The 112,390-nt window shown below is 61.8% G+C and carries 107 protein-coding genes and 1 tRNA gene (1 of these 108 running past the window's edge); 29 read left to right on the forward strand and 79 right to left on the reverse strand.

Going from position 1 to position 112,390, the window contains the following annotated elements:
• Positions 1 to 63: 63 nt before the first annotated feature.
• Positions 64 to 585 carry a CNP1-like family protein gene (locus AC1DUB_RS05350; RefSeq protein WP_477717739.1) on the reverse strand — a complete coding sequence of 174 codons (522 nt, stop codon included), beginning with the start codon at positions 583 to 585 and terminating at the stop codon, positions 64 to 66.
• Complete coding sequence (locus AC1DUB_RS05355; protein WP_477728622.1) at positions 582 to 1,301, reverse strand: RNA pyrophosphohydrolase; 720 nt, start codon at positions 1,299 to 1,301, stop codon at positions 582 to 584. The genes AC1DUB_RS05350 and AC1DUB_RS05355 overlap by 4 nt, the downstream gene beginning before the upstream one ends.
• 114 nt (positions 1,302 to 1,415) lie before the next feature.
• On the opposite strand from AC1DUB_RS05355, the gene AC1DUB_RS05360 reads away from it, so the two are divergent.
• Together AC1DUB_RS05360 and AC1DUB_RS05365 are read left to right on the forward strand one after the other, a co-directional pair.
• Positions 1,416 to 3,158: a proline--tRNA ligase gene (locus AC1DUB_RS05360; RefSeq protein WP_477728623.1), complete on the forward strand. Its 1,743-nt coding sequence runs from the start codon at positions 1,416 to 1,418 to the stop codon at positions 3,156 to 3,158.
• Positions 3,155 to 3,811, forward strand: coding sequence for a lytic transglycosylase domain-containing protein (locus AC1DUB_RS05365; RefSeq protein ID WP_477728624.1), 657 nt, complete (start codon positions 3,155 to 3,157; stop codon positions 3,809 to 3,811). The genes AC1DUB_RS05360 and AC1DUB_RS05365 overlap by 4 nt, the downstream gene beginning before the upstream one ends.
• A 90-nt stretch (positions 3,812 to 3,901) precedes the next feature.
• Here AC1DUB_RS05365 and AC1DUB_RS05370 read toward each other — a convergent pair whose 3' ends face one another.
• The 5 genes from AC1DUB_RS05370 to AC1DUB_RS05390 form a co-directional block, all read right to left on the reverse strand.
• Positions 3,902 to 4,363: an NUDIX domain-containing protein gene (locus AC1DUB_RS05370; RefSeq protein ID WP_477728625.1), complete on the reverse strand. Its 462-nt coding sequence runs from the start codon at positions 4,361 to 4,363 to the stop codon at positions 3,902 to 3,904.
• On the reverse strand, positions 4,360 to 5,325 hold the full coding sequence (locus AC1DUB_RS05375) for an ATP-binding protein (protein ID WP_477728626.1): 966 nt from the start codon (positions 5,323 to 5,325) through the stop codon (positions 4,360 to 4,362). Before AC1DUB_RS05375 ends, AC1DUB_RS05370 begins: the two co-directional genes overlap by 4 nt.
• A gap of 20 nt (positions 5,326 to 5,345) precedes the next feature.
• Positions 5,346 to 6,587 (reverse strand): bifunctional glutamate N-acetyltransferase/amino-acid acetyltransferase ArgJ, encoded by a 1,242-nt coding sequence (gene argJ, locus AC1DUB_RS05380; RefSeq protein ID WP_477728627.1) that lies wholly within the window; start codon positions 6,585 to 6,587, stop codon positions 5,346 to 5,348.
• Positions 6,588 to 6,628: 41 nt separating this feature from the next.
• The gene (gene secA, locus AC1DUB_RS05385; RefSeq protein WP_477728628.1) at positions 6,629 to 9,394 is read right to left on the reverse strand and encodes a preprotein translocase subunit SecA; all 2,766 of its coding nucleotides are present in this window, start codon (positions 9,392 to 9,394) and stop codon (positions 6,629 to 6,631) included.
• 136 nt (positions 9,395 to 9,530) lie between these two features.
• The gene (locus AC1DUB_RS05390) at positions 9,531 to 10,514 is read right to left on the reverse strand and encodes a M23 family metallopeptidase (RefSeq protein ID WP_477728629.1); all 984 of its coding nucleotides are present in this window, start codon (positions 10,512 to 10,514) and stop codon (positions 9,531 to 9,533) included.
• Between the two features lie 61 nt (positions 10,515 to 10,575).
• On the opposite strand from AC1DUB_RS05390, the gene AC1DUB_RS05395 reads away from it, so the two are divergent.
• Positions 10,576 to 10,884 carry a hypothetical protein gene (locus tag AC1DUB_RS05395; RefSeq protein ID WP_477728714.1) on the forward strand — a complete coding sequence of 103 codons (309 nt, stop codon included), beginning with the start codon at positions 10,576 to 10,578 and terminating at the stop codon, positions 10,882 to 10,884.
• A gap of 121 nt (positions 10,885 to 11,005) precedes the next feature.
• On the opposite strand, the gene AC1DUB_RS05400 is transcribed toward AC1DUB_RS05395, so the two are convergent.
• The 6 genes from AC1DUB_RS05400 to petA all read right to left on the reverse strand — a co-directional run bounded on the left by AC1DUB_RS05400 (position 11,006) and on the right by petA (position 15,437).
• Positions 11,006 to 11,081: transfer RNA gene (locus AC1DUB_RS05400), tRNA-Thr, on the reverse strand.
• A gap of 11 nt (positions 11,082 to 11,092) precedes the next feature.
• Positions 11,093 to 11,638 carry a ClpXP protease specificity-enhancing factor gene (locus tag AC1DUB_RS05405; protein ID WP_477728630.1) on the reverse strand — a complete coding sequence of 182 codons (546 nt, stop codon included), beginning with the start codon at positions 11,636 to 11,638 and terminating at the stop codon, positions 11,093 to 11,095.
• A 143-nt stretch (positions 11,639 to 11,781) separates the two neighbouring features.
• A complete protein-coding gene (locus AC1DUB_RS05410) occupies positions 11,782 to 12,393 on the reverse strand; it encodes a glutathione S-transferase N-terminal domain-containing protein (RefSeq protein WP_007868077.1) in 612 nt (203 codons plus the stop codon).
• A gap of 105 nt (positions 12,394 to 12,498) precedes the next feature.
• Positions 12,499 to 13,266: a cytochrome c1 gene (locus tag AC1DUB_RS05415; protein ID WP_477728631.1), complete on the reverse strand. Its 768-nt coding sequence runs from the start codon at positions 13,264 to 13,266 to the stop codon at positions 12,499 to 12,501.
• A gap of 17 nt (positions 13,267 to 13,283) precedes the next feature.
• Positions 13,284 to 14,684 (reverse strand): cytochrome b, encoded by a 1,401-nt coding sequence (locus AC1DUB_RS05420; RefSeq protein ID WP_477717728.1) that lies wholly within the window; start codon positions 14,682 to 14,684, stop codon positions 13,284 to 13,286.
• Positions 14,685 to 14,810: 126 nt separating this feature from the next.
• Positions 14,811 to 15,437, reverse strand: a complete 627-nt coding sequence (gene petA / locus AC1DUB_RS05425; protein ID WP_477717727.1) for a ubiquinol-cytochrome c reductase iron-sulfur subunit — start codon at positions 15,435 to 15,437, stop codon at positions 14,811 to 14,813.
• Positions 15,438 to 15,704: 267 nt separating this feature from the next.
• Here petA and mscL point away from each other — a divergent pair, with 267 nt between their 5' ends.
• Positions 15,705 to 16,130 carry a large conductance mechanosensitive channel protein MscL gene (gene mscL, locus AC1DUB_RS05430; RefSeq protein ID WP_477728632.1) on the forward strand — a complete coding sequence of 142 codons (426 nt, stop codon included), beginning with the start codon at positions 15,705 to 15,707 and terminating at the stop codon, positions 16,128 to 16,130.
• Between the two features lie 113 nt (positions 16,131 to 16,243).
• Here mscL and pdxA read toward each other — a convergent pair whose 3' ends face one another.
• Positions 16,244 to 17,281: a 4-hydroxythreonine-4-phosphate dehydrogenase PdxA gene (gene pdxA / locus AC1DUB_RS05435; RefSeq protein ID WP_477728633.1), complete on the reverse strand. Its 1,038-nt coding sequence runs from the start codon at positions 17,279 to 17,281 to the stop codon at positions 16,244 to 16,246.
• 49 nt (positions 17,282 to 17,330) lie between these two features.
• Complete coding sequence (locus AC1DUB_RS05440) at positions 17,331 to 18,092, reverse strand: Nif3-like dinuclear metal center hexameric protein (protein ID WP_477728634.1); 762 nt, start codon at positions 18,090 to 18,092, stop codon at positions 17,331 to 17,333.
• A 251-nt stretch (positions 18,093 to 18,343) separates the two neighbouring features.
• Between AC1DUB_RS05440 and AC1DUB_RS05445 the strand changes: the two genes are divergently transcribed.
• Positions 18,344 to 19,495 carry a S1C family serine protease gene (locus AC1DUB_RS05445; protein ID WP_477728635.1) on the forward strand — a complete coding sequence of 384 codons (1,152 nt, stop codon included), beginning with the start codon at positions 18,344 to 18,346 and terminating at the stop codon, positions 19,493 to 19,495.
• A gap of 156 nt (positions 19,496 to 19,651) precedes the next feature.
• On the opposite strand, the gene tatC is transcribed toward AC1DUB_RS05445, so the two are convergent.
• From tatC to AC1DUB_RS05625, 36 genes are all read right to left on the reverse strand, one after another.
• Positions 19,652 to 20,461 carry a twin-arginine translocase subunit TatC gene (gene tatC, locus AC1DUB_RS05450; protein WP_477728636.1) on the reverse strand — a complete coding sequence of 270 codons (810 nt, stop codon included), beginning with the start codon at positions 20,459 to 20,461 and terminating at the stop codon, positions 19,652 to 19,654.
• Positions 20,462 to 20,524: 63 nt separating this feature from the next.
• Complete coding sequence (gene tatB, locus AC1DUB_RS05455; RefSeq protein ID WP_477717722.1) at positions 20,525 to 21,007, reverse strand: Sec-independent protein translocase protein TatB; 483 nt, start codon at positions 21,005 to 21,007, stop codon at positions 20,525 to 20,527.
• 106 nt (positions 21,008 to 21,113) lie between these two features.
• Positions 21,114 to 21,362 (reverse strand): Sec-independent protein translocase subunit TatA, encoded by a 249-nt coding sequence (tatA, locus tag AC1DUB_RS05460; protein WP_477717721.1) that lies wholly within the window; start codon positions 21,360 to 21,362, stop codon positions 21,114 to 21,116.
• Positions 21,363 to 21,551: 189 nt separating this feature from the next.
• Entirely contained in the window at positions 21,552 to 21,911 is a 360-nt protein-coding gene (locus AC1DUB_RS05465) for a histidine triad nucleotide-binding protein (RefSeq protein WP_477717720.1), read from the reverse strand.
• Positions 21,912 to 21,962: 51 nt separating this feature from the next.
• The gene (locus AC1DUB_RS05470; protein ID WP_477717719.1) at positions 21,963 to 22,313 is read right to left on the reverse strand and encodes a DUF4870 family protein; all 351 of its coding nucleotides are present in this window, start codon (positions 22,311 to 22,313) and stop codon (positions 21,963 to 21,965) included.
• Between the two features lie 50 nt (positions 22,314 to 22,363).
• Positions 22,364 to 22,747 (reverse strand): phosphoribosyl-ATP diphosphatase, encoded by a 384-nt coding sequence (locus AC1DUB_RS05475; protein ID WP_477728637.1) that lies wholly within the window; start codon positions 22,745 to 22,747, stop codon positions 22,364 to 22,366.
• Positions 22,748 to 22,764: 17 nt separating this feature from the next.
• The gene (gene hisI / locus AC1DUB_RS05480; protein ID WP_477717717.1) at positions 22,765 to 23,154 is read right to left on the reverse strand and encodes a phosphoribosyl-AMP cyclohydrolase; all 390 of its coding nucleotides are present in this window, start codon (positions 23,152 to 23,154) and stop codon (positions 22,765 to 22,767) included.
• A gap of 154 nt (positions 23,155 to 23,308) precedes the next feature.
• Positions 23,309 to 24,088, reverse strand: coding sequence for an imidazole glycerol phosphate synthase subunit HisF (hisF, locus tag AC1DUB_RS05485; protein ID WP_477728638.1), 780 nt, complete (start codon positions 24,086 to 24,088; stop codon positions 23,309 to 23,311).
• Between the two features lie 121 nt (positions 24,089 to 24,209).
• Positions 24,210 to 24,950 carry a 1-(5-phosphoribosyl)-5-[(5-phosphoribosylamino)methylideneamino]imidazole-4-carboxamide isomerase gene (hisA, locus tag AC1DUB_RS05490; protein ID WP_444825571.1) on the reverse strand — a complete coding sequence of 247 codons (741 nt, stop codon included), beginning with the start codon at positions 24,948 to 24,950 and terminating at the stop codon, positions 24,210 to 24,212.
• Positions 24,951 to 25,029: 79 nt separating this feature from the next.
• The gene (gene hisH, locus AC1DUB_RS05495) at positions 25,030 to 25,701 is read right to left on the reverse strand and encodes an imidazole glycerol phosphate synthase subunit HisH (RefSeq protein ID WP_477728639.1); all 672 of its coding nucleotides are present in this window, start codon (positions 25,699 to 25,701) and stop codon (positions 25,030 to 25,032) included.
• Between the two features lie 99 nt (positions 25,702 to 25,800).
• On the reverse strand, positions 25,801 to 26,421 hold the full coding sequence (hisB, locus tag AC1DUB_RS05500; protein ID WP_477717714.1) for an imidazoleglycerol-phosphate dehydratase HisB: 621 nt from the start codon (positions 26,419 to 26,421) through the stop codon (positions 25,801 to 25,803).
• Entirely contained in the window at positions 26,418 to 27,494 is a 1,077-nt protein-coding gene (hisC, locus tag AC1DUB_RS05505; RefSeq protein WP_477728640.1) for a histidinol-phosphate transaminase, read from the reverse strand. The genes hisB and hisC overlap by 4 nt, the downstream gene beginning before the upstream one ends.
• Positions 27,491 to 28,834, reverse strand: a complete 1,344-nt coding sequence (gene hisD / locus AC1DUB_RS05510; RefSeq protein ID WP_477728641.1) for a histidinol dehydrogenase — start codon at positions 28,832 to 28,834, stop codon at positions 27,491 to 27,493. The genes hisC and hisD overlap by 4 nt, the downstream gene beginning before the upstream one ends.
• A gap of 15 nt (positions 28,835 to 28,849) precedes the next feature.
• On the reverse strand, positions 28,850 to 29,488 hold the full coding sequence (gene hisG / locus AC1DUB_RS05515; RefSeq protein WP_477728715.1) for an ATP phosphoribosyltransferase: 639 nt from the start codon (positions 29,486 to 29,488) through the stop codon (positions 28,850 to 28,852).
• Positions 29,489 to 29,644: 156 nt separating this feature from the next.
• Positions 29,645 to 30,919, reverse strand: a complete 1,275-nt coding sequence (murA, locus tag AC1DUB_RS05520; protein WP_477728642.1) for a UDP-N-acetylglucosamine 1-carboxyvinyltransferase — start codon at positions 30,917 to 30,919, stop codon at positions 29,645 to 29,647.
• An 8-nt stretch (positions 30,920 to 30,927) separates the two neighbouring features.
• Entirely contained in the window at positions 30,928 to 31,185 is a 258-nt protein-coding gene (locus tag AC1DUB_RS05525) for a BolA family protein (protein WP_477728643.1), read from the reverse strand.
• 179 nt (positions 31,186 to 31,364) lie between these two features.
• Positions 31,365 to 32,120, reverse strand: coding sequence for an ABC transporter permease (locus AC1DUB_RS05530; protein WP_477717708.1), 756 nt, complete (start codon positions 32,118 to 32,120; stop codon positions 31,365 to 31,367).
• Positions 32,121 to 32,268: 148 nt separating this feature from the next.
• The gene (locus AC1DUB_RS05535; protein WP_477728644.1) at positions 32,269 to 33,228 is read right to left on the reverse strand and encodes an ABC transporter ATP-binding protein; all 960 of its coding nucleotides are present in this window, start codon (positions 33,226 to 33,228) and stop codon (positions 32,269 to 32,271) included.
• Between the two features lie 101 nt (positions 33,229 to 33,329).
• Entirely contained in the window at positions 33,330 to 33,599 is a 270-nt protein-coding gene (locus AC1DUB_RS05540) for an STAS domain-containing protein (RefSeq protein ID WP_477728645.1), read from the reverse strand.
• 14 nt (positions 33,600 to 33,613) lie between these two features.
• Positions 33,614 to 34,249 (reverse strand): MlaC/ttg2D family ABC transporter substrate-binding protein, encoded by a 636-nt coding sequence (locus AC1DUB_RS05545; RefSeq protein ID WP_477728646.1) that lies wholly within the window; start codon positions 34,247 to 34,249, stop codon positions 33,614 to 33,616.
• Positions 34,250 to 34,432: 183 nt separating this feature from the next.
• Positions 34,433 to 35,197, reverse strand: a complete 765-nt coding sequence (locus tag AC1DUB_RS05550) for an MlaA family lipoprotein (RefSeq protein WP_477728647.1) — start codon at positions 35,195 to 35,197, stop codon at positions 34,433 to 34,435.
• A 32-nt stretch (positions 35,198 to 35,229) separates the two neighbouring features.
• On the reverse strand, positions 35,230 to 35,736 hold the full coding sequence (gene mlaD / locus AC1DUB_RS05555) for an outer membrane lipid asymmetry maintenance protein MlaD (RefSeq protein WP_477728648.1): 507 nt from the start codon (positions 35,734 to 35,736) through the stop codon (positions 35,230 to 35,232).
• Between the two features lie 141 nt (positions 35,737 to 35,877).
• Positions 35,878 to 36,672: a lipid asymmetry maintenance ABC transporter permease subunit MlaE gene (gene mlaE, locus AC1DUB_RS05560; protein ID WP_477728649.1), complete on the reverse strand. Its 795-nt coding sequence runs from the start codon at positions 36,670 to 36,672 to the stop codon at positions 35,878 to 35,880.
• Entirely contained in the window at positions 36,669 to 37,517 is an 849-nt protein-coding gene (locus AC1DUB_RS05565; RefSeq protein WP_477728650.1) for an ABC transporter ATP-binding protein, read from the reverse strand. Before AC1DUB_RS05565 ends, mlaE begins: the two co-directional genes overlap by 4 nt.
• 510 nt (positions 37,518 to 38,027) lie before the next feature.
• Positions 38,028 to 39,494 carry a glutamate synthase subunit beta gene (locus AC1DUB_RS05570; protein WP_477728651.1) on the reverse strand — a complete coding sequence of 489 codons (1,467 nt, stop codon included), beginning with the start codon at positions 39,492 to 39,494 and terminating at the stop codon, positions 38,028 to 38,030.
• A gap of 56 nt (positions 39,495 to 39,550) precedes the next feature.
• Positions 39,551 to 44,344 (reverse strand): glutamate synthase-related protein, encoded by a 4,794-nt coding sequence (locus tag AC1DUB_RS05575; protein WP_477728652.1) that lies wholly within the window; start codon positions 44,342 to 44,344, stop codon positions 39,551 to 39,553.
• Between the two features lie 230 nt (positions 44,345 to 44,574).
• Entirely contained in the window at positions 44,575 to 45,273 is a 699-nt protein-coding gene (locus AC1DUB_RS05580; RefSeq protein WP_477728653.1) for a transposase, read from the reverse strand.
• A gap of 124 nt (positions 45,274 to 45,397) precedes the next feature.
• A complete protein-coding gene (locus tag AC1DUB_RS05585; RefSeq protein ID WP_477728654.1) occupies positions 45,398 to 46,549 on the reverse strand; it encodes an ABC transporter substrate-binding protein in 1,152 nt (383 codons plus the stop codon).
• Positions 46,550 to 46,841: 292 nt separating this feature from the next.
• Positions 46,842 to 48,041, reverse strand: a complete 1,200-nt coding sequence (locus AC1DUB_RS05590; protein ID WP_477728655.1) for a deoxyguanosinetriphosphate triphosphohydrolase — start codon at positions 48,039 to 48,041, stop codon at positions 46,842 to 46,844.
• Positions 48,042 to 48,138: 97 nt separating this feature from the next.
• Entirely contained in the window at positions 48,139 to 49,254 is a 1,116-nt protein-coding gene (gene aroB, locus AC1DUB_RS05595) for a 3-dehydroquinate synthase (protein WP_477728656.1), read from the reverse strand.
• Positions 49,255 to 49,345: 91 nt separating this feature from the next.
• Positions 49,346 to 49,870, reverse strand: coding sequence for a shikimate kinase (locus AC1DUB_RS05600; RefSeq protein WP_477728716.1), 525 nt, complete (start codon positions 49,868 to 49,870; stop codon positions 49,346 to 49,348).
• A gap of 175 nt (positions 49,871 to 50,045) precedes the next feature.
• A complete protein-coding gene (locus tag AC1DUB_RS05605) occupies positions 50,046 to 52,166 on the reverse strand; it encodes a type IV pilus secretin PilQ (protein WP_477728717.1) in 2,121 nt (706 codons plus the stop codon).
• A 35-nt stretch (positions 52,167 to 52,201) separates the two neighbouring features.
• The gene (locus tag AC1DUB_RS05610; protein WP_477728657.1) at positions 52,202 to 52,753 is read right to left on the reverse strand and encodes a pilus assembly protein PilP; all 552 of its coding nucleotides are present in this window, start codon (positions 52,751 to 52,753) and stop codon (positions 52,202 to 52,204) included.
• Complete coding sequence (locus tag AC1DUB_RS05615; RefSeq protein WP_477728658.1) at positions 52,750 to 53,424, reverse strand: type IV pilus inner membrane component PilO; 675 nt, start codon at positions 53,422 to 53,424, stop codon at positions 52,750 to 52,752. The genes AC1DUB_RS05610 and AC1DUB_RS05615 overlap by 4 nt, the downstream gene beginning before the upstream one ends.
• Positions 53,425 to 53,449: 25 nt before the next feature.
• Entirely contained in the window at positions 53,450 to 54,127 is a 678-nt protein-coding gene (locus tag AC1DUB_RS05620) for a PilN domain-containing protein (protein WP_477728659.1), read from the reverse strand.
• Positions 54,124 to 55,203 (reverse strand): pilus assembly protein PilM, encoded by a 1,080-nt coding sequence (locus tag AC1DUB_RS05625; RefSeq protein WP_477728660.1) that lies wholly within the window; start codon positions 55,201 to 55,203, stop codon positions 54,124 to 54,126. Before AC1DUB_RS05625 ends, AC1DUB_RS05620 begins: the two co-directional genes overlap by 4 nt.
• 268 nt (positions 55,204 to 55,471) lie before the next feature.
• Between AC1DUB_RS05625 and AC1DUB_RS05630 the strand changes: the two genes are divergently transcribed.
• The gene (locus AC1DUB_RS05630; protein ID WP_477728661.1) at positions 55,472 to 57,886 is read left to right on the forward strand and encodes a penicillin-binding protein 1A; all 2,415 of its coding nucleotides are present in this window, start codon (positions 55,472 to 55,474) and stop codon (positions 57,884 to 57,886) included.
• Positions 57,887 to 57,976: 90 nt separating this feature from the next.
• Here the strand turns inward: AC1DUB_RS05630 and cyaY are convergent, their stop codons facing one another.
• Positions 57,977 to 58,324, reverse strand: a complete 348-nt coding sequence (cyaY, locus tag AC1DUB_RS05635; RefSeq protein WP_477728662.1) for an iron donor protein CyaY — start codon at positions 58,322 to 58,324, stop codon at positions 57,977 to 57,979.
• Positions 58,325 to 58,336: 12 nt separating this feature from the next.
• On the opposite strand from cyaY, the gene lptM reads away from it, so the two are divergent.
• A complete protein-coding gene (gene lptM, locus AC1DUB_RS05640; RefSeq protein WP_477728663.1) occupies positions 58,337 to 58,576 on the forward strand; it encodes an LPS translocon maturation chaperone LptM in 240 nt (79 codons plus the stop codon).
• A 180-nt stretch (positions 58,577 to 58,756) separates the two neighbouring features.
• Positions 58,757 to 60,040 (forward strand): diaminopimelate decarboxylase, encoded by a 1,284-nt coding sequence (gene lysA / locus AC1DUB_RS05645; RefSeq protein WP_477728664.1) that lies wholly within the window; start codon positions 58,757 to 58,759, stop codon positions 60,038 to 60,040.
• 48 nt (positions 60,041 to 60,088) lie between these two features.
• Here lysA and AC1DUB_RS05650 read toward each other — a convergent pair whose 3' ends face one another.
• From AC1DUB_RS05650 to AC1DUB_RS05670, 5 genes are all read right to left on the reverse strand, one after another.
• The gene (locus tag AC1DUB_RS05650) at positions 60,089 to 60,739 is read right to left on the reverse strand and encodes a protein-methionine-sulfoxide reductase heme-binding subunit MsrQ (protein WP_477728665.1); all 651 of its coding nucleotides are present in this window, start codon (positions 60,737 to 60,739) and stop codon (positions 60,089 to 60,091) included.
• 10 nt (positions 60,740 to 60,749) lie between these two features.
• Entirely contained in the window at positions 60,750 to 61,748 is a 999-nt protein-coding gene (gene msrP, locus AC1DUB_RS05655) for a protein-methionine-sulfoxide reductase catalytic subunit MsrP (RefSeq protein WP_477728666.1), read from the reverse strand.
• An 84-nt stretch (positions 61,749 to 61,832) separates the two neighbouring features.
• A complete protein-coding gene (ccsB, locus tag AC1DUB_RS05660) occupies positions 61,833 to 63,230 on the reverse strand; it encodes a c-type cytochrome biogenesis protein CcsB (RefSeq protein ID WP_477728667.1) in 1,398 nt (465 codons plus the stop codon).
• Positions 63,227 to 65,431, reverse strand: a complete 2,205-nt coding sequence (locus AC1DUB_RS05665) for a cytochrome c biogenesis protein ResB (RefSeq protein WP_477728668.1) — start codon at positions 65,429 to 65,431, stop codon at positions 63,227 to 63,229. The genes ccsB and AC1DUB_RS05665 overlap by 4 nt, the downstream gene beginning before the upstream one ends.
• A 176-nt stretch (positions 65,432 to 65,607) precedes the next feature.
• Positions 65,608 to 66,279, reverse strand: a complete 672-nt coding sequence (locus AC1DUB_RS05670; RefSeq protein WP_477728669.1) for a c-type cytochrome — start codon at positions 66,277 to 66,279, stop codon at positions 65,608 to 65,610.
• Positions 66,280 to 66,470: 191 nt separating this feature from the next.
• Between AC1DUB_RS05670 and yihA the strand changes: the two genes are divergently transcribed.
• Positions 66,471 to 67,199, forward strand: coding sequence for a ribosome biogenesis GTP-binding protein YihA/YsxC (gene yihA / locus AC1DUB_RS05675; protein ID WP_477728670.1), 729 nt, complete (start codon positions 66,471 to 66,473; stop codon positions 67,197 to 67,199).
• A gap of 119 nt (positions 67,200 to 67,318) precedes the next feature.
• Positions 67,319 to 68,269 carry an alpha/beta fold hydrolase gene (locus AC1DUB_RS05680; protein WP_477728671.1) on the forward strand — a complete coding sequence of 317 codons (951 nt, stop codon included), beginning with the start codon at positions 67,319 to 67,321 and terminating at the stop codon, positions 68,267 to 68,269.
• 90 nt (positions 68,270 to 68,359) lie between these two features.
• On the opposite strand, the gene AC1DUB_RS05685 is transcribed toward AC1DUB_RS05680, so the two are convergent.
• Positions 68,360 to 69,262, reverse strand: a complete 903-nt coding sequence (locus tag AC1DUB_RS05685; RefSeq protein ID WP_477728672.1) for a lysophospholipid acyltransferase family protein — start codon at positions 69,260 to 69,262, stop codon at positions 68,360 to 68,362.
• Entirely contained in the window at positions 69,259 to 70,140 is an 882-nt protein-coding gene (locus tag AC1DUB_RS05690; protein WP_477728673.1) for a lysophospholipid acyltransferase family protein, read from the reverse strand. Before AC1DUB_RS05690 ends, AC1DUB_RS05685 begins: the two co-directional genes overlap by 4 nt.
• 167 nt (positions 70,141 to 70,307) lie before the next feature.
• Between AC1DUB_RS05690 and metK the strand changes: the two genes are divergently transcribed.
• The 4 genes from metK to groL all read left to right on the forward strand — a co-directional run bounded on the left by metK (position 70,308) and on the right by groL (position 75,619).
• Positions 70,308 to 71,492 (forward strand): methionine adenosyltransferase, encoded by a 1,185-nt coding sequence (gene metK / locus AC1DUB_RS05695; RefSeq protein ID WP_477728674.1) that lies wholly within the window; start codon positions 70,308 to 70,310, stop codon positions 71,490 to 71,492.
• Positions 71,493 to 71,770: 278 nt separating this feature from the next.
• Complete coding sequence (locus tag AC1DUB_RS05700) at positions 71,771 to 73,165, forward strand: sensor histidine kinase (protein WP_477728675.1); 1,395 nt, start codon at positions 71,771 to 71,773, stop codon at positions 73,163 to 73,165.
• 462 nt (positions 73,166 to 73,627) lie between these two features.
• Positions 73,628 to 73,918, forward strand: a complete 291-nt coding sequence (locus tag AC1DUB_RS05705) for a co-chaperone GroES (RefSeq protein WP_477717642.1) — start codon at positions 73,628 to 73,630, stop codon at positions 73,916 to 73,918.
• 48 nt (positions 73,919 to 73,966) lie between these two features.
• Entirely contained in the window at positions 73,967 to 75,619 is a 1,653-nt protein-coding gene (gene groL / locus AC1DUB_RS05710) for a chaperonin GroEL (protein WP_011481718.1), read from the forward strand.
• Positions 75,620 to 75,733: 114 nt separating this feature from the next.
• On the opposite strand, the gene AC1DUB_RS05715 is transcribed toward groL, so the two are convergent.
• The 4 genes from AC1DUB_RS05715 to tal all read right to left on the reverse strand — a co-directional run bounded on the left by AC1DUB_RS05715 (position 75,734) and on the right by tal (position 81,086).
• A complete protein-coding gene (locus tag AC1DUB_RS05715; RefSeq protein ID WP_477728676.1) occupies positions 75,734 to 77,647 on the reverse strand; it encodes an autotransporter domain-containing protein in 1,914 nt (637 codons plus the stop codon).
• Positions 77,648 to 77,927: 280 nt separating this feature from the next.
• Positions 77,928 to 78,257 carry a DUF805 domain-containing protein gene (locus AC1DUB_RS05720; protein ID WP_477728677.1) on the reverse strand — a complete coding sequence of 110 codons (330 nt, stop codon included), beginning with the start codon at positions 78,255 to 78,257 and terminating at the stop codon, positions 77,928 to 77,930.
• Between the two features lie 86 nt (positions 78,258 to 78,343).
• On the reverse strand, positions 78,344 to 79,909 hold the full coding sequence (gene pgi / locus AC1DUB_RS05725; protein WP_477728678.1) for a glucose-6-phosphate isomerase: 1,566 nt from the start codon (positions 79,907 to 79,909) through the stop codon (positions 78,344 to 78,346).
• A gap of 229 nt (positions 79,910 to 80,138) precedes the next feature.
• On the reverse strand, positions 80,139 to 81,086 hold the full coding sequence (tal, locus tag AC1DUB_RS05730; protein WP_477728679.1) for a transaldolase: 948 nt from the start codon (positions 81,084 to 81,086) through the stop codon (positions 80,139 to 80,141).
• Positions 81,087 to 81,244: 158 nt separating this feature from the next.
• On the opposite strand from tal, the gene zwf reads away from it, so the two are divergent.
• Positions 81,245 to 82,714, forward strand: a complete 1,470-nt coding sequence (gene zwf / locus AC1DUB_RS05735) for a glucose-6-phosphate dehydrogenase (RefSeq protein ID WP_477728680.1) — start codon at positions 81,245 to 81,247, stop codon at positions 82,712 to 82,714.
• A gap of 273 nt (positions 82,715 to 82,987) precedes the next feature.
• Positions 82,988 to 83,833, forward strand: a complete 846-nt coding sequence (locus AC1DUB_RS05740) for a MurR/RpiR family transcriptional regulator (protein ID WP_477717636.1) — start codon at positions 82,988 to 82,990, stop codon at positions 83,831 to 83,833.
• Positions 83,834 to 84,024: 191 nt separating this feature from the next.
• Here AC1DUB_RS05740 and AC1DUB_RS05745 read toward each other — a convergent pair whose 3' ends face one another.
• The 4 genes from AC1DUB_RS05745 to AC1DUB_RS05760 form a co-directional block, all read right to left on the reverse strand.
• Positions 84,025 to 85,383, reverse strand: a complete 1,359-nt coding sequence (locus tag AC1DUB_RS05745) for a M20 aminoacylase family protein (protein WP_477728681.1) — start codon at positions 85,381 to 85,383, stop codon at positions 84,025 to 84,027.
• Between the two features lie 153 nt (positions 85,384 to 85,536).
• Positions 85,537 to 86,376, reverse strand: coding sequence for a DUF3047 domain-containing protein (locus AC1DUB_RS05750; RefSeq protein WP_477728682.1), 840 nt, complete (start codon positions 86,374 to 86,376; stop codon positions 85,537 to 85,539).
• A gap of 248 nt (positions 86,377 to 86,624) precedes the next feature.
• On the reverse strand, positions 86,625 to 87,791 hold the full coding sequence (locus AC1DUB_RS05755; RefSeq protein WP_477728683.1) for a porin: 1,167 nt from the start codon (positions 87,789 to 87,791) through the stop codon (positions 86,625 to 86,627).
• 368 nt (positions 87,792 to 88,159) lie between these two features.
• Entirely contained in the window at positions 88,160 to 88,525 is a 366-nt protein-coding gene (locus tag AC1DUB_RS05760) for a hypothetical protein (protein WP_477728684.1), read from the reverse strand.
• Between AC1DUB_RS05760 and AC1DUB_RS05765 the strand changes: the two genes are divergently transcribed.
• A complete protein-coding gene (locus AC1DUB_RS05765; RefSeq protein WP_477728685.1) occupies positions 88,524 to 89,771 on the forward strand; it encodes a porin in 1,248 nt (415 codons plus the stop codon). The genes AC1DUB_RS05760 and AC1DUB_RS05765 overlap by 2 nt on opposite strands.
• 210 nt (positions 89,772 to 89,981) lie before the next feature.
• A complete protein-coding gene (gene coq7, locus AC1DUB_RS05770) occupies positions 89,982 to 90,611 on the forward strand; it encodes a 2-polyprenyl-3-methyl-6-methoxy-1,4-benzoquinone monooxygenase (protein ID WP_477728686.1) in 630 nt (209 codons plus the stop codon).
• Between the two features lie 177 nt (positions 90,612 to 90,788).
• Here the strand turns inward: coq7 and AC1DUB_RS05775 are convergent, their stop codons facing one another.
• Both AC1DUB_RS05775 and AC1DUB_RS05780 read right to left on the reverse strand, forming a co-directional pair.
• Positions 90,789 to 91,247 carry an OsmC family protein gene (locus tag AC1DUB_RS05775; protein ID WP_477728687.1) on the reverse strand — a complete coding sequence of 153 codons (459 nt, stop codon included), beginning with the start codon at positions 91,245 to 91,247 and terminating at the stop codon, positions 90,789 to 90,791.
• A 13-nt stretch (positions 91,248 to 91,260) separates the two neighbouring features.
• The gene (locus AC1DUB_RS05780; protein WP_477728688.1) at positions 91,261 to 91,503 is read right to left on the reverse strand and encodes a hypothetical protein; all 243 of its coding nucleotides are present in this window, start codon (positions 91,501 to 91,503) and stop codon (positions 91,261 to 91,263) included.
• Between AC1DUB_RS05780 and ilvA the strand changes: the two genes are divergently transcribed.
• From ilvA to AC1DUB_RS05820, 8 genes are all read left to right on the forward strand, one after another.
• On the forward strand, positions 91,502 to 93,124 hold the full coding sequence (gene ilvA / locus AC1DUB_RS05785) for a threonine ammonia-lyase, biosynthetic (protein ID WP_477728689.1): 1,623 nt from the start codon (positions 91,502 to 91,504) through the stop codon (positions 93,122 to 93,124). The genes AC1DUB_RS05780 and ilvA overlap by 2 nt on opposite strands.
• A gap of 12 nt (positions 93,125 to 93,136) precedes the next feature.
• The gene (locus AC1DUB_RS05790; protein ID WP_477728690.1) at positions 93,137 to 93,400 is read left to right on the forward strand and encodes a cysteine-rich CWC family protein; all 264 of its coding nucleotides are present in this window, start codon (positions 93,137 to 93,139) and stop codon (positions 93,398 to 93,400) included.
• Positions 93,397 to 94,482, forward strand: a complete 1,086-nt coding sequence (gene cobT / locus AC1DUB_RS05795; RefSeq protein WP_477728691.1) for a nicotinate-nucleotide--dimethylbenzimidazole phosphoribosyltransferase — start codon at positions 93,397 to 93,399, stop codon at positions 94,480 to 94,482. Before AC1DUB_RS05790 ends, cobT begins: the two co-directional genes overlap by 4 nt.
• Positions 94,483 to 94,544: 62 nt before the next feature.
• On the forward strand, positions 94,545 to 95,393 hold the full coding sequence (locus AC1DUB_RS05800) for an adenosylcobinamide-GDP ribazoletransferase (protein WP_477728692.1): 849 nt from the start codon (positions 94,545 to 94,547) through the stop codon (positions 95,391 to 95,393).
• A 174-nt stretch (positions 95,394 to 95,567) separates the two neighbouring features.
• Positions 95,568 to 96,116, forward strand: a complete 549-nt coding sequence (locus tag AC1DUB_RS05805; protein WP_477728693.1) for a histidine phosphatase family protein — start codon at positions 95,568 to 95,570, stop codon at positions 96,114 to 96,116.
• A 171-nt stretch (positions 96,117 to 96,287) separates the two neighbouring features.
• A complete protein-coding gene (locus AC1DUB_RS05810; RefSeq protein WP_477717622.1) occupies positions 96,288 to 97,274 on the forward strand; it encodes a 5'-nucleotidase in 987 nt (328 codons plus the stop codon).
• Positions 97,271 to 99,136, forward strand: a complete 1,866-nt coding sequence (locus AC1DUB_RS05815) for an ABC transporter ATP-binding protein/permease (protein WP_477728694.1) — start codon at positions 97,271 to 97,273, stop codon at positions 99,134 to 99,136. The genes AC1DUB_RS05810 and AC1DUB_RS05815 overlap by 4 nt, the downstream gene beginning before the upstream one ends.
• A 33-nt stretch (positions 99,137 to 99,169) precedes the next feature.
• On the forward strand, positions 99,170 to 100,780 hold the full coding sequence (locus tag AC1DUB_RS05820; protein WP_477728695.1) for an MFS transporter: 1,611 nt from the start codon (positions 99,170 to 99,172) through the stop codon (positions 100,778 to 100,780).
• Between the two features lie 37 nt (positions 100,781 to 100,817).
• Here the strand turns inward: AC1DUB_RS05820 and queC are convergent, their stop codons facing one another.
• Both queC and AC1DUB_RS05830 read right to left on the reverse strand, forming a co-directional pair.
• Positions 100,818 to 101,516 carry a 7-cyano-7-deazaguanine synthase QueC gene (queC, locus tag AC1DUB_RS05825; protein WP_477717619.1) on the reverse strand — a complete coding sequence of 233 codons (699 nt, stop codon included), beginning with the start codon at positions 101,514 to 101,516 and terminating at the stop codon, positions 100,818 to 100,820.
• Between the two features lie 18 nt (positions 101,517 to 101,534).
• Complete coding sequence (locus tag AC1DUB_RS05830) at positions 101,535 to 102,713, reverse strand: fumarylacetoacetate hydrolase family protein (RefSeq protein ID WP_477728696.1); 1,179 nt, start codon at positions 102,711 to 102,713, stop codon at positions 101,535 to 101,537.
• Between the two features lie 215 nt (positions 102,714 to 102,928).
• On the opposite strand from AC1DUB_RS05830, the gene AC1DUB_RS05835 reads away from it, so the two are divergent.
• The 3 genes from AC1DUB_RS05835 (at position 102,929) to AC1DUB_RS05845 (ending at position 105,421) form a co-directional block, all read left to right on the forward strand.
• The gene (locus AC1DUB_RS05835) at positions 102,929 to 104,083 is read left to right on the forward strand and encodes a patatin-like phospholipase family protein (protein WP_477728697.1); all 1,155 of its coding nucleotides are present in this window, start codon (positions 102,929 to 102,931) and stop codon (positions 104,081 to 104,083) included.
• A gap of 343 nt (positions 104,084 to 104,426) precedes the next feature.
• Positions 104,427 to 104,966, forward strand: a complete 540-nt coding sequence (locus AC1DUB_RS05840; RefSeq protein ID WP_477728698.1) for a phasin family protein — start codon at positions 104,427 to 104,429, stop codon at positions 104,964 to 104,966.
• 227 nt (positions 104,967 to 105,193) lie between these two features.
• Complete coding sequence (locus AC1DUB_RS05845; RefSeq protein WP_477728699.1) at positions 105,194 to 105,421, forward strand: hypothetical protein; 228 nt, start codon at positions 105,194 to 105,196, stop codon at positions 105,419 to 105,421.
• Positions 105,422 to 105,466: 45 nt separating this feature from the next.
• Here the strand turns inward: AC1DUB_RS05845 and AC1DUB_RS05850 are convergent, their stop codons facing one another.
• The 8 genes from AC1DUB_RS05850 to AC1DUB_RS05885 form a co-directional block, all read right to left on the reverse strand.
• On the reverse strand, positions 105,467 to 106,120 hold the full coding sequence (locus AC1DUB_RS05850) for a response regulator (RefSeq protein WP_477728700.1): 654 nt from the start codon (positions 106,118 to 106,120) through the stop codon (positions 105,467 to 105,469).
• Positions 106,117 to 107,403 carry an MEDS domain-containing protein gene (locus AC1DUB_RS05855; protein ID WP_477728701.1) on the reverse strand — a complete coding sequence of 429 codons (1,287 nt, stop codon included), beginning with the start codon at positions 107,401 to 107,403 and terminating at the stop codon, positions 106,117 to 106,119. Before AC1DUB_RS05855 ends, AC1DUB_RS05850 begins: the two co-directional genes overlap by 4 nt.
• Positions 107,404 to 107,767: 364 nt before the next feature.
• Positions 107,768 to 108,490: a ribonuclease activity regulator RraA gene (locus tag AC1DUB_RS05860; protein ID WP_477728702.1), complete on the reverse strand. Its 723-nt coding sequence runs from the start codon at positions 108,488 to 108,490 to the stop codon at positions 107,768 to 107,770.
• 138 nt (positions 108,491 to 108,628) lie between these two features.
• Positions 108,629 to 108,970 (reverse strand): cytochrome C oxidase subunit IV family protein, encoded by a 342-nt coding sequence (locus AC1DUB_RS05865; RefSeq protein ID WP_477717611.1) that lies wholly within the window; start codon positions 108,968 to 108,970, stop codon positions 108,629 to 108,631.
• A 23-nt stretch (positions 108,971 to 108,993) separates the two neighbouring features.
• Positions 108,994 to 109,704: a heme-copper oxidase subunit III family protein gene (locus AC1DUB_RS05870; RefSeq protein ID WP_477728703.1), complete on the reverse strand. Its 711-nt coding sequence runs from the start codon at positions 109,702 to 109,704 to the stop codon at positions 108,994 to 108,996.
• Positions 109,705 to 109,730: 26 nt separating this feature from the next.
• Positions 109,731 to 110,345 (reverse strand): cytochrome c oxidase subunit 3 family protein, encoded by a 615-nt coding sequence (locus tag AC1DUB_RS05875; protein ID WP_477728704.1) that lies wholly within the window; start codon positions 110,343 to 110,345, stop codon positions 109,731 to 109,733.
• On the reverse strand, positions 110,342 to 112,108 hold the full coding sequence (gene ctaD, locus AC1DUB_RS05880; protein WP_477728705.1) for a cytochrome c oxidase subunit I: 1,767 nt from the start codon (positions 112,106 to 112,108) through the stop codon (positions 110,342 to 110,344). The genes AC1DUB_RS05875 and ctaD overlap by 4 nt, the downstream gene beginning before the upstream one ends.
• Before the next feature lie 26 nt (positions 112,109 to 112,134).
• Positions 112,135 to 112,390, reverse strand: partial view of a cytochrome c oxidase subunit II gene (locus tag AC1DUB_RS05885; protein ID WP_477728706.1) — the 3' portion only. 926 nt of this gene lie beyond the right edge of the window; only the last 256 of its 1,182 coding nucleotides appear in the window; its start codon lies beyond the right edge, outside the window; it ends in the stop codon at positions 112,135 to 112,137.

A 112,390-nucleotide genomic window follows, 5' to 3' on the forward strand; every position in this document is an offset into this window, starting at 1 on the left:
GCCGGCATCGAAAGATGCACCGGAGCGACCGGGCGACGCCCTCGCATGACAGGGTACGGTGTGCTATTCCGATATCCTGAAATTCGGATTTTTCAGCCGGCTTATCAGGACGGGAACTGACGGTGCCGGTGCCGCGTTATCGCATGCGCCGGCCTTGGCGAACCGCAAGACATGCTTGGACGGCATGTTGCCAAACATGGAGCGCCACTCCGCATTGGCCACCGGGTTCCAGCGGCCATCTGGCGAGTAACGGGCATAGGTCTTGTATTCACCGGTAGCACAGCGTATGCCTTCGTACATCACATTGCGCGCACCACTGGCGCTGGTCGCCACCATCACATAGCGTACGAGGCCGTCGCTGTTGGATATGCGGATGGTAGCGGGATCGACTCCATAAACCAGCGATGAGTTGGGTGACACATCGAAAGTGACCAGCTTGCCGGCATCAAATGCCGGAGGCGGCGGAGCGTCCGATTCCTTCCAGTCCGGATCGTCCGTAGCGCTCTGGGCCCAAGCCGCGCAGGTGATGCCCAACGCAATTGCTATACAAGAAAGACGGACCACAAAGGCCGGTTTGAATGTCATGTTTTGGTCGTCGAAGGATCCGCGCCCAGGCTGGTCTGCGGATCAGGTTCAAAGGTGGCACCGGGGGGCAACTCGAACGAGGCACCCAATCTGGCCGTGTAGCTGTATGTCAGGCTATTGGCCGGACGGGGGCTGGTTTCACCGGCCTGGCCCGCCATCTGATCGCGCAGGTGGGCACCCCCGCGCAGATAGCGGTTGCGATGGTCGGGACGTGAATCGGGCCGCGGGTCGGACCGGGGGTCACAACGCGGAACAAAGCGCGCCAACTCGGTCAGCGCCATCTCGTACACGCCACGTTTGAACTCCACCACCACATCGAGTGGCACCCAGTAGTCGTTCCAGCGCCAGGCGTCAAACTCGGGATGGTCTGTCGCGCGCAGGTTCAGGTTCCAGTCGTAACCGACCAGCTGCAGCAGGAACCAGATCTGTTTCTGGCCTTTGTAATGTCCGCGCGCATCGCGGCGGATAAACCGGTCAGGCACCTCATAGCGCAACCAATCTCGGGTACGGGCCAGCACGTGAACGTGCTGCGGCAACAGTCCCACCTCTTCATGCAACTCGCGGTACATGGCCTGTTCGGGATTTTCGCCCCGATCAATGCCACCCTGCGGAAACTGCCACGAGTGGGTACGGATACGTTTGCCCCAAAATACCTGACTTCTCTGGTTGAGCAAGATGATGCCGACGTTAGGCCTAAAGCCATCCCGGTCAAGCATAATCAAACCTCAAATTTTTTAAACTGAGTCCATTATGCACAGCGAAGGCGCCAGCGCCAAGCGCACGGCCGGGCTCCAGCCCCCTTCCAACGCAGAATTCCAGAAAAATAGCCCATGAAAGCCTCCCAGTTCTTCATTTCCACCCTCAAGGAAGCTCCTGCGGATGCGGAGATCGTCAGCCATCAGCTCATGGTGCGTGCCGGCATGATCAAAAAGCTAGGCGCCGGCATTTACAACTACATGCCCATGGGTTTACGTGTTATCCGCAAGGTCGAAGCGATTGTTCGTGAGGAAATGAACCGCGCTGGTGCCGTGGAAATGGCAATGCCAGTGATCCAGCCGGCCGAGTTCTGGCAGGAAACCGGCCGGTTTGAAAAAATGGGCCCCGAACTGCTGCGCATCAAGGACCGCCACGGTCGCGATTTTGTGGTGCAACCGACTAGCGAGGAAGTCATCACCGACGTGATGCGCCAGGACATCAAGAGCTACAAGCAGCTGCCGAAGAACCTGTACCAGATCCAGACCAAATTCCGCGACGAGCGCCGTCCGCGTTTTGGCCTGATGCGCGGGCGGGAATTCATCATGAAAGACGCCTACAGCTTTGACCGCGACCAGGCTACTGCCAAGGCCAGCTACCAGGTCATGGCTCAGGCCTACCGGCGGATTTTTGACCGCTTTGGCCTCACCTACCGCGCGGTGGCTGCCGACAGCGGCGCGATTGGCGGCGATTTGAGCGAAGAGTTCCAGGTGATTGCCACCACCGGCGAAGACGCCATCGTCTACTGCCCCGGCAGCGACTACGCGGCCAACATGGAAAAGGCCGAAGCCCTGGCGCCCCAGGGCGCGCGCAAGACAGCCTCCCGCGCCATGACCAAGACCCCCACGCCGGACAAAGCGACCTGCGCCGACGTAGCCCAGTTGCTGGGCATCCCGCTGGAAACGACCGTCAAGTCCCTGGTGCTGGCCACCGACCAGACCGATGAAACCGGCAAAATCATCAAGACACAGGTCTGGCTGCTGTTGTTGCGCGGCGACCATGACATGAATGAAGTCAAGGTCGGCAAGGTACCCGGCCTGGCGGGATTCCGCTTTGCCACCTTGCCTGAAATCGAGGAGCACTTTGGCTCCAAGCCCGGCTACCTGGGCCCCCTGAATCTCCAAAAATCGGTGAAGCTGGTCGTCGACCGTGAGGTGGCGGCCTTGAGCGACTGGGTTTGCGGCGCCAATGAGATTGATTTTCACATCACCGGCGTGAACTGGGGACGTGATCTTCCTGAGCCCGACCTGGTGGCCGACCTGCGCAACGTGGTCGCGGGCGACCCCTCGCCCGACGGCAAGGGCGTGCTGGCGATTGAACGCGGCATCGAGGTAGGCCATGTGTTCTACCTCGGCACCAAATACAGCCAGGCCATGAATGCCACCTTCCTGGACGAAAACGGCAAGCCCCAATTCCTGGAGATGGGCTGCTACGGCATCGGCATCACACGCCTGCCTGCTGCGGCCATCGAGCAAAACCACGACGAGCGCGGCATTATCTGGCCCGACGCGATTGCGCCGTTCACGGTGGTGCTCTGCCCCATCAGCCCGGACCGCTTCGCCGACGTGAAAGCCGCTGCCGACAAGCTCTATGGCGAACTCCTCGCCGCCGGCGTGGACGTGATCCTCGATGACCGCGGCGAGCGCCCCGGCGCGATGTTTGCCGACTGGGAACTGATCGGCGTGCCCCACCGCGTCACCATTGGCGACCGCGGCCTTCAATCCGGCCAGGTTGAATACCAGCACCGCCGTGATGCCACCTCCAGCAAGGTCGATGCAGCCACGGCGCTGGACTTCCTCAAGGGAAAACTGGCCCTGTGACAGCTCCCGGCATCGCGTCTGCGACGCCCCTCCGGCAACTTTCAAGAAGAAAGTGCCTGCAGTCCCTGTCTGCCGCGTGTATTCCGCTATTATTTTTAGAGCAAGCGAACGCTGGCGCCCAGATTGAAGAGCCTTTGATGGACTCGGTCCGCTCGGCCCTGAGCTCGGCCGTTTCCAACCATGCGCCTCCGGTGCCGGAGTTCAGGGACACCGAAAGCCGGCTGACCTACCTGCGCTGGCTGGGCGCCATGAGCGATCGCCTGAGAAAGAAAAAACCGGAGTGGCAAGTCCGCAAGGAATTCCTGCAAACCGTCTGGTATGAGAGCAAACGCGCCGGACTGGACGTTACGCTGGTGCTCGGCCTGATTCAGGTCGAAAGCAACTTCCGCAAATTCGCCGTGAGCAATGTGGGTGCACGCGGTTACATGCAGGTGATGCCATTCTGGACACGCGTGATTGGAGACGGCGACCCTTCCAAGCTCTTTCACATGCAGACCAATTTGCGCTTTGGCTGCGTGATTCTTCGCCATTACCTGGACCGCGAACGCGGCGACCTGTTCATGGGCCTGGGCCGCTACAACGGCTCGCGCGGCAAGGCGCCCTATCCGAATGCGGTGATGGGTGCGAGCAAACAGTGGGAATTCAGCGGCTGAAACCGTCTCCACGCACAAGCAAGCCAGAACCCCAATGAATTCTGGATTTACAGCTATCAATTAAATAACAAACCCGAGTTAGGCTGCCGATCAGCGCGTCGCGCCCGAAAAGCCCCGCTCTTCGGCAAACCAGGCCAGCACCGGAACGGTGCCTGGCAACACCGGCTGCACGGTGACCGGCAATGACTGCCAGGCAAACGACTGCCCCTCATGCATGTGCAGTTCACCTGTCCACTCAAACACCTTGCAGAAGTTGAGCCGTACCAGCGCATGGGGGTAGTCCACCATTTCAACCTTCCACGGATGCACGGCGCCGATGGTGATACCGATCTCTTCCTGCAGTTCGCGGCGCAGCGCCTGCTCGACCGTTTCACGGGCTTCCAGCTTGCCACCGGGGAACTCCCAGTAACCTTCATAGACTTTGCCAGGCGGGCGCGAGGTCAGCAGGAAGTCGCCATTGGGCCGGATCAGCACGCCGACCGCAACGTCAACAATCTTTCGGTCCACACCGCCCTCGCGCGGTCGCTCACCGTCGGCGACCAGCATGCTCATGTGGAGTGATCTGGCGCCTGGTCGGACGGTGCAACGGCAGAGGCACTGGCCCGCTCGTACGGCAGGATGACCTTCGCAGCCACAGACGTTGCGGCACCATCCCGGCCCGCAAAGTCGCGCGCAAACTGGTAGGCGACACGGCCGCTGCGCGAGCCACGCTCCAGCGCCCACACCAGGGAGGCCGGCTTCGCTGCGGCAATCGCGTCCTGGCCCACGCCGAACGACGAGAGCCACTGCGCGACGATGGTCAGGTATTCCTCCTGGCTGAAGGGGTAAAAGCTCACCCACAAGCCGAACCGTTCCGAGAGCGAAATCTTTTCTTCCACCACCTCGCCGGGGTGAACCTCGCCATCCTCGCTGTGCGTGTAGGTGAGGTTTTCCGTCATGTACTCGGGCAGCAGATGGCGCCGGTTGCTGGTGGCGTAGATGAGCACATTGGGCGTGGCCGCTGCGACCGAACCATCCAGAATCGATTTGAGCGCCTTGTAACCTGGCTCGCCCTCCTCAAAGCTGAGGTCGTCACAAAACACAATGAATTTCTCGGGCAATTCGGACACCACGTCCACAATGTCCGGCAGGTCGGTCAGGTCGGCCTTGTCGACTTCAATCAGCCGCAGGCCGCGTGACGAATATTCATTCAGGCAGGCCTTGATCAGCGACGACTTGCCGGTGCCCCGTGCGCCCGTCAACAGCACATTGTTGGCCGGTTTACCGTTGACGAACTGCTCGGTGTTGCGCCGGATTTTTTCCTTCTGGTCCTCGATCTCCTTCAGGTCGGCCAGGCGCATGGCGCCCAGGTGCCTGACGGGCTCGAGCGAGCCGTGGCCCGAACTGCGCTTGCGGTAGCGGTAAGCGACTGACGCCTGCCAGTCGGGCGCCTGCAGCGGTTGCGGCAAGACCGATTCAATGCGCGTGACCAAGGACTCCACCCGCGCCATCAGGCGCTCAAACTGCTCGTTCATGCTCTTTAGCCCCGGTTGCTTTAGCTGCGGTAATCAGCGTTAATCTTGACGTAGTCGTAGGAGAGGTCGCAAGTCCAGACGGTATCCCGGGCCGCGCCGCGGCCCAGCACCACGCGCACCGTGATCTCGCTCTGCTTCATCACCCGCTGGCCGTCCGCTTCCACATAGCCCACGTGCCGGCCACCGTTTTTGGCCACCAGCACATCATCCAGGTACAAGTCGATTTGGGTCTGGTCCAGGTCGTCAATGCCGGCATAGCCCACGGCGGCCAGAATACGGCCCAGATTGGGATCGCTGGCAAAAAATGCCGTCTTGACCAGCGGTGAATGGGCGATGGCGTAGGCCACCTTGCGGCACTCTTCACCAGTTTTTCCGCCCTCGACCTGCACCGTGATGAATTTGGTGGCGCCCTCGCCGTCTCGCACGATGGCCTGCGCCAGTTTTTTGGCGATGTCCAGCATCGCCGCACGCAGGGCTTGGCCGTCTGCGCTGTCCAGCGAGGTGATGGGGGCGTGGGTCGCCTGGTTGGTGGCCACAACCACAAAGGAGTCGTTGGTTGATGTGTCGCCATCCACCGTGACGCGGTTGAACGAGCCCTCGGCGAGTTCGCGGGCCAACTGGCCCATCAAGGTTTGCGACACGCAGGCGCTGGTTGCCATGAAGCCCAGCATGGTCGCCATATTGGGCCGGATCATGCCGGCGCCCTTGCTGATGCCGGTGATGGTGACTTCTGCGCCGCCGATCACGAGCCTGGTGGAGAATGCCTTGGCCACCGTATCGGTGGTCATGATGGCCTCCGCCGCATTCGCCCAGTTGTCGGCTTTGGCATCCGCCAGCGCGGCGGGCAGGCCAGCGGCAATGCGGTCGTGCGGCAGCGGCTCCATGATCACGCCGGTTGAAAACGGCAGGATTTGCTCGGGAGCCAGATTGAGTTCGCGGGCCAGTGCAATACAGCTGGCCAGCGCGCGGTTCAGTCCGTCCTCGCCGGTGCCGGCGTTGGCATTGCCGGTGTTGATCAGCATGGCGCGGATGCCCAGGCTTTGGCCCGCGTTCTTTGCGAGGTGCTCCCGGCAGATCTGCACGGGCGCCGCACAAAACCTGTTTTGCGTGAAGACGGCGCCTACCGAGGCCCCCTCATCCAGCAGCAGCACGGCCAGATCCTTGCGGTTGGCCTTGCGTATGCCTGCTTCGGTGATGCCCCAGCGCACACCAGGCACAGGGTAAAGGTCCGCCGCGGGTGTAGCCAGCAGATTGACGGGCATGTTCGTGACTCCAGAAAACTAGTCGTTCGACCCAGAGGGACTCAATTCAGCCGGCCGTGGCACAGCTTGTACTTCTTGCCCGAACCGCAGGGGCACGGATCATTGCGCCCCACACGCGGCACGGCGATGCCGGAGGCCAGTGGCACGCGCCGCTGCGTGTCTTCGTCCACCCGGGTTTCCGCTTCACCGGTTTCGGTGGGAGCCGTATAGGTGACGTTGGAGATGCTTTCTGCCCGATTTTCCATTTCCTCGGCGGCCTGCTCGAGCTGCTCGCCCGACTGGATCTTGACCGTCATCAGCACCTTGGTGACTTCGTTCTTCACGCTGTCAAGCAACTGGCCAAACAGCTCAAACGCTTCGCGCTTGTATTCCTGCTTCGGCTGCTTTTGCGCATAGCCGCGCAAATGGATGCCCTGGCGCAGATAGTCCAGCGCGCTCAGGTGTTCACGCCAATGGGTGTCTATGCTTTGCAGCAGCACAATGCGCTCGAACTGCGTGAAGTTTTCCTGGCCGATTTTCTCGACCTTGTCGGCAAACGCGACATTGGCCGCAGCAATGACCTTTTCCAGGATGTCTTCGTCGGTGATGGCGGTTGCGCTCTCCAGCTCCCCGGCCAGCGGCAGGCTGATCTGCCACTCATCGAGCAGCACCTTTTCGAGGCCGGCAATGTCCCACTGCTCCTCGACGCTTTCAGCCGGCACGTACTGCCGCGCCAAATCCGTGAAGCAGCCTTCGCGCAGGGACTCGATCTGCCCTTGCAGGCTGCCCGCGTCCATGATGTCATTGCGCTGTTGGTAAATCACCTTGCGCTGGTCATTGGCCACATCGTCATATTCAAGCAGCTGCTTGCGGATGTCGAAGTTGCGCGCTTCAACCTTGCGCTGTGCGGATTCGATGCTGCGCGTCACGATGCCGGCTTCGATGGCCTCGCCATCGGGCATTTTGAGCCGCTCCATGATGGCCTTCACGCGATCGCCCGCGAAAATGCGCATCAGTGGATCATCCAGGCTCAGGTAAAACCGCGAGGAGCCCGGGTCGCCCTGCCGGCCCGAACGGCCGCGCAACTGGTTGTCGATGCGGCGCGACTCGTGGCGTTCGGTCGCGATGATGCGCAAACCGCCCAGCGCCTTGACCTGCTCATGCTCTTCTGTCCACCGGGCACGCAGGCGGGCAATTTCGGCCTCCTTCGCAGCGGTGTCCATCGACTCGTCGGCTTCAACCGCTTCAATCAGCTTTTCAAGGTTACCGCCCAGCACGATGTCGGTACCACGACCGGCCATGTTGGTGGCAATGGTGATCATCTTCAGGCGACCGGCCTGCGCCACGATATCGGCTTCCCGGGCGTGCTGCTTGGCGTTGAGCACCTGGTGCGGCAGTTTTTCCTTTTCCAGCAGTTGGTCAATGATTTCGGAGTTCTCGATGGAGGTCGTACCCACCAGCACCGGCTGGCCGCGCTCATAGCACTCGCGAATATCCTTGATGCCGGCTTCGTATTTCTCGCGTGTGGTTTTGTACACGCGATCAAGCTGGTCATCGCGCCGGCTGACCCGGTTGGGTGGAATGACCGTCGTCTCCAGTCCGTAAATCTCCTGGAACTCGTAGGCTTCGGTATCGGCGGTACCGGTCATGCCGGCCAGCTTGCCGTAGAGGCGGAAATAGTTCTGGAACGTGATGGAAGCCAGCGTCTGGTTTTCCGCCTGGATCTGCACACCTTCCTTGGCTTCAACGGCCTGGTGCAGGCCATCGCTCCAGCGGCGGCCCGACATCAGGCGGCCGGTGAACTCGTCAACGATCACGACCTCACCGTCCTGCACCACATAGTGCTGGTCACGGTGGTACAGCAAATTGGCGCGCAGGGCGGCGTACAAATGGTGCATCAACGAAATGTTGGCCGGATCGTAGAGCGTGGCGCTTTCGGCAATCAGGCCCAAGTTGAACAGGATGCGCTCGGCGCTCTCGTGGCCCTGCTCGGTCAAAAACACCTGGCGTGTTTTCTCGTCGATGGTGAAGTCGCCGGGCTTGGTCACGCCCTCGCCGGTGCGGGGGTCGGCCTCGCCTTCCTGGCGCGTGAGCAACGGCACGACCCTGTTCATCGCGAGGTACATCTCGGTGTGGTCTTCGGCCTGACCGCTGATGATGAGGGGTGTACGCGCCTCGTCAATCAGGATCGAGTCCACCTCGTCAACGATGGCGTAGTTCAGGCCGCGCTGCACGCGGTCTCCGACCTCGTACACCATGTTGTCGCGCAGGTAGTCAAAACCGTACTCGTTGTTGGTCCCGTAGGTGATGTCGGCGTTGTAGGCGGCCTGCTTTTCCTCGCGCGACATGTTGGGCAGGTTGATGCCGACCGTCATCCCGAGAAAGTTATAGAGCTTGCCCATCCAGCGGGCGTCCCGGCTGGCCAGGTAATCATTGACCGTCACCACATGGACGCCCTTGCCGGTCAATGCATTGAGGTAGACCGGCAGCGTCGCGGTCAGGGTCTTGCCCTCACCCGTGCGCATTTCCGAAATCTTGCCGTTGTGCAGTGCCATGCCGCCCAGCATCTGCACGTCAAAGTGGCGCATCTTCATGACGCGCTTGCTGCCTTCGCGTACAACGGCAAAGGCTTCCGGAAGAATGGCATCCAGCGCCTCGCCGGCAGCCACGCGATTCCTGAATTCCTCGGTCTTGGCACGCAACTCGTCGTCGCTCAGCTTCTCGTACTGGGTCTCCAGTGCATTGATGTGGTCTACGGTTTTGCGGTAGGTTTTAAGCAGCCTGTCGTTGCGGCTGCCGAAAATTTGGGTCAGGATGTTGGAAGCCATAAATGCGAGGCCGCCTTGACACTCCCGTGAGCGGGCAAGGCGGCCAAAATCCCTTAGTGAATACGGAACTTAGGTGTGGGCGCGACCAGTTAGTTCAACTGTGCGCAAAGCGCTGATTTTAGCGCCGCTGGAACCGCTAGTTCGGCGGGGCTTGCGGCAAGGCTGCCGTCCGCCGCGGCCGGGTGCCTGCAGCAGCCATTGCAAGCCTGGGCAGTTTCTGGCCGGCTGTCAGAAATTTCTGCGGGTCCTGAAAAACCCCCTGGACCAGAACCTCAAAATGCAGGTGCGGGCCTGTGGAGCGACCGGTGGTGCCCACCTCAGCAATCTTCTGGCCGCGTTTGACCAGATCGCCTTTTTTGACCAGCACCCGCGACGCATGCGCGTAGCGCGTCACCAGGTCATTGCCATGGTCCACTTCCACCATGTTGCCGTAGGCCGGGTGATATTCCTGCGCCACGACCACGCCGCCCGCAGCCGCAAGGATCGCGGTGCCAGGGTCCGACGGGAAGTCCAGGCCGGTATGCAGCGCAGACCGGCCATTGAGCGGGTCAATGCGCCAGCCAAAGGACGAGCCAAGTTGGCCGCCAGCCACCGGCTCCTGGGTCGGCACCATCATTTTCTTGATCTTCTGGTCAAACAGGCGGGACTCCATCACGGTCATCAGGTCGACCCGCTGATCGGTCAGTTTGTCCAGATCCGCCAATGTGGCCTGAAGCTCGTCCATCGTAAGTGAACGCCCGGACACCAGCGCGCCGCCGCTGCCGGGCACTGCCCTGATCTCGCCGGGGTTCACACCGGCCAGACCCGATACCCGTTCACCCAGCGCTTCAAGCTGCATCACCTTGGCCTGCATTTCACCCAGCCGCCTGGCCATCACATCGAGGTTCTCGCGCAGGAAGCGATCGCGTTGATCGAACTCATCCTTGACCACCAGCTTCACCAGCGATCCAATCACGGGCCAGCCTTCACGGGCCCCCTTGAGAAACACCCAGTGGTACAGGCCGGCGGCGACAAGCATGAGGGCCAATGCGGCGACAAAGCCCGCCAAAATCAGTTTTGTGCCACTTAAATAGATGGCCCGGCTATTGGCCAGCCACGCATCCGTGATAATCAAATGCACTTGTGTCTACCTCTTTAAAAGCTTGCACTGACCGGGCCGCAGCCCGCCCAACGTGAATCCCATCCGGCGCCCTCCTTCGACCCTCACCATCCATCAGGCTGCCGGCAATTCTCCGCCCCTGGCACGGCTGACCGAACTCGTCCGTGAGTCCAATGACAGACTCAAGGCGATTGAGTCGCTGCTTCCGGAGACCCTGCGTCCTGCCGTCAAGGCCGGACCGATTGAGGGAGAAAGTTGGTGCCTGCTGGTGAGCAGCAATGCAGCCGCCGCGAAAATCCGTCAGCTGCTTCCGCTCATCCGGACCCACCTAGTGGGCAAAGGTTGGAAGATTACCTCAATTCGGTTGAAGATACTAATAACCAAAAAGTAGTAAGCGCATGCTTCCAACGGAGGTTCAGCGCAGTTGACCCGGTGATCAGTTTGCCAATCGCTATTCAAGTCATAGCGCCGAACACCCATGAAGTATGGGATGGCAAAGATGCTTTGATAAATGGTGCCGCTTGTCGGAATCGAACTGACGACCTACCGCTTACAAGGCGGTTGCTCTACCAACTGAGCTAAAGCGGCACAAAACTATTTTACTTGACGCGCTTGAGTGACGGGCGTGTGCGCGGTGGTGACTTGGGGGGCTCGGGGGAATCAGGGCCTTGCTCACCGGCTTCGGGTGCGCTCTCGGGCACCAGTTGCATGATCTTGCCTTCCGGCCCATCCCCCACACCCTGCGCCGAAGAGACTTCCGCCGGGGCAGATTCACCGGGTGTCCCCGGAACCGCATCAATGCCGGCCGCAGAGCCTGCCGGCGAGGCCACCATGGGGAAAGCCATGCCCTGCCCGTTTTCGCGCGCGTAGATGGCAATCACATGCGTGATCGGAACGACGATCTCTCGGGCGCTGCCGGCAAAACGCGCCTTGAACTCGATAAAGTCGTTGCCCAGTTTGAGCGAGCTGGTCGCATCAAAACTGATATTGAGCACGATCTCATTGTTTTTTACATACTCGCGCGGCACCTGCACGGTTTCATCCACCGACACCGCCACATAAGGCGTGAGGCCGTTGTCGGTGCACCACTCGTAAAGCGCCCGTATCAGGTACGGGCGGGTCGACGTGGAATCCGGTGCGTTCATGAATTCAGCCAAGTTGGACCCGGACCCGCGTGTGGGCGCCCTCTTCACCAGCCAGGGCCGCGGAACCGGCTATGCCGGGCCGCAGGCGCAGCGCCCCCTCGGGGGACAGCGCAGTACGCGAAGCGACAAGCGTGGGGGCCATATTATTTGCGCATGACCTTCTCGGAAGGCGTCAGTGCTTCAATGTAAGCGGGGCGCGAAAAAATGCGCTCGGCATACTTGAGCAGCGGTGCGGCATTTTTTGACAGGTCGATGTCGTAGTAGTCCAGGCGCCAGAGCAGCGGCGCAATCGCCACGTCCAGCATCGAGAAGTTGTCGCCGAGCATGAACTTGTTTTTCAGAAAGATCGGGGCCAGCTGCGTCAGGCGGTCACGGATGTGCGAGCGGGCTTTTTCAAGCGCCTTCTCATTGCCCTTGGAAGCCCGTGATTCCAGCGTGCTGACGTGAACGAACAGCTCTTTTTCAAAGTTCAGCAGGAACAGGCGAACACGCGCACGGTCGACCGGGTCGCCGGGCATCAGTTGCGGGTGCGGGAAACGCTCGTCGATGTACTCGTTGATGATGTTGGACTCGTACAGGATCAGGTCGCGCTCGACCAGAATGGGAACCTGGCCGTAAGGATTCATCACATTGATGTCTTCCGGCTTGTTGTAGAGGTCGACATCGCGGATTTCGAAGTCCATGCCTTTTTCAAACAGCACAAAACGGCAGCGGTGCGAGAAGGGGCAGGTCGTGCCTGAATAAAGGACCATCATGATTCGGAACTCCTGAAAACAAAAGAGTGGAGGCTAAGAATCAAAACTTAGAACCTTCCACTCCGAAGATGCCGGCGCGCAGCAAAGCGCATGGCCGGCGAAAAATTACTTGATATCTTTCCAGTACGCCGCATTCAGGCGCCAGGCGATGAAGGTCATGCCCAGAAGGAAAATCAGCACCCACACGCCTACGCGAACACGGGTGTTCTGGGCCGGCTCGCTCATCCACTGCAGGTAACCCACCAGGTCACCCATGGCCTGGTCGTATTGCAGCGGCGTCATGGCGCCAGGCGTGACCTGCTGCCAGCCCTTGAAAATGGACACCTTGTGGCCGTGTTCTTCCTTTTCCAGGTAGACCGGCTTGCGTTCACCCTGCAGTTCCCACAGCACATGCGGCATGGCCACACTGGGGAAAACCAGGTTATTCCAGCCCGTCGCCTTGGTCTCGTCGCGGTAGTAGGTACGCAGATAGGTGTAGAGATAGTCGGCACCCGTGCCATTGGCGCCGGAACGCGAGCGTGCAATGACGCTCAAGTCCGGCGGGTTGCCGCCAAACCAGTCCTTGGCCTGTTTCGGGTCGATCGCGGCCTTCATGGTTTCACCGACTTTTTCAGTGGTGAACAGCAGGTTGTCCTTGATCTGCTGCTCGGTCAGGCCGATGTCCGTGAGGCGGTTGTAACGCATGTAGGCTGCCGAATGGCAGCTCAGGCAGTAATTGACGAACAGCTTGGCGCCGCTTTGCAGGGTGGCCATGTCGTTGGTCTTGCCGGGCGCCTTGTCCCAGGCAATGCCACCTTCCGAGGCCTGCGCACCAGCTACCAGACCGACCGCTGTGACCAGGGCAAAAATCGCGTTAGAAATCAGTTTTTTCATTATTACAACTTTCCAGCTCAGTGGGCAGCAAAAGTCACGCGGTTGGGGACGGGCTTAAAGGTTCCCAATCGGCTCCACCAGGGCATCAGCAGGAAGAAGCCAAAGTAGAACAGGGTGCCAATCTGCGACACGCGCTCGCCAACCGGGGAGGGAGGCTGCACGCCCAGGTAGCCCAGTACCAGGAAGTTGACCACGAACACGCCGTACAGGATCTTGTTCCAGCTTGGGCGGTAGCGGATGGACTTGACTTCGCTGTGGTCCAGCCACGGCAGGAAGAACAAAATGACGACCGCGCCACCCATGACCATCACACCCCAGAACTTGGCGTCGATCGACAGCATCAGGATCGCCACCACCACGGCCGCCGCCACGATGACACCCTTGACCAGCGCAGGCATCTTGAACTTGACCACGCTCAGCGCCGCAGCACCGATCACGCAGGCAATCAACGCGTACATCATTTCGCTGGTAATTGCGCGCAGCATGGAGTAGTAAGGCGTGAAGTACCAGACGGGTGCGATGTGTGCAGGCGTCTTGAGCGGATCAGCCGGGATGAAGTTGTTGTACTCGAGGAAATAGCCACCGAACTCGGGCGCCAGGAACACGACAGCGGAGAACACCATCAGGAACAGGCAAACGCCAAAAATGTCGTGCACCGTGTAATAGGGATGGAAGGGAATGCCGTCCAGCGGATGACCGTCTGCACCCTTGGTGGCCTTGATCTCGACACCGTCGGGGTTGTTGGAACCCACCTCGTGCAGCGCGATGATGTGCGCGGCCACCAGACCCAGCAGGACCAGCGGCACGGCAATCACGTGGAAGGCGAAGAAGCGGTTCAGCGTGGCGTCACCCACCACATAGTCGCCGCGAATCAGCAGCGCCAGATCGGGACCAATGAAGGGAATGGCAGCGAACAGGTTCACGATCACCTGGGCGCCCCAGTAGCTCATCTGGCCCCAGGGCAACAGGTAACCCATGAACGCCTCGGCCATCAGGCAGAGGAAAATTGCGCAGCCGAAAATCCAGATCAGCTCGCGCGGCTTGCGGTAGCTGCCATAGATCAGGCCGCGGAACATGTGCAGGTAGACCACGACAAAGAAGGCCGAGGCGCCGGTGGAGTGCATGTAGCGGATCAGCCAGCCCCAGGGCACGTCGCGCATGATGTATTCGACAGAGCCAAACGCCAGCGCCGCATCCGGCTTGTAATGCATGGTCAGGAAAATACCGGTGACGATCTGGATCACCAGCACCAACATGGCCAGCGAGCCAAAGATGTACCAGAAGTTGAAGTTCTTCGGCGCGTAATACTCGCTCATGTGCTCTTTGTAGAGCTTGCTGGCGGGAAAGCGGTTGTCAACCCAGGCCATCGCCTTGGCAGCGAGGGGGGCGTCGGGGGAAATTTCTTTGAATTCAGCCATCACTGATCCTGGTTCGGTGGGGTTCTTTGTCGATCGCTTGAATCAGGCCTGGATATTCCGTTTGAAGGAACGGCCAGCAAATTTTCAAGCGCTTTCGGCAGGGTCTTGGGAAGGATTGATCAGCCTTCAGGCCTTTTTGTCTTCACCAATCAGCAGCCGGGTGTCTGACAGGTACATGTGCGGAGGCACTTCCAGGTTATCGGGAGCGGGCTTGTTTTTGTAGACGCGGCCAGCGATGTCGAAGGTGGAGCCATGGCAGGGGCAGAGGAAGCCGCCCGCCCAGTCGTCGGGCAGCGAGGGCTGGGCGCCGGGCTGGAACTTGTCGGACGGCGAGCAGCCCAGGTGCGAGCAGATACCCACCACCACCAGCGTTTCGGGCTTGATGGAACGGTTTTCGTTGCGGGCGTATGCGGGGGTCAACTCATCCGGCTTGCGCTCGGACTTGGGGTCGGCCAGCAGGGCATCGACTTTGGGCAGGGAGGCGAGCTGCTCAGGCGTGCGCTTGACAATCCACACCGGTTTGCCGCGCCACTCGACCGTGATTTTCTCGCCGGGCTTGATGCCGGAAATATCAACTTCAACGGCCGCACCGGCGGCCTTGGCACGCTCGGACGGTTGAAAACTGCTCACAAAGGGAACGGCAACAGCGGCAGCGCCAGCGGTGCCTGCAACGGCCGTGGCCACGAGCCAGTTTCTTTTATCTTTATCTACAGGAGCGCCGTGCGGCACTGCGTTCACGCTTGCTTGGGTCATGAGAGTCCTTCAAGAACTGGCTTGAAAAAGGCATAGTGGGGTCAACCCGCAATTGTAGCGGAGCGCGAACGCGTTTTTCAAGGCGGGGGCAGTTGGTCCGGCTTGCCGCCGCCCGTGCCGGCTGTTTCAGCCATGGGTGGGAACGGGACGCGATTTCTTCCAGCCAGGCAAGGTACGGCGCCCAGGATCAGGTCCAGCCTTCATAATGCCTTTTCGACAATCGCAAGGGGCGATCGGCAAGGCGTTCACCAACAACAGGAGTAGCACATGGGAATGATGCAGGAATTCAGGGAGTTTGCCGTGAAGGGCAACGTGATTGATCTGGCTGTGGGCGTGATCATCGGCGCGGCGTTCGGCAAGATTGTTGAATCGGTGGTGGGCGACCTGATCATGCCGATGGTGGGCGCGGTGGTCGGGAAACTGGATTTTTCCAACCTGTTTGTGGTGATGGGCAGCGTGCCGCCGGGCACCGTGATGACACTGGACGCCCTGAAAAAAGCCGGCGTACCGGTGTTGGCCTATGGCAACTTCATCACCGTCGCGGTCAACTTTGCCATCCTGGCTTTCATCATTTTCCTGATGGTCAAGCAGATCAACCGGCTCAAACGCAGCCAAACCCCGCCTGCGGCGCCCGCGGCACCGCCTGAAGACGTCGTGCTGCTGCGCGAAATTCGCGACAGCCTGAAAAAATAAGCTCCTGCGAACCCTGCCACAGGGTTCTGCGCCATTTCGCCATTTCGCCACCTATTTGATAGCTTGATGGATTGATTCCTGTCGGATCGGCAGCGGTTTTCCGGCGCTTTCCGTCAGACAACCAGCTGGCGCGCCATGCGGACGGCGGCCAGCAAGCTTGCGGCGTCGGCACGCCCGGTCCCGGCAATGTCAAACGCGGTGCCGTGATCCGGACTGGTGCGCACCAGCGGCAGGCCCAGCGTCACGTTGACGCCCTGCTCCACCCCCAGGTATTTCACCGGGATCAGCCCCTGGTCGTGGTACATCGCGACCACCACATCAAACTCCCCGGGCTTTGCAGGCGTATGGCGGGCCCGCATGAAGACGGTATCCGGGGCGAAGGGCCCGCTCACCTCCAGGCCCTCCGCACGCGCGGCCGCGATAGCCGGCGCGATGATGGCCTGCTCCTCGGTGCCGAACAGCCCGCCCTCGCCGGCATGCGGATTCAGCCCTGCCACGGCGATGCGGGGAGGCCGGCCCAAGCTGGCGCCCACGGCCTGGTGGGTGATGCGCAGGGTTTGCAGCACATTGTCAAAAGTCACGGCCTCGATGGCGTGCCGGAGCGACATGTGGATGCTCACCAGCACGGTTTTCAGCTCATCATTGGCCAGCATCATGCGCACCGGCACCTCGTGCACCGGCTTGCCCAGGAAGGCCGCGGCCTCGGCCTGGAGCAGCTCCGTGTGGCCCGGGAAATTCGCCACCCAGCCACCGGCCGCGGCCAGGGCTTCCTTGTGGATCGGCGCCGTCACCATGCCGGCCGCCTCGCCCGTCAGCACCGCGCGGGCCGCCCAGACAATGCAATCGGCCGCCGCTTTTCCTGCAAAATCATTCACCCGCCCAAAGGGGATGGGCATTTTCAGCTCACATTTTTGCAGCACTCCAATGCAATTGGGCGGAACGGAGGGCGCGTCAGCCAGCGCCGCGAGTTCAGCCACCGGCAAGGCCAGGGGTGAAGCCACCAGTGCGGCGGCGCGGCGCAGCGTAGCCACATCGCCCACGACCACGCAGCCAGCCATCCCCGTGGGCGATTCGCCAAACGCCCTGGCAATGATTTCCGGGCCGATGCCGGCGGCATCGCCCATCGTGATGAGCAGGGGCTTGTCTTGCATGGTGGTCAGGGGAAGGGAAAAGGGAGAGAGAAGGACTGGGGCCAAAAAATCAGGCCGGGTTGTCGATGTCGATGAACTGGTGGGCCAGGCCCAGTTGCGCTGCCACGTGCGCAGCCACGGCCGGCGCGCCATAGCGCTCTGAGGCATGATGGCCGCAGGCGATGAAGGCCACGCCCATCTCCCGCGCATAGTGGGCCTGCGGCTCGGAAATCTCGCCCGTGATAAAGGCATCGGCGCCTGCCGCAATCGCGGCTTCAAAGTAGCCCTGCGCGCCGCCGCTGCACCATGCGATGTTTTTTATAGCTTCATGCGGGCGGCCTTCCACGACGACAAGCCGATTCACCACCTTTTTGACGTGCTCGGCCAGGGCATCCGCGCTGGCAAAGCTGCCGCCATCGGCCCGCCCACCCATAAAGCCCAGGTCCTGCTCGCCGAACCGCGCCGTCGCCTGCAACCCAAGCCGCGCGCCCAGCTGCGCATTGTTGCCAAGCTCCGGGTGCGCATCCAGCGGCAGGTGGTAGGCGAACAGGTTGATGTCATGGGCCAGCAGGAGCGCCAGCCGCTGCTTCATCCAGCCGGTGATACGGCCGTCATGGCCCCGCCAGAACAGGCCGTGGTGCACGAAGATGGCATCGGCCCGCGCTGCAATGGCGGCCTCGATCAGCGCGCGGCTGGCGGTGACGCCCGAGACGATTTTGTCAATCTGCGCCCGCCCCTCCACCTGCAGGCCGTTGGGGCCGTAGTCCTTGAAGCGGGCGGGCTGCAGCAGTGCATCAAACGCCTGCAGCAAATCCTGTCGGGTGGTAGTCATGGGCTGATTGTCTCAGCTACTGCGCGCAGCGGCATCCCGCCCGGACCCCATCCGGACCTCGCCCAACCCACCCCGGGAGCCCGCACGGACCGTTGCACGCCAAAACGGCCCCGGAAGCAGCCCTGGAAATGCCGGCTTGAGGGACAATATGACCAGTGAGCAGGCGCTTAACCGGCGGTCGGCAATACATCTGGCTTTGGGACACCCCGTTCACCACCTTCCACCCTCACCTTCTACCCACCTTTTTCCCCATGAAGCGCACCTGGCTCCTGTTTTCCCAGACCGTCACTGTCCTGCTGGCCGCCTACTTTGTCGTGGCAACGCTCAAACCGCAGTGGCTGGGTACCTCCGTCGGTGGGGTATCCGTGATCGAGGCACCGGCCAGCATCGTGCCGCGCGGCGCCGGACCCGCCGGCAGCTTCAGTTCGGCCGCCAAAATCGCCTCGGCAGCGGTGGTCAGCATCAACACCAGCAAGGCCGCCGTCAAAAACCCGCATGCTGACGATCCGTGGTTCAAGTTTTTCTTCGGCGACCAGGGCCGTATCGAACCGCAGGGTGGCTTGGGTAGCGGCGTCATCATCAGCGCCTCGGGCTACATCCTGACCAACAACCACGTGGTCGAAGGTGCTGACGAGATCGAGGTCATCCTCAACGACACGCGCAAGGCCAAGGCCCAGGTGATAGGCACCGACCCCGACACCGATCTGGCCATTCTCAAGATCGACCTGGACAAGCTGCCCGTCATTGTGCTGGGCAACTCCGACGCGCTGCAGGTGGGCGACCCAGTGCTGGCCATTGGCAACCCTTTCGGCGTGGGCCAGACCGTGACCGGCGGCATCGTGAGCGCCCTCGGGCGCAACCAGCTCGGCATCAACACCTTCGAGAACTTCATCCAGACCGATGCCGCCATCAACCCCGGCAATTCAGGCGGGGCACTGGTTGACGTGAACGGCCACCTGATGGGCATCAACACCGCTATTTACTCGCGCTCGGGCGGCTCCATGGGCATCGGCTTTGCCATACCGGTATCAACGGCCAAGCAGGTGCTGGAGGGCATCGTGAAAGACGGCCAGGTCACGCGCGGCTGGATAGGCGTGGAGCCGCAGGAGCTCAACACCGAATTAGCCGAAACCTTCAACATCAAGCCCGCAGCCCTGAAGAACGGCGGGGTGATCATCACGGGCGTGCTGCAGAACGGCCCGGCCGCGCAGGCCGGCATCCAGCCCGGCGACGTGATCACTGCGGTCAACGGCAAGTCCGTGAGCAATGTGAGCCAGCTGCTGACCGCCGTGGCAGCCCTCAAGCCCGGCACGCCGGCACCCCTGACCGTGCTGCGCCAGGATCGCCAGACCGACATTGCAGTCACACCGGGCAAGCGCCAGCGACCCAAAGTGCAGCGCTGAAGGATCAGCCGGGTGCAACCGCCGAGGGCTGGCGGGAGGCTTTGCGCCCATGGGCAAGCCGACAAATGCACGACTGATTTATAGCGGAAGACGCCCATTGGGAGGGGCGCTGCGCGATGGAAGCTATATTGCCCGCCACCGGGCCGGCGCGCAGCCTCAGGGCTTGGCAGCTTCCGTTTCGCTGTCCGTGTCGGGGGCCTTGGTGTGCTTGACAAACACCTGCGCGGCCACAATGCCAATTTCATAGAGCCCACCCACCACCATCAGCAGCATGATCATCGAGCCCGCATCAGGCGGCGTGACCAACGCCGTACCAATGGCGGCAATCACCCAGAAATAGCCGCGGTATTCGCGCAGCTGGGCCACACTCAGCACGCCCATGCGCACCAGCAGGATCACGGCGATGGGCACCTCGAAGGCCAGGCCAAAGGCCAGGAACATGCCCAGCACGAAATTGAGGTATTCCTCAATGTCAGGTGCGGCGGTGATTGACTTGGGTGCAAAGCTCTGGATGAAGCGAAACACCTGGCCAAAGACAAAGTAGTAGCAAAACGCCACGCCCACAAAAAACAGCAGAGTGCTGGAGATCACCAGCGGCATGACCAGCTTTTTCTCGTGCGAATACAGGCCGGGCGCGACAAACGCCCATACTTGGTAAAGCACCACCGGCAGCGCAATCATGAACGCGGCCATGAACAGTATCTTGATGGGCACCACAAACGGCGAGATGACGTTGGTGGCAATCAGCGTGGCCCCCTTGGGCAAGGTGGCCACCAGCGGCGCGGCCAATATGTCATACAACGCGCCGGGCCCCGGAAACAGCGCCAGGATAGCAGCGGCGACGCCGATCGCAATCACCGCCTTGATCATCCGGTCGCGCAACTCCATGAGGTGCTGAACAAAAGGCTGTTCAGTCCCTGCAAGTTCGTCGGGTTTGTCGGGTTTATCAGTGTTGTGATCGCTCATGAAGGGAGTTTGCGCTGGATGAAGGGCGCCGCAATGCGCGGAAAGAGAAGAAGACCGGAACGATCAAAAAGAGGAGGAGCGCCCGGACTGTGGACGAAAACGTGCCACGCGGGCGGCGCCAGACTGCGCCTTGGTCCGCACGCCGGACCGAGCTTTGTACCACTGCGGAGTAGCGCCGGCTTTCAGCCGCCAGTTCTTTTTCGGGTGCTTGTATTCGGGAAAGACCACCATGCCGGGCAACTCGTCGGTAGCGGGTGACGCGGCAGTGCCCGTGGCTTCAGACCATGACTTTTCAAAATCACTGGCATTCGTCTGGATCGAGTTTTCGACGTCGCGGGCGGCGCCCTCAACCGTGTCTTTCATTTTCTTGAGCTCGTCGAGCTCCATGGACCGGTTGACCTCCTGCTTGACGTCGGCCACGTAGCGCTGCGCCTTGCCCAGCAGCGTCCCCACCGTGCGCGCCACGCGCGGCAGCTTTTCGGGGCCGATCACAATCAGCGCCACCGCACCGATCAACGCAATTTTTGAAACGCCGAGATCAATCATGCGGGCAGTCGAGGGTCAATCCGGCCGCCGGGCCGCCCCAAGGCCGGCTGCGCCCCCTCGGGGAGCAACGCAGCACGCGAAGCCGCAAGTGGGGGACCAACATTTTTCAAGACTTCTGCTTGGCTTCGACGTCGATGGTGGTTTTGTCTGCAGCTTTGTCGACGGCTTGCGCGTTTGTGACCTGACCAACAGGTTTTTCGTCAGTGGCAGACTGCCCGCCGTCTTTCATGCCGTCCTTGAAGCCTTTGACCGCGCCGCCGAGGTCGCTGCCCATGTTTCTGAGTTTTTTGGTGCCGAACACCATCACCACGATCAACAGCACGATCAGCCAGTGCCAAATGGAAAGTCCACCCATGTTTTACTCCTAATCTGTAATTGCAGGTTTTGTCGGTTTGCAGACAACTGTAGTCATTCTAAAGGCCCCACCTGCCCGGGCACCTATTACACACATTGACCTGCGGGTTAGAGACCGGATCCCGCGCGAGGTTCCAGATTGTCTGACCCCGCCTGCCCGGCCCGCCGGCATTTTTCCGTTTACTTTTTGCTACCCCTTGAGCCACGGCCGGGGCCCGCCGATCACATGGAAATGCAGGTGATGGACTTCCTGGCCCCCTTCGGCGCCCGTATTGGTCAAAATGCGGAAACCGCCTGCGGGGTAGGGATTGCAGCCCAGTTCCATGGCCAGCCGGGGCGCCAGCACCATCATGCGTCCCAGCACCCCTTCATGCTCGGGCCCCACCTGCGCCATGGACGGGATATGCACCTTGGGGATGATGAGGAAATGCACCGGCGCCCAGGGGTGGATGTCATGAAACGCGAACAGTTCGTCGTCTTCATACACCTTGCGGCTGGGGATGGCGCCTGCGGCAATTTTGCAGAAAATGCAGTTGTCAGAGTGGCTCATGCGATGGGTGAGGGGTCAGGAGAGTTTTTTGGGGAAGCGCGGCTACCGGAATCAGGACGGCCGCTGGCTGTTAAAGCGCATCCAGCCCTTGATGCAGCGGTACAGGTACCAGAGCCAGACAATGCCGTAAGCGATCGCACCGGGCAAAAACAGCAGCAGCCACAAGGGCGACAGCAGGACCAGCCACAGCAGCGTCCACCAGAACGTACGGATCATGTAGTTGTGATGGTCGACATAGAGCGCATCGGTTTCGTCGGCCCGCCGGATGTAGTTGGCGATGAGTGCGATGACAGCAAACACACCGCCGCTGAACCAGGCCAGCGTGTGCAGGCCATACAGCACATGCATGAAGAGGCGGTCACCGCTGCTCTTGATTTCAAATTCGGCCAGATCAGTTTCCAAAGTTGCACCTCCACTCAGCAGGGAAAGGTGGCGGAAAATTCCGGAAAAAATCAGGTCTTTTCAGCCGCATCGCGATTTTGCGCCTTGCGCAACGCTTTTTCCTCGATGCCGCTGGTGCCCTCGCGGCGCTCCAGTTCGGCGATCACATCGGCAGGCTGCAGGCCGTAATGGGCCAGCGCGATCATGCTGTGAAACCACAGGTCAGCCACCTCGCCGACCAGCTTGGCCTGCAACTCCGGGGTCGGGCCGCCATGGTCCAAATCCTTGGCGGCCATCACGGTCTCGGTGGCTTCTTCGCCAATTTTTTTCAGGAAGGCGTCGGGGCCCTTGTGCAGCAGGCGCGCCACATAGCTGGTGCCAGGGTCGCCGCCATTGGCCGGTTTACGGCTTTCGATGATCTGCGCCAGGCGCCGGAGGGAATCGTTGGAGGACATGCGTGGTACGGATAGGGCTATTTGTAGATGCTGCCGGGATCTTTCAAGACCGGCTCGGTCACGATCCACTGGCCATCTTTGTAGAGATGGAAAAAGCAGCTGTGGCGGCCGGTGTGGCAGGCAATGCCGGGTTCGTGGCCGAGTTGCGTGACCTTGAGCAAAATCACGTCGTTGTCGCAGTCCAGGCGAATCTCGTGCACGGTCTGCAGGTGACCGGACTCTTCGCCCTTGTGCCACAGGCGCCCGCGCGAGCGGCTGTAGTACACCGCCTGCCCCAGCTCGGCGGTCTTTTGCAGTGCCTCGCGATTCATCCAGGCAAACATGAGCACATCGCCGCTGGAAGCTTCCTGCGCGATGACCGGGATCAGGCCTTTTTCATCCCAGCTGACTTCGTCTAACCAGTTCATGGGTCTATTGTCGGGGATTTGAATACTTCAGGAGATTGCAACACAAAACCCTCCAGGCCAGGACATCGCGGGGCCGGCTCGGCCGGACCGCAGATGTCGCCCCAGCAGGGGGGAAGGTGTAGCGACACGCAGTGCGCGAAGCCTGCGGGTTGCGTCACATTCTGACCGGAATACCGCGCCTGGCCATGTGCTGCTTGGCCTGCTGCACCGTGTATTCACCGTAGTGGAAAATGCTGGCCGCCAGCACCGCGTCAGCGCCCCCCAGCTGGATGCCGTCAGCCAGATGGTCCAGGTTGCCAACGCCGCCCGAGGCAATCACCGGCACAGTCACGGCGTCGCTGACCGCACGGGTCAGGGCCAGGTCAAACCCCGACTTGGTGCCGTCACGGTCCATACTGGTCAGCAGAATTTCGCCGGCGCCGCGTCGCGCCATCTCGGTGGCCCAGGCCACGGCGTCGAGCCCGGTGTTCTTGCGCCCGCCATGGCTGTAGACGTCCCAGCCGGGGCCGCGGGTTTTGGCGTCTTCTTCACTGCGCCGCTTGGCGTCGATGGCCACCACGATGCACTGCGCGCCGTATTTGGCCGAGGCGTCCTCAATCACCTGCGGGTTGGCCAGTGCAGCCGAATTGAAGCTGGTCTTATCGGCCCCGGCATTGAGCAGGCGCCGCACGTCTTCCACCGTGCGCACGCCGCCGCCCACGGTGAGCGGAATGAACACCTGCGAGGCCACGGCTTCGATGATGGGCAGGATCAGGTCGCGCCCGTCGCTGGTGGCGGTGATGTCCAGGAAGGTGAGCTCATCCGCGCCCTGCTCGTTGTAGCGCGCGGCAATTTCCACCGGGTCGCCGGCATCGCGCAGCTCGACAAAGTTGACGCCCTTGACCACGCGGCCGCCGGTGACGTCGAGGCAGGGAATGATGCGTTTAGCTAACATGTGCCCCCCACGGTCGCCCACTGCGAGCCTGCGGCAGCTCCCTGCCCCTTGCACTGAGAAAGGGGCCGCTGCGCCTGCGGCCCCTGCTGGTATGCAGAGCCGCCATTTGTGGCAGCTGCGGTCATCCGTTTAACTCATCCGCGCGGGCCTGCGCCGCCGCAAAATCCAGGTCGCCGCTGTAAATGGAGCGGCCGCAGATCACGCCTTCAACGCCTTCTTCTTCGACGTCGCACAGCGCTTCGATATCAGCCATGTTTGACAGGCCGCCGGAGGCGATCACGGGGATCGTCAGCGCCTGCGCGAGTCTGACGGTCGCTTCAATGTTGATACCGCTGAGCATGCCGTCGCGGCCGATGTCGGTATAGATGATGGACTCGACGCCGTAGTCCTGGAATTTCTTGCCCAGATCAATCACTTCATGGCCGGTGAGCTTGCTCCAGCCGTCCGTAGCGACCTTGCCGTCCTTGGCATCCAGGCCGACGATGATGTGGCCGCCAAAGGCGGTGCAGGCATCCTGCAGGAAACCGGGGTTCTTGACCGCGGCCGTTCCGATGATCACGTAGCGCAGGCCGGCGTCCAGATAACGCTCGATGGTGTCGAGATCGCGAATGCCGCCGCCGAGTTGCACATCGATCTCGCTGCCGACTTCGGTCAGGATTTTCTTGATGGCCGCCTCGTTTTTGGGCTTGCCGGCAAAGGCGCCATTCAGGTCCACCAGGTGCAGGCGGCGTGCGCCCTTGTCGACCCAGCTGCGCGCCATGGCCGCCGGGTCTTCGCTGAAGATGGTGGATTGATCCATGTCGCCTTGTTTGAGGCGAACGCAGTGACCATCTTTCAGGTCAATCGCGGGAATAAGTAGCATGTTGCAGTAAGAGGAAAACAGGTGACGGGGTTAACAAAGACCTGGGAAATTCGATGAGCGGCGCTGCTGCCCGTGGCCTTCAGGGCTTCCAGTGCAGGAAATTACGGTACAGGGCCAGTCCGTGGTCAGCGCTTTTCTCGGGGTGGAACTGGGTGGCGAAAATATTATCGCGTGCAATCGCCGCCGTAAAGCGGCCACCATAGTCCGCTTCTCCGGCGATGTGGCGCGCATCCGACGGACGGGCATAAAAGCTGTGAACGAAGTAAAAATAGGCGCCGTCCGGCACGCCAGCCCAGATCGGGTGCTGGCTCAAGGCCGGGCGCCACACCTGGTTCCAGCCCATTTGCGGCACTTTGTAGCGGCTGCCGTCGGGCTGGATCTGCCCGACCAGGTCGAACTTGACGACTTCGCCGGGGATCAGGCCCAGGCCTGGCGTTGCGACGCCGGCGGCCCCCTCATGGCTGCTGTCCAGCAGCATCTGCATGCCCACGCACACACCGAACAGGGGCTTGTGCGCAGCGGCGTGCAATACCGCATCCTTCAGACCGGATTCAGCCAGGGCACGCATGCAGTCAGGCATGGCCCCCTGGCCAGGCAGTACCACGCGCTCGGCGTCCAGCACGTCCTGCGCACGCGAGGTGACCAATACCTCATAGCCGCTGCCCTGAGACACATGCTGGACGGCTTGTGACACCGAACGCAGGTTGCCCGAGCCGTAGTCGACGACCGCCACTCTTTTCACATTAGACATTCATCGATATTTGCTACGAATTCAGGAGCTGATAACGCCCATTCTACTGGGGCAACAAGCCAAACCCAGGGTAAATGCAATTCCATGGCGCGCCGGCGGCTAGAGCGAGCCCTTGGTCGACGGAATCACGCCCGCCGCACGCGGGTCGATTTCCAGCGCCATGCGCAGCGCCCGGGCAAACGCCTTGAACACGGTTTCAGCCTGGTGGTGGGCGTTGTCGCCGCGCAGGTTGTCAATGTGCAGTGTCACAAATGCATGGTTCGCGAAGCCCTGGAAGAACTCGTAAGCTAGCTGGCTGTCGAAGGTGCCTATCATGCCGCTCTTGAAGGGCACATGCATTTCCAGGCCCGGGCGGCCCGAGAAATCGATCACCACGCGCGACAGCGCCTCGTCCAGCGGCACATAGGCGTGGCCATAGCGGCGCAGGCCTTTTTTGTCCCCGACGGCCTGGGCCACGGCCTGCCCGAAGGTGATGCCGACGTCTTCCACCGTGTGGTGGCCGTCAATGTGCAGGTCGCCCTTGGCCTGGATGTCCAGGTCAATCAGGCCGTGCCGGGCGATCTGGTCCAGCATGTGGTCGAAAAAGCCGATGCCCGTCGACAGGCTGGACTTGCCCGTGCCGTCCAGGTTGAGCTTGACGGTGATCTGGGTCTCGGCGGTGTTGCGCGAGACTTCCGCCTTGCGCGGGGCCGGGGTCTGAGCAGTGGGAGGGGTGGTCATAGGGATTTTTCAAGCGCCGCCAGCATTTGCGTATTCTCGTCCGCGGTGCCGACGGTCAGGCGCAAACAATTGGCCAGCAATGGATGCATTTTAGAAACGTTTTTGACCAGCACATGGCGCGACTTCATGCCTTCAAAGGTTTTGGCTGCATCGGGCACCCGCACCAGGATCATGTTGGCGTCGCTTTTCCAGGCCTTGACGCCCTTCATGGCCGCCAGCGCGTCCAGCAGCATGGTGCGCTGCGCGACCAGGGCCGCGGCCTGCCCGGCGAACACTTCCCGATGCTCCAGCGCAAACAGCGCGCACTCGTAATTGAGCACGCTGATGTTGTAGGGCGGGCGCACCTTGTCGATTTCGGCAATCAGGGCCTTCGGGCCCATCATGTAGCCGATGCGCACACCGGCCAGGCCAAACTTGCTGAGAGTACGCATCAGCAGCACATGGCCGTGTCTGGTAATGCGGTCGATATAGCTTTTGCTGGAAAACGGCTGGTAGGCCTCGTCCATCACCACCAGACCGGGCGCTGCGGTGATGATTTTCTCAATGACGGCATCGTCCCACAGGTTGGCGGTGGGGTTGTTCGGGTAGGCCAGGTAAATGATGGACGGCCGGTGCTCGGCGATGGCGGCCAGCATGGCAGCTTCGTCGAGCTCAAAGTCAGCCGTCAGTGGCACGCCAATGAATTTGAGGCCCTGCAGCTGCGCGCTCATGCCGTACATCACAAAGCCCGGCAGCGGCGCCAGAATGGAACCGCCTTCCACGTCGCAGGCCATGGCGAGCAGCGAAATCAGCTCATCCGAGCCGTTGCCCAGCATGATGTCAAAGCCTTCAGGCATCCGGGCGTAGTCTGCCAGGGCCTGGCGCAGGTCGTTGACGCGGCCATCGGGGTAGCGGTTCAGCGCCAGCGCACCCAGCCGCTGCCCGAGATGGGCCTGCAGCGCGGCCGGCAACCGATGCGGGTTTTCCATCGCGTCGAGCTTGACCATGCCAACGGAGTCCTGAATGGCATAGGCATGCATGGACTGCACGTCCTGGCGAATCAGCTGTTTGAACTTCGGGTCCAGCGCGGTCATTTATTCACTTTCATGTCGGGTACGGTGTGCAGGCGAAACTCGGCGGCGCGGGCATGCGCCTGCAGGCCTTCGCCATAGGCCAGTTCAGCGGCAATCCTGCCCAGTGTCTGGGCACCCTGCTCGCTCACTTCGATCAGGCTGGAGCGTTTCTGGAAGTCGTAGACGCCCAGCGGACTGGAAAAGCGCGCCGTTCCGCTGGTAGGCAGTACGTGGTTGGGGCCGGCGCAGTAGTCGCCCAGCGACTCGCTGGTGTAGGCACCCAGGAAGATGGCGCCGGCGTGCTTGAGCAAGGGCTCCCATTCATGCGGCTGGCTGCTGGAGACTTCCAGGTGCTCGGGCGCAATGCGGTTGCTGATGGCGCAGGCCTCTTCCATGCTGCGGGTATGGATCAGCACACCCCGGCCGTTGAGCGATTTGGCAATGATCTCGGCGCGCGGCATGGCGGGCAGCAGGCGGTTGAGGGCTTCGTGCACCTTGTCGATGTAGGCCGCATCCGGACACAGCAAAATGCTTTGCGCCAGTTCATCGTGTTCGGCCTGGCTGAACAAATCCATGGCCACCCAGTCGGCGGGGGTACTGCCGTCGGCCAGCACCAGGATTTCGGAAGGGCCGGCAATCATGTCGATCCCCACCGTGCCAAAAACGCGGCGCTTGGCCGCGGCCACGTAGGCATTGCCGGGGCCGGTGATCTTGTCGACCGCGGGAATGGTGGAAGTACCGTAGGCCAGCGCAGCCACGGCCTGCGCGCCCCCAATGGTGAAGGCACGCGTCACGCCGGCCACATAGGCGGCCGCCAGCACCAGCGGGTTTTTCTCGCCCTTGGGCGTGGGCACGACCATGATGATTTCGCCAACGCCGGCCACGTGGGCAGGAATGGCGTTCATCAATACCGATGAGGGGTAAGCCGCCTTGCCGCCAGGCACATAGATGCCGACACGGTCCAGCGGTGTGACCTTCTGGCCGAGCAAGGTGCCGTCCTCATCACGGTAGCTCCAGCCTTCGCCATTGGCCTTCTTCTGAGCCTCGTGGTAGCTGCGCACACGGCGGGCCGCAGCCTGCAAGGCATCGCGCTGGGCAACGGGAATCGCATCAAATGCGGCCTTCAACTCGGCCTGGCTGAGCTCCAGCGCGCTCATGGCCGCGACATTCAAGCCGTCAAACCGCGCGGTGTATTCAAGTACCGCGGAATCGCCGCGCCGCTGCACGTCCAGAAGGATGTCGGCCACCCGCTGCTCTATGGCCGCATCGGCTTCGGCAGACCAGTGCAGGCGGGCCTTGAATTCAGCGTCAAAAGTGCTGGAAGTGGTCGAAAGGCGTGCGGGACTGGCTACTAAATCCATAGCATTCTTTGTGGACTATTGCGTGATGACCGAGGAAAAGGCGTCAATCAGCTTGCGGATGGGCGCCTGCTTGAGTTTGAGGGCGGTCTGGTTGACCACCAGATGCGAGCTGATGTCCATGATGCGCTCGACCTCGATCAGGTGGTTGGCCTTGAGCGTGCTGCCGGTTGAGACCAGGTCGACGATGGCGTCGGCCAGGCCGGTGAGCGGCGCCAGTTCCATGCTGCCGTAGAGCTTGATCAAATCCACGTGCACGCCCTTGGAGGCGAAGAAGTCGCGGGCAATGGCCACGTACTTGGTTGCCACTTTCAGGCGCGAGCCCTGCTTTACCGCGGCGGCATAGTCAAAGCCTTCGCGCACCGCCACGCTGATGCGGCATTTGGCAATTTGCAGATCCAGCGGCTGGTACAGGCCCTGGCTGCCGGACTCCAGCAGGGTGTCCTTGCCGACCACGCCCAGATCCGCGCCACCGTACTGCACATAAGTAGGCACATCCGTGGCGCGCACCAGCACCACACGCAAATCGGGCTGGTTGGTCCGCAGGATCAGCTTACGCGATTTTTCAGGATCGTCCAGCACTTCGACACCCGCCGTCCGAAGCAGCGGCAGGATGTCATCGAAAATACGGCCTTTGGAAAGTGCGAGCGTGATCACGGTGATGCTTTCAAAGAAAAGGAACGCAGAGAAGCCGATGGGCGACAGCGTCATCCCGTCTTGCCAAGTTCAAGCCGCAGGGCCGGCTTTGCCGGACTGCAGGCGGGCGGCCCCCTCGGGGGGCAGCGAACCACACGAAGTGGGGAGCGTGGGGGCTCACGACTTCACCCGTTCTATGTCCGCGCCTATGCCGCGCAATTTGGCCTCCATCTGGTCGTAGCCGCGGTCCAGGTGGTAAATGCGGTCCACCAGGGTTTCGCCTTCGGCCACCAGGCCGGCGATCACCAGGCTAGCGGAAGCCCGCAGATCGGTGGCCATGACGGTGGCGCCGGAAAGCTTTTCCACACCTTCCATGACGGCAACCTTGCCTTCGATCTGGATCTTCGCGCCCAGGCGCACCATCTCGTTGACGTGCATGAAGCGGTTTTCGAAAATCGTCTCGGTCACCGTGCTGCTGCCCTGCGCAATGGCATTGAGCGCCATGAACTGGGCCTGCATGTCGGTCGGGAACCCGGGGTATTCGGTGGTACGGAAGGACTGGGCCTTCATGCGACCCTGCGCCTGGATACGGATGAATCCCTCGCCGGCCGTGATGGTGGCGCCCGCCTCACGCAGCTTGTCGATGACCGCATCGAGGTGGTCGGCCCGGCCATGCCGGAGCACCACATCGCCGCCCGCAGCGGCCACCGCACACAAAAAGGTGCCGGTTTCAATGCGGTCGGCCACCACCTGGTGGGTACAGCCATGCAGGCGCTCCACGCCCTGGATGCGGATGCGGCGGCTGCCGTGACCCTCGATCTTCGCGCCCATCTTGATCAGCATGTCGGCCAGGTCACCGATTTCGGGCTCCTGCGCCGCGTTTTCAAGAATGGTTTCGCCCTCGGCCAGGCTGGCTGCCATCAAAAAATTCTCGGTGCCGGTGACGGTCACCATGTCGGTGGTGATGCTGGCACCTTTGAGGCGCTTTTGACCCGCGGGAAGTTTGGCAATCATGTAGCCGTGCTCGACCACGATCTCGGCACCCATGGCCTGCAGGCCCTTGATGTGCTGGTCCACCGGCCGGGAGCCAATGGCGCAGCCACCGGGCAGCGACACCGTGGCTTCGCCAAAGCGCGCCAGCAGCGGACCCAGCGCCAGCACGGAGGCGCGCATGGTCTTCACCAGTTCATAGGGCGCTTCGGGCGAGCTCAAGGCGCCGGCATGGAGGGTGACGGTTCCCGGTACATGCGTGCTGCGTTCGGCTTCCACGCCCATATTGCGGATCAGCTTGAGCATGGTGGCCACGTCCTGCAGGCGCGGCACATTTTCCAGCGTCACAGTGTCTGCCGTGAGCAGCGCCGCGCACAACTCCGGGAGGGCGGCATTTTTGGCGCCCGAAATATCGACGGTGCCGGCGAGCGATCTGCCGCCCTTGATGAGTAGTTTGTCCATGCGTGTCTTTAGTCTGCTGCTTGGTTTGCGTTGTTGGCTGCCCACTCCGCGGGCGTGTAGGTTTTCATGGACAGGGCATGCACTTCGTCGGTTTGCAGCCGCCCGCCCAGCGTGGCATACACACGCTGGTGGCGCTGGATCAGGCGCTGGCCCTCAAACGCACTGGAGACAATGGTGGCGTACCAGTGCCGGCCATCGCCGGAAAGCTCGATGTACTCACAAGGCAAGCCTGCGGCAATGATGGTTTGGAGTTCTTCGCTGGTCATACAAGGTTTCAAAAAAGAGTGCGCAGCGCAGGGCCTCGAGAGCTACACGCAGTGAGCGAACGTGGGGGCTCTTCACCCCAGCAGGGGCCGCGGGACTGGCTTTGCCAGACCGCAGGCGCAGCGGCCCCCTCGGGGGGCAGCGCATTACACGAAGTAAAAAGCGTGGGGGTCATATTTTTCTAGTGCCTGATTTTGTAGCCGGTGCGCAGCATGTTGACCGCCACCGCGCTGACGATCAGCAATGCGGCCAGCACGATCCCCAGGCTCAGCCAGGGCGACACATCGCTGACGCCGAAAAATCCGTAGCGAAAACCGTCAATCATGTAGAAAAACGGGTTCAGGTGGCTGACCTTTTGCCAGAACGGCGGCAGCGAGTGAATCGAGTAAAACACACCGCTCAGGAAAGTCATGGGCATGATGACGAAATTCTGGAAAGCCGCCATCTGGTCGAATTTTTCAGACCATAGCCCCGCAATCACACCCAAGGCACCCAGCATGGCGGCGCCCAGCACCGAAAACAGCACAATCCACCACGGTGCCACAAAGCCGGGCTGGCCAAAAAGCACGGTGACGGCAAACACGCCGGCGCCGACCAGCAGGCCGCGTGCAATCGAGGAGCCTACATAGGCAAAAAACCAGTGCCAGTGCGACAGTGGCGTGAGCAGCACAAACACCAGGCTGCCCATGATCTTGCTCTGAATCAGCGACGACGAGCTGTTGGCAAATGCGTTTTGCAGCACGCTCATCATCACCAGGCCCGGCACCAGAAACGCGGTGTAACTCACCTGGTCGTACACCTTCACCTGGTCCTGCAACACATGCCCAAAAATCAGCATGTAGAGCACGGCGGTCAGGACAGGCGCACCCACGGTCTGGAAGCCGACCTTCCAGAAGCGCAGGACTTCCTTGTAAAAAAGGGTCTGCCAGCCGGTCATATTGAGGCCCCCACGCTTGTCACTGCGTGTACTGCGCTGCCCCCCGAGGGGGCGCTGCGCCTGCGGCCCGGCGAAGCCGGTTCCGCGGCCCCTGCTGGAATAGTCTTGGCCCCCATGCTTTTCGCTTCGCGCAATGCGCCGCTCATGATCATGCTGTGACTCCTGTCAGGTTCAGTTCGACAGGCTCTTCCACGACTTTTTCCGCCATCACGTCGAGAAATACATCTTCCAGGTCGGCCTTGCGGATTTCCACATCTTTGGCCACCAGCCCGGCCTCGCGAATGGCCGCCAGGTATTGTTCAATCTCATGGGCACTGTTGGCTGGAAACTGCACGATACGGCCGGTGATTCTGGCCTGGCGCGCCAGTTGCGGAGGCAACTCGCTGTCAATCTTGAAGCGCAGGACATTCGACGAAGCCGCCTCCAGCAGCTCCGAGGTAGGCGCCAGCGCCACCACCCTCCCCTGCTTGAGCATGGCAATGCGGCTGCACAGAGCCTCGGCCTCTTCAAGGTAGTGCGTGGTCAGCAACACGGTGCTGCCCTGCCTGTTGAGTTTGGCGATGAACTGCCAGAGGGTCTGGCGCAACTCCACATCAACCCCGGCAGTGGGCTCGTCCAGCACAATCACCGGCGGTTTGTGGACCAGCGCCTGCGCCACCAGCACACGGCGCTTCATGCCGCCTGACAGCTGGCGCATGTTGGCATCGGCCTTGTCAGCCAGCCCGAGACTGGCCAGCAACTCGTCAATCCAGGCATCGTTATGCTTGATGCCGAAATAGCCCGACTGGATGCGCAGCGCTTCGCGCACCGTGAAAARGGGGTCAAATACCAGCTCCTGGGGCACTACGCCGAGTTTGCGCCGCGCATTGGCGTAATCAGTCACGACATCGCAGCCGTGCACCTTGACAGTGCCGCCGCTGGCCCGCGAGAGGCCGGCCAGAATACTGATGAGCGTGGTTTTTCCTGCGCCGTTAGGGCCCAGCAAACCGAAAAACTCCCCTTGCCGGATGTCAAAGCTTACGTCGTCAAGCGCCCGGACCACAGGGCCGGTCTGATTTCGCGCGGATGAGTAGGTTTTGGAGACTGACTGGAATGAAATAGCTGGCATGAGCCCATCATTTTAAGGGCTGACGCTTTTTTCTCACGCCCGACCGCTGGAAGGCCCCGCGCAGCGCATGAGACGCCAGCAGAAAGCTGGAAAATCCGGCCTCAGGCTGCGGCAGGAATCAGGTCGGCTACCCCATAGAGCCGGGCCAGTTGTCCCAAGCGCGCCGGCGCACCGCGCACCGCGAACGCCTTGCCCACGGCCAGGGCCTCGCGCCGGCACGCCAGCAAAACCGCCAGCGCCGACGAGTCAAACTCCTGCAGCGCGCTGGCGTCGGCCACCACTTCCGCCGTCTGGGACAGAACGGCCTGCTTCAGCCCGCCCGTGAATCCGGCCGCCACGGCATGCGTCAGGACAGAAGGCAGGGTCAACATGGCAGACGATGCGTTCAGGATTTCTTTTCGCTCGCGTTGGACTTGTTGCGCTGCACCAGTGATGCGATCAGGCCATCCACACCCTTGGCGCTGATTTCCTGGGCAAACTGGGTGCGGTAGGTTTCCACCAGCCACACGCCCAGCACATTGAGGTCATAGATTTTCCAGCCCGCAGCGGTTTTCTCCATGCGGTAGTCCAGTTGAATCGGGTCGCCGCGTCCAAGCACTTCCGTGCGCACAATCACCTCGGTATCAGCCGCCTCTGCGCGCAAGGGCTTGACGCTGAGCGACTGATCCCTGACTTGTGACAATGCGCCGGAGTATGTGCGGATCAGCAAAATCTTGAACTCTTCCTGCAGACGGCTTTTCTGCTCCGGGGTGGCCTGGCGCCAGTTGCGACCGACAGCGGAGGCCGTCATGCGCGTGAAGTTCACATTGGGCATGATTTTGCTGTCAACCAGCGAGATCACCTTGCTCATGTCACCGGCCTGCACAGACTTGTCAGCCTTGATGCTGTCCAGCACCTCTGTCGAGACGCGCTTGATCAACGCATCAGGGGCTTCGTCGGCAGCGCGAACAAAAGAAGCGGGCGCCAGCAGGGCCAGACTGAGGGTGGCGGTCAAGAGTTGGCCAAGGGTTCTACGGTTCATGGTTTTCCTTCGGTAGAGAAACAATGTCTGACAGCGACCTGCACGGCAATGCATGCATATCCACTTCTGCCAAACAGTGATTCAGTAGCTATTTTCCGTGTTTGTTCGGGGCTAAAGATGAAGTTGTACAGCAGTCTTGTAAATCTTGTTTACATGGGCTCTTTGGCTCTTTTCTTTGGCTCTTTAATTCGCAGGTGCCGGAGCGGATGCGGTGGATGCTTGATCCGCGGGAGCCTCCGGCAGGTCGTAGCGCTCTTCTTTCTCGGCTGCCGCACCGCGAATCAGGTTGCGACGGCGCTGTAGATAGATGTCGCGGGAAAAACTGTATTTGTCAAGCGCAGCCTCTTCCAGCAGGGTGCCCGCGCCCAGCAGGTTGGCCCGCAGGTCCACAGCACGCAAGGCGATCAGGGAGTTGCGAACCGAAACGTCGTTTATCCCGCTCACCAGATCCCCCTGAACATCAACAAGCGAGCCCACGGAATCACGCACGGTGGAGGGCCCCAGCAGAGGCAGCACCACATAGGGACCGGAGGCTACACCCCAATAGCCCATGGTCTGGCCGAAATCCTCGCTGTGCTTGGGAATTCCCAGGTCGCTGGCAACGTCGAAAATACCGCCCAAGCCCCACAAGGTATTGACCGTGACCCGAAAAAGGCTGTCAGAAGCCTCTTCAGGCTTGGCCTGCAGCACGTTGTTGAACAGCGACCAGACATCCGAGATATTGCCAAAAAAACTGTTGACGGCGGTGCGGATGGGCGCAGGTGTGACGTCCCGGTAGGCTGTCGCTACCGGCTTGACGAGGGCGCGGTCGACACCGTCGTTGAAGTTAAACATCACCCGATTGAACGGCTCCAGCGGATCGGCCGGGTTGGCATTCGGTCCGGTTGCGCAACCCTGAAGCAGCACAAGCGTGAGGGCAGCTGCAGCCCACCACAGGGGCCGTTTCATCGTGATTCCTGTCGTTGACGTCGTTCGTATCATCATTTTTTTTCTGGGGTCCCTGATGACGGCGCAGCCCCTGATCCAGAACTGCTGTCCGCCGCTTTACTGTATAAAAACTGGCTGATCAGACTTTCAAGCACCACGGCCGACTGGGTCTGTTTGATCACATCCCCCGCAGCGAGGTTTTTCTCATCCCCACCGGCCTCCACGCCGATGTACTGCTCACCCAGCAAACCGCTGGTCAGTATTTTCAGCGAACTGTCCTTCGGAAAGGTATAGCGGCTTTCCATGGCCAGGCGAACGCTGGCCTGGTAGGACTTGTCGTCAAAAGTGATATTTTCAACCCTCCCGACAACAACGCCCGCACTTTTGACCGCAGCCCGTGGTTTCAGGCCGCCGATATTGTCGAACTTGGCCGTGACGCGGTACGAGGTGTCAAAACTCAAGGTGAGCAAGTTGGCAGATTTGAGCGCCAGAAACAGCATGGCTGCGCCACCTATCAGGACAAACAAGCCAACCCACACGTCGTTTTTTGAGCGTTGCATCTTTTTTCTTTCAATGACTCAGGTCGGCCCCTGCAGCAATTGCAGGCCTGTCGGCCTTCCTGTCTTTGCGGAATCGCCGCATGGCGCACGCAAACGGACTAAATTTTCGCATGGCTGGCTTCAGAAGGTGCGCGCCGCGTTTTAAAGGCTGAACATCCAGGCCGTCAACAAAAAGTCCAGTCCGAGCACGGCCAGCGAAGCCACCACCACGGTACGGGTCGTCGCGCGCGACACGCCTTCCGGCGTGGCCTGTGCCTCAAACCCCTGGTGCAGCGCCACAAAAGTAACCGTTACACCAAATACAAGACTTTTGATCACGCCATTGCCGACGTCGCGCCAGACATCGACGCCGGCCTGCATCTGGCTCCAGAACGAACCCGCATCGACACCGATCATCAGCACGCCGACCACCCAGCCGCCGATGATGCCGACGGCACTGAACACCGCAGCAAGCAGCGGCATGGCGATCACGCCCCCCCAGAACCGGGGTGCCAGGATGCGGCGCACCGGATCCACGGCCATCATTTCCATCGCGGACAGCTGCTCTCCGGCTTTCATGAGGCCAATTTCAGCGGTCAGGGAGGTGCCGGCACGGCCGGCAAACAGCAGGGCGGTGACCACCGGCCCCAGTTCACGCACCAGGCTAAGCGCCACCAGCAGGCCCAGCGCCTCCGAGGAGCCATAACGCTGCAGCGTGTAGTAGCCCTGCAGGCCCAGCACAAAACCCACAAAAAGGCCTGACACCGTGATGATGGCCAGTGAGTAATTGCCGAGGAAAAATATCTGGTCACGCACCAGGCCGAAACGGGCCAGCGCCGGGCCCGTCAGCGCCAGCAGGCGTGACATCAGGCGCGCGGCGTGGCCAAGCTCGGCAAGCTGGCTGCGCGTGGTAAAGCCCAGGCTCGAAAGCAGGTGGACGGGGCTGTAGCGACTCATGAACGGCCCTTCCGGCCTGCTGCAACCTGATTGCCAAAATCAGTGGCGACATCCGGCCCGGGGTAATGGAATTTCACGGGGCCTTCGCTTTGCGCGTTGACAAACTGATGGACCAGCGGGTCGGTGGAGTTCCGTACCTCGTCGGGCGTGCCCTGCGCGGCAACGCCGCCATTGGCCAGAATGATGACCTTGTCGGCGATGTGAAAGGTTTCTTCGAGGTCGTGTGAAACCACGATGCTGGTAATGCCCAGCGTGTCGTTGAGCTGGCGGATCAGCTTCGCAGCCGTTCCCAGCGAAATCGGATCCAGCCCGGCAAAGGGCTCGTCGTACATGATAAGTTCGGGATCCAGCACGATGGCTCGCGCCAGCGCCACACGTCGCGCCATGCCGCCTGAAATTTCGCTGGGCATCAGATCGCGCGCGCCGCGCAGCCCCACCGCGTTGAGCTTCATCAGAACGATGTCCCGAATCAGTGCATCGCTCAGCGCGGTGTGCTCGCGCAAGGGAAACGCCACGTTGTCAAACACGCTCAGATCGGTGAACAGCGCACCAAACTGGAACAGCATGCCCATGCGGCGCCTCGCCTCATAAAGCTCGGACTGCACCAGTTTGCCAATATTTTTGCCATCGAACAGGACTTCGCCCTGATTGGCTTTTTGCTGCCCGCCAATCAGGCGCAAGACCGTGGTCTTGCCACCRCCCGACGCTCCCATCAGCGCCGTGACCTTGCCCCGCGGCACCGACAGGGTGACCCGGTCGAGAATGACGCGGTCCCCGGCAGAGCCCGGATAGGAGAAGGTCACATCCTTGAATTCGACCAGCGATGAAGCGGAAATGTCGGCCATGGGAGAAGAAAGGGCCAACGAGCGCGTCGGCATTGCTAGGGAATGCCCTAATGATACGGGGTTTGCCCTGTCTTATCTGCGGCGCCCAGGCCGCACGCCTGCCTCAGAAATGAGCGAATACCGCCGCCCCGCCACTGCAAGCCACAGCATCGATACGAAAACCACCTGCCAGCTTATTGTTTACGCGCCTCAAACGCTCTTCTTTTTATAGCAGCCAACCACTCTGCAACCATCGCCGACATCAGCGCATCAGGTCGCTCGACAATCACCCGCACATCACATGGTGGCCTTCGCGCAACACAGGCGCCTGCCTGCGTTGTACTCGATACGAGCCGTGGATGATGGGTGATGGACGAAAGGGGTCGCAGCGCTTAGCGTGGCAGGTCGCTGTACCCCATGAGGAACTCGTCAACGGAGCGCGCGGCCCGGCGGCCTTCGCGCACTCCAAGCGCAAGCTTGGGGTTTATTTAACCGCCCCTTGGGGCGATTTGCGAAGGCCGGGCACAGCGCTTAGCGAGGCAAGTCGCTGTAGCCCATCAGAAATTCGTCGGCAGCACGCGCGGCCTGGCGGCCCTCGCGAATCGCCCACACGACCAGGCTTTGACCACGCCGGATGTCGCCGGCCGCAAACACTTTGGGCACATTGGTGGCGTAACCGCCCGTGAAGTCAGTGCTCGCTTTGGCATTGCCGCGGTTGTCCTTCTCGACACCAAAAGCCTCCAGGACCGAAGCGACCGGCGAGACAAAGCCCATGGCCAAGAGCACCAAGTCGGCCTTCAGCGTCTGCTCCGACCCCGGCACCTCGACCATCTTGCCGTCCTTCCATTCAACGCGAACGGTTTTCAGGCCGGTGACCTTGCCTTTTTCGCCCATCAACTCCTTGGTGGAGATCGCGAACTCGCGCTCGCAGCCTTCTTCGTGGCTGGAACTGGTGCGCAGCTTGATCGGCCAGTACGGCCAGGTCATGGGCCGGTTTTCCTCTTCGGGGGGCTGCGGCATCAGTTCGAACTGGGTCACGCTGGCCGCGCCGTGGCGGTTGCTGGTGCCGACGCAGTCGGACCCGGTGTCTCCGCCGCCAATCACGATGACATGCTTGCCGTCGGCCCTGATCTGGCCTTTGACCTTGTCACCCGCGTTGATCTTGTTTTGCTGCGGCAGGAACTCCATGGCGAAATGCACGCCGTCCAGGTCCCGGCCAGGCACAGGCAAATCGCGAGACTGCTCGGCACCGCCCGTCAGGATGATGGCGTCAAAGTCCTTTTGCAACTGCTCGGCCGATATCGTTTCCTTGGCCCAGTTCGTGACTTTGGAATCCTTGGGCAGGCTGCCGATCATCACACCGGCGCGGAAAATGACACCTTCGGCCTGCATCTGCTCGACGCGGCGGTCAATATGGATTTTCTCCATCTTGAAGTCGGGAATGCCGTAGCGCAGCAAGCCGCCGATACGGTCGTTTTTCTCAAACAGCGTGACATCATGGCCGGCGCGCGCCAACTGCTGTGCCGCGGCCATGCCGGCAGGGCCAGAGCCCACCACCGCCACTTTTTTGCCGGTCTTGTGCTTGGGCAACTCGGGCCTGACCCAGCCTTCGGACCAGGCACGATCGATGATGGCATGCTCGATTGACTTGATGCCGACCGGATCGTTGTTCACGTTCAGTACGCAGGCTGCCTCGCAGGGCGCGGGGCAGATGCGGCCAGTGAACTCCGGAAAGTTGTTGGTACTGTGCAGCGTGTCGATCGCGTTTTTCCAGTCGGCACGAAACACCATGTCATTGAAATCGGGAATGATGTTGTTGACCGGGCAGCCGCTGTTGCAAAAGGGCGTGCCGCAGTCCATGCAGCGTGCCGCCTGCTTGCCGGCCTGCGCATCGTTCAGCCCGATGACAAATTCCTTGTAGTTTTTCAGGCGCTCGGGCACAGGCTTGTAGCCCTCCTCGATGCGCTGGTATTCCATGAAGCCGGTGATTTTTCCCATGATCAGTCCTGTCGGTTCCGTTGTCGTGATGAGTACAAGTTTGCTGCGGCCAGGCCTTACTTGGCCGCCGCGGTTTCCTGATTGGTAGCCACTTGCGAGCGGGTGGTTTCAGTCGCAGCTTCGAGCCTGCGCTCCTTGCGCTCGATCAACGCCCGTTTGTACTCATTCGGGAAAACTTTCACAAACTTCAGACGCGCCTCGCTCCAGTTGTCGAGCAATTCCCTTGCGCGTTTGCTGCCCGTCCAGCGGTTGTGGTCCTGCAGCAGGCGCTTGAGCAATTCCTCGTCACTCTCACCGGCATGCCAGTCCGATTCATGGGCGTGCTGCTCGACGGTGCTCACCACCCGGTCCATGGACACCATGGAGGTATTGCAGCGCGTCGCAAACAAGCCGTCTTCGTCGTAGACATAGGCCACGCCGCCGCTCATGCCGGCGGCGAAGTTGCGGCCGGTCTTGCCCAGTACCGCCACCGTGCCGCCGGTCATGTATTCGCAGCCATGGTCGCCCGTGCCTTCCACCACCGCCGTGGCACCCGATAGTCGCACCGCAAAACGCTCGCCGGCCACACCGCTGAAAAACGCTTCGCCGGTGGTGGCGCCATACAGCACCGTGTTGCCGACGATGGTGTTTTTATGCGACTCACCCCGGAAGTCAATGCTTGGTCGCACCACGATGCGGCCGCCGGAAAGACCCTTGCCGGTGTAGTCGTTGGCATCGCCAATCAGGTACATGGTGATGCCCTTGGCGAGGAAAGCGCCAAACGACTGGCCACCGGTACCCTCAAGCTGGATACGCAGGGTGTCATCAGGCAGGCCTTCAGGATGGCGGCGCGTCAGCTCGCCCGACAGCATGGCGCCGACGGTGCGGTTGACGTTGCGCGCCACCTCGATGAACTGCACTTTCTCGCCTTTCTCCAGAGCGGCTTTTGACTTCTCGATCAGGCGGACGTCCAGTGCCTTGTTCAGCGCGTGATCCTGCTCCATCACATGCAGGCGCGGCACATCGGCCGGCACATTGGGCTGGTAGAACAGGCGGCCGAAGTCCAGACCACGGGCCTTCCAGTGCTCAATGCCTTTTTGCGTATCGAGCAGGTCGGCACGGCCAATCAGGTCATCGAACTTGCGCACGCCCAGCTGGGCCATCAGCTGACGCGCCTCTTCAGCCACAAAGAAGAAATAGTTAACCACATGCTCGGGCTTGCCGCTGAATTTCTGGCGCAGCACCGGGTCTTGCGTAGCCACACCCACCGGGCAGGTGTTGAGGTGGCACTTGCGCATCATGATGCAGCCCTCGACCACCAGCGGCGCCGTGGCAAAACCAAATTCATCGGCGCCCAGCAACGCGCCAATGACCACGTCACGGCCGGTTTTCATCTGGCCGTCGGCCTGCACGCGAATGCGGCCGCGCAGGCGGTTGAGCACCAGGGTCTGCTGGGTCTCGGCCAGGCCGATTTCCCAGGGAGAGCCGGCGTGCTTGATGGACGACCAGGGCGAAGCGCCCGTGCCGCCGTCATGGCCAGCAATCACCACGTGGTCGGACTTGGCCTTGGCCACGCCCGCGGCAATCGTGCCCACACCGACTTCGCTGACCAGCTTGACGCTGATGCTGGCGCGCGGATTGACGTTCTTCAGATCGTGAATCAGTTGCGCCAGGTCTTCGATGGAATAAATGTCATGGTGCGGCGGTGGCGAAATCAGGCCGACACCGGGCACGGAGTAACGCAGGTGGCCGATGTAGTCGCTCACCTTGCCACCGGGCAACTGGCCGCCCTCGCCGGGCTTGGCGCCCTGCGCCATCTTGATCTGGATCTGGTCGGCTGACACCAGGTATTCAGCCGTGACACCAAATCGGCCGGAGGCGACCTGCTTGATGCGCGAACGCAGCGAGTCGCCGTCCTGCAGCGGAAGATCCACCTCGACCTGCTTGGGGCCGATGACGCTTTTGAGCGTTTCACCCTTTTTGATCGGGATGCCCTTGAGCTCCTGGCGATAGCGGTTCGGATCCTCGCCGCCTTCGCCGGTGTTGCTCTTGCCGCCGATACGGTTCATCGCGACGGCCAGCGTGGCGTGGGCTTCGGTGCTGATCGAGCCGAGCGACATCGCGCCGGTCGCAAAACGCTTGACGATTTCCTTGGCCGGCTCGACCTCGTCGATTGGGATGGCTTTCGACGGATCGATCCTGAACTCGAACAGTCCGCGCAAGGTCATGTGGCGACGGTTCTGGTCGTTGATCAGCTGGGCGTATTCCTTGTAGGTGTTCCAGTTATTGGAACGCGTGGAATGCTGCAGCTTGGCGATCGCGTCGGGCGTCCACATGTGGTCCTCGCCGCGCACGCGCCAGGCGTACTCGCCGCCGGCATCCAGCATGTTGGCGAGCAACGGATCATCGCTGAACGCCGCCTTGTGCATGCGCAGGGCTTCTTCTGCAATCTCGAACACGCCCATGCCTTCCACCTGGCTGGCGGTGCCGCTGAAGAATTTGGCCACGGTGTCGCGGTTCAGGCCGATCGCCTCAAACAGCTGGGCACCGCAGTAGCTCATGTAGGTCGACACGCCCATCTTGGACATGATCTTGGACAGGCCCTTGCCAATCGCCTTGGTGTAGTTGTAGACCGCCTTGTCGGTGCTCAGGTCGCCGGGCAGGCCCCTTGACAGCTCGGCCAGGGTTTCCATGGCCAGATAGGGATGAACGGCCTCGGCGCCATAGCCCGCCAGCACCGCGAAGTGGTGCACCTCGCGCGCCGAGCCGGTTTCCACCACCAGTCCGGCCGTGGTGCGCAGGCCCTCCTTCACCAGGTGCTGGTGAATCGCGGACAGCGCCAGCAATGCCGGAATCGCCACCTGCGTGGCGCTCACGGCGCGGTCGCTCACGATCAAGATGTTCTTGCCGTCCTTGATCGCATCGACCGCCTCGGCGCACAGCGAAGCCAGCTTGGCCTCCACGCCCTCGTGGCCCCAAACCAGCGGGTAGGTGATGTCCAGCGTATAGCTCTTGAACTTGCCCTGGGTGTGCGCCTCGATGTCGCGCAGCTTTTGCATGTCGGCCACGTTGAGCACTGGCTGGCTGACTTCCAGCCGCATCGGCGGGTTGACCTGGTTGATGTCCAACAGGTTCGGCTTGGGGCCGATGAAGGACACCAGCGACATCACGATCGCCTCGCGGATCGGGTCGATCGGCGGGTTGGTGACCTGCGCAAACAGCTGCTTGAAGTAGTTGTACAGCGGCTTGTTCTTGTTGGACAGCACGGCCAGCGGGCTGTCGTTGCCCATGGAGCCAGTGGCCTCTTCGCCGTTGGTGGCCATGGGAGACATCAGGAACTTGATGTCTTCCTGCGTATAGCCGAAGGCTTGCTGGCGGTCCAGTAATGACAGTCCCCCGTGGCTCCCCACTGCGTGTGGTTCGCCTCCCCCCTCGCTGGGGGCGGCGCCTTGCGTCCGGCCAAGCCGGTCCGCGGCCCCTGCTGGTGCCGCCTTGACGTCGTCGAGCTTGATGCGCAGGTTTTCAATCCACTGCTTGTAGGGCTTGCTGTGTGCCAGCGTCGCCTTGATTTCCTCATCGTCCACCATGCGGCCCTGCTCGAGGTCGATCAGGAACATCTTGCCGGGCTGCAGGCGCCACTTGCGCACGATCTTGTGCTCGGGAATCGGCAACACGCCGGATTCGGATGCCATGATGACCAGATCGTCGTCGGTAACGCAGTAACGCGAGGGACGCAGGCCATTGCGGTCCAGCGTGGCGCCAATCTGGCGGCCGTCGGTGAACACGATGGAGGCCGGGCCATCCCACGGTTCCAGCATCGCGGCATGGTATTCATAGAAGGCCTTGCGGCGCTCGTCCATGGTGGTGTGCTGCTCCCACGGCTCGGGGATCATCATCATCACGGCCTGGCTGATCGGGTAACCCGCCATGGTCAGCAACTCCAGGCAGTTGTCAAAGGTCGCCGTGTCCGACTGACCCGCGAAGCTGATGGGGTAGAGCTTTTGCAAATCGGCCCCCAGCACGGGAGAGGACATCACGCCCTCGCGCGCCTTCATCCAGTTGTAGTTGCCCTTGACGGTGTTGATCTCGCCGTTGTGCGCCACATACCGGTACGGGTGAGCCAGCGGCCACTCGGGGAACGTGTTGGTCGAAAACCGCTGGTGCACCAGGCCGAGCGCCGAGACGCAGCGGGTGTCGGTCAGGTCACGGTAGTAGGTGCCTACCTGATCGGCCAGCAGCAGGCCTTTGTAAACCACCGTGCGGCTGGACATGCTGGGAACGTAATATTCCTTGCTGTGCGTCAGGCGCAGGTTCTGGATGGCGGCGCTGGCCGTTTTGCGGATCACATACAGCTTGCGCTCGAGGGCATCCTGCACGATGACGTCGTTGCCGCGGCCGATGAAAATCTGGCGCAGGATGGGCTCTTTTTCGCGCACCGTCGGCGACATGGGCATGTCGCGATTGACCGGCACATCGCGCCAGCCCAGCAGCACCTGGCCTTCTGCCTTGACGGCGCGCTCCAGCGCCTGCTCGCAAGCCAGACGCGAGGCATGCTCTTTCGGCAAGAACACCATGCCCACGCCGTACTCACCCGGCGGCGGCAGCGCGACACCCTGCTTCGCCATTTCCTCACGGTACAGCGCATCCGGCAGCTGGATCAGGATGCCGGCGCCGTCGCCCATCAGTTTATCGGCACCCACCGCGCCCCGGTGATCGAGGTTTTCAAGAATTTTCAGCCCCTGCTGAACGATGGCATGGGATTTGTGCCCCTTGATGTGCGCGACAAACCCAACCCCGCAAGCGTCATGCTCATGGGCTCCGGAGTACAAACCGTGTTCTTCAAAATGTTTGATTTCAGCAGCCGTGGTCATGGCGATTCCTCATCGGTTTGGGAGAAAAGCGGCACAACAAGCGCGCCCCCTCTTCTCCGCAATGTTCATAATTTTTTGCAAGGACTGAGAGCATAGTGCACTGCAACAACAATGCCAAGCACTTTAATTGGGGTCAGATTCTAATTAATGTCACACAAAAACAATCAAATAATAATTAGGGACACATACAAATCACCCGGAAATACCCAGCGGGCGCCACACGGTGGCGCTCAAGGAGATGCTGATTTGCGAGCCGGACGTCCGGCCCGGTTTTTTTGGACGCGACGCGCGGTCCGCTTTTGCAATTCAGCCACAAAGCCCTCCCCCCCCAGCGCCCAGCCGCCGAGGACTGACCGGGTCAGTGCATCCTGCTGCGCCGGCGAGATGCCCGCACGCACCAATTCGGCGTAAGCCACTTCCCGCTCAAACGGCGTGTTGCCCAGCGCCCAGAACAGCGGATGGGGCGTCACGAGCCTGTCGGCCCGCAAACCGGCGTAATGGCCGTGGCTGGACCAAGGGTAGTCTTTGGGATCCCCTGCCAGCCCGCTCCGCACCGGATTGAGGTCGATATAGGCCATGCAGGGCAGCAGATAGCGCTCCGCTTCTATCAAGGTCGAGCGGTAACGCCCTTCCCACAAGGTCCCGGAGCGTGCCTGGCTGTCATTGAAGTAGCGCACATAGCGCCGACCGACAGCCTGCATCATCTGGGGCAGGCCCTCGGCGCTTGCCGGTGTAGCAAGCAAATGGAAATGATTACCCATCAATACATAGGCATGCAATGCCACCCCGAATTTGCGGGCGTTTTCTTCCAGCAGGGCCAGCAGCATCTGGTAATCAGCTACCGATGAAAAAATGGCCTGCTGGTTATTGCCGCGCTGAAGGATGTGATGAGGGCAGCCTGCAAGCGAGAGGCGGGGAAGACGGGCCATGGATGGGATGACTGGAGGTGCAAGGAGTGAAGCGTCATGATAATTGGAATCTGACCCCAATATTGACGATAACCAGGAACCCCTTCATTTCGATCTCCAGCGGCTGGTGGCCGCGGTCGGGAATTTATCGAACGACCTTGCCGTCGGGTGTGATCGTGACCAGGTCGATCGCCCGCACGGATTCATATTTTTTGGCGCGAAGATTGACGCGAAAGCCGCCCACGTCGTAGTCCGTCATGGATTCGAAGGCTTTTTGCAGGCCAGCACGGTCCGGCTTGCCACCGCCCGAGACACTGCGGCGCACCCCTTCGGAAAATGTGCGGGCGGCGATGTATCCCTCCACGCTTTCGTAGCTGGGTGTCTGGTCGGTCTGGTTCAGCACATCCAGGTATTCCTTGATGATGGGTGTGGCGGTGCTGCGCGGCGAGGGTACAACCTGGGAAATGACGATGCCGCCAATCTCTTTGCCCAACGCACTGAACAAGGGGTCTATGCCGACCACCGAAAAGTTCAGGAACTGGCCACCAAAGCCGGCCCGCCGCATTTTGCGGATGAAGGCGGCCGATGAATTGAAGAGGCTGACCTGAATGATGGCCTGGGGCTCTGCCTTGAGCAGCTGGACCACTGCCGCATCGACCTTGTCGCTGTTGACCGGCGACAGGGCACTGGCCACGATGGGTGGACGTTTGAGGTCGAGCAGCGCCTGGTTGATGGCGGCCAGACCGGCGCGTCCCATCGCATCGTCTTCGGCAAACACGGCAATGCGGTCCTGGTTAAGAGTGGCGCAGTGGCGCGTCACCTTGTAAGCCTCGTCCGCCAGCGCTGGACGAACATGAAACACATGGGCGAGGGCTGGATCGTGCAACGCATCCGAAGCAGCAAAAGGTGCAAAAAACAGGGCACCCGTCGGTTTGGCGACGGCAAAGGCGGCATCGCAACTCGCGGTGCCAACAAAGCCGAACAGCGCATCGACGCCCTGATCCAGCAACTGCCGGGCATTGCCGGCCGCCCGGACGGGATCGTAGCCATCATCCAGCGCCTTGACGTCGATCCGGTAGCCGCCCGCACCATTTTTTGCATTGATGGCGTCAAAGTAAAGTTTGGCGCCGTTGAGGTAAGCCAGCCCGATCTGGTCGGCCGCGCCCGTCAGCGGCACGGACTGCCCCACGACCACCTTTCGCGCAGCCTTGACAGTTTGCGCCCGGAGCGCGGGATTTGCCACCAGGGCACCTGTGAAAACACCACTCAGAATTAATTGCCGCCGATTGGGAATCATGAAAACACCTTTCCAGATACAAGACAACCAAGCAGCTTTAATGCCTGCGCTGCTACGGGTGCCCAGCACAAATTTTGGGCAGGCCGTGCAGGGTAATCCGGGAAACCATCCGAAGCCAGCCCGGAAAATGCCGACATGTCATAAGGCTATGCATTTCCCTCTGCATGCGCGGGTTTCTACCAGTCGTGGGTGTCTACTTCATTTCTGCAGCTGTTACGTCCGCGCTGACCACAGGCGATGGATCCCCTGCTCGCCTGTCCGCCGGCAGGTCGGTGTTATCAGACGGGCGCAGTCAAAGCGGAAAAACGGTGCGCCCCTTGAGGCGCTCATGCTCCCTGGCGGCGAAGCGGTCCGTCATGCCAGCGATGTAGTCAGCCACCACACGCTCGGGTTTTGCCCCAGCGCAATAGGGCATGTCGATCCCGGCTGCACGGTCTATATGCGCCTGTGGCATCTGCGCGGGGTCGGCCATATAGGCCTCGAACAAATCGCGAACCACTTGCTTGGCCGCCTGCGTGGTTTGCACCACCTGTGGGTGCCGGTATAAATTTTGTAGCAAAAATCGCTTGAGGGACGCGGACTGTGCCGCCATCTCTTCGGTAAAACACACCAGCGGGGGATGCTGGCGTACGGCCTGGACGTCGGCCGGCGCGGCCGCCTGCAAAGCCATCCGCGTCGCATCAATGACGTTGTAGACCTGCGCACTGAGCATGCGGCGTATGGTTTCAAACAGCAGCCGACGGCCCTGCAGGCCCGGATGCGCCAGGCCCGTTTCGTGGCGGTACTGGCTGAACAGCGCCACGTCCTCCAACTGTTCCAGGCTGAGCAAGCCCGAACGGACACCATCATCAATATCGTGGGCGTTGTAGGCAATTTCATCCGCAAGATTGGCCAGTTGTGCCTCCAGACCGGGTTGCAGCCATCGAGGGCTCGTTGATGCCGATGCGACAAAACGCCGGGCCACACCACCGGGTTCACGCGCCTCGATATGGCGGGCGTTGCGCTTTGAGCAGTGCTTCAAAATTCCTTCGCGTGTCTCAAACGTCAGATTCAGGCCGTTGTATGCGGGATAACGCTCCTCCAGCGTGTCCACGACCCGCAGGCTCTGCAGGTTGTGCTCGAAGCCGGCGCTCTGCGGATTGTGGTTTTTCAGGCATTGGTTCAGTGCATCCTGGCCGGCATGTCCGAATGGCGTGTGACCCAGGTCGTGCGCCAGGGCAATGGCCTCAACCAGATCTTCGTTGAGCTGCAGGGTACGGGCAATTGACCGCCCCAGCTGCGCGACCTCCAGCGAATGGGTCAGGCGGGTGCGAAAGAGATCACCCTCGTGATTCAAAAATACCTGGGTTTTATAGACCAGGCGGCGAAACGCCGTGGAATGCACAATCCGGTCGCGGTCGCGCTGGAATTCAGAGCGTGTCGGCGCCGCAGGCTCGGGGTAGCGTCGGCCGCGCGACAGCGCCGGATCACAAGCATAGGCCGCAGCACTCATGACTCACTCATCCAGACAGCTTCCAGCCTTCACGAAATCGCGGCAAGCAGCTATCGCGCTCATGGCACCCCGCAACATTTACCGGCCCCATCGTCCATCACGCACAACAGGCATCGATGACTTCGCGCACCAGCGCATCGGGTGCGCAACGCACCGCCGCCTTGCCTGGCCCATCAATCACCACGAAGCGGATTTCACCGGCCTCGGATTTTTTATCGACGCGCATCAGCTCGAGATAGCGGCCGGCATTGTCAATGGCGGACAGCACAGGTCCCTTGACGGGCAGGCCGGCACGCAGGACGAGCCCGGTCAGGCGCTCGACAAAAGCCATGTCGACCAGGCCCAGACGCTGCGACAAATGCGCAGCCATCACCATGCCGCAGCCCACGCCCTCGCCGTGCAGCCACTCGCCATAGCCCAACCCCGACTCAATCGCGTGGCCAAAAGTATGGCCGAAATTCAAAATTGCCCGCAAGCCCGACTCACGTTCGTCCTGCCCCACCACCCAGGCCTTGATCTCGCAGCTGCGCTGAATGGCATGCGCCAGCGCGGCTGGGTCTTTGCCCAGCAAGGCATCGAGGTGACCCTCAATCCAGTCGAGAAACGCCATGTCGGCGATCGGCCCGTATTTGATGATCTCGGCCAGGCCCGCGCTCAATTCACGCGAAGGCAGCGTGACGAGTACATCCAGGTCGCAAACGACCAGGAGAGGCTGGTAAAACGCGCCGATCATGTTTTTTCCCAGCGGGTGGTTGATGGCCGTTTTTCCGCCCACCGATGAATCCACCTGCGCCAGCAAGGTCGTGGGAACCTGCACAAATGGCACGCCGCGCATGTAGCTTGCGGCGGCAAATCCGGTCATGTCGCCGACCACCCCACCACCCAGCGCGAACAGCACTGTTTTTCGGTCACAACCGTTTTCCAGCAGCGCATCAAAAATCAGCTGCAGGGTCGGCCAGTCTTTGTGGGCCTCGCCATCGGGCAAAGTCACCTGCAAGACCTTCTCATAACGCGCCCGGAGGGCCTGCGTGAGCCGGGCCGCATACAAGGGAGCCACGGTGGTATTGGAAACAATGAGCGCCGTGCTCGCTTTGGGCAGCTGCTCGTAGGTCGAAGCGTCGCCCAGCAGGTTCACGCCAATGGCAATCGGATAGCTGCGTTCGGCCAGATGGATACGAACCTGCGCCGCAGCGGGGGAAGAGTTTGCTTGCATAACCGCAAGTGTAGAGGCACTCCACCGCCCAGCGGGTGCCGCCGGTCTTTGCGCCGCCACCGCAACAGCGCGGCCGGCGCGTGACATCAGACTAAGGCGCAGGAACCACGCCCGCCAGTTCCAGCTGCATGAGAATCATGTTGACCAGGGTCGACACCGAAGGACGGCCGGTTTCAATCACGAACCGGGCAGTTTCCCGATACAGCGGGTCGCGCGCGATGTAAAGGTCGCGCAATCGCGCCAGTGGATCGGCGACCTGAAGCAGCGGCCGGTTCTGGTCATGCCGCAAGCGCCGAAACACCTCTTCCGGCGCCGAATGCAAATACACGACCTGCGCCCGCACCCGCAAGTGCTCGCGGTTCACGGGACGGAGCACGGTGCCGCCGCCGGTGGAGAGCACACAGGGCTCTCCTTGGGTCAACTCATCGATGACCAGCTGCTCAAGATCGCGGAACGAAACCTCGCCTTCGCGCTCAAAAAACTCGCGAATGGAACAACCGATACGCTGCTCTATGACCTGGTCTGAATCAACAAATGGCAGACCCAGCCTGCGGGCAAGCTGCCTGCCCACGGTGGACTTCCCGGATCCCGGCAGGCCTACACAGGCGATTTTCAACAGGTTTGCATTCACTTGAATAGGCAGTATGCCAGCGCTGAAGGCATCGGAAAGAAAACGCCTCCAGAATTGGAGCGCTCAACAAAGAAGCGAAGCTGACATCCTCCCAGGCAATGTCAGCTTTCATTCTCAAGCGACTTCCGCTTTACCGGCGTGTCCAATACGGACTTTACACTCAGCGCAATGCGGCCCCGTTCGTCAGCATTTTGGGCGTAATGAACACCAGCAGTTCAGACTTGGTGGCTGAACGGGTTTTGGTTTTGAACAAGTTGCCAATAGCAGGCAAGTCGCCCAGCAGGGGAACCTTGGTCTCATCTTCCCTGTCGTTCTGCTCAAAGATGCCGCCGATCACCACCGTGCCACCATTTTCAACCAATACCTGCGTCTGTATGTGCTTGGTGTCGATGGCAAAGCCATTGGAAGTGGCCCGGCCAACGCTGTCCTTGTTGACATCAACATTCAGGATGATGTTGCCCTCGGGCGTGATCTGGGGGGTAACTTCCAGCTTCAGGTTGGCTTTGCGGAAGGCGATCGAGGTGGCGCCGCTGGAGGTTGCCTGCTGATAGGGCAGTTCGGTGCCCTGCTCGATCAGCGCCTTCACCTGGTCCGCCGTCACGATTCGGGGACTGGACACGATTTTCCCTTTTCCGTCAGCTTCCGCCGCCGAAATCTCGAGGTTCAGCAACCTTGTCACGGAAGAGTTAAACAGGGAGATGGCGAAGGTGGATGCCGGGTATCCGTTTTGCCCGACGCCAGGCAACTGCACAAAGTCGCCCGCATTGGTTCCAAAGTTCTGCCCACGGATTGGGCCTGTAGCCGCTGTAATGTTCGGCGCTATGTAGCTATCGCCAAACATGACATTGCGATTTCCATTCAATGAGAATGGCCGGCCGCCGAGCCTGACACCCAACGATTTCCCAAAGCTGTCCGATGCCTCAACGATGCGCGCCTCGATCAGCACCTGCCGCACGGGGATGTCAAGTTTGGCAATCAAAGCCTGAACCTGCTCAAGTTTGGCCGGTATGTCCGTCACAAACAGTTGGTTGGTACGCGATTCCGAGATCACGCTACCCCGCGTGGACAGGATCTTGGTCGCACCCGCACCGCTGGTGCCCAACAGCCCCGCTGCGACATCTGCGGCTTTTGCATAGTTCAGCTTGAAATCCTGGGTACGCAGCGCTTCCAGGCTCTGGATGGCATTTCTTGACTCATGGTCCTGCTTGTCCTTCGCGGCAAGTTCGTCCTTGGGGGCGATCAGCAAGACATTGCCCGTTTTACGCATGCCCAATCCCTTGGCCTGCAAAATAATGTCCAGCGCCTGGTCCCAGGGAACGTCTTTCAGGCGCAGGGTCACGGAACCTGACACGGTATCCGAGGTGACGATATTGAAGTTGGTGAAGTCCGCAATAACTTGCAGCAGCGAGCGGATTTCAATGTTCTGGAAATTCAGGGACAGCTTTTCACCAGTGTACCCGGGGCCTTGGCTGAGCTTGTTGGGGTCAACTTTCTGCGGACGCACTTCCAGCACAAACTGGTTGTCGCTCTGATAGGCGCTATGCTCCCACGAGCCTTTGGGCTCTATGACCATTCGCACCTTGTCACCGGTCTGAAAAGTGGTGACGGTCTGGATCGGTGTGCCGAAATCGGCCACATCGAGACGACGGCGCAAGCCCTCGGGCAGAGCCGTTTTCAGGAACTCAACCACGAGGGTCTGACCCTGCTGACGAATATCAACACCGACCTGGTTGTTGGCAAGATCCACGACTACCCGACCCGCACTGTCGGTGCCGCGGCGGAAATCAATATCCTTCAGCGGAAGGACGTCGCGGTTGCGGCTCTCGGCAAACACCGGCGTCGCCGCTGCAGAAGGCGCAGCCAAGGCAGCCGGCTCCAGGGTAATCAGCAGGGACTTGCCTTGTATCTCGGCCTTGTACGCCGTAGGAGCCTTCAGATTGAGCACAACCCGGGTTCGCTCCCCCGCCTGCACCACGTTGGCGGAGCGCAGATTTCCGAGGTTGAGGTCAACCGCAGAGCGTCCCATGGCATTGCTCACGCCCGGAAAATCAAGCGCAATGCGCGCAGGCGCCTGGATGCTGAAGCCGGTAGGTACAGCTGCAAGCGGTTCGGCCAGATCAATACGGATCACCTCCGCACCGCCCTGGACGGAGCCAGAGAGGGACTGGATGGTATTTTGCGCCTGCGCCGTCGTAGTAGTCAGCGATGCCGCAAACAGCACCACGCTCAGAGAAGCGCTGCGCAACACGCATCCAAGCAAACGTTGCAGGCTGCCTCGCATCGCCTCTGCCTTTAATGCCGATGTCTGCTTGTTATTCATTTTGATCCCTCTAATAACTGTAAAGTCGCTGGCCGCTCTATCCATTCGCCTGCAGCGTCTTGCACGATTTCCCGCAGGGCAACACTGGTTTCGGTCACCTTGGTAATACGGCCATAGTTCTGGCCCAGATAATTACCCACCCGGACCTGGTAGATCAGGTTGTCGACCCGTACAAGTGCTACGGGCAGGCCGACTTTAATCAGGCTTCCGACCATGACCACGGCATCCAGAGGAGACGCCTCCAGAGGCTCCTTGCGCCGGCTCAACTCGGGGGCGACCAATGCTGCATTGGCCGTTCCCTGACTGGAATCGCGCTTCAAGGCCTGCGCCAGTTTCTGATTGCTGAACGGCTCTATTGAACCTTCCTGGTTATAGGCTTGCGGCGTGAACTTGGTCGGCTCGGGTAAAAGATCAACCTTGGGCTTGGTTGCGTTTCGCTGATCCACCATCCACTGCTGCAGTTCTTCCTGTTCGGACGAACTGCAACCGGCCATTCCGAATAAAAACAGCGTCAGGCTGGCGATCAATGCAGGGCGACTGATTCTCATTTCTTGACTCCCTTGGCGGGAGCGCTCTTGCGCTGCAAGGCCACCTCTTCACCGTCGAGGTAACGGAAAGTCTTGGCCGTGGTATCCATTGTCAGATTGCCATCCTTGGCCGGCAGGAGGCTCAGATTGTTCAGGGTGACGATACGGGACAGATTGGCAATATCCGCCGCAAACGCCCCAAGATCGTGATAGCGACCCGACACGCGCACGGCAATCGGCAATTCCGCGTAATACTCCTTGACGCTCACCTGACCCGGACGAAACAACTCAAACTGCAGGCTGCGGCCCAAACCGGCCTGATTGATATCGGACAGCAGGGCATCCATCTCCGCTTTGCTCGGCAGCTGCTTTTCAAGCTGCGTCACGTATTGCTGAACCTGTTCACGCTGTTTCTTCAGGGCATCCAGATTGACGGCCTGCACAAGTTTCTTCTTGTAGTCATCCCTGAGTTGAACTTCTTTTGCTTTTTCTGCAGTCAACTCTTCGTCAGAGGCGTTCAGCCCCAAAAACCAGATGGCGACCACCACCAACACCGTCACGGCAAGGCATAGGAGATAGCGTGGCAAAGCCGGCCACGAGGGTGGATCATTCGGATCAAGCCCGCTGAACTGGGCTTTCAGGCTGCGTTGGAAACTGCCTAAATCGACAGAAGATTTTGGTTTTTTTGCCATGATCAGTCTCGTTCAACCCTGGTCTTCATATCTTGGCCGCTGCCGAGGCGACAGCAGCTGGCTTGGCTGCGGCAGAAGACGCCGCAGGAAGCGCAGGCCCTGCCACTGAACTTGAGGCTGCAGAACTCGCAGCCTTCGGATCACTGGCCCGCTTGAGCCCTACGCGCATGGAGAAGTTGGCTACCCGCCGCTGGTCGCGCTGGCTCAGCGCGACCGAGCCGGCGACGATTTCCACGAGTTCCGGCTTGGTCAACCAGGGGCTGTTGTTGGCAAAATTGCGCAACAGTTCGGAAACCCGCTCGTTGGACTGCGCAGTACCGGTGATCAGGACGGTCTGGTTGTCCTGCTTCATGCTGTTGATATAGACGCCATCAGGCAATTGCTTGACCAATTCGCTGAGCAGGTAGACCGGCAGGTTGCGGTTTCCCTGCAAATCCTCCACCGCATTCTGGCGAGCCCTCAGCGCGGCGATCTCCGCCTGCAAGGTCGCGATCTCCTTGATTTGGCCCTCAAGGCGGGTGATTTCGGTTTTCAGGAAGTTGTTTTTCGCCTGCTGGCTTTCAATTTGAGTCAGATACCAGGTGTACACAGCGCCGGAAATCAGCACGCCAACCAGCGCGGCGACACCCAAGGTCGCAAAAAACACCTCGCGCCTGCGCTTGCGCGCAGCTTCCCGGTGCGGGAGCAGATTGATCAGAATCACTGCATGAACCTCCGCAAGGCCAGACCGCAAGACGTCAAATAAGATGACGCTTCACGCCGCATTTTCTTTTCCCGGACATCGCTGCCCAGCTCCATGCCTTCAAAGGGATTGGCCAGCAGGCAGGCAAAGGAAGTCTGCTGCGTGACGGCATCATTGAGCCCAGGCAATGCGGATGAGCCGCCCGCCAGCATCACGTAATCGACTTTGTTATGGGGCGTGCTGGTGAAGAAGAACTGAAGCGCCCGGCCGATTTCCTGGGCCATGCTCTCGACAAAAGGTTTCAGGACACCCGATTCGTAATCTTCCGGCAGGTCGCCACTGCGTTTTTTGCTCTCCGCTTCTTCGGACGAAAAACCGTATTGGCGAACAATCAACTGGGTGAGTTGCGCGCCGCCAAAGGCCTGGTCGCGCTCGTACAACACATCATCGTTCTTGATGACCTGCATGCTGGTGGTCAAAGCGCCCACTTCAAACAGGGCAACCAGCGTATCCACCCCCTTGTTGGGCAGACTCTCGATCAGCCGCGCCGTTGCCAGTCGGGACGCGTATGACTCCACATCGATCACAATGGGTTTCAGCCCGGCGGCTTCCGCCAGACCCTGCCGGTCCTGCACCTTTTCCTTGCGCGAAGCGGCAATCAGCACCTCGACATCGCCGCTCGATGTGGCGCTGGGCCCCACCACGCAGAAATCCAGACTGACCTCGTCGAGCGAAAAGGGTATGTACTGATTGGCTTCGGTTTCGACCTGAAGTTCAAGTTCGGCATCGCTCAGGCCACCCGGCAGGATGATTTTCTTGGTAATCACCGCCGAGGCAGGTAGCGCCATGGCCACATTTTTGGTTCGTGTTCCGCTCTTTTTGACCAGCCGGCGCACCGCTTCGGCCACCTCGTCGAATTTCTCGACATTGCCATCGGTGATCCAGCCCCGTTCCAGCGGCTCTATCGCGCAGCGGTCAAGCACCAGGTTACCGGCCTTGTCACGGCTCAACTCCACCAGCTTGACGCTGGACGAACTGATATCGAGGCCCAGCAAAGCGGGCTCTTGACTGTTGAATAACGATCCCAAAGAGATCAAGGCGGTCCCCAAATGACGGCTAATATGTAGCCCTGCATACTTAAGAAATCACTTGAATAGTAGCAGTAAGCTCTTTGTGCTGTAAGGATTTTTCTCATTCCAGGCACCAAGAGCGTTGTCAAAAGCAGACGGTTTTGACGGACCGCACCGACAGCAACTGAGGCAAAGAGCTGTCTGCAAACGTAAAAGTATGGCGCGCGGGAAGGCACCAGATATATACGTGTTTCAGGGATTTTTATAATAGCTTCGCGACTCTACGATTGCCTACATGCCCACCAAGCCCTCCTCTTCGAACTCAAACGCCCACGCAGTGACGCAGCCCTCCTGGCAACGCTGGCTGACCAAGCTGGTTTTGTGGGGCGCCGGGCTGGCGCTGGCGGGCGTGGTCGGCATCCTTCTGTTTGTAGCCGTCGCCTTGTCGGTGGCCTACCCCAACCTGCCAGACATCTCGGATTTATTGGACTACCGGCCCAAGTTGCCGCTGCGTGTGTATTCCGCAGATGGCGTGGTGATTGGCGAGTTTGGCGAAGAACGCAGAAATCTCACGCCCATCAAAGACATCCCGCAGGTCATGAAGGACGCGGTACTGGCGATCGAGGATGCCCGCTTCTTTTCGCATGGTGGCGTGGACTACCTTGGCGTGATCCGCGCCGGCTTTGCCAATGTGGGCCGGGCAAAAAGCCAGGGCGCCTCCACCATCACCATGCAGGTAGCCCGCAATGTGTACCTGTCCGCGGAAAAAAGCTATACCCGCAAGATTTATGAAATCCTGCTGACCTTCAAGCTGGAGCACCTGCTGACCAAGGACCAGATCCTCGAAATCTACATGAACCAGATTTTCTTGGGGAACCGGGCCTATGGCTTTGCCGCTGCTTCGGAGGCATATTTTGGCAAACCCCTCAAGAACATCTCCATTGCCGAAGCCGCGATGTTGGCCGGCCTGCCCAAGGCGCCCTCGGCATACAACCCGATCATCAACCCCAAGCGCGCAAAAGCCCGCCAGCTCTACATCATTGAGCGCATGCAGGAGAACGGCTTCATCACGGCAGAGCAGGCCAAGGCCGCCAAGGAGGAGGAGCTTCAGGTCAGGAACGGGCGCGATGCCGGCCGTGTGCATGCCGAATATGTCGCTGAAACTGTTCGCCAACTGGTCTACAACCAGTACGGCGACGAAACCTATACCCGTGGCCTCAATGTCTACACCACCTTGCGCGCGGACGACCAGACGGTAGCCTACAAGGCCTTGCGCAAGGGCATCATGGACTACGAACGTCGGCAAATTTACCGGGGCCCTGAAAAATTCATCGACCTTCCCGCCAACCCGCAGGAGACGGAAGATGCGATTGACGACGCACTGACCGACAATCCCGATAACGGCGACGTGATGTCGGCTGTGGTGCTTGAAGCCAATCCGAAACGGATTCTCGCTATGCGCCAGAACAGCGAAACGGTTGAAATCACCGGCGAAGGCCTCAGGCCGGCGCAGTCTGGCCTGGCCGACAAGGCCGGACCCAGCATCAAAATCCGCCGTGGCGCCCTGATCCGGGTGGCCAAAACGCCCAAAAACACCTGGGAAATCACCCAGCTACCTGAAGTTGAAGGGGCATTTGTAGCGCTGGACCCGCGTGACGGCTCCATCCGCGCGCTGGTGGGGGGGTTTGATTTTGAGAAGAACAAGTTCAACCACGTGACCCAGGCCTGGCGGCAACCGGGCTCCAGCTTCAAGCCGTTCATCTATTCGGCGGCCCTGGAGAAAGGCTTCACGCCGGCCACCGTGGTCAACGACGCACCACTGTTTTTTGACGCCGGTGTGACGGGCGGCCAGCCCTGGGAGCCCAAGAACTATGACGGCACCTTTGAGGGCCCGATGAATTTACGGACTGGCCTGAAAAAGTCAAAAAACATGATTTCCATCCGTATCCTGCAATCCATAGGCGCCCCCTATGCGCAGGACTGGATCAGTCATTTCGGGTTTGAGGCGGAAAAACATCCGGCTTACCTGACCATGGCACTGGGTGCCGGGTCCGTCACGCCCATGCAAATGGCCACGGCTTATTCGGTGTTTGCCAACGGCGGTTACCGCGTCAACCCCTACCTGGTTACCAAAATCACCGACCAGCGCGGCAAGGTGCTGCTCGAAGCCACGCCACCGGTCCTGGACGAGTCGGCCAGGGCCATCGATGCCCGCAATGCCTTCGTCATGGACAGCCTGCTGCAGGAAGTGGCGCGCTCAGGCACGGCCGCCAAGGCGCAGGCGACCCTCAAGCGTCCCGATCTTTTCGGCAAAACCGGTACCACCAATGACTCGATCGACACATGGTTCGTGGGTTTTCAGCCCACCCTGGCGGCAGCGGTCTGGATGGGCTATGACACGCCCAAAAAGCTCGGTGATCGGGAAACCGGCGGCGGCCTGAGTTTGCCCATCTGGATCAACTTCATGGAATACGCCCTGAAAGGCGTACCGGTCACCGAATACCCGCCACCCGAAGGCGTGGTGAACGTCAACGGCGAGTGGTACTACAACGAGTACGCGAAGGGCTTGGGGGTGAGCAGTGTGGGAACGCAGGATCCGGCAACGGTCAATGCTGGCCAGCTACCTGCCCCGGGTACGCCAGGCGGCCCCATTCAGGTATTGCCGCCCTCAGACGAAAAGAAACGGATTCTGGATCTGTTCAAGAACTGACAGGCACAAGCCGCGGTGCATGATCCAGTCCCCTGAGCCGATGCCATTGTCGGTGCGGATGGGGCCGGCGCGTGCTGCGGCCCGGCCCGCTCACCCGGTCAGTTGGGCAGGCGCCCTGAATACCAGCAACTGACCCGCCTGCTCACTGGCGTAACGCGACAAACCGGAGAAAAGCTCGCTCGAATCCTTGGTGTCCAACCATTGATTACCATGAAATTTGTAATGAAACCCACCCGCCTTGGCGGCCATCCATATTTCCTGCAATGGTTTTTGCAGATTGATGATGATCTGGCTGCGGTTTGAAAATGTCAGCGTGATCATGCCGCCGGTACGCTGGTTGTCAATGTCAGCATCGGTTTCATCGTTGATCCGATCGCAGGCCGTCTCAACGGCCCTGAGCGCGCTCTCCGCCAAGTCCTGGTATTCAAGGTCCGTCATTACAATCCCATCATGGTTTCTTCACATCATTCCTGGTTTCAAATTTTAGGCTGCCTTCGGGCTTTTGTTTCCAGGCATGGCCTTGTCGCCATCGTGGTTGGCGCTGCGGCACTGGTCGGCTGCGGCCAGAAAGGCCCGCTCTTCCTTCCCCCACCGCCCAAGGCACCCACTGCTACGGCAACAACTGCCGCTAATCCTGGCGCAGCAGCGACGGCGGTGGTGCCGGCTACACCCGCGTCGGCCGCCCGATGAACTCCGCCATTGCTGGCTGGTGCACATCCCCCGCCTGGCAAGAATACAGGCGCCCACGCTCCTGAAGCTTGAAAACAAAGGCAGGGGCGGCTTGGAGCCTTGATTCCGTCATGGCTTTCGATGCTGGCACTCCTTAAGATCAACCGCCATAGACCCAACGTTTTGACAACCGGCTCATCCATGACAGACCACAAGCTCCCAGGCCACCCTCATTTTGCATACCGTGGCAATGACCTGTTTGCCGAAAACCTGAAAGTCAACGAATTGGCGAGCACGCACGGCACACCGCTATTTGTTTATTCCAGGGCCGCAATGCTGTCGGCCCTGGCCGCTTACCAGCGCGGCTTTGCCGGGCGCGATGTGCAGATCTGTTACGCCATGAAGGCCAACTCGTCGCTGGGCGTGCTGCAAGTGTTTGCCCGGGCCGGCTGCGGTTTCGACATCGTTTCGGGGGGCGAGCTGGAGCGTGTGCTCGCGGCGGGTGGCCAGGCCAGGAAAATCATTTTCTCCGGTGTCGGCAAAACGCGTGCCGAAATGCGGCAGGCGCTGGCGGCCGGCATTGGCTGCTTTAACGTCGAAAGCGAAGCCGAGCTGGATGTGCTGTCCGGCGTCGCTGCGACGATGAACTTGCGTGCACCGGTGAGCATTCGCGTGAATCCGAATGTCGATCCCAAGACGCATCCCTATATTTCCACGGGGCTCAAAGGCAATAAATTCGGCGTTGCCCATGAAGACGCCCTGCGCATTTACCGGCATGCCGCTTCCCTGCCCGGCTTGCAGGTTGTGGGTATTGACTGCCACATCGGCTCGCAGATCACGGAAACCACACCCTACCTCGACGCCATGGACCGGGTGCTTGATCTGGTAGCGTCCATTGAAAGCGCGGGCATCGCGTTGGACCACATCGACTTCGGCGGCGGCCTGGGCATCAATTACAACGGTGACACCCCGCCCGAAGCCGACGCGCTGTGGCGGCAACTGCTGGCCAAACTGGACGCACGCGGCTATGGCAACAAGAAACTGATGATTGAGCCGGGCCGTTCGCTGGTCGGCAACGCCGGCATTTGCCTGACCGAGGTGCTCTACCTGAAACCCGGTGAGCAGAAAAACTTCTGCATCATCGACGCGGCCATGAACGACTTGCCGCGCCCAGCCATGTACCAGGCTTTTCACGCCATTGTCCCGGTGGTGTCCGGCAGCCCCGCCCCGGCCAGCACATACGACGTCGTGGGTCCGGTCTGCGAGAGCGGTGACTGGATCGGCCGTGACAGGTCTCTGGCCGTCAACGCGGGCGACCTGCTGGCGGTGTTGTCAGCGGGCGCTTACTGCATGAGCATGGCCAGCAACTACAACACGCGCGGCCGCGCCGCCGAAGTGCTGGTCGACGGCAGCCAGGCACACCTGATACGCCGCCGCGAAGATGCGCAGGACCAGATGCGCCATGAACAACTGGTGGCCGAATAAAGCCAGGGCAATGGCAGGGGTGCCCGTTCAGGCGATGCAGCCAGCCATTCAGGACGATAGCTTGACGCGCCCGCTGGGCATGGGCAGCGGCCTCTTTTTCCTCAGGGACTGCTGCACGCGCCAGCCGAGAAGCAGCGCAATGATGGCGGCATACACAAACACCTCGGCAAAATTGTTCTTGGCCGCGCGCATCCAGAAGAAATGCAGCAGCCCCAAACCGGCAATCAGATAGACCAGCTTGTGCAGCCATTGCCAACGCCTGGCCCCCATGGCCTTGATCGCGGCATTGAATGAGGTGGCGGCCAGCGGGGTCAACAGCACAAACGCGGTAAATCCCACCAGAATAAAGGGCCGCTTGGCGATGTCTTTGGTGATGTCCGGAATATCGAAACCCATGTCAAACCAGCTGTAGCTCAGCAGGTGGGTCACCACATAAAAATAGGCAAACAGCCCCAGCATGCGCCGAAATCGCGCCAGTGCCGGCGTGTTGCTGATGACCCTCAAGGGCGTGACCGCCAGCACAATGCAGATGAAGCGCAGCGTCCAGTCACCGGTGGCCCGAATCAGCGCTTCAGCCGGGTTGGCACCCAGCTGGTCGCTCAGCGCGCTGTAAAACAGCCAGGCAAAAGGCAGCAGGCAGAGGACGAACAGCAATGGCTTGGCGGCGGAATGCAGCAACAGCCTTTGGCGCGAAATCATCTGGGAACCTTCAGAAAAACTTCTTGAGATCCATGCCCGCATAGAGCTGGCCCACCTGCGCTTCATAGCCGTTGAACATCAGGGTCTTGCGCTTCTTGGCAAACAGGCCGTCTTCGCCGATGCGGCGTTCGGTGGCCTGGCTCCATCGGGGATGGTCCACGTTCGGGTTCACATTGGAATAAAAGCCATACTCCTGTGCCGCCGCCTTGTTCCAGGCGGTCCGTGGCTCCTTGTCGGTAAAGCGGATCTTGACGATGCTTTTGCCACTTTTAAAGCCGTATTTCCAGGGCAGAACCATGCGCACCGGCGCGCCATTCTGGTTGGGCAACACTTCCCCATACATGCCGAAGGTCAGCAAGGCCAGCGGATGCATGGCCTCATCCATGCGCAGGGCCTCGACGTAAGGCCAGTCAAGCACGCGGGAACCGACAAAGGGCATGGTTTTAGGGTCGGCCTGGCTGATGAATTCCACGTATTTGGCGCTGCCCAGGGGCTCGACTTTCCTGATCAGCTCGGACAGCGAGTACCCCACCCACGGAATCACCATGGACCAGCCCTCCACGCAGCGCAGGCGGTAAATGCGCTCTTCCTGCGGGCTGAGCCTGATCAGGTCTTCCAGCGTGTAGGTTTTGGGCTCCTTGACCAGTCCTTCAACAGCCACCGACCAGGGCTTGGTCACCAGCGTATGGGCGTTTTTGGCCGGGTCGGCCTTGTCCGTGCCAAACTCATAAAAGTTGTTGTACGTGGTGACGTCTTTGTAGTCGGTGACTTTGTCCATAACCATGGCACCCGCCACCGCCGATTTGCCGCCGGCCAACGACGCCAGCTTGCCGGGCTTTGGCACCGCCTGCGCCAAAGCCTCGCGGCCGGCCCAACCGGCCAGCGCGGCACCCGCTGTACCCGTAGCCATCAGCTTGATCAGTTCGCGCCGGGACTGGTAAATGCCCTGGGGTGTGATCTCGCTGGGAACCGGGTGGTTAAACCCGCTGGCGTTCGTCTTGATGAGCATCTGAGGTCCTTGAAGTTGCTTTAGTGGTTAGTCTGATGACGCAGCCAACCCTTACATGGATGTTTACAAGGACCCGGTTCGCGGCTACAAGGTTCCGTAACTGTGCAGGCCCGACAGGAACATGTTGACACCCAGAAAGGCAAAGGTGGTGACCGCCAGGCCGACCAGCGCCCACCAGGCGGCGACCGTTCCGCGCAGGCCTTTCATGAGCCGCATGTGCAGCCAGGCGGCGTAGTTCAACCAGACAATCAGGGCCCAGGTTTCCTTCGGATCCCAGCTCCAGTAGCCGCCCCAGGCCTCAGCGGCCCAGAGTGCACCCAGCACGGTCGCAATCGTGAAAAAGGCAAAGCCAACAGCGATGGCCTTGTACATCACGTCGTCAAGTATTTCAAAGCTGGGCAGGCGCGCGGCAATGCGCTGGCGGCCCAGCAAGAGCCCGCCGGCAATCAATCCGGACACCAGCAGATAACCGGCCCAGTAATTGCCGCCGCCTACCTCGGCGGGCGACTTGCGGAAAACAATCGGCACGAAACAGAGCACGACGCCCAACAGCCACAGGGGCGTGAGTTTGTACCAGCGGGTTTCGCCGGCCTGCTGCTTGATCAGGTAGGACAGCGATACCATGGCCGAGAGCGAGAACATGCCGTAGCCGATGAAATTGGCCGGCACATGCAGCTTCATCCACCAGCTTTTGAGGGCCGGCACCAGGGGCTGGATCTCATGGGCTTCGCGCACCACGGTGTACCAAAGCAGGAAGCCGACGGCGGCACTCACCACCAGCATCACGAAGGCACCCAGGGCACGGGTGTCGTACTGCGCTTCAAAGTAGAGGTAAAACGCCGCTGTCATCCAGCAAAACAGCACGAACACCTCATACAGGTTGCTCACGGGGATGTGCCCGATGTCGGCGCCGATCAGGTAGCTTTCGTACCAGCGCACCAGCGTGCCGATCAGGGCCATGCCCACGGCCACCCAGGCGATTTTTGAGCCTAGGGATTCCAGCGTCGCGCTCTGGCCCGAGCCCTCACGCCCGGCAAACATCCCAAGCCAGTAAAAAATCGTGCTCATGAAAAAGAGCACGCTCATCCACAGGATGGCCGACTGGCTGGAGAGGAAATACTTGAGCCAGAACACCTGCTCCGCCCGTGCCAGGTCCCCCTGGTAAGACACGATGCCGAGCAGGGCAAAGCCGGTGACGGCCGCCATCAGCACCCGCAGGGGACGCCAGAACCAGCCCATGGCAATGGCAGCCGGCATGGCGGCCAGCAGGATGCCCTTTTCGTACACATCCATGAAAGCGTTGTAACGGGCAAAGGCGTACAGGCCGCCCGCCAGAACCAGCGCCGCGAACACCCAGTCCAACGCGTTACGCCGGGAGAAATAGCCTTCATTCAGGCTGAGGGTGCTGTCTTGCCCCGAACGACGCCCCGCAGTCAGCGTGGTGGTGTTGATGGCTGCTGTGTAACTAGAGGGGGTGTTCATAAAGGCGCCTGCAACAGTTTCGTTTTCAACATCTCAAACTCCCTGTCACCATCCATGGTTTTGCGGTTGGTGGACAAGGCCATGGTGGCGTGGCTGCTGGAGCCTGATTCTGGCACTGAATGCGCCGGACCGCCGCCCTCGCCGGAATGACCCGAATTAGCCGGATTGCCACCGCCCGGCGCCAGCCAGACCCAGACACGGCGCTCCCGCACGTACAGCATCGCGAACACCCCCAGGATCAGGAAGGCACAGCCCAGGTAAACAATGTTCCTGCCCGGCGCCCGGGCCACCTGGAACACGCTGGCCTGGACCTGCGTGAAGTCTTTCAACGCGAAGGCCATGGGCGCGGGATAGTGGTGGGCATCCGACAGGCTGAGCACCATCTGGGACATGAACCCTTGCGTCTTGTCGTCCTGCGCCAGCGGCTTGAGGCCGTTTTGCGCCCGCGTCATCTGGGTCAGCTCAAACAGCACACCATTGAGGATGCGGATCAACACCTCACCCGCGCGGTTGCGCTCGGCCTCGGGCACATTGGCCTCCATGAAGTCGGAAATGGCCTGCAGGCCGGCCGGCGTTTTGGCATTGCCCGACGGTGCGCCATCAGGCCCCGCCCCCGCAAACAAGGCCAATGCGCGCGAGGCCGACGCCGTCAGCTGCTGCGCCAATTCCGGCCGGTCAGCGCCAATGGCCTGGCTGGCATACCGCTTGACGGCCAGCTCGCGCCGCACAGGGTCGGCCAGCGCGGCGCGCACGCGCAAAAAGGTGTCCATGCCGCCTTCGGCGTCCACAGGAATGCGCAGGTACTGAAATGGATCGGCCGGCGTTTCGCGCACCCCCATCAGGTACACCGCCGGACTGTCGGCGCCGTCCTCCATCTTGACGGGCAACATGTAGTTGTTGAATTCACGGGCCTGGCCCGCGGCATCGCGCAGTTTGTAACTTACGCTGGGGCCGATATTGCGCAGCTCCTTGCGTGTCACCGTCTTGTTGGCAGCCCCCAGCCGCGTGTCAATGGCCTGGTGCAGATCCACCTTGCGCACATCCGTCCCCGAACCTGCCCCCAGCGTGCTGGCCGACGCGAAGTTTTCCACGTTGATGACGCGCAGCCCGGTGTATTCGAGTGTCAGTTTGTCCGCCCCGTTGGTCAGGTTGCTGGCGCCGCCAATCGTGCCCTGGATTTCAAATGCCTTGGCCGCAGGGGCTATGGGAACGGCCTTGAGCGTGACGCTGGAACCGCCATCGTCAAAGCTGGACTGGTAAATCTCTATGCCCTTGTGGCGTGCCGGGTGATTGACTTCCACCCGCGCCGGAATCTTCTCGCCGGTTTCCCGGTCATGAATGATGATGTCGCTGGCAAACAGCTTGGGCATGCCGGTGGAGTAGTACTCGACGATGAACTTCTTCAACTCGATCGAAAACGGCAGCTCCTGCAGCAGCACCCCGCCAGGCTGGTTCAGGATGGCGGTGCCCGATTGCGTACCTTCGGCCACCAGGAGGTTGCCCCGAAAAGTCGGGTTGCGGTCGCTCAGGCGGTGCTCGGCCGGCACGTCGGCTATCAGGCCGCCACCGGTGTAGGTGGACTTGCCGCCCAGCCACATCTGCGCACGCACCACCATGTCGCCATCCAGCAGGCCGCCCACGCATACCAGCACGATGGCGCTGTGGGCCGCGATGTACCCGAGTTTGTTGGCTGCACCCTTTTTGGCAGCCACCATCCAGCCGGCGTCACGGCGCTGCAGCTTGACCTTCCAGCCGCTTTGCACCAGCGTCTGGCCAATGCGCCGGGCCGCCACCTCGGGCGCTTCAGACAAGGCCCCCTCTGCGCGGTGGCCAAAAGCCTTCAGGCTTTGCTCGCGAACGTTTTCCTTCAGGTGGTTCAGGTCAGCCAGGATTTTTGGCGTGTTGCGGGCAATGCACAGGCTGGTGCTGGTGACCAGAAAAGCCAGGATCAGCAAGAACCACCAGGCGCTGTAGACCGTGTTCAGGCTCACCAGGCTGAAAACCTGCGCCCAGAACGGTCCAAACTGGTTCACGTAATTGCCAAGCGGCTCCTGCTGCTTGAGCACCGTGCCAATGACCGAGGCAATGCAGATGACGGTCAGCAGCGAAATGGAAAACCGCATGGACGACAGCAACTCCACGGACGCCCGCAGGGAGCGGGAGCCCCAGTGGACTTTTATGCCTTGGGTGGAAACTGTCATGCGTGAAATGGGGCCGTATGCCGGGTCAAAGGGTCAACAAAAAAGAAAAAGGCGGGGCTTTCGTCAGAAAGACCCGCCATGGTGTGATTGGTTTTGGAGGCTTGGGTTCAATACAGCGGACGATCTGGCGTCCTTTTCTGCGGAAAAGGGTTTACCGGCCCGGTAAACCCGCCTGTTCAACGCAAGCCGGCAATGTAATCGGCCAGTGCGCGGATCTCGCGGTCATTGAGCTTGACAACGACCTGGTTCATTTGCGGGCTGTTCTTTCGGGCTCCGTCGCGGAAGGATGTCAACTGCGTGGCGGTGTATTCAGCATGCTGGCCCGACAGGCGGGGGTATTGTGACGGGATGCCAGCGCCCGTCGGGCTGTGGCAGCCGGCACACGCGGCGATCTGGCGGTCGGCCACGCCGCCGCGGTAAATGCGCTCACCGAGGGCCACCAGTTCCTTGTCTTTGGCGAAACCGGTCTTGGCTTTTTTCGAGCTGACCCAGTAAGCGATGTTTTTCATGTCCTCATCGGACAGCGCCGAGGCAAAGCCCTGCATGACGGCGTTTTTGCGCTTGCCGGATTTGAACTCCTGCAACTGCTTGACCAGGTATTCCGGGTGCTGCTGGGCCAGCTTGGGGTTGGCAGGTGTACCCGAATTGCCGTCGGCGCCGTGGCAGCTGGCGCACACTGCGGTAAAGCTGGCTTCGCCCTTCACCAGGTCAGGTTTGGCGACCTTGGCAGGGGCTGCCGCAGCGGGCGCCGCGGCCGCGTCGTGCGCAGGCGCCTCGCCGGCAGCAAAAGACGACACGGCAGGCATGGCCAGCAAGGCGGCCAGTAGGGAAGTAGCAAACAGCTTCATATCGGGGTGTTTTAATTGGTTGGCGCACAAAACTTCGAACTTTCTGATTTTACAATGGCTTGGAGGCGGCCCCGCTTATCCGGGTATTGCCTGCACTCCTGCCTCTGGCCACCGACCTGCTGGCTGACACCCCTTCACCGCATGCCAGTCCACGCCACCGCATGCAAACGACCTCGAGGGACTGCCCGACCATGACTTCATCCTCCCCTGCCAGCCCGCCCGTTGCCGCCCCCCCAGATTCCAAGATCGCCATGGGCTGGCTGCACACGGCCAAATTCCTGACCACGGCGCCTGAACTCAAGCACCTGCCGCGACTGGACGTGCCGGAAATTGCATTTGTGGGGCGTTCCAACGCGGGCAAATCGACCTGCATCAACACCCTGACGCAACAGCACCGCCTGGCCTTTGCCTCCAAGACGCCGGGCCGCACACAAAGCATCAACCTGTTCTCATTGGGCAAACAGGGCGTTACCGACGCGGTGCTGGCCGATTTGCCGGGCTACGGCTATGCCGCCGTACCCAAGGAAGCCAAATACCGCTGGCAGCAAGTGATGGGCAACTACCTGCAGACCCGCGACAACCTCAAGGCTGTGGTGCTGCTGTGCGACCCGCGGCTGGGGCTGACGGAGCTGGACGAAATCCTGCTCGACGTGCTTCGCCCCCGGGTCGAAGAAGGGCTGAAATTCCTGGTGTTGCTGACCAAGTCGGACAAGCTCAACAAAACCGAAGCGGCCAAGGCGCTGTCCATTGCGCGACTGCAGGCGGGCGGCGGAGACGTCAAACTCTTCTCTTCGCTGAAGCGCAAGGGCGTGGAAGAGGTGGCCCAGCATCTGTGGGACTGGGCCCATCCGCCAGAAAAGCCGGCCAAAAAGCAAAAGGCCGAACCTGGCACCGAGGCCGCTGCACCCGACGACGCCTGAGCCGGCCCGGTTGCGGTGGTGCCGGGTGCCGCGCCGCTGAAGCATCAAACCAAAATGGCTGCAGTCCAGGTCTGACGTGGACCAACAGCTATTGAAAGAGCGATTGAAAGCGCAGCACCATGATTGAAACCCGTTTGCAGGAACTGCCGCACGGCATCACCCTGTCGTGCCGCAGCGCCGGCGCGAGAGGCCGGCCGGTGCTGATGTTCCTGCATGGCTTCCCGGAAGCCGCCTTTGTGTGGGACGGCCTGCTCACCCACTTTGCCCAACCCGGAAATGGCGGCTTTCGCTGCGTGGCGCCCAACTTGCGGGGCTTTGAGCACTCGAGCGCCCCGGCCGACGTGGCCGCCTACCGCGCCAAACACCTGGTGCAGGACATTGCGGCCCTCATTGCGCTGGAGTGCGGTGAAGACCAGCGCGGCGGCCAACTTGCCTGCCTGGTGGCCCACGACTGGGGCGGCGCGGTAGCCTGGCACCTGGCAGCGAGCCAGCCCCATTTGATGAAAAAACTGGCCATCATCAATTCACCGCATCCCGGCACCTTCCTGCGCGAACTGCAGCACTCTGCCGACCAGCAGGCGGCCAGCGCCTATATGAATTTCCTGATCCGGCCGGATGCCGAGGCGCTGCTGGCGGAACACGACTTCCGCCGCCTCTGGGAATTCTTCAGCAACATGGGCGCTGTAGACGGACCTCACGCCTGGTTGACTGAAACGGTGCGGGCCCGGTACCGCGAGATCTGGCGCCTGGGCCTACGCGGCCCCTGCAATTACTACCGGGCCTCACCCCTGCGCCCACCCCGGCCCGGCCCGCCGCATAACGACCCCGCTGCTGCGGGCGTGACCCTTCCGCGCGAGATGCTCGAAGTCCACCTTCCCACCCTGGTGCTGTGGGGCACGGGCGACATCGCGCTGCCCCCCGCCCTGCTGGACGGCTTGGGCGACTATGTACCGCAAATGGACCTGCGCCGCATGGAAGGCGCCACGCACTGGGTCGTGCATGAGCAGCCGGAACGGGTAGCCGCTCATCTGCAGCAATTCCTGCAGGTCACTAGACCGAATTACGATTGAGTGATTGAGTAGGGCTTAAAGCGCCAGTCTCCGGTCCATACACTGGATCAAAGGCAACTTTCGCCTGAAAACGCCAAACCGCGGCCTGGTTTAATACAGCGAAGGCGCGCCCTCGGGCCGCGTCTTGAAGCGCTTGTGCACCCAGTAGTATTGCGCCGGCATGGTGGCAATGTAGTCCTGCAGGCAGGCATTCATCCGGGCGGTGTCGGCCACCGGATCATCGCTAGGATAATTTTCCCAGGCGGGCAGCACCTCGATCTCGTAGCCCCCCGCAGTGATGCGCGGCAATATGGACAAGACCTTGGCCCGGCCCAGCCTGGCAAAGCGCGGCAGCGAGGGCACGGTCGCCGTGGGAATACCGTAAAAGGGCACAAACACCGAATCTTCCGGCCCAAAGTCCATGTCGGGCAGCAGGTACAGCGGCTGCCCTTCGCGCAGCGCCGCCACAATGGGTTTGACGCCGTCGGCCCGCCCGAACAGGCGCAAATGGCCAAAGCGCTGACGGCCGCGCAGTATCCACGCATCGACCAGCTTGTTGGACTGGTCCGTATAAATCGTGGTCGATGTCCGCGGGACCTGCAGCTGCAGGGCCACGCCCGCCCACGCTGCATCCATGCCCACAAAATGCGGGCAAAAAGCCACCGTCCGTTCATTGCCTGCCAGTTCCTGCACGGCTCCCGTCAGTTGCACCCGCCGCTGGACCCAGGCCTGCGGCGCATGCCACAGCCAGCTGCGGTCCAGCCAGGCTTGCGCAAAATAGATGAAGGTCTGTTGTGCAAGCTTGCGCCGCTCGGCCTCGGAGCGCTCGGGAAAACACAGGGACAAATTGGTCAGCACCACCCGCCGGCGCGACCCCACCAGGGCATACAGCAGCCACCCCAGCACCACACCCAGCGCCCGGATCCACGACAAGGGCAGGCAGGCCAGCACCTGCATGAAGAGGATGCCCGCGCGGGTGGCGAATTCGCTGGCTAATTGACGGGGTGTTTTCAAAGGGTGTCCTTGCGGGATGCTTCGTGGCGAGGGGTCTTGTAGCGCGCATAACCCCACAAATACTGCCCAGGCTGGCTCAGCACGATGGCCTCGATCGCCTGGTTGATCAGCGTCACGGCACGCAGCATATCGGCTTCGCGGGACACATCGGTCGTACCGCGCGTATCCAGTCCCGCCACCGGTGGCCAGATTTTCAGCCAATAACCCCGCCCGCGCGGCAAACGCTCACAACTCACGGGCAGCAGTGCGGCACCGCTTTGCAGCGCCAGCCGGGCAGCCAGTGTCATGGTGTAGGCCGGTCGGCCAAAAAAAGGCGCCCAGACACCCAGCCCTTCCGGCGGCACCTGGTCGGTCAACATCGCCACCGCGTGGTTGGCCTTCAGGGTTTTGTGCATCAGGCGGATACCGCTCAGGGAGGCGGGCAGCACGGTGAGATTCGGCCGGTCGCGGGCAAGCCGCTCCAGCCGGGCCAGCCAGGGCTTGCGCGCCGGGCGGTAAATTGCGGTGATCGGCCCATACAGTTCGGCCAGCGCCTGCGGTCCCAGCTCAAAACTGCCGCAGTGGGGGCCGAAAAAAATTACCCCCTTTCCTCGCGCAAAACCCTCTGCCGCATGGGACTGGCCCTCCACGCGGACATTGGCCAGACAGGACTGGTCCCGGGGGCGCAGCCACAGCTTGGGCAACTCGGCCACAAAGCGCCCGGTCTCGGCAATCGCCGGCCGGGCGGTCTCAAACGGCAACCCGGCTTGCGCCACATGGGCCCTGAACTGCGTCCGGTAGCGCGGACTTAAGGCCCAGACCAGCCAGCCCAGCAGCCCGCCCAAGGCGTGCAGGGCAGCCAGCGGCCAAAGGGATAAAAAACGGAATAACCAGCGCATGTAAGGGTTGTTGGGGAGCAGCTTCAGGCAAAAACGCAAGGTCTTATAATGCAGGGGTCGCCGAGTTACTGAACAACTTGCAGGGCGACATTAAACCAAACTGCTAAAGCGTTCGCCGAGGCACCCCAAGCCGGCAACGCGCCGACAAACTTTATGGAGTGTACGCAATGGCGAACGATTTTCTCTTTACTTCCGAATCCGTCTCCGAAGGCCATCCCGACAAGGTCGCCGACCAGATTTCCGATGCCATCCTCGATGCCATCTTCAAGCAGGACCCGCGCAGCCGCGTGGCGGCCGAGACGCTGACCAACACCGGCCTTGTCGTGCTGGCCGGTGAAATCACCACCAATGCGCATGTCGACTACATCCAGGTCGCGCGCGACACCATCAAGCGCATCGGCTACGACAACACCGAGTACGGCATCGACTACAAGGGTTGCGCCGTGATGGTCTGCTACGACAAGCAGTCCAACGACATCGCCCAAGGCGTGGACCATGCCAGCGACGACCACCTGAACACCGGCGCCGGTGACCAGGGCCTGATGTTCGGCTACGCCTGCGACGAGACACCCGAGCTGATGCCCGCACCGATTTACTACGCCCACCGCCTGGTGGAGCGCCAGGCCCAGCTGCGCAAGGACGGCCGGCTGCCCTTCCTGCGCCCCGACGCCAAAAGCCAGGTGACCATGCGTTATGTCGATGGCAAGCCGCACAGCATCGACACCGTGGTGCTGTCGACCCAGCACAGCCCCGAGCAGAGCGACGGCCACCACATGAAACCCTCCTTCATCGAGGCCGTGATCGAGGAAATCATCAAGCCGGTGCTGCCCAAGGAATGGCTCAAGGACACGAAGTACCTGATCAACCCGACCGGCCGTTTCGTCATCGGCGGCCCGCAGGGCGACTGCGGCCTGACTGGCCGCAAGATCATCGTCGACACCTATGGCGGCGCCTGCCCGCACGGCGGCGGTGCCTTCTCCGGCAAAGACCCTTCGAAAGTGGACCGCTCGGCCGCCTACGCCGCCCGCTATGTGGCCAAAAACATCGTGGCAGCCGGCCTGGCGCGCCAGTGCCAGATCCAGGTGGCCTACGCGATTGGCGTGGCGCACCCGATGAACGTGACGGTGTACACCGAAGGCACCGGCGTGATCTCTGACGAGAAACTCTCGGCACTGGTCAATGAGCACTTTGACCTGCGTCCGAAAGGCATCATCCAGATGCTGGACCTGCTGCGCCCGATTTATGAAAAGACGGCAGCTTATGGCCACTTCGGCCGGGATGAGCCCGAGTTCTCCTGGGAGCGTACGGATCGAGCCGCTTTGCTGCGGAACGCAGCAGGCCTGAAAGGCTAAGCCGCCTGGCGGCATCAGCGGCTCGGGGGACCGCTCATAAATCGTGCAACGATGTGATGCGGTCACCACAAGGCCGCCCTCACCCCAGCCAGAAGGGGCCCTTTCCCACGGCGGGCCGCGCTCCAGAATGCCACCTGCGGGTGGCTTTTTTATGCGTACATTTTTTGCGCAGGACTACAATTTTGAGCATCCGGCCGGATAGCAGCGTCCGCCCAAACGCGCAATTGCCCGACCCGGTTGGGTGAAAGTGGCCGTTCGAGATCATCACGAAAGTCCGCATGCGACGAATTACCAACCAGATGGCTGTCAACATTGCCTGTGCGTTGATTGCCGTATTCACCCTCATTGGCATCAGTGAGTTGTCCTACCAAAAATCCATCCACGCGATGGATGACCTGACCGAAGCGCATGTCACGCGCACCCATCTTCAACGGCTGTTGCGTGACATGCTGGATGCCGAAACAGGACAAAGGGGCTATCTCCTGACGGCGGACACCGCCTACCTGGAGCCCTACCGGACGGCGATTGCCGACCTCAGCCAGACGCAGGACCTGCTGACCAACCTGTTTGCCAACAAGCCCGAACAGAGCGCCGCGCTGGCCGTGTTGGGCCGGACCGTGCAGCGCAAGCTGGCTGAAATGGACCTGTCCATCCGCATGAAAAATGAGGACAAGGAAGACGCCTGGAAGTTTGTCCTGACCACCGACGTGGGCAAGGAACAGATGGACACCATACGTGCCAGCTCCGCGCAATTGATCGATGCGAGCCTGACGCGCACCTCGCAAAGGCATGCGGACATCCGGCGGTCACTGTTGCTGTCCCGGGTGGGTATCACGCTGGTGGCCGCCGTCGGGCTGTTGGCATTCTGGCTGTATTTGCGCCAGACCGCCGCGCTGAAACTGGCCGATCAGCATCAGCAGGCCGCGCTGCAGGCCGAACGCGACTTGCTGGACGCCCAGGTTCAGGAGCGCACCGAGCGCCTCGCCGAACTGGCCACGCACCTGCAACAAGTCCGTGAGGACGAGCGGGCGCATCTGGCGCGGGAACTTCATGACGAACTGGGCGCACTGCTGACTGCGGCCAAGCTGGATGTCGCCCGTATCAAGGCGAAATTGCCTGGCGACACGGGTGATCTGCAGACACGGGTTCAGCATCTGGTTGAAACGCTTAACAGCGGTATCGCACTCAAGCGGCGCATCATTGAAGACCTGCGCCCCTCCTCCCTGGCCACCCTGGGTTTGCTGCCCTCCCTCGAAATTCTGGCCGGCGAGTTCGGCCAGCATGCCGGCTTGGCCATCACCACCGATCTTGAACCGGTTGACCTGGATGGGACGACCGAATTGACGGTTTACCGGATCATCCAGGAAGCACTCACCAATATTGCCAAGCACGCCGAAGCGCAGCACGTGGAGATTGCCGTACTCAACTACAAGGACCATGTCATCGTGACCGTGCGCGACGACGGCAGGGGGTTTGATCCGCACGCTATCGGCGCTTCCAGCTATGGCTTGCTGGGAATGCGCCACCGCGTGGAGGCTTGCGGCGGCCGTCTCACCATCGAGTCCATGGGCAGCACCACCATTCGGGCAGTGTTTCCCTCTGCGGCCCGTAAAAAGCCCGGGCAGCCCGCCCTGGCTGACGAAAGCGCTGTCACGGACAAAGGGCTGGCCTGAGACTCAAGGCCGATCACGCCCGCCGGAAAACCAATCGCGGCAACCGGCCTCATCCCCGCGTGCAGGGGTGATTTTTCAATATGAGGCGTATGGCCCAACTCCCTGGAGGGTGCACCATCGGGCTTGGGCTGGGCTATGGTCTTGTCCGTACCTTCCCGGCCATACGCTCCCGCCTGGTGGAAAAATAAAATAATCAATAAAATCAATGGCTTAGATTGATTTTCTTGCCAAAACGAATGCCGAAAGAACCGGAAAAGTCTAACGTCAGCCGGCAATGGGCCATCATTTCTCAAGCCTTGCACAGCTTTCCGCCTTGAAAACCGCCTTAAATGCCTCTATGATTAGCACTCGATGGCATTGAGTGCTAACAAAGCGCATTCAAGCCACCAAGTTAACAAGCACCCACTTTCGTTGGGTGCTTTTTGATTCTCAAAAACCATTGTCCTCAAACAAGGAGCTCTCATGAAACTTCGTCCTTTGCACGACCGCGTGATCGTCAAACGCGTGGAAAACGAAACCAAAACCGCCTCTGGCATCGTCATTCCTGACAGCGCCGCTGAAAAGCCTGATCAAGGTGAAGTTCTGGCCGTGGGCCCGGGCAAGAAAAACGACAAGGGCGATTTGAGCCCGATGGCCGTCAAAGTGGGCGACCGCGTGCTGTTTGGCAAATACAGCGGCCAGACTGTCAAGGTCGGCGGCGACGAGCTGCTCGTGATGAAAGAAGACGACCTGTTTGCGGTCGTTGAGAAGTAATTTCTCGGCTCTTTCAATCCCTCATTAACTGAATCTGGAGAATTAAACATGGCAGCAAAAGACGTCATTTTCGGCGGCGAAGCCCGCGCACGCATGGTCGAGGGTGTGAACATCCTGGCCAACGCCGTCAAGGTAACCCTGGGCCCCAAAGGCCGCAACGTGGTGCTCGAGCGCTCTTTCGGCGCCCCTACCGTGACCAAGGACGGTGTGTCCGTTGCTAAAGAAATCGAACTCAAGGACAAGCTGCAGAACATGGGCGCACAGATGGTCAAGGAAGTCGCTTCCAAGACGTCTGACATCGCAGGTGACGGCACCACGACCGCTACCGTTCTGGCTCAAGCCATTGTTCGCGAAGGCATGAAATATGTCGCCGCCGGCATGAACCCGATGGACCTGAAGCGCGGTATCGACAAAGCCGTGACGGCACTCGTCGAAGAGCTGAAGAAAGCATCGAAAGCCACCACCACCTCCAAGGAAATCGCCCAGGTCGGCTCGATTTCCGCCAACTCTGACGAAGCCATCGGCAAGATCATTGCCGATGCGATGGACAAAGTCGGCAAGGAAGGCGTGATCACCGTGGAAGACGGCAAATCGCTCGAAAGCGAACTCGACGTCGTTGAAGGCATGCAGTTTGACCGCGGCTACCTGTCGCCTTACTTCATCAACAACCCTGAAAAGCAGTCCGCGATTCTGGACAACCCGTTTGTTCTGCTCTACGACAAGAAAATCAGCAACATCCGTGACCTGCTGCCTACCCTGGAACAAGTCGCCAAGGCTGGCCGTCCGCTGCTGATCATCGCTGAAGAAGTTGAGGGCGAAGCCCTGGCTACGCTGGTGGTCAACACCCTGCGCGGCATCCTGAAAGTGGTCGCTGTCAAGGCACCAGGCTTCGGCGACCGCCGCAAAGCCATGCTGGAAGACATCGCCTGCCTGACCGGCGGCAAAGTGATCGCTGAAGAAGTTGGCATGTCGCTCGAAAAAGTGACKCTGGCCGACCTCGGCACGGCCAAGCGCATCGAAGTGGGCAAGGAAAACACCATCATCATCGACGGTGCCGGTGAAGCCAAGGACATCGAAGCCCGCGTCAAGCAGGTTCGCGTGCAGATCGAAGAAGCGACCAGCGACTACGACCGTGAAAAACTGCAAGAGCGCGTGGCCAAGCTGGCCGGCGGTGTTGCCGTGATCAAGGTTGGCGCTGCCACCGAAGTCGAAATGAAAGAAAAGAAAGCCCGCGTCGAAGACGCCCTGCACGCTACCCGCGCTGCCGTGGAAGAAGGCATTGTGGCTGGTGGCGGTGTGGCGCTGCTGCGCGCCAAGCAGGCTGCTGGCGCCATCAAGGGCGACAACGCTGACCAGGAAGCCGGCATCAAGCTGGTGCTGCGCGCCATCGAAGCGCCTCTGCGCGAGATTGTCTACAACGCAGGCGGCGAAGCCTCTGTGGTGGTGAACGCTGTGTTGGCCGGCAAGGGCAACTACGGCTTCAATGCAGCCAACGACACCTACGGCGACATGATCGAAATGGGTATTCTGGACCCCACGAAAGTGACCCGTACGGCCCTGCAGAACGCTGCTTCCGTCGCATCGCTGATGCTGACGACCGAAGCCATGGTGGCCGAGGCTCCGAAAGATGAGTCTGGCGCCGGCGGCGGCATGCCAGGCGGCATGGGTGGAATGGGCGGCATGGGCGACATGGGCATGTAATGTCCAGCTGAGCCGGCTCACCCCGGTTCAGACGCCAACAGGCCAAAAGGCCGCGGTGCTTTCGCACCGCGGCCTTTTTTTTGTGCGTCCGTGCGCAGAACTTCGGGAGTCTGGCTAAAAAGGCACTTGCAGGGCTGCTCCCACCGACCAGCCGCGGATGTCGTTTTGCGACAAAGTGGTGCTGTACAGCAAGCTCCATTGCATGCCACCGCCCAGCAAGCCTTTGACACCCAGCGTCGCCAGTGCAAACTGGCCGTCCGGCCTGTCGCCATCGACGGTGATGGAGTTGCTCGCATAGCTGCCCATCGTCACACGCAGGGGGTCATGGTTCAGGTCTTTTTCCAGGCTGACACGGGCGAACGGCTTGATGCGCCCCATGTCGTAAGTGCCATTGAACCCCAGCGACACACGCCGGGATTTGTAGGTGGTGTCGCCAAAACTGAAGGCCAGCGGGCCGGGCGCTTCGGCGTAAGCCTTCACCTTCACGCTTTCTTCGGTCAGCGACAGCGTAGGGCCGCCAGAAAAGCGGCCCGACTTCAGGATATAGCCGCCGCCCACGCGCATTGACGCATAGCTGCCGGTCGTTTGTCCCGTCGAGGAAACCAGCAACTGCGTCGACCCCAGCCGGACATCGCGATGAACGTTGTCAAAGTCAATATCGCCATAAGCCAGTGCCGCATTCAGGTACCACTCGGGCGACAAGGCCACGGTGGCGTAGGCCCCCATGGTGGTGAGCCGGGTTTTGAAGCCGCCGGTGTTCTCCGAGAATGACAAATCGCCATCCGCATGCGACAGCACCAGCCCGGCCAGCGCATTGGGTGCCAGTGTGATGTCGCCGCCGACCAGCGCCACGGTGGTTTTGGCTTCATTGCCCATCCGCACGCCCAGCGTCGAAGCACCGAAGCGGCCGCTCTCCAGCGCGGTGTACATCTCAAGATGACCCTTTGGACGAAGCACGATTTTGCTGTCGTCGGGCTGGCCGACCAACAGCGCCCCCGATGTCAGGCGCCCTTCCAGCGTTTGCGCATGCTGCCGGATGGCGACCAGTGGCGCCACCGCCAGCGTGCTGTTCTGGCCCGCGGCACGCATGCTTGCCAGCGTCACCTGGGCAAAAATCTTGTGCGTTGCCGAGGTCGGATGCACCCCATCGGCGAACACATAGGTATCGGCCTCCGGGGGATTGACGCACAGGAGCGATGAGCTGCCGGGCGGCAGGCAGGCCGGCTGGGTCGCAGCATTCAGCGCGGTAAAACCGTAGGCAGCAGGCCGCGCGCGCAGATCGTTGAGCACCCTGTTGGTGTCAAACACCAGCACATTGCGCCCGACGGTGGCCTGTAGCAGTTGCTGGTTGAAGGTGTCAGACATCGCGGTCAGCAAGCCGGCGCCCTCAGGCCCTTGCGAAAGTCCGAATGGCGTGACGCCCAGATCCGGCAGGGTGTTGACGAGGATCAGTTTGGCCCCCGCCGCCTGCAGGCGCATGATCTGGGCGTTCAGGTCACCGGCCGAGGTGCCGACATTGACCAGCGCCGAGGGCACCGGCAAGCCCAAGCCCACCGCGCCGTATTGGGTAAATATGTCGTTGGCTCCGGCCCAGACCGTGACAAAGGCCTTGCCGTCAATGCGGCCGCCGGTGTCGGCCAGCAGGCGGTCAACCTGGCTGCTGACCGGGTCGGCCGTGAACCAGATGCCGGCGCCGACTCCCACGCCAGGACTCAGCAAAACCCGCGAGCCACCCTGTGCGTAATTGGTTCCGCCGTTGGCAGTCCGTGTGGGTGCGCCACCCTGGTTGACGATCGCGGCCTCGCTGGAAAGTCCCAGCGACTGGCCCAGGTACTGCGTCCAGACCAGCCCCGGGTTGGTGGTGAAGCGGCCGGAACCGGGCACAAACAATTGCGTGGTCGGTGCATACGTGCCGGCGTCGCTCAAGCTGTCGCCAATAGAGTAGAGATTGCTGATGAGCTGGGCCTGGGCCGAAAAGGCCAGAAGGCAGGCAGCGGCGGTCAGGCTGTAACGAATTGGTTTTTGCATGAAGTATTAGAAAGAATAATTAAGCATCAGGCCAAAAAAGAATCACCAAAAAAAAAGGTCGCCAAAAGAACTGCAAAAAGGATTGGATTGAACCGCTATCCAGTCGCATTGGCTACTAGGGCTAACCTCATCACCGCGGCATAGGCATACAGGGGCGGCAGGAATATAAGCACGCCCCATGCCGGTCGACGCCTGCAACCCGCTGCCTCCCAAGGCAGGCCATGTCCGAAGGGCCGCAGCGCTTACCGCTGCAACCCTTTTTTTGATGAACCTTGAATCTTCAGGCGGAGGCCGCGTCGTAAACACCGGCGTCGTCAGACGCGGGCTGCGCCCACCAGTAAATCAGCAGGAAATAACCGATGCCGGTGAGCATGATGAGCTGCCACCACCCACTTTTGCCAATATCGTGCAAGCGGCGCGTGCCCACCGCCAGTGCCGGCAGCAGCAAGCCCAGCACCATCAGCCCGTTAAGCAGGTCGCTCACCATCGAGGCGGCAACCGACACCAGAACCTGGAACAGAAAGAACCACCAGAATTCAGGGCGCGATGCGCGACCTGAAAATTGCGCGTACCTGGAAAGGCAGGTGGAAATGGCTTGACCGAAATTCATGGTGCGTGTCCTCCTCACAGGATTGATACCGGGGTAAGCTCCCCGCGCCATGATATGCGCAAGACTGAGGCCCTTGCTACCGCGACCTAGCGCAGGCGCTGCAACAGCCCGGCCGTAGAGCCGTCAAGCCCCGATACATCCCCGCTGTGCAAACGCGGCTCGATGTCTTTGGCCAACACCTTGCCGAGCTCAACACCCCACTGGTCAAAACTGTTGATGCCCCAGATGGCACCGCTCACAAACACGCGGTGCTCCTGCAGGGCAATCAGCGCGCCAAGGCTGGCGGGCGTGAGTTGGTCCAGCAGCAGGAAGGTGCTGGGCCGGTTGCCGGGAAAATGCCTGTGGCCACCCTCGTCGTTTTTGCCCTGCATCAGCGCCTGCGCCTGTGCCAGCACATTAGCCAGCAATTGTTCATGGTGCCCGGGCAGGCCATGCGTCGCTTTTTTGACGGCCACGAACTCCACGGGCACGACGGACGTGCCTTGGTGCAGCATCTGGAAATAGGCGTGCTGGCCGTTGGTGCCGGGCTCGCCCCACAGCACCGGCGCCGTCGCAAACGGCAAGGCCTGGCCGTCCACATCCACGCGCTTGCCGTTGCTCTCCATTTCCAGCTGCTGCAAGTACGCCGGCAGGCGCCGCAAGGCGCTGCTGTAGGGGGCGATGCTGCGGCTGCCAAAGCCGTGGAAATTGCGGTACCAGACATCGAGCAGGCCGAGGCGCACCGGCAGGTTGTGCGCCAGCGCTGCCGTGCGAAAGTGCTCGTCCATCGCGTGGGCGCCGGCCAGCAACTCGCGAAAACCAGTGGAGCCAATCGCCATCGCAATCGGCAGCCCGATGGCCGACCACAGCGAATAGCGGCCGCCCACCCAGTCCCAAAAACCGAAGGTGGTGCGTATGCCAAACGCATTGGCCGCCACGACGTTGGTCGTCAGCGCAGCGAAATGCCGGTTGACATCGCGGCCGCCGCCCGCCTCAAACCAGCGCTTTGCGGAATGCGCATTGCTCATGGTTTCGGTGGTGGTAAAGGTCTTGGACGCAATCAGGAACAGCGTGCTGTGCGGCTTGCATTGCGCCAGCACGCCGGCCAGTTCCTGGCCATCGACGTTGGAGACAAAGTGAAAGCGTTTGCCCGTGGTGGCAAATTCGCCCAGTGCCAGCACCGCCATTTGCGGCCCCAGGTCCGAGCCGCCGATGCCGATGTTGACGACGTCGGTAATGGCGTCATCGGCGCGCAGCTGTTCCGCATAGGCCAGCATGGCGTCCAGCGTGGTGTGCACCTGGTCCAGCTCATCAGCCATGTTGTTTCCAGCCGATTGCGTCGGCTGTTGGCTGGGAAGAGCCGGTTGTCGCAACAGGAAATGCATCACCGCGCGTCGTTCGGTGCTGTTGATCCTGTCACCGGCAAACATGGCGTCACGGTACTGCTCAAGCTGGCATTGAACGGCCAAATCCAGCAGCAGCGCGTGGCTGGTGGCATCCAGAAGATTTTTGGAGAGGTCGGCAAAAACGTAGGGCGCTTCCTGGCTGAAGCGGGTAAACCGCTCCGCATCGCTGGCAAACGCCTGACGCAGATCGAAGGTTTTTCCGCCGGCTTCAAAGCAGGCCTGCAGCGCAGCCCAGGCCGGGGTTTGGTCACAACGCAAACGGGTCATAGGACCCCCACGCTTTTCACTGCGTGTAATGCGCTGCCCCCCGAGGGGACTGCTGCGCCTGCGGTCTGGCAAAGCCAGTCCCGCGGCCCCGGCTTGCTGTATGCATCCCACCAGTCTGAGCCGCGGAGCCGGATTTGGCCTGTTCTGAGCTTGTCGAAGGGCCGGGCCGCAGGCTCCAGCCCTGCGGGGGCTGAACTTCCTCGGGGCGGCCCGTCGCTGCGTTCAGCGTTCATGCCGCCACCATCAAATGCTCAAGCTTCACGGCATCGGCGGCAAACGCGCGTATGCCTTCGGCCAGCTTCTCGGTGGCCATGGCGTCTTCATTGAGCGCATAGCGAAAACCGGTTTCGTCGTAGTTCACTGCGGGCAGGTCCAGCGACCTGGCAGCCCCGGCGTCGAGCGAGCGGGCCAGCGGCATATCGGACGCGGCCAGCTGGGCCAGCAGTTCGGGACTGATGGTCAGCAGGTCGCAGCCCGCCAGCGCGGTGATCTGGCCCGCATTGCGGAAACTCGCGCCCATGACCTCGGTGGCAATGCCGAAGTGCTTGTAATGGTTGTAGATCTGGCGCACCGATTTCACGCCGGGGTCGTTGGCGCCTGCATTGGCGGCCTCGTCCCACGTGGCGCCGGCCGACTTTTTGTACCAGTCGTAAATGCGGCCCACAAAGGGTGAAATCAGCTGCACCTTGGCCTGGCCGCAGGCCACCGCCTGGCAGAACGAAAACAGCAGCGTCAGGTTGGTATGGATGCCGCGCCGCTCCAGCCTTTCAGCCGCCTGTATGCCCTCCCAGGTGGCGGCCACCTTGATCAGCACGCGGTCAATGTGAATGCCCTCGGCCTGGTACAACTCGACGATGCGCTCGCCGCGCGTATAGCTGGCGTTGGCATCAAAGCTCAGGCGGGCATCGACTTCGGTGGACACACGTCCCGGGATGATGGAGAGGATTTCACAGCCAAAGCGCACCAGCAGCCGGTCCATGACTTCATCGAGCGCCCGGCCCTTGAACCGGGCCACCGTCTCCTTGAGCAGGGGCTGGTAGTCGGCTTTTTGCACCGCCTTGAGGATCAACGAGGGATTGGTGGTGGCATCCTGCGGCTTGAACTGGCCCAGTTGCCTGAAGTCCCCGGTATCGGCGACCACGGTGGTGAATTGTTTGAGGGATTCGAGCTGATTCATGGCTAAAAGTGTAGGTGACGGGGTAAAAAGCGATGTAACAAGACTACCTGTTTGAGTTACCATTATGCCGAATAAATGTGAAACTAAATTACAAGAACGACGCGGGCGACTTTCGGTAGCCTCCCGCACTTCCGACTAATCTCCTTATCAAGGTTTTCATGAGTTTTGATCTCATCCTGTTTGGTGGCACCGGCGATCTGGTGTGGCGGAAAATCATGCCCGCGCTGTTTCAGGCCTTTCGCCACGGCTCGCTACCCACGGGGGCACGCATTGTGGGCGTGGCACGCGACGATCTGTCCGACGACCAATACCGCACCCTGATCAAGGCCCGCTTCGACCACGTCGAGCTGGCCAAGCGGCCCAGCGAGGAGGAGTTTTCGCGCTTTGCGGCGCTGCTCGGCTACCTGCGCATGGACTTGTCCAACCCGGGCGACTATGCGCAACTTGCGGCCCGACTGCAGCAGCGGCCGGCCGAGGTGGTGGTGATGTATGTGGCGACCGCCCCCAGCCTCTTCACCACGGTGTGCGAGCAGATTGCCGCCGCAGGCCTGAATGGGCCGCAGACACGCGTGGTGCTTGAAAAGCCGCTGGGTCATGACCTTGCCTCCAACCGCGCCATCAACAAGACGGTGCGCAGCGTGCTGCAGGAAGATCAAATCTTCCGCATTGACCATTACCTGGGCAAGCCATCGGTGCAAAACCTGTTTGCACTGCGCTTTGGCAACTCGCTGTTTGAGCCGCTGTGGCGCCGCGAAACGATTGCCAACATCCAGATCACGATTGCCGAAGACCTGGGGGTTGAAAAGCGCGGCGCGTTCTACGACAGCACCGGGGCGCTGCGCGACATGGTGCAAAACCATGCGCTGCAATTGTTGTGCGCCATTGGCATGGAGCCGCCCATCAACTCGCACGCCGATGCGATCCGCGATGAAAAGCTCAAAGTGCTGCGATCGCTCAAGGCCTGGACGCCGGAAACCCTGAGCCAGCATGTCGTGCGCGGCCAGTACGCCGCGGGCAACATCGACGGCGAGGCCGTGCCCGCCTACCGCGACGAAAAGGGGGTGCCCCCCGACAGCACCACCGAGACCTTTGTGGCGCTGCGTACCGAGATTGCCAATTGGCGCTGGGCGGGCGTGCCGTTTTACATCCGTACCGGCAAGCGGCTGGCGGGCCGGGATGCGCACATCGAGGTGAACTTCCGGCCGGCACCGCACGCCATTTTCAAGTCGCCCCTGGCGGAGTCGAACGTCGGCAACCGCCTGGTGATCAACCTGCAGCCCAAGGACGGCCTGGAGCTGCATCTGCTGGCCCAGGGCTCGCACCAGCGCCATGACCGCGGCACCCCCTCGTTGGTGCCGGTGCAGCTCGACCTGGACTTCGACAAGCGATTCGGCGCGGAACGCGTGGGTGCCTACGAGCGGCTGTTGCTCGACGTGATCGCCGGGCGGCTCAACCTCTTTGTGCGCAGCGATGAGCAGGAGGAGGCCTGGCGCTGGGTCGAGCCAGTCCTCGACGCCTGGAGCAGCCAGCCGGCCGGGCCGCGCCCCTACGCGGCAGGCACATGGGGCCCCAGCGCGGCGAGCGCCATGATTGCGCGCGATGGCTATTGCTGGAGCGAGGAATGTTAGCCCCCACGCTCCCCACTGCGTGTGGTTCGCTGCCCCCCAGGGGGGCCGCTGCGCCTGCGGCCCGGCTAAGCCGGTTCCGCGGCCCCTGCTGGTTGGGGGAATCACTGCTCTCGCTTGCTTCGCGTCACTTCCTGGCCCCCGAGGGGCTGGAGCCTGCGGCTCCAAGCCTGCCTGAGCAGGCTTGGACAGGCGACAGAGGCGAGGCGTCTCGCGACCCGCGGCCTGCAAGGCCTCGGGAGTTACACGAAGTGAACGACCGTGGGGGCCATCCACATGCTTGACCGAATCAAAGCCTCCCTGCCCTCGCTGGCGCCTGCGGAGCAACGGGTCGGCCGGCTGGTGCTGACTGATCCGCGGGCGTTTGCCAACCTGCCCATCACCGAACTGGCCAACCGCTCCCATGTCAGCAAACCGACGGTGGTGCGCTTTTGCCGCAGCATGGGTTATGACGGCCTGTCGGACTTCAAGCTCAAGCTGGCGGGCAGCGTGAGCGAGGGCGTGCCTTTCATTCACCGCAGTGTGGATGCCGATGACAAGACCAGCGATGTGCTCGTGAAGGTCATCGACAACACCGTGGCCGCGTTCCTGAAGTACCGCAACGATGCGAGTTCGGTGGCCATTGAGAAAGCCACCGAAGCGCTGCTGGCCACTTACAACACCGGCAAGCGCATCGAGTTTTTTGGGGTGGGCAATTCCGGCATCGTGGCGCAGGATGCACAGCACAAGTTCTTCAGGCTGGGCATCACCAGCATCGCCTACAGCGACGGCCACATGCAGGTCATGAGCGCCTCGCTGCTGGGCCCCGGCGACTGCGTGGTGGTGATTTCCAACTCGGGCCGCACCCGCGACCTGATGGATGCCTGCGACATTGCCCGCAAGAACGGCGCGACCACGATTGTCATCACCGTGACCGGTTCGCCGCTGGCGGCCGCAGGCAACATTCACCTGGCGGCTGACCACCCCGAAGGCTACGACCGCTACAGCCCCATGGTGTCCCGCCTGATGCACCTGATGATCATTGACATCCTGGCCACCTGCGTGGCGCTGCGCATAGGAGCCAAGCTCCAGCCGCTGCTCAAGGAAATGAAAAACAACCTGCGCAACAAGCGCTACGCCTGAGGCCGGCCCCTCGCATTGCTTACGCCCTCTCCCTCTGGGCTTACTCCCTCTCCCTCTGGGAGAGGGTTGGGGTGAGGGCCGCTGCCTGGGAAAAGGCGCGGATTTTTTCAGCCGCCGCAAGCCCTCACCCCTGCCCTCTCCCAAGGGGAGAGGGAGTCATGCCGTCTGCACTCTCCCGGAGGGAGAGGGGGTCATACCGCCTGAGGCTTGAGCGGCAGCGAGCGCTCCACAATCCCCGCAAAAAGGGCCGAGCCCAGCGGCAGCACGCTGTCGTTGAAGTCGTAGCAGCTGTTGTGCAAGAAGCGGCTGCCCACGCCGCCAATGCTGGCGCCCTTGCCATCCGGAATCTGCTCGCCCTGCCCCAGGCGCAGGTAGGCGCCCGGCTTGACCTTGAGCATGAAAGAGAAATCTTCCGAACCCATGCTGGGCTCCAGGTCGCGCACCACATTTTCCGGGCCGACGAGCTGTTCGGCCACGGCGGTCGCCAGCGTGTACTCGGCCGGTGAATTGATGGTGGCCGGGTAAATGCGTTCGTAGGTCACGATGGCCGTGGCGCCAAAGCCCTGCGCCACCGAAGCGCACAAGTCCTGGAGGCGCCGCTCCACCAGGTTCTGCACATCGGGCCTGAACGTGCGCACGGTACCCACCAGCGTCGCGCTGCCGGCCACCACGCTCATCGCCCCGGGATCGCCCGCGTGCATGGCACAGAGGCTGATCACTGCGCTGTCCATGGCCTTCACGTTGCGCGAGACGATGCTCTGCACCGCGGTGATGATGTGAGCGGCCACCAGCACCGGATCGACCGTGAGGTAGGCATGCGCGCCATGGCCGCCTTTGCCGGTGATCTCTATGGTGACGCGGTCGGCCGCGGCCATCATCGGACCGGGGTTGATGCCAATGGTGCCGGGCTGCATCGCGGGCCAGTTGTGCATGGCGTAAATCGATTGCACTGGGAAGCGCTCGAACAGTCCGGCATTGATCATGGCCTCTGCCCCGCCACGCCCCTCCTCCGCCGGCTGGAAAATAAGCACCGCATCGCCGGCAAAGTGGCGCGTCTCGGCCAGGTAGCGGGCAGCACCCACCAGCATGGTGGTGTGGCCATCGTGGCCACAGCCATGCATCAGCCCGGTTTTGGAGGACTTCCAGCCAAACTCGTTGTGCTCCGTCATGGGCAGGGCATCCATGTCGGCGCGCAAGGCCACCATGGGCCGGGCGCCGGACGTGAAAGGCGTGCCGGTCTGCTGGCCCTTGATGACGGCAACCACACCCGTTTTGGCAATGCCGGTGTGTACTTCATCCACACCGCATAACTTGAGCGCATGCGCCACGCGACTCGAGGTATAGACCTCTTCAAAGCCCAGTTCGGGGTGGGCGTGCAGGTCCCGGCGAAAGGCCGTCAGCTCCGGATGGAACTGCGAGATTTGTGCAAAGGCCCGGCCGCTGGCGCGCAGCTGGGGCGGGCGGTCGGCTTGCACTAAAGTAGCAGCGGAGGCAGAAGCGTCAGATGCGATGGCAAGGGAGCTGGCATCTATAGTGGCCGGAGCGCGCATGGGAATGGATCCTCGGTTCAGCAAATACCAATACTAGCGGTGAGTCATGAAGACCGTGTTGAGCTTGTGTAAATCGCAGTTGCGGTCATGGGGTTTACAACGATTGGGAGGGTGTTGCAGCTATGCGGCTACACAACTATTGCTGGCGGCCCCTCAGGGCTTGAGCGCGCTGTCGGCAGTTCCGCTCGAGGCGGAATCGGCCATCGTGGACTGCGCAGATTTGGCAAGCAAAGTGACGGGGCCATACCATGCCCGGGTCTCTTGCCGGGTGTTGTCGGTGTCCGTCATGATGGCAATGCCCACCAGTGCACCGGGTGCCTCGCCAAACGCCTTTTCATAATCGGCGCGAATATCGCGCTCGTAGTCAAGCCAGCGGCCGAGCCGCGCCGGCCCGGATTCAAGCACCAGCTTGCGGATACGGTCTGTGCGCGAATTGACAATCACGGTACCGGCGGGGCGGTGGTTTCCCCAGACATACATCAGGGTCGCATAGGGCATCGGCTCGCCGGTCAGTGCCAGCGCCAGTTCCGACAACATGGCGTCTTTGGCGGAAAGCTTCGAGCGGTCACCCTCAAAGGCCAGCACCAGCCGCACCGGCGAGTCGCCACTGTCACGCTGGGTCAGGTCTGCGCCGGCAATCAGCGCCGTCGCCTTCCAGGAAAAACCAAGCCGGCCGAGCTCGCCTGGTTCAACACGCAGGCTCTGCCGCAACATGCTGGCCGCACTGCTCGAGTCGCTCTGGACGGCGTCGCGGCCATCGATGCGCAGGGCGCGATAGTGTGTAGGCTTTTTACCCGGAAAAGTACAGTGCTGCCACATGACGGGACTGCTTGAAGGCACCCCGTTGGCGCGCAAGGTAGACACCCACTCCACATCCTGATCAGCCGCACGCTCAACGGGCGCCACCCCTGCGCAAGCCGTCAGCAGGCACAGGGAAAGTGCCGCGCCCAGGCGCGGCAGCAGACCGGGTGAACAAAAATCAGGCAGGAACATAAGGGTGCAGACTGGTTGCAGACTGGTTGGGAGAGGTTAGGCGCTGGAGTGATCTCAACAAGGATGAACAGGTGCCTGGGGGAACATGACGTGCTTGCAAGGTTGAAAAATCACCGTCAACCATAACAAAACGCCTTCGACAACATTGCGTTTACCTTATTTACCTTAATCCATAAAAAAAGCCGCCTCGGGTTTCCCCGAAACGGCTTTTAGGTTTTCATCAAAAGCTGGCTCAAGCCAGCCTCAGATTAGAACGTGTGGCGAAGGCCAGCTGCGTAGGTCGTGGTGCGACCGATGTTGCTGGTTGGGTAAACCACTTTGATAGCGTCAGCCAGATCGCCGTAAGCCTTGGTGCTCAGGGCGCCTGCGTACAGGGTCGTGCGCTTGCTCAAAGAGTACAGAGCCTGAACACCGAAGCCGGTGCTCTTGCCCAGATCGTCACCCTTGGAACGGGCAACACCAGCGCTCAGGGTCGTAGCGCCCAGAGGCACTGCAACGCTCAAGCTAACTTCTTTTTGTGCTTCCAGATCGCCAGTCACGCCCAGAACCGTGAGGTCCTTGTACTTGGCACGGTTGAAACCGACGCCAACTTTAGCCACGCCGAAGTTATAAGCAACGTTCAACAGGGTGTTTTCCAGAGCAGGCTTGGCCGTAGCGGTACGGCTCGTGGCTTCAGACTGGTAACCACCGGAGATCAGCAGAGGGCCGTTGGCGAACTTCAGGTTGGCCGAAACGGTTTTGCTGGCGCCAGCTGCCGCGGTCTTGTCTTCGCCCAGGCTGTACATCAGGCCGCCGCTGAAGCCACCAAAGCTGGGGCTGGCGTATTTCACGCTGTTGTTGAAACGGCTGTTGTAGCCGATCCAGGTCGTGTTGCGACCGACGAAAGAAGCCAGGGCAGTAGCGCCGGCGGTGGTTGGTGCCACCAGGCCCAGAACAGCTGCTTCGGCAGTAGCTGCGCTGTTGCCGTTGTTGGTGTTGGACGGATCAAAAATCGTTGCGCCCATCATGGCGTGGTCAGCAGCCACGTCGTCGTAGGAGCTGGTGTTGCGACCCAGGGTCACGGTACCGAAGCCGCCGGTCAGACCGACAACAGCTTTACGGCCAAACAGGGCGCCCTGTGCGGAAGCACCGGTGTCGATGTTGAAGCCGCTCTCGATGTTACCAATGACAGCCATGCCGCCGCCGATGTCTTCGCTAACGCGCAGGCCCCAACGGTTGCCGTTCAGGCCGCCGCCGTCAATTTTGGTCTGTTTCAGGCTCTGAACAGAAGCGGTAGCGCCCGTGCCAACAGCAGTGTTGGTTTTGTAGCTGCCGAAGTTGGCGTCGAGCAGACCGTAGAGGGTCACGGTCGACTGAGCTTGTGCTGCACCAGCCATCGCGCCGAGTGCGGCCAAAGCGATAAGGGTCTTTTTCATTTGAGAGTTTCTCCAAGGTTAAACATAGGGCTCCGGTACGGGGTCCAATCAGCTTGCGCTTTTTGGCTCCACCAGAGACCCGGGCCAACCCCCTTTCGGGAAGTTGGGTCTATTGCACCAGACCCGGCCCCGTTTCGCAAAAGAATCGGCCCAAAAACCCGCCATTCGTTGCATACCCACAACAACTTTCCTCTGCCCCGTGGAACTGAAACAACACAGCATTGCGTGTAGGGCAAAAGTTCCTACTACTGATGCCGGTTTAAATCTGGACTGAAAGCTTTGGCAAAACCTCTGTTTGAATCAAGGGCGCCAATCGGACAGCGGTGTCCGCGCAAAGGCTGTGGCACGCCTGCCACGCCGCCCGGAAACTAGAGGTAAAAGCCTAACCGATTCTGCGGCCCCAAAAAGCAAACGCTGCCGGTGCGGGTACGCACGGCCAGAAAATCCACCGCGTCAGAGGAGAACAAAGGAAAAAACCCGGGAAAGCAGCTAAACGCCATGCCTTTTTTTGGCATCCCGGAGTCCCGCCAGACAAAGGGTTTTCCCCTGTCACCGAAGCGATAAGCCGGGGAGTGCCACTCTTTACGGTTCTCCGCATCGCCCTTAATCTCGCCTCCGTCGAAACAGCCCGGTCGATCGACGGCGATTGCAAATATTGACCTCTTACTTTTCTGTCGTTTTTTGCTTTTGTTTTGTTTTTGTTTTTTGTTAATTAGAACTTTTGGAGACTCCATGAAAAAACTGACCCTGGTCGCCACTGCAGTGATGGGACTGTTGTCCGCCACGACCGCGATGGCCCAAAGCACCGTGACCGTTTACGGCCTTCTTGACGGTGGTTACAACCACGTATCGGGTCTCCGGCAGGGCAGCGTCAACACGATTGCCAGCGGCATCATGGAAGGTTCGCGATTTGGCCTTCGCGGCACGGAAGACATCGGCGGCGGCTACAAAGCCATTTTTACCCTTGAAAACCGCTTTGAACTGGATACCGGATCGGTCACCAACCGGCCCAATTCCGGCGCCCAGTTGCCTGACCGCCTGAGCAACGCCGCGCTGATGGGCCTGCCTGGCGCCTTCCAGCCGGTCCTGAACTCCGTTGGCGCCAGCATTGGCTCGACGATCGGTGTGAACATCGCCGGCAACCTGTTCGACCGCCAGGCCTTTGCCGGCCTGATCACGCCAGTGGGTGCAATCACCTTTGGCCGCCAGTACACGCCAGCCTATTTGACCAGCGCAGCGTTCGATGCAACGCAGACCCAGTCGAGCCTGGCACTGGGCCAGATCGCCACCTTTCCGCCCAGCGTCGACATTCGCCTGAGCAATACCATCCAATACGCCATTCAGATGAGCGGTGTGACCGCCACGCTGATGTATGGCGCAGGCGAAGTCGCCGGCGACAATTCCAAGGGCCGTTTCTTCGGCGGCATGGCGATGTACAAGGGCAGCGGCTTCTCGATGGGCGTTGCCCACAACACGCGCAACAACGAACTGGGTCAAAAATCCCTGACTGACACCGTCCTGGGCGCCACGGTCGATGTGGGACCCGGCACCGTGTATGGCCAGTATGCCAAGGTCAAGGACGACAACCCATCGGGCCTGTCAACCATCGCCGCGACGGTGACCCCGTCGGTTGGCGCAGCGAACGCCGCCCTGATCCAGAATGCCTACATCAATGGCTTCAAGCAGGACGCCAACCTCATGCACATCGGCTACCGCGTCACCAGTGGCGTTCACACGGTCGTGGTGGCTTACAACCGGCTGGATGACAAGCGCCCGAACAATGCGGACACCACCTCCTACGGCGCGACCTATACCTATGCGCTGTCCAAGCGCACCAACCTCAATGCGGTGTTGACCCGCTTCAACAACAAGGGCTTGGGTCAGGCGGCTCCTGGCGGAAACGGCTTCCTCGGCGGCGTGACGTCTACCGCGGGCATGGACTCCACCAACCTCGCCTTCGGTATCCGTCACACGTTCTGATCACGTCCAGGAAAACCGAAAAAACACCGCAAAAACACCTTAGAGGCTCGCCCACGGGCCTCACGGTCAAATGCAATAAAAGCACCCTTTTTTGGGGGCTTTTTCTTTTTGCTTCCCGACAGCCGGGGCCCCTACCCGTACACCGCTTGTCCCCGCCCGTCAGGCCGCGCTAACATGCTGGGATACACCGTCCAGATGAGAGAAAAGGCCATGACACCCGCACTCGATACCGCGCTGAATGCCGCAGATGGCGCACTGCGCACCCTGTTTGCCAAACCTCAGGCCAGCCGTACCTGCCCCACCGTAGCGGGGCAGCGCACAGAACTGAGCACGCAGGAGAAGGCATTGTCGGGCTCGCTGATGCGGGTCAACCACGTGGGCGAAGTCTGCGCGCAGGCGCTTTACGCGGCGCAGGCCCTCACCACGCGGGACCCGGCACTGCGCCGGCACTTACTGGCGGCCAGCCGGGAAGAAGGCGATCACCTGGCCTGGACGCGTGAACGGCTCGACGAGCTCGGCGCGCGGCCTTCGCTGCTCAACCCCTTGTGGTACGCCGGGGCCTTTGGCCTCGGGCTGCTGGCAGGTCGTTTGGGTGACCGGGTCAGCCTGGGATTTGTCGTGGAGACCGAGCGGCAGGTGGAAGCCCACCTGGTCAGCCACCTGGAGCGCCTGCCTGAAGGCGACCACGATTCCCGGGCCATTGTGGCGCAAATGAAAGATGATGAAGCCCGCCATGCACAGGAGGCGCAAAACGCCGGCGCCATGCCCATGCCGGCCCCCGTCAAGGCGCTGATGCAGGCCTCGGCCAGGCTCATGACCACCACGGCCCACTACCTCTGAACTCCTGACCCCCTGCCCCCCTGAAGCCGGGTTCGCTCCAGCCGTCTTTTTGCTACTGATTTAGCAGCATGACATCCCTACAGAGCAGGGGCCACAGCCTGAAAACAAGCTGAGCTCATTGGGCAACCTCCGCGCTACGCGCTACGGTGCCATTCGCCCTGGGAGCGGCCCGGCGGCTCACGCCTCCTGCAACTCAAAACTGGTGGTGATGTCGGCCGTCTTGCCCAGCATGATGGTGGCCGAACAGTATTTGTCGTGACTCATGGCAATGGCGCGCTCGACCGCGCTGGCGACAAGGCCACGCCCCGTCACCACAAAATGCATGTGGATTTTGGTGAACACCTTGGGGTCTGTTGGCGCCCGTTCGGAACTGAGCTTGACCGAGCAGCCCCGCACATCGTGGCGGCCGCGCTTGAGTATCAATACCACGTCATAGGCCGTGCAACCGCCGGTGCCGGCCAGCACGGTCTCCATGGGCCGGGGTGCCAGGTTGGCACCGCCGTTTTCCGGCTTGTCCGCATCGGGCGCCCCATCCATCACCAGGGTATGGCCGCTGCCGGTTTCGGCCAGAAACGTCATACCCGAACGTGACCCGGTCGTTGTACTGAGGCCTGTCCAGCTCACTGTGCATTCCATAAAACATCACTCCTTATGCAAAAAATTTATAACCAAAACGCTGGAAATGTCGAATTTTTGCCACATATATTGTGCAGCGCAGCATTGCTCCGGCTATACTGAAATCATCGCAGCAATACAAAAACAAACCATAGCGGTTTTGTATTTTTGCACTGGTTGTCTCCTCCACTCCTCTAAGGGTGGATTTATAGGCCCAGACCGCAAGGTCTGGGTCTTTTTTCTTGCCCACTATGATGTTGGACTGCGAGAAAAACATGCCAACCCACACTCCCCCTGCTGCCCCCCCCTCCCCTCAAGCGGCCAAAACCGCACGCAAAGTGTCTGCGCAAGGCCTCAAGCCCGCCGATTACCTGAAAAAAATCCTCACCGCGCGGGTCTATGACGTCGCGCTGGAATCGGCCCTGGAGCCCGCGAAAAACCTGGGCCGGCGGCTGAACAATACCGTGCTGCTCAAGCGCGAAGACCAGCAGCCCGTCTTCAGCTTCAAGCTGCGCGGCGCCTACAACAAGATGGCGCACCTCAGCAGTGCCCAGCTCAAAAAAGGCGTGATTTGCGCCTCGGCCGGCAACCATGCCCAAGGTGTCGCCCTGAGCGCGCAAAAACTCGGCACCCGCGCCGTGGTGGTGATGCCGACGACCACGCCGCAGGTCAAGATCGACGCGGTCAAAGGCTGGGGCGCCGAAGTGGTGCTGCACGGCGATAGCTACTCGGATGCCCACGCCCATGCCGTGTTGCTGGAAAAAAAGCGCGGCCTGACCTTTGTGCACCCATTTGACGATCCGGACGTGATTGCCGGCCAGGGCACGATTGCCATGGAAATCCTGATGCAGCTGCAAAGCCTGGGCTCCAGCCGGCTCGATGCGGTGTTTGTCGCCATTGGCGGCGGCGGCCTGATTTCCGGCGTTGCGAACTACATCAAGGCGGTGCGACCCGAGATCAAGGTCATCGGCGTGCAGATGAACGACTCCGACGCGATGATGCAGTCGGTGAGCGCGAAAAAGCGCGTGGCCTTGCACGACGTGGGCCTGTTTTCAGACGGCACGGCCGTCAAGCTGGTGGGCGAGGAAACCTTTCGCATCAGCCGCGAACTGGTCGACGAATTCATCAGCGTGGACACCGACGCGGTGTGCGCCGCCATCAAGGACGTGTTTGTGGACACGCGCAGCATCGTGGAGCCTGCCGGCGCGCTGGCCGTGGCCGCCATCAAGCAGTACGTGGCCACGCACAAGACCAAGGGCGAAACCTACGCAGCCATTTTGTGCGGCGCCAACATGAACTTCGACCGCCTGCGTTTTGTGGCCGAGCGGGCCGAAGTGGGCGAGGAGCGCGAGGCGCTGTTTGCCGTGACGATTCCCGAAGAGCGCGGCAGCTTCCGGCACTTTTGCGAACTGATCGGCGAGTTGCCCGGCGGCCCACGCAGCGTGACCGAGTTCAACTACCGCATCAGCGACGACGAGAAAGCCCATGTCTTTGTGGGCCTGACCACCTCGGCCAAGGGCGAGAGCAGCAAGATCGCAGCCAACTTCTCCCGCCACGGCTTCAAGGCGCTCGACCTCACGCATGACGAGCTCGCCAAGGAGCATATACGCCACATGGTGGGCGGGCACAGCGCGCTGTCCAAAGACGAACGCCTGCTGCGCTTCATCTTTCCCGAGCGGCCCGGCGCGCTGATGAAATTTTTGTCCAGCATGCAGCCGGGCTGGAACATCAGCCTCTTTCACTACCGCAACCAGGGCGCCGACTATGGCCGCATCCTGGTGGGCCTGCAGGTGCCCAAGAGCGACAACAAGGCCTTCAAGGCCTTTCTGGACACGCTGGGCTACCCCCACGTGGAAGAAACCGACAACCCCGTCTACCGGCTGTTTCTACAGAGCTGAGCGGACCAACGCATGACATCACAAGGCACGCCATCACCAGAAACACCGGGGGCCGGCTTGTCCCCCACCTCGGTGTGTCCACGCTGCGGCGCCGGCTTTCGCTGCGGCATGGTGGCCGGCGACGCGCAATGCTGGTGCGTCAAGCTGCCGCACGTGATGCCCGTGCCTGCTTCAACGCCCCCGGAGAGCCGGGAGGCAAGCGCTGACAGAGCCAGCGCCGCCTCGTGCTACTGCCCGGCCTGCCTCCAGCTGATCACCGAGAACCGTGTCCGATGACTGCCACCACCTCTTTCCCCCCTGTCTCCTCTTCTCACCCGGCCCTGCACCTCCCGGTGATCGCGCCCATCGCCGACGCCGCGCTGGCGGACCGGCTGCAGCACAGGATCGACCACAAGACCAAGCCCGTGGGCGCGCTGGGTGCGCTGGAAGGCCTGGCGCTGCAGCTGGGCCTGATCCAGCGCCGCGAGACCGTCACGCTGCACGAGCCGCAAATGGTGGTGTTTGCGGCCGACCACGGCATTGCCGCAGAAGGCGTTTCAGCCTATCCGCAGGCCGTCACCGTGCAGATGGTTGGCAACATGCTGGCCGGCGGCGCAGCCGTCAATGTGTTTGCCCGCCAGCATGGCTTTGCACTGCACGTGGTCGACGCCGGCGTCGCGGCTGAACTGCCCGCGCATCCGCAACTGCTGCAGCGCAAGATCGCGCACGGCACGCGCAACCTCTGCAGCGAGCCCGCCATGTCGCTGGCCGAGGCCCATGCGGCGCTTCAGGCGGGCATGGCCGTCGTGCGGGCCCTGCCAGGCAATGTGGTGGCGCTGGGCGAAATGGGGATTGCCAACACCTCGGCGGCGGCCCTGCTGTTTGCGCGGCTGGCCGGCGCCAGCCTGGAGGACGCAACCGGGCGCGGCACGGGCCTGACCGACCCGCAGTTGCTGCACAAGCAAGGCGTGCTGATGCGCGCCCTGGAACGCCATGCCGATGCCACCCGGCCGCTTGACGCGCTCGCCGCGCTTGGTGGTTTTGAAATTGCCATGATGTGCGGCGCGATGCTGCAGGCCGCCAGCGAACGCCGCGTCGTGCTGGTCGACGGTTTCATCGCCGGCGCCGCGGCGCTGGTGGCCCACGCCCTGGCGCCGCAGGTGCGCGACTACCTGGTGTTCTGCCACCGCTCGGCCGAGCGCGGCCACGGCCTGCTGCTCGCCCACCTGAAGGCCACGCCGCTGCTTGAACTCGACCTGCGGCTGGGAGAAGGCACGGGCGCCCTGCTGGCCTGGCCGCTGGTGCAGTCGGCGGCGCTGTTCCTGGACGAGATGGCCAGCTTTGACTCGGCCGGCGTGAGCGGCAAGGAGAGCCCCTGAATGCGCCAGGATCTCGCCGCGATGTCGCCATGGCACCAACATAACGCCGCCATGACATTCTCATGAACCTGATCAGCCAATTTGTGCGCGAGTACCTGCTCGCCGTCCAGTTCTTCACCCGCATACCCGTCGTGGGGCGGCTGGCCGACTGGGTAGGCTACAGCCCCGAACTGCTGCGCGCCAGCGCCGGCCACTTTCCGGGCATCGGCATCCTGGTTGGCACACTGGCGGCACTGGTGTATTGGTTATTGCAGGCCCTGCTGCCCGACACCCCCTTCACACCGCTGGTGGCCGCCGTCCTGTCCACCGCCGCCACCGTGCTGTTGACGGGCGGTTTTCATGAAGACGGGCTGGCCGATGTGGCCGATGGCCTGGGCGGCAGCCAGGACCGCGACCGCGCGCTGGAGATCATGAAAGACTCGCGCGTGGGTGCGTTTGGCGCCATGGCGCTGATGCTGGCGCTGCTGGGCAAGGTTGCCCTGCTGGCAATGCTGGGCTCGGTCGAGGGCGGCCTTCCCGAGGGCGGGGACGACGCCCCTTTCAGCAATTGGTACATCTGCGCCGCGCTGCTGACGGGCCACGTGGTCTCGCGCGGCCTGCCGCTGTTGCTGATCTGGCTGCTGCCGCACGTCGGCAACACCGCAAGCTCCAAGTCCAAGCCGCTGGCCGACCAGATCTCCCAGGGCAGCCTGTTGGTCGCATTCATCTGGTCATTTGTCGTGCTGGCTCTGGCAAGTCTGGCGCTGGACGCTCTCAGTTTGATAGCGGCCTGCAGCTTTGCCATGCTGGCGCTGTTGTGGATGGGGGCGCTCTTCAAACGGCGGCTGCAAGGTTTCACCGGTGACTGCCTCGGCGCCACGCAGCAGGTCTGCGAAATCGCCTTCTACCTGGGTCTGGCCATCAGCCTGTAGATATATGGCCCCCACGCTTGTCGCTTCGCGTACTGCACTGCCCCCCGAGGGGGCCGCTGCGCCTGCGGCCCGGCAAAGCCGGTTCCGCGGCCCCTGCTGGGTTAAGACCTCACCTTACCTTGATAGGCCCCCCACGCTTGTCGCTTCAAAAATGCGCCAGAGGGCCTTTCCACGATGAAGCTCTGGCTGGTCCGTCATGCGCAGCCCTTGATCGCGCCGGGCATTTGCTATGGCCGGCACCCGGTGGCGGCCGACGCTGGCGCGACAGCGCAATGTGCGCAGGCACTGGCGCACGTGCTGCCCGGCGGCACCCGGGTGGCCAGCTCACCGCTACAAAGATGTGAGCAGCTCTCCAGGATTTTGCAAGGGCTGCGACCCGATTTGGCGTATGAAACAGACCCGCGCCTGCAGGAAATGGATTTCGGCCAGTGGGAGGGCCGCGCCTGGCAGGACATTGCCCCGGCCGAGCTGCAGGCATGGACCGACGACTTTGCGAACTGCGCCGTCGGCCGCGACGGAGAAAGCGTCAGCCAGGTGATGGCGCGCGTCGCCTCCGCCTTCGACGAATTGCAGGGCCCGGCAGGCACGCTGTGGATCACGCACGCAGGCGTCATGCGGGCGGTGCACCTGCTGGCGCGCGGCGTGCGCCAGGTCGCTCGTGCCGACCAGTGGCCGAGGGACGCACCGGCTTATGGACAATGGTGCACACTGGATCTGAAATGACCCCCGTTGCTTGCTCACTGCGTGTAGCCGCCTCCCCCCTTGCAGGGGGCGACACCTGCGGCCTGGCAGAGCCAGTTCCGCGGCGTCTGCTGGTATCGCGTCGCACACGGGTGATCAGCGCCAAATGAAGCCATACCCAAAACCGACCTAACAACACCAAGGCATCACAACATGGCAGCAAATCTGGACGGTCAGCTCGTGGTGGCGATCTCGTCGCGCGCGCTGTTTGATTTCGAGGAAGAGAACCGTATTTTTGAAACGGGCCTGATGCAGGAGGCGCCGCCGGGGGCCAAAAAAGATGCGGCCTACATGAAGCTGCAGCTGGAGCGGCTCGACGTGCCGGCCAAGCCCGGCGTGGCGTTCTCGCTGGTCAAGAAACTGCTGGCGTTCAATGACGCCCCTGAAAGCCAGGGCGAAGCGGCCAGCCCGGCCGCGCCGAGCCAGCGGGTGGAGGTGGTGATCCTGTCGCGCAACGACCCGGTCTCGGGCATGCGCGTGTTCCGTTCGGCGCAGCATTACGGCCTGAAGATCGAGCGCGGCACCTTCAACCGCGGCGAAGCGCCGTGGCGCTACCTGAAGCCCCTGCATGCCAACCTCTTTTTGTCGGCCCACCTCAGCGACGTGCGCGACGCGCTGGTTGCCGGCGTGCCCGCCGCACAGGTGTACCCGCATTCGGTGCGCGCCAGCGACGCGCATCCGCATGAAGTGCGCATCGCTTTTGACGGCGATGCGGTGCTGTTCTCCGACGAGGCCGAGCGCGTCTTCCAGTCGCAGGGCCTCACGGCCTTCCAGCAGCACGAGCGCGACAAGGCCACGCAGCCGCTGCTGGCCGGGCCGTTCAAACCGCTGCTGGAGGCGCTGCACCGCCTGCAGCAGGCGGGCACCTCGCGCATGCGCATACGCACCGCGCTGGTCACCGCGCGCAGCGCCCCGGCGCACGAGCGCGCCATCCGCACGCTGATGGACTGGAACATCGAAGTCGATGAAGCGATGTTCCTCGGCGGGCTGGCCAAGGGCGAGTTCCTGCGCGAGTTCGAGCCCGATTTTTTCTTTGACGACCAGACTGGCCATGTGCACTCGGCGGCCCAGCATGTGCCCTCGGGCCACGTGGCCAGCGGCGTATCCAACCAGTTGTCACCAAAAGGTTTGCCAGAATGAATGTTCCTGCCAGCACTGCCAGCACGCCCGGCCCCGCCGGCTTCCTCGCCAAATTCAGCGCCTTCAGGCTGTTCGGCGCACGCGTCTGGGCCCTGTCGGCGCCTTACTTCCAGTCAGAAGACAAATGGAAAGCGCGCGGCCTGCTGCTGGCCATCGTCGTGCTGAACCTGGGCGCGGTCTACATGCTGGTGCTGCTCAATGAATGGAACCGGGTGTTTTACGACGCCTTGCAAAACAAGGACGCGGCAGTGTTCTGGACGCAACTGGGGCGCTTTACCTACCTCGCCTTCGCCTTCATCCTGATTGCGGTGTACCGCTTCTACCTCACCCAGTTGCTGGAGGTGCGCTGGCGCGCCTGGATGACGACACACTACCTGAAACGCTGGCTCGCCGATCACGCGTTTTACAAGCTGGAGCTGGGCCGCTTCACCGGCGCAGCCAAAGACGCACTGAACACGAAGGACGCCCCGGACAACCCGGACCAGCGTATCCAGGAAGACATCAACCTCTTCACCTCCTACAGCATTTCACTGAGCATGGGCCTGCTCAATGCGGTGGTCACGCTGCTCAGCTTTGTCGGCATCCTCTGGTCGCTCTCGGGTGCTTTCGCATTCACGCTGGGCGGCACCAGCTACAGCATTCCGGGTTTCATGGTCTGGATGGCCGTGCTTTACTGCGCCCTGGGCAGCGTGCTCACGCACTACATCGGCCGCCCGCAGATCAGGCTCAACTTCCTGCAACAGCGTTACGAAGCCGACTTTCGCCACCACATGGTGCGGGTGCGCGAATACAGCGAGGCGATTGCGCTGGACAAGGGCGAAACCGTGGAGCGCGCTCACCTGGACACCCGCTTTTCCGCCGTGCTGGCCAACTACCTGCTGCTGATCAAAAAGCAGAAAAACCTGGTGTGGTTCACCAACTTCTTTGGCCAGGCTGCCGTGGTGTTTCCCTTTATCGTCGCGGCGCCGCGGTTTTTCAGCGGCGCCATCCAGCTCGGCGAGCTGATGCAGATCGCGTCGGCCTTCGGGCGGGTGCAGGACTCGCTGAGCTGGCTGGTCGACAACTACAGCAGCCTGGCCGCGTGGCGCGCCACGACCGACCGCCTGACCAGCTTTGAAGACAACATCGCGGCAATGACCGAGCAAGGACGCGCGCAACTGGCTACTAATTTGAGAGCGAACGAAGCCTCCCCGCTGGCCGGGGCTGACACGCTCGCGGCCCGCGACCTGACGCTGGCCCTGCCCTCGGGCGCTACGCTGCTGAGCGGCGTGTCCGTGCAGGCGGCACCCGGCGAAAGCGTGCTGGTGAAGGGGCCGTCGGGCAGCGGCAAGTCCACGCTGTTCCGGGCGCTGGCGGGCATCTGGCCGTTCTCGCGAGGCCAGACACAGCTGCCGCGGGATGCGATGTTCATTCCGCAGCGTCCCTATTTCCCCGACGGCGCGCTGCGCGATGCGCTGGCCTACCCGCAGCCGGCCGCGCGCTACAGTGACGAAGCCCTGAAGCAGGCGCTGTCTGACGCGCTGCTGCCCCAGCTGGCCAGCCGGCTGGACGACAAGGATGCCTGGACCCAGAAGCTGTCGGGCGGCGAGCAGCAGCGCTTGGCGATTGCCCGGGTGCTGCTGAAAAAGCCCGCCTGGATTTTTGCCGATGAAGCGACCAGCGCGCTGGACGAAGCGGCCGAGAAAACGCTGTATGAAAAACTGCTGGCGCATGTGAAGGCCATGCATGGCGGCATCGTCTCGATTGCCCACCGCCCCACGGCGGCGGCTTTTCACAGCAGACTCTGGGAACTGGAAAAATTGCCGCCGGGTGGACCCGTGCTCTACCGGCTGCACGAAAGCCGGCCGCAGCAGACCCTCTGAAGACACACGAAAGAAATACGGAAAAATCACTGAATGCCCGAAGAACCACTCAAGGCAACGCCACCGTCCGCCGCTGAATCGCTTTCGCCATGGACGCCCATCACCTACCCGGTGTTCCGCATGCTGTGGAGCACCTGGCTGGTGGCCAACATCTGCATGTGGATGAACGACGTGGCCGCCGCCTGGATGATGACGTCCATGACCACCACGCCGCTCTGGGTGGCGCTGGTGCAGTCGGCCTCGACCCTGCCGGTCTTCCTGCTCGGCCTGCCCAGCGGTGCGCTGGCCGACATCCTGGACCGCCGGCGCTACTTCATCATGACGCAGTTCTGGATTGCCGGCGTGGCCACGCTGCTGTGCATCGCCGTGATCTCGGGCGTGATGACGCCGCCGCTGCTGCTGGCCCTGACCTTTGCCAACGGCATCGGGCTGGCCATGCGCTGGCCGGTGTTCGCCGCCATCGTGCCCGAGCTGGTGCCGCGCCCGCAGTTGCCGGCCGCGCTGGCCTTGAACGGTGTGGCCATGAATGCCTCGCGCATCGTCGGACCGCTGGTGGCGGGCGCGCTGATCGCCAGTGCCGGCACCGCCTGGGTGTTTGTTCTCAATGCCGTGCTGTCGGTCATCTCGGGCTTCATCATCATGCGCTGGCGGCGCGACCATGTACCCAGCCCGCTGGGGCGCGAACGCCTGGTCAGCGCCATGCGCGTAGGGCTTCAGTTTGTCAGCCAGTCCCACCGCCTGCGTGCGGTGCTGCTGCGCGTCTCGCTGTTTTTCCTGCATTCCACCGCCCTGCTGGCGCTCCTGCCGCTGGTAGCGCGCAACCTGCACGGCGGCGGTGCCGGCACCTTCACGCTGCTGCTGGCCTCCATGGGTGCGGGGGCCATCATCGCCGCCATGTACCTGCCGCGCCTGCGCCAGATGATGCCGCGCGACACGCTGGTGCTGCGCTCCACCGTGCTGCAGTCGGCCTCCACCGCCGTGATGGCGCTGGCGCCGAATGTCTATGTCGCCGTGCCGGCCATGCTGCTCAATGGCATGGCCTGGATCTCCTGCGCCAATTCGCTCAGCGTATCGGCCCAGCTGTCACTGCCAGACTGGGTACGGGCACGCGGCATGTCGATGTACCAGATGGCCATCATGGGCGCCAGCGCCCTCGGCGCCGCCCTGTGGGGCCAGGTAGCCACGCTCACCAGTGTGCCGACGGGCCTGCTGATTGCCGCCCTGAGCGGTACCGTCACCATGCTGCTGGCCCAGCGCTGGGTAATGGACCTCAGCATTGAGGAAGACATGACGCCGTCACGTCAATTCAAGGTGCCGGTGGCCGACGTACCGCCCGGCGCAGGTCATGTGGTGGTCACCATTGAATACCTGATCGATCCGGCCCGTGCCGACGATTTTCGTGCGCTGATGCAGGAAAGCCGCCGCAGCCGCCTGCGCCAGGGAGCACTCGACTGGGCGCTGCTGCGCGACATCGGCAACCCGGGCCGCTACATCGAGCAGATCATTGACGAGTCGTGGACCGAACACCTGCGTCGCTTCGACCGCGTGACCGCCAGCGACGTGGCGCTGCGCGAACGCAAGCTCGCTTTCCATGTCAGCGAAGAGCCGCCCCTGGTCAACCGCTGCCTCGTGGAAGGCAGCTGAGGGGCTGGTATTGCTGCAGCGCGCTGAGCCGTGAAGCTCAGGGCGTCCCCACATAACCGGCGTAGCCCCGGGCCCGCAGCTCGCAGGCCGGACATTGCCCGCAGCCGTAGCCCCAGGCCTGCCGGTGCGTGCGGTCGCCCAGGTAGCAGGTGTGGGTGTGCTCGATGATCAGCTCGACCAGCGCCTGGCCGCCCAGCGCATGGGCCAAGCGCCAGGTGTCGGCCTTGTCGATCCACATCAACGGTGTCTCGATCAAAAAGCGTTTGTCCATGCCCAGCGAGAGCGCGAGCTGCATGGCCTTGATGGTGTCGTCGCGGCAGTCGGGGTAGCCTGAAAAATCGGTTTCGCAAACGCCGGTCACCAGCACCTGCAAATCGCGCCGGTAGGCCAGCGCGGCCGCCAGCGTGAGAAACAGCAGGTTGCGCCCCGGCACAAAGGTGTTGGGCAGGCCCGAGTTTTCCATCTTGAAGGCCACGTCGCGCGTCAGCGAGGTATCGCTCACCTGCCCCAGCACGGCCAGGTCGAGCAGATGGTCTTCGCCCAGCTTGGGCGCCCAGTGCGGAAACCGGCTCTTGATTTCGCGCAGCACATTCAGGCGTGCATCCAGCTCGACCTTGTGGCGCTGGCCGTAATCAAAGGCGACAGTCTCCACGCGCTCGTATTTGGAGAGCGCCTGGGCCAGGCAGGTGGTCGAATCCTGCCCCCCGGAAAACAGCACGAGTGCGGAGGTATGCATGGCCGGCTCCACCCCTTTCTACAGCAGGCCGCGGCGCGCCAGGCCCTGCATCAACGCCGTGACGCCGAAAGTCCAGGGCGCAGCCTTGTCCGACGTGGTGACGCGGTTCACCAGGCTGCCCAGCTGCGGCGTCGCCACCGTCACCAGGTCGCCCACCACATGGGTGAAGCCCTGGCCAGGGCCGTGCCGGTCCTGCGTGGGTGCGAACATGGTCCCCAGAAACAGCATGAAGCCATCGGGATACTGGTGGTTGGCGCCAATCGCCTGGGCCACCAGGTCCAGTGGGTCACGGCTGATCAGGCTCAGCGAACTGCCGCCTTTCATTTCAAAACCCTCCGGCCCGGTCACCGTCATGGCCAGCTCGCTGCGGCGCACATCGTCCATGGTGAAGTGGTCGTCCAGCAGGCGGATGAAGGGGCCGATGGCGCACGAAGCGTTGTTGTCCTTGGCCTTGCCCAGCAGCAGCGCGCTGCGTCCTTCAAAGTCACGCAGGTTGACGTCATTGCCCAGCGAAGCGCCCTGCACTTCACCGCGTGAATTCACCGCCAGCACGATTTCAGGCTCGGGGTTGTTCCAGTGGCTGTGCGGATGCAGACCGACTTCAGCGCCCGTGCCCACCGCGCTCATGGGCTGGCTCTTGGTGAAGATTTCCGCGTCGGGCCCAATGCCGACCTCCAGGTATTGCGACCAGACGCCCTGGACAATCAGCACCTCCTTGAGCTGGGCCGCCTCCGGCGAACCAGGCTTGATGCTGCTGAGGTTCTCGCCCATCACATCAACCACCGCGCGGCGCACGGACTCTGCCTTGCTGGCGTCACCGCCTGCCTGCTCTTCAATCACCCGCTCCAGCATGGAAGCCACAAACGTGACCCCCGCCGCCTTGATGGCCTGCAGGTCGCAAGGCGCGAGCAGCCAGGGCAGTTTCGGGTCGTGCGCGTCCGCATGCGAATTGGCCAGCACCTCGGCGGTGCCCGCCAGGCGCGGCAGCGACGGCGCGGCAGCACGCACGGCCTTGGCCAGGTCCGGCAACTCCAGCAGCTGGCTCGCAGTTGGCGCCAGGCTGGAGAGGTCAAACACGCCGCCGGGATTGACCAGCGCCAGCACAGGGCCGGAGCCCTCGACCCAGACCCGGCCGATCAGCAGTGCATCGGGGGCGTCAACAGGCAGGGTCGCGGACGGGCTCAATAAATTTTTCATGGTGGTGTGGCGAATGGAACGCTTATTAACGGGTGATTACTGGGTTGCAGCCCCAATGCTACAGCGCTGCAAGGCCCCGGCTCGTCACCGGGCCGTACTGTCGGTCATTCAACCTCTTTTTTGCAAGGTCAAATGAGTTTGCGCTGTTTTATACGGGAAAACCCTATACTGAACCGACACCTGCAGGGCATTTCGCCCGCCGTGAAGGAGTTCATTTGATCGACAGAGGAGCAACACCACGACGCCCCCAGGCCCCAAAGCAGTCAAGCCTTGCACGGCTCAAGCGCCTGCTGGGCCCCCGTCCCGCGCCAGCCCCCGCATCCAGCCCCGGCACGGCGTCCAAAAGCTGGCTGGGTCGGCGCTCTTCACCGGAGCGGCTCAACCTGGCGCTTCAGGGCGGTGGCGCCCATGGGGCCTTCACCTGGGGGGTATTGGACGCGCTGCTCGAAGACCCGCGCATCCAGTTCGAGGGCCTGAGCGGCAGCAGTGCCGGCGCCATGAATGCCGTGGTTTTTGCAGACGGCTGGATGAAGGGCCAGCGTGAGGGCGCGCGCCAGGGCCTGGCCGACTTCTGGGGCGAGGTCGGAAAGCAGATGCCCTGGAGCATGATGACCCAGGGGCAGGGCGACGCCATCAGCCTGTCGCCGGCCAGCAAGATGCTGGCGAACTGGGCCGGGTATTTCTCGCCCTCGCAGCTCAACCCGCTGGACCTGAACCCCTTGCGCGACCTGCTCAACCGGCAGGTCGACTTCGAGCGCCTGCGTGCAGGCAGTCCGTTCAAGCTGTTCATTGGCGCCACACAGGTGAACACCGGCAAGCTGCGCGTGTTTCGGGAAAATGAACTCACGGCCGAGGTGCTGCTCGCCTCCGCCTGCCTGCCCAAGATCCATCACTCGGTGGAAATCGATGGCCAGCCGTATTGGGATGGCGGCTACTCGGCCAACCCGGCGGTGTTTCCGCTGTTCTACGACTGCGATTCACGCGATGTGTTGCTGGTCCTGCTGAGTCCGCTCGAGCGCGACGGCACGCCGCGCAGTGTGGAGGAGATCGAGGCGCGCATTGTGGAGCTGGCGTTCAACGCCACCTTCATGCGCGAGATGCGCATGTTCGCCCATGCGACGGAGTTTGCAAGCCCGACCTTCCTGACCATGGGACGGCTGGAGCGGCGATTGCAGAAGATGCGCTTTCACATGGTCGACTCCGCCGAGCTGGTGAGTCTGCAGCGCACCGAAACCAAACTGCTGGCACACGGCCCCTTTCTTGAACTGCTGCGGGACCAGGGGCGCGAGAGGGCCGGCACCTGGCTCTCGACGCACTACGAGGGCGTTGGGCGGCGGTCAACGGTGGACGTGAAGAAATGGTTCAGCTGAGAGTGGTTCAACTGAGCCGGCCCGCACCCGCACGCTCCGGCTAGCCGCCGCAGCCCCGGGCGGCTCGCGCAAGGCCCCGGTGCAAGGCTATCGGCAGAGCTTGTTATGTCGTGGAATCACTACAACTTTTTTCCCAGAATTCATGACATGGGATGAACGGAATTGACGATAGCGCCAGGGCAGCAGCCGCCGCAAACTCTTCAGACGTTTTGAGCACCATCTTCAGCGCAGCAGGTGATCGGACACGGGGCCAGCGAAGCCAGTGATTCGAAGAAGGCGGCGATGAAAACCGGTCATCCAGAGCGCCCTGTTTATCAACTCCTTATTCAAAAAAAATACGTTCATGACGCAACCCAACAACCACCTTTTCGATTTCCACCGTGCCAGCCTGAAGGCGACAGGCGATACGATCAGGTGGTCGCTGGAGGGCGCGAAACGTTTGCGCAGCCATCAGCTTGCCGCCATCACCGAGGCCCTGGCATCCCATGCACAGGTCACCGCCATGGTCAACGAGGCAAAGGACTTTGAAGAACTCGTCGCCGTATCGGGAAAGCTCGTAAACATCCAGTCCCGGACGATGATCAGCTACTGGAGCGGCCTCTACCAGATGGCCAGCGAGAGCCAGACCGAGGTTACAAGGCGCATGCAGACCCAGGCGGAACAGATTCGGGAAAACTCCCGGAAAATTCTTGGCGTCAGCACAGCTGGACAGGCGCCGATGCTGGCGGCACTGCAACCGTTGGTGGACGCGGCCTCATCGGTTTACGACTTGAGCGCGCGCGCCACGGAAGAGGCGACGAAGTTCGCCACAGGCACCTGGAAAACTGCCAGCGCGGGTACGACCAGGGGGACCGGCGTGAATGGGCATCAAAAGTCGACCTGAAGAAGCCGCCCGTTAAAAACATCGCCGGAGGTGCTGGAGGAGACAAATTTGCCAGGACAGCTTGTCGCTGTCGCCCAGCCATCCCCATCCAATGTTCTGTCACACCATGAGTTGCCGTCAATAACAGATTTTTCGCATTTCAATCGCCAGGTTCTTGCATGTCGTTAATTCAACCACGCAGCCGCGCTCCAGCTTACCCGGAGCGCAGGCTGTCCCAGGAGAAGCGAATGTTGTCCCATCATGAATTGGCAAAATTGTTTCTGATCAGCCGGGCACCAGAGCAGATCGCCCTGGGCGACCCGGATGTCGGTGCGTTGATCGAAAAAAATCTGGTGGGTCTGCCACGAAGACCCGATGGCGGGAGCAATTTGCAAATCACGGGCCTCGGCATTGCAGTGCTGCGCGCGCTGGACAGGCCGCAGCGCAGGCGTTCGAGCTACGCTCCATCTCACTAGCGTCTTCACATCCGGCGATCGCGATGTGACGTGACGCAGCGAGCGTTATTGAACCAGGCTGTTATCGATCGCGTAGCGCGTCAGCTCGGCATTGCTGTGCATATCGAGTTTTGCGCAGATGCGGGAACGGTAGGTGGTAATGGTACTGGCGCTCAGGTGCAAGCCGGCGGCGATGCGGGCAAGACTCTTGCCATCGACGATCTGCTTGAGGACTTCAAGTTCGCGGTCGGTCAGCGACTCATGGCCCTTTTTTCTGCGACCGCCGCGTGTGCTACCGACATTGGCGGCCAGCTGATCGATCAGTTCAGCGCTGAGGTACTTGCCGCCAGCGTGTGCCTTGCGCACCGCGGCGATCAGGCTGGCGGTGGGGCTGTCCTTGGTCAGGTAGCCGGCCGCACCGTGTTTGAGTGCCCGCATGGCGTAGAGATCCTCGGCATACATGCTCAGCATCAGTACGGCGAGCCCGGGATGCTCCGCGCGCAACATCTTCAGCAACTCCAGCCCATTGCGCCCCGGCAATGCGATGTCCACCAGCGCCACGTCAAACGCCTGTTTCTTCGCCAGGTTCAAGGCATCCTTCGCCGTCGGCGCCTCTCCCGTGACGTCGATGTCGGGCGCGGTGCCCAGCATCAAGCGCACCCCATTGCGCACAACGGCATGGTCATCCACCAGCAGGACCCGGATCCTGGGACCCGTCATTGCCGGTTCCCGGGCGGCCATGGCAGGCGCAGGGCAACCGTCGTACCCTGCGCAGGCATCGGGATCATCTTCAGTTCCGCGCCACAGTGGCGTGCCCGCTCATGCATGCCGGCGATACCCCAGGATTCACGCTGCCCCATGCGAACCAGGCCATTGCCGTTGTCCACTACTGCCACGGTCACCGCGCCATCCGCCTGTCGCACCTGGATGTCGACCCGCGAGGCCCCAGCGTGACGCACGACATTGGTCAACGCTTCCTGGACAATGCGAAACACCGCATTGCTGGATTTGGCATCGAGCTGGGCGAGAACCTCCGTTTCATCGATGTCCACCCGGCAAGTCAGCCCCGCCTGCTTTTCAATCTGGCCCGCATACCACTCGATCGCCGCCCAAACGCCCAACTGGTCGAGCACGCTGGGCCGCAGATCCGTGATGATCCGGCGCACGTTGGCCAGCGCGGTATCGGCCAGATCGGCGGCGTCGGCCAATTGCGGGTCTGATGGCAGGCCTCGCTGCACGCAGCGCTCCTGTGCAACCGACACGTAGGCCTTGATACCCGTCAGCAGGCCGCCCAGCTCGTCGTGGATCTCCCGGGCGATCCGCTTGCGCTCCTCTTCGCGAATATGCTCCTGATGGGCGGCCAGGCGACTGATGGCACGCGCTGCTTCCTCGCGCCGCATGATCTCGTGTTCGAGCGATTGCGCCTTGTGCTGCAGGCGCGCTATCGTGCGGTGAAAACGGTCCGGGTCGGCAAGCAGCGCCTGGTACTCCTCACACGGGCTGACATGCGAATGCGCCGAACATATTGCGTCGAATACCTGCGACGGCGCTTGCGCCCCAAAAGCATCGACCGGATAGGCGCATAGCAGCGAGAACGCATGCTGCGTGGCAAGCTGGTTCCAAAGCTCTTCCAGCCGCAGCGCCGCCTGCGGCTTGCCATCGGCGCACAACAGGGCCACCATCTCCCCGAAAGCGTGCAGCCGCAGCGTGCCACCCCGCGTGGTCTGAGAGATGATGTCGCCCAGAAGAGCCGTGAAGCGCCTTTCGTCGGGCCAGTCATTGACCATGAACTGCTCAAGCGTTTGCCGGGCGTCGAGCGAAATAAACCGCTCGCGCGTATCGACGCCGTCGCGCTGAAGCTGCCCCGCGAATGCCGCGCGATGCGCGGGCGTGGCGATCACTATGGCCGCGTCACCTGCGTCCAAGGCAGCGCTGACGTGGCCGGCCACCCTGGCAACCAGAAACGCCTCGTGCTCGTAAAACTGGACTTCATGAAAACACATGGCTCCCTCATCAATGGCCCGCTCCAACTGCGGCCTGTAATTTTTTTGACGCAACTGCAGGGAACTGGCCAGGTACCGGACCATAGCCACCATGGCTGCATCTGCAAGGTGTGAAAAAACGTACGCTCTGTTCTTGCGGTGGACGTTACAAAAAAAGCGCATCCATCTTAATGCCATCACAAAAATAGTTGCAAACCACTGGTCTTCCGCGCAACGCCCATGGTTGGCCAGCGCAGTCAGCGCCGCCGGCCAGACGCTGGCTCCGACGATGCGCTTCGGCCTGCCCGGGCGGGCAGGCACTACGCGCAACGCACGGACGCCGCGTCAGGAAATCCAGTAGCACCAGGCCATCGCCAGCGGATGCTCAGGCCCCGCGCCGCCAGGCGTCATAGCGCGCCCGGTTTTCTTCGTTGGGCGGGTACAGGCCGGGCAGCGGCGAACCCAGGCTCACCTGCTGCATGATCCACTCCTCAAGACGCTCATGCTCCACCGCGGCCTCCACAACCTCGTCGATCAGCGCAGCAGGAATCAGCACCGCGCCATCGGTATCAACAACGACCACATCATTGGGGAACACCGCGACACCGCCGCAGCCGATGGGCTCCTGCCAGTTGACGAATGTCAGTCCCGTAACCGACGCCGGCGCGGCCGTGCCCTGGCACCAGACGGGCAAGCCGGTGTCCAGCACGCCCCGCAGATCGCGCACCACGCCATCGGTGACCAGCGCGGCGACACCGCGCTTTTGCATGCGGGTGCAGAGAATGTCGCCGAAGATACCGGCATCGGTCACGCCCAGGGCGCCCACCACCGCGACAACGCCCTCGGGCATGGATTCGATGGCCGCGCGCGTCGAAATCGGGGCGCCCCATGAGGCCGGCGTGGCCAGGTCTTCACGGGCAGGCACAAACCGTAGCGTGAAGGCGCGCCCCACCTGGCGCGGCTGATCGGGGCGCAGGGGGCGCGTGCCGCGCATCCAGACATTGCGCAGGCCCTTTTTGAGCAGTACCGTGGCCAGGGTGGCGGTGGTGACGCGCTTGAGCGTTTCGATTACTTCTGGGTTCAGCGGGATGACCGGGGTCTGTGGCATTGGAAGCTCCATGGAGGTAGATGTAGCAATAGATGTAGCAATGATGCACCGGATTTCCGGCGCGCACGTCGCACAGGGTCACGCTCATGCCGTCACGCTCCTGCCATTACTTCCAGGCAGTCCCCTGACCACCCTGCCCTAGCGGAAAAACAGCAACCGGGTGATGAAAGTGTGGTCGGCTTCGGCAGCCATCAGGCCGACCAGCACCAGCACGGCCAGCGGCGGAACCAGGATGGCATAGACCAGCGCCAGCCGCTCCCAGGCCATGTGCATGAACACCGCCACGATGAGCCCGGCCTTGAGCAGCATGAAGACCAGGATCAGGCCCCAGCGCAGGTAGCCCTGGAAGTGGAAGTAATCCACCAGGTAGGACAGCGTGCTGAGCACGAAAAGCAGGCCCCAGACCTTGAGGTACAGGCCGATCGGATGTTGCTGGCCGGAGGAAGATGGCGATGAGGATGGCGATTGGGAGGAGGACATGGTCAACCTTTCAGCAGGGGCGGTCACCAGAGATAGAACAACGCAAAGATGAACACCCAGACCAGGTCGACGAAGTGCCAGTACAGCCCGGCGATCTCGACGATCTGGTAGTTGCCCGTCTGTTCGTAGCGGCCGCGCAGCAGGCGCGTGGCCACCACCAGCAGGTAGATGACGCCGGCCGTCACATGCAGGCCGTGAAAGCCGGTGATCATGAAGAAGGCCGAGCCGAACTGGGCCGCGCCCATCGGGTTGCCCCAGGGCCGTATGCCCTCCTCCAGTATCAGCTTGGACCACTCGAACGCCTGCATGGCGACGAAGGTCTCACCCAGCGTGGCAGTCACAATCATCAGCACGGCCGCGTTGATGCGGTCACGCCGGTAGGCGCAGTTCACCGCCATGGCCATGGTGCCGCTGCTGCTGATGAGCACGAAGGTCATGATGGCAATCAGCAGCAGCGGCACCTCGGCGCCGCCCACATGCAATGCGAATACCTGGCTCGCGTTGGGCCAGGGCACGGTGGTCGAGACGCGCACCGTCATGTAGCCCGTGAGGAAGCAGCTGAAGATGAAGGTGTCGCTGAGCAGAAAGATCCACATCATCGCCTTGCCCCACGAGACGTGGAAGGCCTCGCGGTCGGACGACCAGTCGGACACCAGCCCGCGCCAGCCGGCCACCGTACCGGCGCTGGCGGCGGCGGTGCTTGGGGGTGAAGCCATCGATATCGTGGTGTCCATGGAGCCTCCTGGGTTCATGCTGGCCGTCAGCCTGTGCCGCAGATCCAGCGCACGGCTTCCGGCGTCAGCCAGCCGAGCGTCGCAAACAGCACCACCCACACGGCCAGCAGGAAGTGCCAGTAGCGCGCGCACAGCGCAACGCGCCAGGCGAACGCCGGGCCGGCCGCGCGACGTGCACCGCGCACCGTCACCGCCCAGCCGGCCAGGCCCCCGATCACGTGGAGCCCGTGCATGGCCGTCAGCAGGTAGAAGAAGCTGGCCGCCGGGTTGCCGGCCGGCATCACCTGCGCGGCTTGCAGCACCTGCCAGGCCCAGAGTTGCACACCCAGAAAAGCCAGCGCGCAGGCCCCGCCGGCCCCGAGCAGCGTGCGCGCCGCGGCCGGGTGATCACCCCGCGCGGCGGTGGCGGCCCGCTGCAGGCACCCGCTGCCGGCGACCAGCAGCCCTGTACTGAGCCACAGTTGCCAGGGCATGGCAATAGGCGACCAGTCACCGCTGTCCATGCGCATCGCATAGGCCAGGGTGAACAGCGAGAACAAGGCGGTGGCAACACCCATGAATGCCCACAGGCCGGTACCGGTGCTGGCCGCGCGGCGGTCCGGCGGCCAGCCGCCGGGTGGATAGGCAGCAGCCGTGTTCATGCGATCGCTCCCTTGGCCCTGCCCGGGGCGGGGTGCGGCGTCGGTTCCTGGCCGCCAGCCTCGGGGGGTGCGTTTTGCGGAATGAAGTCCTGAGATGCCCCCGGCACACTGTAGGCATAGGCCCAGCGGTAGACCACCGGCAGCCGCGGCCCCCAGTTGCCGTGCACCGGCGGTGTCTGCGGCGTCTGCCATTCCAGCGAGGCGGCGCGCCAGGGGTTGGCGCTGGCCTGCCGGCCGCGGAAGGCGCTCCAGGCTAGGTTGAAGATGAACAGCAGCTGCGCCGCACCGACGATCAGCGCGGCCACGGTGATGAAGGTGTTCAGCGCATGCGCCGAGGCCGGGATGAACTGGTAGCCGTCAAAGTTGTAGTAGCGCCGCGGCATGCCCAGCACGCCCAGGTAGTGCATGGGGAAGTAGATGGCGTATGTGCCGAGGAAGGTAATCCAGAAATGCAGCTTGCCGATCCGGTCGTCCAGCATGCGGCCCGTGACTTTCGGGAACCAGTGGTAGATGCCGCCGAACACCACCAGCAGCGGCGCCACGCCCATCACCATGTGGAAGTGCGCCACCACGAAGTAGGTGCCCGACAGCGGGATGTCCACGCTCACATTGCCCAGGAACAGCCCCGTCAGTCCGCCGGCCAGAAAGGTCAGGATGAAGGCTAGCGTGAACAGCATGGGCACGGTCAGGTGAATGTCGCCGCGCCACAGCGTCAGCACCCAGTTGTAGACCTTGATGGCGGTGGGCACCGCGATGATCAGCGTGCTGGTGGCAAAGAAGAAGCCGAACCACGGGTTCATGCCGCTCACGAACATGTGGTGTGCCCACACGACGAAGCTCARSGCMCCGATGATGACGATSGCCCAGACCATCATGCGGTAGCCGAAGATGKYCTTGCGCGCRTGCRYGCTGATCAGGTCSGAMACGATGCCGAAGGCCGGCAGCGCCACGATGTAGACCTCGGGGTGGCCAAAGAACCAGAACAGGTGCTGGAACAGCAGCGGGCTGCCGCCCTTGTAGCCGGTCACCTGGCCCATCGACACCAGCGCCGGCATGAAGAAGCTGGTGCCCAGCGTCTTGTCGAGCAGCATCATCACGCCGCTGACGAACAGCGCCGGGAAGGCCAGCAGCGCGAGAATCGTCGCCACGAAAATGCCCCAGACCGCCAGCGGCATGCGCAGCAGCGTCATGCCCTCGCAGCGCGCCTGCAGCACCGTGGTCACGTAGTTCAGCCCGCCCATCGTAGTGGCGACGATGAAGATCACCAGCGACACCAGCATGAGGATGATGCCCCAGTCATGTCCTGGCGTGCCGGGCAGGATGGCCTGCGGCGGGTACAGCGTCCAGCCCGCGCCGGTGGGCCCGCCGGGCACAAAGAAGCTCGCGATCAGCACGAGCACCGAGAGCAGATAGACCCAGAAGCTCAGCATGTTCAGGTAGGGGAACACCATGTCGCGCGCGCCGATCATCAACGGGATCAGGTAGTTGCCGAAGCCGCCGAGGAACAGCGCGGTGAGCAGGTAGATCACCATGATCATCCCGTGCATGGTGACAAACTGGTAGTAGCGCTCGGCGTTGATGAACTCGAACTGCCCCGGGAAACCCAGCTGCAGCCGCATCAGATTGGACAGCACCACCCCCAGCAGCCCCACGGCGATGGCGACGCAGGCGTACTGCACGGCAATCACCTTGTGGTCCTGGCTCCAGACATACCGGGTCAAGAAGCTCTGCGGGTGATGCGAAGTGTCTTCAGCGTAGGCCATGGTGTTCCTCGTTCAATGGCGCAGCTTCACCGCTGCGCCTTCTGCCCAGGTGCGGGTACAGGTACGGGTGCGGGTGCGGCCGAAGCCGCGCCGCCCAGGGACTGGATGTAGGCCAGCAGCGCAGCCACCTCGTCGCTGCCCAGGTTCGCCGGCGGCATGATGGGCGGAAAACCCTTCACCACCTGCGCCTGGGGCTCGAGGATGGAGCGCCTCAGATAGTCCTCGTCGGCCCGTACGGTGGTGCCGTCGGCGAGTGTCCGGGTCGTGCCGTACAGTCCCTTC

It is taken from the genome of Polaromonas sp. P4_F9 (assembly GCF_056401235.1).

What these genes read in the sequence shown, in the direction of transcription:
- AC1DUB_RS05350 (WP_477717739.1), bottom strand. Translation starts at nt 585, where the DNA reads ATGACATTCAAACCGGCCTTTGTGGTCCGTCTTTCTTGTATAGCAATT.
- AC1DUB_RS05355 (WP_477728622.1), bottom strand. Translation starts at nt 1,301, where the DNA reads ATGCTTGACCGGGATGGCTTTAGGCCTAACGTCGGCATCATCTTGCTC.
- AC1DUB_RS05360 (WP_477728623.1), top strand. Translation starts at nt 1,416, where the DNA reads ATGAAAGCCTCCCAGTTCTTCATTTCCACCCTCAAGGAAGCTCCTGCG.
- AC1DUB_RS05370 (WP_477728625.1), bottom strand. Translation starts at nt 4,363, where the DNA reads ATGAGCATGCTGGTCGCCGACGGTGAGCGACCGCGCGAGGGCGGTGTG.
- AC1DUB_RS05375 (WP_477728626.1), bottom strand. Translation starts at nt 5,325, where the DNA reads ATGAACGAGCAGTTTGAGCGCCTGATGGCGCGGGTGGAGTCCTTGGTC.
- argJ (WP_477728627.1), bottom strand. Translation starts at nt 6,587, where the DNA reads ATGCCCGTCAATCTGCTGGCTACACCCGCGGCGGACCTTTACCCTGTG.
- secA (WP_477728628.1), bottom strand. Translation starts at nt 9,394, where the DNA reads ATGGCTTCCAACATCCTGACCCAAATTTTCGGCAGCCGCAACGACAGG.
- AC1DUB_RS05405 (WP_477728630.1), bottom strand. Translation starts at nt 11,638, where the DNA reads ATGAACGCACCGGATTCCACGTCGACCCGCCCGTACCTGATACGGGCG.
- AC1DUB_RS05410 (WP_007868077.1), bottom strand. Translation starts at nt 12,393, where the DNA reads ATGATGGTCCTTTATTCAGGCACGACCTGCCCCTTCTCGCACCGCTGC.
- AC1DUB_RS05415 (WP_477728631.1), bottom strand. Translation starts at nt 13,266, where the DNA reads ATGAAAAAACTGATTTCTAACGCGATTTTTGCCCTGGTCACAGCGGTC.
- AC1DUB_RS05420 (WP_477717728.1), bottom strand. Translation starts at nt 14,684, where the DNA reads ATGGCTGAATTCAAAGAAATTTCCCCCGACGCCCCCCTCGCTGCCAAG.
- petA (WP_477717727.1), bottom strand. Translation starts at nt 15,437, where the DNA reads ATGACCCAAGCAAGCGTGAACGCAGTGCCGCACGGCGCTCCTGTAGAT.
- mscL (WP_477728632.1), top strand. Translation starts at nt 15,705, where the DNA reads ATGGGAATGATGCAGGAATTCAGGGAGTTTGCCGTGAAGGGCAACGTG.
- pdxA (WP_477728633.1), bottom strand. Translation starts at nt 17,281, where the DNA reads ATGCAAGACAAGCCCCTGCTCATCACGATGGGCGATGCCGCCGGCATC.
- AC1DUB_RS05440 (WP_477728634.1), bottom strand. Translation starts at nt 18,092, where the DNA reads ATGACTACCACCCGACAGGATTTGCTGCAGGCGTTTGATGCACTGCTG.
- AC1DUB_RS05445 (WP_477728635.1), top strand. Translation starts at nt 18,344, where the DNA reads ATGAAGCGCACCTGGCTCCTGTTTTCCCAGACCGTCACTGTCCTGCTG.
- tatC (WP_477728636.1), bottom strand. Translation starts at nt 20,461, where the DNA reads ATGAGCGATCACAACACTGATAAACCCGACAAACCCGACGAACTTGCA.
- tatB (WP_477717722.1), bottom strand. Translation starts at nt 21,007, where the DNA reads ATGATTGATCTCGGCGTTTCAAAAATTGCGTTGATCGGTGCGGTGGCG.
- tatA (WP_477717721.1), bottom strand. Translation starts at nt 21,362, where the DNA reads ATGGGTGGACTTTCCATTTGGCACTGGCTGATCGTGCTGTTGATCGTG.
- AC1DUB_RS05465 (WP_477717720.1), bottom strand. Translation starts at nt 21,911, where the DNA reads ATGAGCCACTCTGACAACTGCATTTTCTGCAAAATTGCCGCAGGCGCC.
- AC1DUB_RS05475 (WP_477728637.1), bottom strand. Translation starts at nt 22,747, where the DNA reads ATGTCCTCCAACGATTCCCTCCGGCGCCTGGCGCAGATCATCGAAAGC.
- hisI (WP_477717717.1), bottom strand. Translation starts at nt 23,154, where the DNA reads ATGAACTGGTTAGACGAAGTCAGCTGGGATGAAAAAGGCCTGATCCCG.
- hisF (WP_477728638.1), bottom strand. Translation starts at nt 24,088, where the DNA reads ATGTTAGCTAAACGCATCATTCCCTGCCTCGACGTCACCGGCGGCCGC.
- hisA (WP_444825571.1), bottom strand. Translation starts at nt 24,950, where the DNA reads ATGCTACTTATTCCCGCGATTGACCTGAAAGATGGTCACTGCGTTCGC.
- hisH (WP_477728639.1), bottom strand. Translation starts at nt 25,701, where the DNA reads ATGTCTAATGTGAAAAGAGTGGCGGTCGTCGACTACGGCTCGGGCAAC.
- hisB (WP_477717714.1), bottom strand. Translation starts at nt 26,421, where the DNA reads ATGACCACCCCTCCCACTGCTCAGACCCCGGCCCCGCGCAAGGCGGAA.
- hisC (WP_477728640.1), bottom strand. Translation starts at nt 27,494, where the DNA reads ATGACCGCGCTGGACCCGAAGTTCAAACAGCTGATTCGCCAGGACGTG.
- hisD (WP_477728641.1), bottom strand. Translation starts at nt 28,834, where the DNA reads ATGGATTTAGTAGCCAGTCCCGCACGCCTTTCGACCACTTCCAGCACT.
- murA (WP_477728642.1), bottom strand. Translation starts at nt 30,919, where the DNA reads ATGGACAAACTACTCATCAAGGGCGGCAGATCGCTCGCCGGCACCGTC.
- AC1DUB_RS05525 (WP_477728643.1), bottom strand. Translation starts at nt 31,185, where the DNA reads ATGACCAGCGAAGAACTCCAAACCATCATTGCCGCAGGCTTGCCTTGT.
- AC1DUB_RS05530 (WP_477717708.1), bottom strand. Translation starts at nt 32,120, where the DNA reads ATGACCGGCTGGCAGACCCTTTTTTACAAGGAAGTCCTGCGCTTCTGG.
- AC1DUB_RS05540 (WP_477728645.1), bottom strand. Translation starts at nt 33,599, where the DNA reads ATGTTGACCCTGCCTTCTGTCCTGACGCATGCCGTGGCGGCCGGATTC.
- AC1DUB_RS05545 (WP_477728646.1), bottom strand. Translation starts at nt 34,249, where the DNA reads ATGAACCGTAGAACCCTTGGCCAACTCTTGACCGCCACCCTCAGTCTG.
- AC1DUB_RS05550 (WP_477728647.1), bottom strand. Translation starts at nt 35,197, where the DNA reads ATGAAACGGCCCCTGTGGTGGGCTGCAGCTGCCCTCACGCTTGTGCTG.
- mlaD (WP_477728648.1), bottom strand. Translation starts at nt 35,736, where the DNA reads ATGCAACGCTCAAAAAACGACGTGTGGGTTGGCTTGTTTGTCCTGATA.
- mlaE (WP_477728649.1), bottom strand. Translation starts at nt 36,672, where the DNA reads ATGAGTCGCTACAGCCCCGTCCACCTGCTTTCGAGCCTGGGCTTTACC.
- AC1DUB_RS05570 (WP_477728651.1), bottom strand. Translation starts at nt 39,494, where the DNA reads ATGGGAAAAATCACCGGCTTCATGGAATACCAGCGCATCGAGGAGGGC.
- AC1DUB_RS05575 (WP_477728652.1), bottom strand. Translation starts at nt 44,344, where the DNA reads ATGACCACGGCTGCTGAAATCAAACATTTTGAAGAACACGGTTTGTAC.
- AC1DUB_RS05580 (WP_477728653.1), bottom strand. Translation starts at nt 45,273, where the DNA reads ATGGCCCGTCTTCCCCGCCTCTCGCTTGCAGGCTGCCCTCATCACATC.
- AC1DUB_RS05585 (WP_477728654.1), bottom strand. Translation starts at nt 46,549, where the DNA reads ATGATTCCCAATCGGCGGCAATTAATTCTGAGTGGTGTTTTCACAGGT.
- AC1DUB_RS05590 (WP_477728655.1), bottom strand. Translation starts at nt 48,041, where the DNA reads ATGAGTGCTGCGGCCTATGCTTGTGATCCGGCGCTGTCGCGCGGCCGA.
- aroB (WP_477728656.1), bottom strand. Translation starts at nt 49,254, where the DNA reads ATGCAAGCAAACTCTTCCCCCGCTGCGGCGCAGGTTCGTATCCATCTG.
- AC1DUB_RS05605 (WP_477728717.1), bottom strand. Translation starts at nt 52,166, where the DNA reads ATGCGAGGCAGCCTGCAACGTTTGCTTGGATGCGTGTTGCGCAGCGCT.
- AC1DUB_RS05610 (WP_477728657.1), bottom strand. Translation starts at nt 52,753, where the DNA reads ATGAGAATCAGTCGCCCTGCATTGATCGCCAGCCTGACGCTGTTTTTA.
- AC1DUB_RS05615 (WP_477728658.1), bottom strand. Translation starts at nt 53,424, where the DNA reads ATGGCAAAAAAACCAAAATCTTCTGTCGATTTAGGCAGTTTCCAACGC.
- AC1DUB_RS05630 (WP_477728661.1), top strand. Translation starts at nt 55,472, where the DNA reads ATGCCCACCAAGCCCTCCTCTTCGAACTCAAACGCCCACGCAGTGACG.
- cyaY (WP_477728662.1), bottom strand. Translation starts at nt 58,324, where the DNA reads ATGACGGACCTTGAATACCAGGACTTGGCGGAGAGCGCGCTCAGGGCC.
- lptM (WP_477728663.1), top strand. Translation starts at nt 58,337, where the DNA reads ATGGTTTCTTCACATCATTCCTGGTTTCAAATTTTAGGCTGCCTTCGG.
- lysA (WP_477728664.1), top strand. Translation starts at nt 58,757, where the DNA reads ATGACAGACCACAAGCTCCCAGGCCACCCTCATTTTGCATACCGTGGC.
- AC1DUB_RS05650 (WP_477728665.1), bottom strand. Translation starts at nt 60,739, where the DNA reads ATGATTTCGCGCCAAAGGCTGTTGCTGCATTCCGCCGCCAAGCCATTG.
- msrP (WP_477728666.1), bottom strand. Translation starts at nt 61,748, where the DNA reads ATGCTCATCAAGACGAACGCCAGCGGGTTTAACCACCCGGTTCCCAGC.
- ccsB (WP_477728667.1), bottom strand. Translation starts at nt 63,230, where the DNA reads ATGAACACCCCCTCTAGTTACACAGCAGCCATCAACACCACCACGCTG.
- AC1DUB_RS05665 (WP_477728668.1), bottom strand. Translation starts at nt 65,431, where the DNA reads ATGACAGTTTCCACCCAAGGCATAAAAGTCCACTGGGGCTCCCGCTCC.
- AC1DUB_RS05670 (WP_477728669.1), bottom strand. Translation starts at nt 66,279, where the DNA reads ATGAAGCTGTTTGCTACTTCCCTACTGGCCGCCTTGCTGGCCATGCCT.
- yihA (WP_477728670.1), top strand. Translation starts at nt 66,471, where the DNA reads ATGACTTCATCCTCCCCTGCCAGCCCGCCCGTTGCCGCCCCCCCAGAT.
- AC1DUB_RS05680 (WP_477728671.1), top strand. Translation starts at nt 67,319, where the DNA reads ATGATTGAAACCCGTTTGCAGGAACTGCCGCACGGCATCACCCTGTCG.
- AC1DUB_RS05690 (WP_477728673.1), bottom strand. Translation starts at nt 70,140, where the DNA reads ATGCGCTGGTTATTCCGTTTTTTATCCCTTTGGCCGCTGGCTGCCCTG.
- metK (WP_477728674.1), top strand. Translation starts at nt 70,308, where the DNA reads ATGGCGAACGATTTTCTCTTTACTTCCGAATCCGTCTCCGAAGGCCAT.
- AC1DUB_RS05700 (WP_477728675.1), top strand. Translation starts at nt 71,771, where the DNA reads ATGCGACGAATTACCAACCAGATGGCTGTCAACATTGCCTGTGCGTTG.
- AC1DUB_RS05705 (WP_477717642.1), top strand. Translation starts at nt 73,628, where the DNA reads ATGAAACTTCGTCCTTTGCACGACCGCGTGATCGTCAAACGCGTGGAA.
- AC1DUB_RS05715 (WP_477728676.1), bottom strand. Translation starts at nt 77,647, where the DNA reads ATGCAAAAACCAATTCGTTACAGCCTGACCGCCGCTGCCTGCCTTCTG.
- AC1DUB_RS05720 (WP_477728677.1), bottom strand. Translation starts at nt 78,257, where the DNA reads ATGAATTTCGGTCAAGCCATTTCCACCTGCCTTTCCAGGTACGCGCAA.
- pgi (WP_477728678.1), bottom strand. Translation starts at nt 79,909, where the DNA reads ATGACCCGTTTGCGTTGTGACCAAACCCCGGCCTGGGCTGCGCTGCAG.
- tal (WP_477728679.1), bottom strand. Translation starts at nt 81,086, where the DNA reads ATGAATCAGCTCGAATCCCTCAAACAATTCACCACCGTGGTCGCCGAT.
- zwf (WP_477728680.1), top strand. Translation starts at nt 81,245, where the DNA reads ATGAGTTTTGATCTCATCCTGTTTGGTGGCACCGGCGATCTGGTGTGG.
- AC1DUB_RS05740 (WP_477717636.1), top strand. Translation starts at nt 82,988, where the DNA reads ATGCTTGACCGAATCAAAGCCTCCCTGCCCTCGCTGGCGCCTGCGGAG.
- AC1DUB_RS05745 (WP_477728681.1), bottom strand. Translation starts at nt 85,383, where the DNA reads ATGCGCGCTCCGGCCACTATAGATGCCAGCTCCCTTGCCATCGCATCT.
- AC1DUB_RS05750 (WP_477728682.1), bottom strand. Translation starts at nt 86,376, where the DNA reads ATGTTCCTGCCTGATTTTTGTTCACCCGGTCTGCTGCCGCGCCTGGGC.
- AC1DUB_RS05755 (WP_477728683.1), bottom strand. Translation starts at nt 87,791, where the DNA reads ATGAAAAAGACCCTTATCGCTTTGGCCGCACTCGGCGCGATGGCTGGT.
- AC1DUB_RS05765 (WP_477728685.1), top strand. Translation starts at nt 88,524, where the DNA reads ATGAAAAAACTGACCCTGGTCGCCACTGCAGTGATGGGACTGTTGTCC.
- AC1DUB_RS05760 (WP_477728684.1), bottom strand. Translation starts at nt 88,525, where the DNA reads ATGGAGTCTCCAAAAGTTCTAATTAACAAAAAACAAAAACAAAACAAA.
- coq7 (WP_477728686.1), top strand. Translation starts at nt 89,982, where the DNA reads ATGACACCCGCACTCGATACCGCGCTGAATGCCGCAGATGGCGCACTG.
- AC1DUB_RS05775 (WP_477728687.1), bottom strand. Translation starts at nt 91,247, where the DNA reads ATGGAATGCACAGTGAGCTGGACAGGCCTCAGTACAACGACCGGGTCA.
- ilvA (WP_477728689.1), top strand. Translation starts at nt 91,502, where the DNA reads ATGCCAACCCACACTCCCCCTGCTGCCCCCCCCTCCCCTCAAGCGGCC.
- AC1DUB_RS05780 (WP_477728688.1), bottom strand. Translation starts at nt 91,503, where the DNA reads ATGTTTTTCTCGCAGTCCAACATCATAGTGGGCAAGAAAAAAGACCCA.
- AC1DUB_RS05790 (WP_477728690.1), top strand. Translation starts at nt 93,137, where the DNA reads ATGACATCACAAGGCACGCCATCACCAGAAACACCGGGGGCCGGCTTG.
- cobT (WP_477728691.1), top strand. Translation starts at nt 93,397, where the DNA reads ATGACTGCCACCACCTCTTTCCCCCCTGTCTCCTCTTCTCACCCGGCC.
- AC1DUB_RS05800 (WP_477728692.1), top strand. Translation starts at nt 94,545, where the DNA reads ATGAACCTGATCAGCCAATTTGTGCGCGAGTACCTGCTCGCCGTCCAG.
- AC1DUB_RS05805 (WP_477728693.1), top strand. Translation starts at nt 95,568, where the DNA reads ATGAAGCTCTGGCTGGTCCGTCATGCGCAGCCCTTGATCGCGCCGGGC.
- AC1DUB_RS05810 (WP_477717622.1), top strand. Translation starts at nt 96,288, where the DNA reads ATGGCAGCAAATCTGGACGGTCAGCTCGTGGTGGCGATCTCGTCGCGC.
- AC1DUB_RS05815 (WP_477728694.1), top strand. Translation starts at nt 97,271, where the DNA reads ATGAATGTTCCTGCCAGCACTGCCAGCACGCCCGGCCCCGCCGGCTTC.
- AC1DUB_RS05820 (WP_477728695.1), top strand. Translation starts at nt 99,170, where the DNA reads ATGCCCGAAGAACCACTCAAGGCAACGCCACCGTCCGCCGCTGAATCG.
- queC (WP_477717619.1), bottom strand. Translation starts at nt 101,516, where the DNA reads ATGCATACCTCCGCACTCGTGCTGTTTTCCGGGGGGCAGGATTCGACC.
- AC1DUB_RS05830 (WP_477728696.1), bottom strand. Translation starts at nt 102,713, where the DNA reads ATGAAAAATTTATTGAGCCCGTCCGCGACCCTGCCTGTTGACGCCCCC.
- AC1DUB_RS05840 (WP_477728698.1), top strand. Translation starts at nt 104,427, where the DNA reads ATGACGCAACCCAACAACCACCTTTTCGATTTCCACCGTGCCAGCCTG.
- AC1DUB_RS05845 (WP_477728699.1), top strand. Translation starts at nt 105,194, where the DNA reads ATGTTGTCCCATCATGAATTGGCAAAATTGTTTCTGATCAGCCGGGCA.
- AC1DUB_RS05850 (WP_477728700.1), bottom strand. Translation starts at nt 106,120, where the DNA reads ATGACGGGTCCCAGGATCCGGGTCCTGCTGGTGGATGACCATGCCGTT.
- AC1DUB_RS05855 (WP_477728701.1), bottom strand. Translation starts at nt 107,403, where the DNA reads ATGTGTTTTCATGAAGTCCAGTTTTACGAGCACGAGGCGTTTCTGGTT.
- AC1DUB_RS05860 (WP_477728702.1), bottom strand. Translation starts at nt 108,490, where the DNA reads ATGCCACAGACCCCGGTCATCCCGCTGAACCCAGAAGTAATCGAAACG.
- AC1DUB_RS05865 (WP_477717611.1), bottom strand. Translation starts at nt 108,970, where the DNA reads ATGTCCTCCTCCCAATCGCCATCCTCATCGCCATCTTCCTCCGGCCAG.
- AC1DUB_RS05870 (WP_477728703.1), bottom strand. Translation starts at nt 109,704, where the DNA reads ATGGACACCACGATATCGATGGCTTCACCCCCAAGCACCGCCGCCGCC.
- AC1DUB_RS05875 (WP_477728704.1), bottom strand. Translation starts at nt 110,345, where the DNA reads ATGAACACGGCTGCTGCCTATCCACCCGGCGGCTGGCCGCCGGACCGC.